Source organism: Aliivibrio sp. S4MY1 (assembly GCF_028765545.1).
In the GTDB taxonomy this organism is placed as follows: domain Bacteria; phylum Pseudomonadota; class Gammaproteobacteria; order Enterobacterales; family Vibrionaceae; genus Aliivibrio.
Genome location: NZ_JARACP010000007.1, coordinates 57,672 through 173,014 on the forward strand (window position 1 = coordinate 57,672; position 115,343 = coordinate 173,014).

General features: G+C 37.6%; 79 protein-coding genes and 17 pseudogenes (2 of these 96 cut by a window edge). 39 read left to right on the top strand and 57 right to left on the bottom strand.

The annotated features are described in order from the left end of the window. From PVK71_RS09425 to PVK71_RS09435, 3 genes are all read right to left on the bottom strand, one after another. A protein-coding gene (locus PVK71_RS09425) for an ABC transporter permease (RefSeq protein WP_274418291.1) crosses the window boundary here: on the bottom strand, window positions 1-759 show its 5' portion. Its footprint begins 147 nt before the window's first position; only the first 759 of its 906 coding nucleotides appear in the window; it begins with the start codon at window positions 757-759; its stop codon lies off the left edge, out of view. Further along, the gene (locus PVK71_RS09430; RefSeq protein ID WP_274421806.1) at window positions 759-1,553 is read right to left on the bottom strand and encodes an ABC transporter permease; all 795 of its coding nucleotides are present in this window, start codon (window positions 1,551-1,553) and stop codon (window positions 759-761) included. Before PVK71_RS09430 ends, PVK71_RS09425 begins: the two co-directional genes overlap by 1 nt. Before the next feature lie 74 nt (window positions 1,554-1,627). Next, window positions 1,628-2,704: an ABC transporter ATP-binding protein gene (locus tag PVK71_RS09435; RefSeq protein WP_274418289.1), complete on the bottom strand. Its 1,077-nt coding sequence runs from the start codon at window positions 2,702-2,704 to the stop codon at window positions 1,628-1,630. 188 nt (window positions 2,705-2,892) lie between these two features. Between PVK71_RS09435 and PVK71_RS09440 the strand changes: the two genes are divergently transcribed. From PVK71_RS09440 to PVK71_RS09455, 4 genes are all read left to right on the top strand, one after another. Further along, on the top strand, window positions 2,893-3,723 hold the full coding sequence (locus tag PVK71_RS09440; RefSeq protein WP_274418288.1) for a glycerophosphodiester phosphodiesterase: 831 nt from the start codon (window positions 2,893-2,895) through the stop codon (window positions 3,721-3,723). Further along, the gene (locus PVK71_RS09445) at window positions 3,723-4,781 is read left to right on the top strand and encodes an ROK family protein (protein WP_274418287.1); all 1,059 of its coding nucleotides are present in this window, start codon (window positions 3,723-3,725) and stop codon (window positions 4,779-4,781) included. Before PVK71_RS09440 ends, PVK71_RS09445 begins: the two co-directional genes overlap by 1 nt. 61 nt (window positions 4,782-4,842) lie before the next feature. Beyond that, a complete protein-coding gene (locus tag PVK71_RS09450) occupies window positions 4,843-5,892 on the top strand; it encodes a UDP-glucose--hexose-1-phosphate uridylyltransferase (RefSeq protein WP_274418286.1) in 1,050 nt (349 codons plus the stop codon). A 149-nt stretch (window positions 5,893-6,041) separates the two neighbouring features. Beyond that, the gene (locus PVK71_RS09455) at window positions 6,042-6,893 is read left to right on the top strand and encodes an endonuclease/exonuclease/phosphatase family protein (protein ID WP_274418285.1); all 852 of its coding nucleotides are present in this window, start codon (window positions 6,042-6,044) and stop codon (window positions 6,891-6,893) included. A gap of 46 nt (window positions 6,894-6,939) precedes the next feature. On the opposite strand, the gene PVK71_RS09460 is transcribed toward PVK71_RS09455, so the two are convergent. After that, window positions 6,940-8,397 carry a hypothetical protein gene (locus PVK71_RS09460; RefSeq protein WP_274418284.1) on the bottom strand — a complete coding sequence of 486 codons (1,458 nt, stop codon included), beginning with the start codon at window positions 8,395-8,397 and terminating at the stop codon, window positions 6,940-6,942. A 1-nt stretch (window position 8,398) separates the two neighbouring features. Beyond that, window positions 8,399-9,445, bottom strand: coding sequence for a glycerophosphodiester phosphodiesterase family protein (locus tag PVK71_RS09465; RefSeq protein WP_274418283.1), 1,047 nt, complete (start codon window positions 9,443-9,445; stop codon window positions 8,399-8,401). A gap of 527 nt (window positions 9,446-9,972) precedes the next feature. Here PVK71_RS09465 and PVK71_RS09470 point away from each other — a divergent pair. Both PVK71_RS09470 and PVK71_RS09475 read left to right on the top strand, forming a co-directional pair. After that, window positions 9,973-11,289 carry a tyrosine-type recombinase/integrase gene (locus tag PVK71_RS09470; RefSeq protein WP_274418281.1) on the top strand — a complete coding sequence of 439 codons (1,317 nt, stop codon included), beginning with the start codon at window positions 9,973-9,975 and terminating at the stop codon, window positions 11,287-11,289. Between the two features lie 575 nt (window positions 11,290-11,864). Next, a complete protein-coding gene (locus PVK71_RS09475) occupies window positions 11,865-14,711 on the top strand; it encodes an Ig-like domain-containing protein (RefSeq protein WP_274418280.1) in 2,847 nt (948 codons plus the stop codon). 927 nt (window positions 14,712-15,638) lie between these two features. Here the strand turns inward: PVK71_RS09475 and PVK71_RS09480 are convergent. After that, complete coding sequence (locus PVK71_RS09480; protein WP_274421807.1) at window positions 15,639-15,803, bottom strand: hypothetical protein; 165 nt, start codon at window positions 15,801-15,803, stop codon at window positions 15,639-15,641. 96 nt (window positions 15,804-15,899) lie between these two features. On the opposite strand from PVK71_RS09480, the gene PVK71_RS09485 reads away from it, so the two are divergent. Further along, window positions 15,900-17,216, top strand: a complete 1,317-nt coding sequence (locus tag PVK71_RS09485; RefSeq protein ID WP_274418279.1) for a tyrosine-type recombinase/integrase — start codon at window positions 15,900-15,902, stop codon at window positions 17,214-17,216. Window positions 17,217-17,484: 268 nt separating this feature from the next. Here the strand turns inward: PVK71_RS09485 and PVK71_RS09490 are convergent. Further along, a pseudogene (locus PVK71_RS09490) lies at window positions 17,485-17,766 on the bottom strand (methyl-accepting chemotaxis protein); the annotation flags it as partial. 1,166 nt (window positions 17,767-18,932) lie between these two features. On the opposite strand from PVK71_RS09490, the pseudogene PVK71_RS20500 reads away from it, so the two are divergent. Both PVK71_RS20500 and PVK71_RS09495 read left to right on the top strand, forming a co-directional pair. After that, window positions 18,933-19,124 (top strand): annotated as a pseudogene (locus tag PVK71_RS20500) (ISAs1 family transposase); the annotation flags it as partial. Between the two features lie 98 nt (window positions 19,125-19,222). Continuing rightward, window positions 19,223-19,684 carry a chemotaxis protein CheX gene (locus tag PVK71_RS09495; RefSeq protein ID WP_130046032.1) on the top strand — a complete coding sequence of 154 codons (462 nt, stop codon included), beginning with the start codon at window positions 19,223-19,225 and terminating at the stop codon, window positions 19,682-19,684. A 383-nt stretch (window positions 19,685-20,067) separates the two neighbouring features. Here the strand turns inward: PVK71_RS09495 and PVK71_RS09500 are convergent. Further along, window positions 20,068-20,521 (bottom strand): annotated as a pseudogene (locus PVK71_RS09500) (IS1595 family transposase); the annotation flags it as partial. Window positions 20,522-20,537: 16 nt separating this feature from the next. After that, window positions 20,538-21,562 (bottom strand): annotated as a pseudogene (locus tag PVK71_RS09505) (IS630 family transposase). A gap of 42 nt (window positions 21,563-21,604) precedes the next feature. Here PVK71_RS09505 and PVK71_RS09510 point away from each other — a divergent pair. After that, window positions 21,605-22,087 (top strand): ISAs1 family transposase, encoded by a 483-nt coding sequence (locus tag PVK71_RS09510; protein ID WP_274418335.1) that lies wholly within the window; start codon window positions 21,605-21,607, stop codon window positions 22,085-22,087. A 111-nt stretch (window positions 22,088-22,198) separates the two neighbouring features. Here the strand turns inward: PVK71_RS09510 and PVK71_RS09515 are convergent, their stop codons facing one another. The 8 genes and pseudogenes from PVK71_RS09515 to PVK71_RS09550 form a co-directional block, all read right to left on the bottom strand. Further along, window positions 22,199-22,420, bottom strand: a complete 222-nt coding sequence (locus tag PVK71_RS09515) for a hypothetical protein (protein WP_130049173.1) — start codon at window positions 22,418-22,420, stop codon at window positions 22,199-22,201. Between the two features lie 153 nt (window positions 22,421-22,573). Further along, window positions 22,574-22,813 carry a hypothetical protein gene (locus PVK71_RS09520; protein ID WP_274418277.1) on the bottom strand — a complete coding sequence of 80 codons (240 nt, stop codon included), beginning with the start codon at window positions 22,811-22,813 and terminating at the stop codon, window positions 22,574-22,576. 57 nt (window positions 22,814-22,870) lie between these two features. Next, window positions 22,871-23,709 (bottom strand): annotated as a pseudogene (locus PVK71_RS20505) (IS1595 family transposase). A 92-nt stretch (window positions 23,710-23,801) separates the two neighbouring features. Then, window positions 23,802-24,161 (bottom strand): hypothetical protein, encoded by a 360-nt coding sequence (locus PVK71_RS09530; RefSeq protein WP_274418276.1) that lies wholly within the window; start codon window positions 24,159-24,161, stop codon window positions 23,802-23,804. Next, window positions 24,161-25,327, bottom strand: coding sequence for an EAL domain-containing protein (locus PVK71_RS09535; RefSeq protein ID WP_274418275.1), 1,167 nt, complete (start codon window positions 25,325-25,327; stop codon window positions 24,161-24,163). The genes PVK71_RS09530 and PVK71_RS09535 overlap by 1 nt, the downstream gene beginning before the upstream one ends. 98 nt (window positions 25,328-25,425) lie before the next feature. After that, window positions 25,426-25,890, bottom strand: a pseudogene (locus PVK71_RS09540) (ISAs1 family transposase); the annotation flags it as partial. Between the two features lie 302 nt (window positions 25,891-26,192). After that, a pseudogene (locus PVK71_RS09545) lies at window positions 26,193-26,907 on the bottom strand (transposase); the annotation flags it as partial. 691 nt (window positions 26,908-27,598) lie between these two features. Next, window positions 27,599-28,314 (bottom strand): annotated as a pseudogene (locus tag PVK71_RS09550) (IS5 family transposase); the annotation flags it as partial. Between the two features lie 522 nt (window positions 28,315-28,836). Here PVK71_RS09550 and PVK71_RS20510 point away from each other — a divergent pair. Further along, entirely contained in the window at window positions 28,837-29,007 is a 171-nt protein-coding gene (locus PVK71_RS20510; protein WP_443111746.1) for a transposase domain-containing protein, read from the top strand. Between the two features lie 609 nt (window positions 29,008-29,616). Here the strand turns inward: PVK71_RS20510 and PVK71_RS09555 are convergent. The 7 genes and pseudogenes from PVK71_RS09555 to PVK71_RS09580 form a co-directional block, all read right to left on the bottom strand. Continuing rightward, window positions 29,617-30,237: pseudogene (locus tag PVK71_RS09555) on the bottom strand (IS5 family transposase); the annotation flags it as partial. 30 nt (window positions 30,238-30,267) lie between these two features. Further along, window positions 30,268-30,672 carry a CZB domain-containing protein gene (locus PVK71_RS09560; protein WP_242504796.1) on the bottom strand — a complete coding sequence of 135 codons (405 nt, stop codon included), beginning with the start codon at window positions 30,670-30,672 and terminating at the stop codon, window positions 30,268-30,270. 6 nt (window positions 30,673-30,678) lie between these two features. Further along, window positions 30,679-31,350 (bottom strand): annotated as a pseudogene (locus PVK71_RS20470) (methyl-accepting chemotaxis protein); the annotation flags it as partial. Window positions 31,351-31,599: 249 nt separating this feature from the next. Beyond that, window positions 31,600-32,217 (bottom strand): annotated as a pseudogene (locus PVK71_RS20515) (methyl-accepting chemotaxis protein); the annotation flags it as partial. Window positions 32,218-32,679: 462 nt separating this feature from the next. Then, window positions 32,680-33,153, bottom strand: a pseudogene (locus tag PVK71_RS20520) (cache domain-containing protein); the annotation flags it as partial. A 217-nt stretch (window positions 33,154-33,370) separates the two neighbouring features. After that, window positions 33,371-33,597 (bottom strand): annotated as a pseudogene (locus tag PVK71_RS09575) (ISAs1 family transposase); the annotation flags it as partial. A 39-nt stretch (window positions 33,598-33,636) separates the two neighbouring features. Then, window positions 33,637-34,400, bottom strand: a pseudogene (locus PVK71_RS09580) (IS5 family transposase); the annotation flags it as partial. A 174-nt stretch (window positions 34,401-34,574) separates the two neighbouring features. Here PVK71_RS09580 and PVK71_RS09585 point away from each other — a divergent pair. Beyond that, window positions 34,575-36,413 (top strand): methyl-accepting chemotaxis protein, encoded by a 1,839-nt coding sequence (locus tag PVK71_RS09585; protein WP_274418273.1) that lies wholly within the window; start codon window positions 34,575-34,577, stop codon window positions 36,411-36,413. 285 nt (window positions 36,414-36,698) lie between these two features. Here the strand turns inward: PVK71_RS09585 and PVK71_RS09590 are convergent, their stop codons facing one another. After that, on the bottom strand, window positions 36,699-37,079 hold the full coding sequence (locus PVK71_RS09590; protein ID WP_130048337.1) for a YgiW/YdeI family stress tolerance OB fold protein: 381 nt from the start codon (window positions 37,077-37,079) through the stop codon (window positions 36,699-36,701). A gap of 459 nt (window positions 37,080-37,538) precedes the next feature. Next, a pseudogene (gene tnpC / locus PVK71_RS09595) lies at window positions 37,539-38,669 on the bottom strand (IS66 family transposase); the annotation flags it as partial. 150 nt (window positions 38,670-38,819) lie between these two features. Between tnpC and PVK71_RS09600 the strand changes: the two are divergent. Continuing rightward, window positions 38,820-38,961, top strand: a pseudogene (locus PVK71_RS09600) (DUF4277 domain-containing protein); the annotation flags it as partial. Between the two features lie 39 nt (window positions 38,962-39,000). Here the strand turns inward: PVK71_RS09600 and PVK71_RS09605 are convergent. Next, the gene (locus PVK71_RS09605; RefSeq protein ID WP_274418272.1) at window positions 39,001-39,240 is read right to left on the bottom strand and encodes a hypothetical protein; all 240 of its coding nucleotides are present in this window, start codon (window positions 39,238-39,240) and stop codon (window positions 39,001-39,003) included. A gap of 307 nt (window positions 39,241-39,547) precedes the next feature. Between PVK71_RS09605 and PVK71_RS09610 the strand changes: the two genes are divergently transcribed. The 5 genes and pseudogenes from PVK71_RS09610 to PVK71_RS09630 all read left to right on the top strand — a co-directional run bounded on the left by PVK71_RS09610 (window position 39,548) and on the right by PVK71_RS09630 (window position 46,368). Continuing rightward, window positions 39,548-41,296, top strand: a complete 1,749-nt coding sequence (locus tag PVK71_RS09610) for a methyl-accepting chemotaxis protein (protein ID WP_274418271.1) — start codon at window positions 39,548-39,550, stop codon at window positions 41,294-41,296. Between the two features lie 215 nt (window positions 41,297-41,511). Further along, a pseudogene (locus PVK71_RS09615) lies at window positions 41,512-41,901 on the top strand (transposase); the annotation flags it as partial. 655 nt (window positions 41,902-42,556) lie between these two features. Then, window positions 42,557-43,648: a tyrosine-type recombinase/integrase gene (locus PVK71_RS09620; protein WP_274418270.1), complete on the top strand. Its 1,092-nt coding sequence runs from the start codon at window positions 42,557-42,559 to the stop codon at window positions 43,646-43,648. Window positions 43,649-43,817: 169 nt separating this feature from the next. Beyond that, window positions 43,818-45,305, top strand: coding sequence for a hypothetical protein (locus PVK71_RS09625; protein WP_274418269.1), 1,488 nt, complete (start codon window positions 43,818-43,820; stop codon window positions 45,303-45,305). A gap of 109 nt (window positions 45,306-45,414) precedes the next feature. Beyond that, a complete protein-coding gene (locus PVK71_RS09630) occupies window positions 45,415-46,368 on the top strand; it encodes a hypothetical protein (RefSeq protein WP_274418268.1) in 954 nt (317 codons plus the stop codon). A 404-nt stretch (window positions 46,369-46,772) separates the two neighbouring features. Here the strand turns inward: PVK71_RS09630 and PVK71_RS09635 are convergent, their stop codons facing one another. Next, window positions 46,773-47,243, bottom strand: coding sequence for a hypothetical protein (locus tag PVK71_RS09635; protein ID WP_274418266.1), 471 nt, complete (start codon window positions 47,241-47,243; stop codon window positions 46,773-46,775). Window positions 47,244-47,245: 2 nt separating this feature from the next. After that, window positions 47,246-47,578, bottom strand: coding sequence for a hypothetical protein (locus PVK71_RS09640; protein WP_274418264.1), 333 nt, complete (start codon window positions 47,576-47,578; stop codon window positions 47,246-47,248). A gap of 40 nt (window positions 47,579-47,618) precedes the next feature. Here PVK71_RS09640 and PVK71_RS09645 point away from each other — a divergent pair, with 40 nt between their 5' ends. Then, window positions 47,619-47,915 carry a helix-turn-helix domain-containing protein gene (locus PVK71_RS09645; RefSeq protein ID WP_274421808.1) on the top strand — a complete coding sequence of 99 codons (297 nt, stop codon included), beginning with the start codon at window positions 47,619-47,621 and terminating at the stop codon, window positions 47,913-47,915. A gap of 296 nt (window positions 47,916-48,211) precedes the next feature. On the opposite strand, the gene PVK71_RS09650 is transcribed toward PVK71_RS09645, so the two are convergent. Together PVK71_RS09650 and PVK71_RS09655 are read right to left on the bottom strand one after the other, a co-directional pair. Continuing rightward, window positions 48,212-48,409 carry an MbcA/ParS/Xre antitoxin family protein gene (locus tag PVK71_RS09650; protein WP_274418261.1) on the bottom strand — a complete coding sequence of 66 codons (198 nt, stop codon included), beginning with the start codon at window positions 48,407-48,409 and terminating at the stop codon, window positions 48,212-48,214. Between the two features lie 245 nt (window positions 48,410-48,654). Then, complete coding sequence (locus PVK71_RS09655) at window positions 48,655-49,413, bottom strand: hypothetical protein (protein WP_274418260.1); 759 nt, start codon at window positions 49,411-49,413, stop codon at window positions 48,655-48,657. Window positions 49,414-50,274: 861 nt separating this feature from the next. On the opposite strand from PVK71_RS09655, the gene PVK71_RS09660 reads away from it, so the two are divergent. The 4 genes from PVK71_RS09660 to PVK71_RS09675 all read left to right on the top strand — a co-directional run bounded on the left by PVK71_RS09660 (window position 50,275) and on the right by PVK71_RS09675 (window position 55,429). Then, complete coding sequence (locus PVK71_RS09660) at window positions 50,275-50,826, top strand: DUF6538 domain-containing protein (protein ID WP_274418259.1); 552 nt, start codon at window positions 50,275-50,277, stop codon at window positions 50,824-50,826. A gap of 16 nt (window positions 50,827-50,842) precedes the next feature. Further along, on the top strand, window positions 50,843-51,367 hold the full coding sequence (locus PVK71_RS09665; protein ID WP_274418258.1) for a site-specific integrase: 525 nt from the start codon (window positions 50,843-50,845) through the stop codon (window positions 51,365-51,367). 236 nt (window positions 51,368-51,603) lie between these two features. After that, the gene (locus PVK71_RS09670; RefSeq protein WP_274418257.1) at window positions 51,604-54,810 is read left to right on the top strand and encodes a PAAR-like domain-containing protein; all 3,207 of its coding nucleotides are present in this window, start codon (window positions 51,604-51,606) and stop codon (window positions 54,808-54,810) included. A gap of 1 nt (window position 54,811) precedes the next feature. After that, the gene (locus PVK71_RS09675) at window positions 54,812-55,429 is read left to right on the top strand and encodes an imm11 family protein (protein ID WP_274418255.1); all 618 of its coding nucleotides are present in this window, start codon (window positions 54,812-54,814) and stop codon (window positions 55,427-55,429) included. Window positions 55,430-55,967: 538 nt separating this feature from the next. Here PVK71_RS09675 and PVK71_RS09680 read toward each other — a convergent pair. After that, entirely contained in the window at window positions 55,968-57,233 is a 1,266-nt protein-coding gene (locus PVK71_RS09680) for a mechanosensitive ion channel family protein (RefSeq protein ID WP_274418254.1), read from the bottom strand. Between the two features lie 269 nt (window positions 57,234-57,502). On the opposite strand from PVK71_RS09680, the gene PVK71_RS09685 reads away from it, so the two are divergent. Then, on the top strand, window positions 57,503-58,063 hold the full coding sequence (locus tag PVK71_RS09685) for an HdeD family acid-resistance protein (protein WP_274418253.1): 561 nt from the start codon (window positions 57,503-57,505) through the stop codon (window positions 58,061-58,063). Window positions 58,064-58,243: 180 nt separating this feature from the next. Here PVK71_RS09685 and PVK71_RS09690 read toward each other — a convergent pair whose 3' ends face one another. The 4 genes from PVK71_RS09690 to PVK71_RS09705 form a co-directional block, all read right to left on the bottom strand. Beyond that, window positions 58,244-59,635 carry a fructose-specific PTS transporter subunit EIIC gene (locus PVK71_RS09690; RefSeq protein WP_274418252.1) on the bottom strand — a complete coding sequence of 464 codons (1,392 nt, stop codon included), beginning with the start codon at window positions 59,633-59,635 and terminating at the stop codon, window positions 58,244-58,246. 33 nt (window positions 59,636-59,668) lie between these two features. Further along, the gene (locus tag PVK71_RS09695; RefSeq protein WP_274418250.1) at window positions 59,669-60,100 is read right to left on the bottom strand and encodes a PTS sugar transporter subunit IIA; all 432 of its coding nucleotides are present in this window, start codon (window positions 60,098-60,100) and stop codon (window positions 59,669-59,671) included. A 411-nt stretch (window positions 60,101-60,511) separates the two neighbouring features. Next, entirely contained in the window at window positions 60,512-62,200 is a 1,689-nt protein-coding gene (locus PVK71_RS09700; protein ID WP_274418249.1) for a GGDEF domain-containing protein, read from the bottom strand. Between the two features lie 104 nt (window positions 62,201-62,304). Then, window positions 62,305-63,159, bottom strand: coding sequence for a helix-turn-helix transcriptional regulator (locus tag PVK71_RS09705; RefSeq protein ID WP_274418248.1), 855 nt, complete (start codon window positions 63,157-63,159; stop codon window positions 62,305-62,307). Window positions 63,160-63,457: 298 nt separating this feature from the next. Between PVK71_RS09705 and PVK71_RS09710 the strand changes: the two genes are divergently transcribed. Both PVK71_RS09710 and manA read left to right on the top strand, forming a co-directional pair. After that, window positions 63,458-65,359, top strand: a complete 1,902-nt coding sequence (locus PVK71_RS09710; protein ID WP_274418247.1) for a PTS fructose transporter subunit IIABC — start codon at window positions 63,458-63,460, stop codon at window positions 65,357-65,359. Window positions 65,360-65,452: 93 nt separating this feature from the next. Beyond that, the gene (manA, locus tag PVK71_RS09715) at window positions 65,453-66,652 is read left to right on the top strand and encodes a mannose-6-phosphate isomerase, class I (RefSeq protein WP_274418246.1); all 1,200 of its coding nucleotides are present in this window, start codon (window positions 65,453-65,455) and stop codon (window positions 66,650-66,652) included. Window positions 66,653-66,713: 61 nt separating this feature from the next. Here the strand turns inward: manA and PVK71_RS09720 are convergent, their stop codons facing one another. Further along, window positions 66,714-67,499 carry a PTS sugar transporter subunit IIA gene (locus tag PVK71_RS09720; RefSeq protein WP_274418245.1) on the bottom strand — a complete coding sequence of 262 codons (786 nt, stop codon included), beginning with the start codon at window positions 67,497-67,499 and terminating at the stop codon, window positions 66,714-66,716. Continuing rightward, window positions 67,499-67,798, bottom strand: a complete 300-nt coding sequence (locus PVK71_RS09725) for a PTS fructose transporter subunit IIB (RefSeq protein ID WP_122031986.1) — start codon at window positions 67,796-67,798, stop codon at window positions 67,499-67,501. The genes PVK71_RS09720 and PVK71_RS09725 overlap by 1 nt, the downstream gene beginning before the upstream one ends. Window positions 67,799-68,046: 248 nt before the next feature. Between PVK71_RS09725 and PVK71_RS09730 the strand changes: the two genes are divergently transcribed. The 3 genes from PVK71_RS09730 (at window position 68,047) to PVK71_RS09740 (ending at window position 72,926) form a co-directional block, all read left to right on the top strand. Further along, window positions 68,047-69,915, top strand: coding sequence for a fructose-specific PTS transporter subunit EIIC (locus tag PVK71_RS09730; RefSeq protein ID WP_274418243.1), 1,869 nt, complete (start codon window positions 68,047-68,049; stop codon window positions 69,913-69,915). Window positions 69,916-70,346: 431 nt separating this feature from the next. Then, the gene (locus PVK71_RS09735) at window positions 70,347-72,458 is read left to right on the top strand and encodes an LruC domain-containing protein (protein WP_274418242.1); all 2,112 of its coding nucleotides are present in this window, start codon (window positions 70,347-70,349) and stop codon (window positions 72,456-72,458) included. A 12-nt stretch (window positions 72,459-72,470) separates the two neighbouring features. Continuing rightward, on the top strand, window positions 72,471-72,926 hold the full coding sequence (locus tag PVK71_RS09740) for a hypothetical protein (RefSeq protein WP_274418241.1): 456 nt from the start codon (window positions 72,471-72,473) through the stop codon (window positions 72,924-72,926). An 88-nt stretch (window positions 72,927-73,014) separates the two neighbouring features. Here PVK71_RS09740 and brnQ read toward each other — a convergent pair whose 3' ends face one another. The 10 genes from brnQ to PVK71_RS09790 form a co-directional block, all read right to left on the bottom strand. After that, window positions 73,015-74,331 (bottom strand): branched-chain amino acid transport system II carrier protein, encoded by a 1,317-nt coding sequence (gene brnQ, locus PVK71_RS09745; RefSeq protein WP_274418240.1) that lies wholly within the window; start codon window positions 74,329-74,331, stop codon window positions 73,015-73,017. A gap of 289 nt (window positions 74,332-74,620) precedes the next feature. Then, the gene (locus tag PVK71_RS09750; RefSeq protein ID WP_274418239.1) at window positions 74,621-75,076 is read right to left on the bottom strand and encodes a hypothetical protein; all 456 of its coding nucleotides are present in this window, start codon (window positions 75,074-75,076) and stop codon (window positions 74,621-74,623) included. 188 nt (window positions 75,077-75,264) lie between these two features. Then, entirely contained in the window at window positions 75,265-75,918 is a 654-nt protein-coding gene (locus PVK71_RS09755; protein WP_274418238.1) for a class I SAM-dependent methyltransferase, read from the bottom strand. A gap of 170 nt (window positions 75,919-76,088) precedes the next feature. Then, the gene (locus tag PVK71_RS09760) at window positions 76,089-76,364 is read right to left on the bottom strand and encodes a helix-turn-helix domain-containing protein (protein ID WP_130045423.1); all 276 of its coding nucleotides are present in this window, start codon (window positions 76,362-76,364) and stop codon (window positions 76,089-76,091) included. A gap of 1 nt (window position 76,365) precedes the next feature. Next, entirely contained in the window at window positions 76,366-76,710 is a 345-nt protein-coding gene (locus PVK71_RS09765; RefSeq protein ID WP_274418237.1) for a type II toxin-antitoxin system RelE/ParE family toxin, read from the bottom strand. 175 nt (window positions 76,711-76,885) lie between these two features. Beyond that, complete coding sequence (locus PVK71_RS09770; protein ID WP_274418236.1) at window positions 76,886-78,697, bottom strand: hypothetical protein; 1,812 nt, start codon at window positions 78,695-78,697, stop codon at window positions 76,886-76,888. A gap of 268 nt (window positions 78,698-78,965) precedes the next feature. Continuing rightward, on the bottom strand, window positions 78,966-79,502 hold the full coding sequence (locus PVK71_RS09775; RefSeq protein ID WP_274418235.1) for a DUF924 family protein: 537 nt from the start codon (window positions 79,500-79,502) through the stop codon (window positions 78,966-78,968). Between the two features lie 129 nt (window positions 79,503-79,631). Next, window positions 79,632-81,140, bottom strand: coding sequence for an alanine/glycine:cation symporter family protein (locus tag PVK71_RS09780; protein WP_274418234.1), 1,509 nt, complete (start codon window positions 81,138-81,140; stop codon window positions 79,632-79,634). 214 nt (window positions 81,141-81,354) lie between these two features. Beyond that, window positions 81,355-82,923, bottom strand: coding sequence for a methyl-accepting chemotaxis protein (locus tag PVK71_RS09785; RefSeq protein ID WP_274418233.1), 1,569 nt, complete (start codon window positions 82,921-82,923; stop codon window positions 81,355-81,357). 172 nt (window positions 82,924-83,095) lie between these two features. Continuing rightward, entirely contained in the window at window positions 83,096-83,428 is a 333-nt protein-coding gene (locus tag PVK71_RS09790) for a tRNA-binding protein (protein ID WP_274418232.1), read from the bottom strand. Window positions 83,429-83,575: 147 nt separating this feature from the next. On the opposite strand from PVK71_RS09790, the gene PVK71_RS09795 reads away from it, so the two are divergent. After that, window positions 83,576-84,589: a substrate-binding domain-containing protein gene (locus PVK71_RS09795; protein ID WP_274418231.1), complete on the top strand. Its 1,014-nt coding sequence runs from the start codon at window positions 83,576-83,578 to the stop codon at window positions 84,587-84,589. 243 nt (window positions 84,590-84,832) lie between these two features. Here the strand turns inward: PVK71_RS09795 and PVK71_RS09800 are convergent, their stop codons facing one another. The 7 genes from PVK71_RS09800 to PVK71_RS09830 all read right to left on the bottom strand — a co-directional run bounded on the left by PVK71_RS09800 (window position 84,833) and on the right by PVK71_RS09830 (window position 96,120). Further along, entirely contained in the window at window positions 84,833-87,391 is a 2,559-nt protein-coding gene (locus PVK71_RS09800) for a sensor histidine kinase (protein ID WP_274418230.1), read from the bottom strand. 187 nt (window positions 87,392-87,578) lie between these two features. Then, on the bottom strand, window positions 87,579-88,640 hold the full coding sequence (gene galM, locus PVK71_RS09805; protein WP_274418229.1) for a galactose-1-epimerase: 1,062 nt from the start codon (window positions 88,638-88,640) through the stop codon (window positions 87,579-87,581). A gap of 9 nt (window positions 88,641-88,649) precedes the next feature. After that, entirely contained in the window at window positions 88,650-89,810 is a 1,161-nt protein-coding gene (gene galK / locus PVK71_RS09810) for a galactokinase (RefSeq protein WP_274418228.1), read from the bottom strand. 164 nt (window positions 89,811-89,974) lie between these two features. Next, the gene (locus PVK71_RS09815; protein WP_274418227.1) at window positions 89,975-91,027 is read right to left on the bottom strand and encodes a UDP-glucose--hexose-1-phosphate uridylyltransferase; all 1,053 of its coding nucleotides are present in this window, start codon (window positions 91,025-91,027) and stop codon (window positions 89,975-89,977) included. Between the two features lie 132 nt (window positions 91,028-91,159). Beyond that, window positions 91,160-92,170, bottom strand: a complete 1,011-nt coding sequence (gene galE / locus PVK71_RS09820) for a UDP-glucose 4-epimerase GalE (protein ID WP_274418225.1) — start codon at window positions 92,168-92,170, stop codon at window positions 91,160-91,162. 189 nt (window positions 92,171-92,359) lie between these two features. Next, window positions 92,360-93,733, bottom strand: a complete 1,374-nt coding sequence (gene melB / locus PVK71_RS09825; RefSeq protein WP_274418333.1) for a melibiose:sodium transporter MelB — start codon at window positions 93,731-93,733, stop codon at window positions 92,360-92,362. A 272-nt stretch (window positions 93,734-94,005) separates the two neighbouring features. Beyond that, a complete protein-coding gene (locus PVK71_RS09830) occupies window positions 94,006-96,120 on the bottom strand; it encodes an alpha-galactosidase (RefSeq protein WP_274418223.1) in 2,115 nt (704 codons plus the stop codon). A 336-nt stretch (window positions 96,121-96,456) separates the two neighbouring features. Here PVK71_RS09830 and PVK71_RS09835 point away from each other — a divergent pair, with 336 nt between their 5' ends. The 9 genes from PVK71_RS09835 to ygjK all read left to right on the top strand — a co-directional run bounded on the left by PVK71_RS09835 (window position 96,457) and on the right by ygjK (window position 114,724). Further along, window positions 96,457-99,546: a beta-galactosidase gene (locus PVK71_RS09835; protein ID WP_274418222.1), complete on the top strand. Its 3,090-nt coding sequence runs from the start codon at window positions 96,457-96,459 to the stop codon at window positions 99,544-99,546. 176 nt (window positions 99,547-99,722) lie between these two features. Further along, complete coding sequence (locus PVK71_RS09840; protein ID WP_274418221.1) at window positions 99,723-100,733, top strand: substrate-binding domain-containing protein; 1,011 nt, start codon at window positions 99,723-99,725, stop codon at window positions 100,731-100,733. 163 nt (window positions 100,734-100,896) lie between these two features. Then, window positions 100,897-101,892: a transcriptional regulator EbgR gene (ebgR, locus tag PVK71_RS09845; protein ID WP_274418220.1), complete on the top strand. Its 996-nt coding sequence runs from the start codon at window positions 100,897-100,899 to the stop codon at window positions 101,890-101,892. A 337-nt stretch (window positions 101,893-102,229) separates the two neighbouring features. Continuing rightward, window positions 102,230-105,331 carry a beta-galactosidase subunit alpha gene (ebgA, locus tag PVK71_RS09850; RefSeq protein ID WP_274418219.1) on the top strand — a complete coding sequence of 1,034 codons (3,102 nt, stop codon included), beginning with the start codon at window positions 102,230-102,232 and terminating at the stop codon, window positions 105,329-105,331. Further along, complete coding sequence (locus tag PVK71_RS09855; protein WP_274418218.1) at window positions 105,331-105,783, top strand: beta-galactosidase subunit beta; 453 nt, start codon at window positions 105,331-105,333, stop codon at window positions 105,781-105,783. Before ebgA ends, PVK71_RS09855 begins: the two co-directional genes overlap by 1 nt. 92 nt (window positions 105,784-105,875) lie before the next feature. After that, window positions 105,876-107,303 carry an amino acid permease gene (locus PVK71_RS09860; protein WP_274418217.1) on the top strand — a complete coding sequence of 476 codons (1,428 nt, stop codon included), beginning with the start codon at window positions 105,876-105,878 and terminating at the stop codon, window positions 107,301-107,303. A 456-nt stretch (window positions 107,304-107,759) separates the two neighbouring features. After that, window positions 107,760-110,360, top strand: coding sequence for an HD domain-containing phosphohydrolase (locus tag PVK71_RS09865; protein ID WP_274418216.1), 2,601 nt, complete (start codon window positions 107,760-107,762; stop codon window positions 110,358-110,360). Between the two features lie 315 nt (window positions 110,361-110,675). Next, a complete protein-coding gene (locus PVK71_RS09870; RefSeq protein ID WP_274418215.1) occupies window positions 110,676-112,109 on the top strand; it encodes an amino acid permease in 1,434 nt (477 codons plus the stop codon). A 233-nt stretch (window positions 112,110-112,342) separates the two neighbouring features. Next, a complete protein-coding gene (gene ygjK / locus PVK71_RS09875; RefSeq protein ID WP_274418214.1) occupies window positions 112,343-114,724 on the top strand; it encodes an alpha-glucosidase in 2,382 nt (793 codons plus the stop codon). An 82-nt stretch (window positions 114,725-114,806) separates the two neighbouring features. Here the strand turns inward: ygjK and PVK71_RS09880 are convergent, their stop codons facing one another. Then, complete coding sequence (locus tag PVK71_RS09880) at window positions 114,807-115,205, bottom strand: DoxX family protein (RefSeq protein WP_274418213.1); 399 nt, start codon at window positions 115,203-115,205, stop codon at window positions 114,807-114,809. 18 nt (window positions 115,206-115,223) lie between these two features. Next, a protein-coding gene (locus PVK71_RS09885; RefSeq protein ID WP_274418212.1) for an organic hydroperoxide resistance protein crosses the window boundary here: on the bottom strand, window positions 115,224-115,343 show its 3' end. 303 nt of this gene lie beyond the right edge of the window; the window shows 120 of its 423 coding nt (coding positions 304-423); the start codon falls outside the window, past its right edge; it ends in the stop codon at window positions 115,224-115,226.

The window sequence follows — 115,343 nt, forward strand, 5'->3', positions numbered from 1 at the left end:
AATTGTAGGTACAGTGATGAAATCAGGTGAACCAAGTACAAATGAAATGCTGAACTCTTCTAAACTTTTAACTAAACAAAAGATCGTAGCTGCCAATAAGCTCGGTTTTAAAAAAGGCAGGAAAGCATTATAAAATACTGTCCAATAGTTACCACCCAAGTTCCGTGTCGCATCAATCATGTCTTGCGGAACCGATTTGAATCCAGCAGCCATAATACGTATTGAGTAGGGCAGAGTTAAGACTGTGTGACCGATAACGATGCCTATGAACTGATTCTCAATTCCTAGATTCATAAGAGCGGCGCTGAAGAAAATGGCGATCACCATACCAGGAATAACAAGAGGAATTAACGAAATCATTTCACAGATTTTCTTTCCTTTAAATTCTAATCGACCTAGCGCGTAAGCTGTCGGAATAGAGAGCAAGATACTGGTAATAGCCACAACAGGAGCAATTCGATAACTGTTCCAGATAGCTTCTGCTAGGGATGTGTTTTCCCACATGTAAGACCATCTGCCAAATGACAGCACCTCAGGAAAGATTTGAGGGTATGCCCAAGGATGGTCGGGATCAACCAGAGACCACAAAACCGCCATGATGATAGGTATACCGATCCAAATGAAGTTCACTACAAAGAAGAAGATAAGAGATATTCTTGTAACCTTCTTTCCATTGGTGGTTTCCATTTTTGGTGTTTTTTCTCTATTTGTCTTAAAGAGGCGTTTAATGGAATTACTACGTTTCGTAAGAATATTCATTATTTCACTTCTCCTTTTTTCTGTGTAAATGGTTTAATTGCAAGCGTAATGACGGTCGCGGCAATTCCTGAAGTGATCATAATAATGGCTGCAATCACGCCAGAGCTGTTCCATTCCGCGTATTCCATTGCGGTTACTTGCATCAGTCGAGCAAGCGCATATGTGTTTCGCGGGCCAGCAATAGAGTAGAAGGCGAAGTCACCAAGTGCGCCAATGAAGATAAGAATCATAGCAACCTGAACGGCAGGAAGGGTTAAAGGCACAATTACGGTGAAGAACTTGCGAGATTGAGATGCGCCTAAATTACTTGCAGCATCTAAAACATCGCCGCGAATACCGTTCATTGCTCCAGAAATTAGAATCAAAGCAAAAGGTATATTTTTCCACATTTGAAGAATAATGACTCCCCAACCGAAGGAGTCATTTTGTAGTCGTAATGGTTGTTCAATAATGCCGATGAACATCAAGAATTGGTTAAAGATGCCATGATACGAAATGATATTGACATACAAGAACGCGGCAACGAGCCCTGTGACAAACATCGGTATACGCATTACGGAGATAATGAACTCTTTCCCTTTGATCTCATTGCGTAACCACAAGCAAATTGGATAGGCGACAATAATCGATAGTAATGCTCCTAATGTTGCGACTTTAATCGAATAATATAAGGCGCTCTGCATCTGTGGGCTTTGTAGATTTTCAGTCCAATATTGCAAGGTAAATCCACTTTCACCTGTCATGTTGTAGTAACCAAATGACTGCATAATGATGGTATATACGGTTGACCCCATTAAGAGCAGGATTGTACCAACTCCGCTGAGCATTAATAACCAGGCAAGACCGTTATCTTTTAATAGTTTTGGCATTAGATTAATTCCAAAGGCTTAATGTGTTCAGGACGAACAAAGAAAGAGTATGTTTGACCTTCTTGTACATCTAGGTTTTTTGAAAGTTGCAAACGAAGCTCTTTATCGAATCCCGTGGTCGTACCATACGCTTCTACTAAGTTACCAATGAAAGAGATCTTGGTAATTGAAACATCAAATGTATTGACGGTGGCGTTATCCGTGTTGAGCTTTATATCCTCTGGACGGAAGCAGAAATAACGTCGTTCATCTACTTTGCAGTTGTTTGGATAATCTGATGAATATATAAACTCACTCACGTCTGATGTAATTGAACCTGATTGACCATCAACATTTTGCATAGTGCCTTCCAAAATGTTGGCTGCACCAATGAAATCAGCCACAAATGAGTTTGCAGGGTTGTTATAGATTTCTTTTGGTGTCCCCATCTGTTCAACGTTGCCTTTATTCAGCACTACGATTTTGTCGGATAGAGAGAGGGCTTCTGCTTGGTCATGAGTGACATAGATAGAAGTTAATTTATATTTTCGTTGAAGTTCTTTTAACTCCATTCGAACGCTATCCCGCAGTTTAGCATCGAGGTTCGACAGTGGTTCATCGAATAAAATAACATCAGGAAGTGTAATAACTGCTCTAGCAAGTGCAACGCGTTGTTGTTGGCCGCCAGATAGTTGGGCTGGCATTTTTAATTTGTGTTCTACCAGTCCTACTTGTTTAAGTGTTTCATTCAGCTTTAAAATTTGTTGGTCAAGTGGCATTTTCTGTTGCACTAGACCAAAACAAATATTGTGCGACACATTCATGTGTGGAAAGAGGGCATAAGATTGAAAGCACATGGCTGTATTTCGACGTTCTGGTGGCATGTCATTGACAACTTGGCCATTAATTAGAACATCACCGCTATCTTGATTGTGAAATCCTGCAATTATTTTTAGAAGAGTTGTTTTACCGCAGCCTGATGGACCAAGAAGCGTAACGAATTCACCTTCCTTTACGTTAAGTGAGATTTCATTCGCCGCACAATAGCCGTTATCAAAGTACTTCGAAATCTTATTAAGGGTCAATCTATCAGTCATTTCGCTTATCCATTATTGATGAGAAGTTGTATTAGATTATCAATAAAAATTTAATTGGTATGTGATGATCGTCAAGTTTTTATCATATCATTACTTATCAATAACTTAGGTTAATTTAAAAAAGAAACTTGATTGATTAAGTTTTTTGTAATAATTTAATGCCAATGGTATTAACGAGATATAAATAGATGAAATTTGAATTCCACAATGCAGAAAACGGGGTTGTTTTGGCGAACACACACCGTGGGTACTGCGAGATTTATCCAGAAAACACAATGCCTGCTTTTGAAGGAGCTTTACGAGCAAATACACACTGTATTGAAATTGATATCCAACTAACACGAGACAATCAATTAGTCGTTGTTCATGACCACGTTGTGGATCGTGTTTCTACGGGAACAGGGTTTGTAGACCGATTAACGTATGAAGAATTGCTAGCTTTTGATTTTGGAATTAAGTTTGGAGAAGAGTTTAAAGGCACAAAAATACCGCTCTTTGTCGACGTGCTTTCATGGGCGATTAAGAATGGAGTTGGCTTGATAGTCGAAGCAAAACAACGCATACGTCAAGATGAGTTTATTGACTGTTTTGTTGATGTTATTCGTGCAGTGCCTCATGCAGTTAATTTTATTCAATTGTTATCGTTTGACCACGTATTGATTAACAAAGTAAAAAAAATTATTCCTGAATTAGCTTTACAAGTTGTGACACTTGAACGTTACAACAACCAGCTAGAATGTGTTCTCGGTTCTAATGCTTCTTGTGTTTGCTTTGAGTATGAGTTTGCACACATTGATGATTTACGTGCGTATAAGCAGCATGGTTTAGGTACTCGTATGTACTTACATGCGCACAGTAACAATAAAACACCGACAGAAAACTATTATGACAAGTTCGGTGTAGAAGCCGAAGAAGAAATATTAGCCTGGATTCGAGAAGGTCTGATAGACATGATTAGTCATGATGATGCATTATATATGATTAGTTTAATCAACAAAGCAAATATGAAAGCATACTAATGAATAACCAAAGCTACCTAACTAATGACCTTACGACTAATCAAAGAAAGATTATTTCAGCGGTCTCAAAGTATCGTGTCATTAGTAGGGCGCGGATAAGTGAACTTACTGGTCTAACACCAAGTGCTGTTACTCAGTTGTCTAAGTCACTTATTAATCTTGGTTTGTTACGAGAAGGTTCAAGACAAAAATGTGGCAGAGGTCAACCACCAATACCACTTGAAATTAATCCTGAAGGAGCCTTCTCTCTAGGTGTTAGTATTGAGCCAAATTTCATGGCGATATCAATATCAAATTTGTCAGGATTGATTGTCTATCATACAAGTCGTTCGGTAGACAAAACACAAAACCTTGAAAAAATGCTCGAATCTATTCAGGATTTAGTTAATTTTGGCATTGTAAAAGCGAAAATACCGAAGGCAAAAATATTAGGTATCGGCTTTTCGTTACCTGCTTATAGAGGTATTGATCAGAGTTGGGTATGTGTCCCAGCTCTGCAATGTTTTAATGATATTGCTTTGGCTGATATATTAGATAACGCATTTGAATACCCCGTTTATATAGAAAATAACGTAAATGCATCTGTGATAGGTGAATATTACTCGCATGTTAAAAAAGATTTCTCAACTATGGTTTTTATCGATATTGGTTTTGGGATTGGTGCTGGGATTATTTATAATGGTGAGTTATTTAAGGGGGGGTTCAATAATGCTGGTCAAGTTGGTTTATCCTTCCCGTATGGAAAGGAAAGGCCATCATATCTTGACTTCGTGAGCCGAAAAGAACTGCCGCTAGAACAATGGGTTGCTCGTAGTGCGGTACAAATTGAACAGATATTGTCGAATTGTATTCAGTGGATTGATCCACAGTTAATTATATTAGGTGGTTCGCTTCCTAATTCTGTAGCCGAAGAGTTAATCAAAATTTTGTCAGAACGCATTAGTACACTTGTTCCTAGTGATGCCAGTTCACCAAAATTAATTCTATCGCCAAACAGTGAGAAAAGTTCAACACTAGGTGCATCTATCATCCCATTTTATAATGAATTTTACGTATAACCCTACGAGTTAAATCTATTATTTAACGTATAGGATTAGCAAGAAAATAAGGTTGAGTAATATGTTGAATATTGAATTTAACCCGATGGAACATCCACACCGTCGTTATAATCCGTTAACGGGTCAGTGGATTTTAGTCTCTCCCCATCGTGCAAAACGCCCCTGGAGCGGTGCAGATGAAAAACCTGAGTTCGACGAACAACCAAGCTATGATGAGAAGTGCTTTCTTTGCCCAACTAATGAACGTATCTGTGATGAGATAAACCCAAATTACCATGGTACATATGTATTTGATAATGATTTTTCTGCGTTAATGGTAGATTCGCCAGATACACCAGAGTCAGGCAACCCGTTATTCAAAACACAAGCTGTACGTGGTTTGAGTCGAGTAATCTGTTTTTCGCCTGATCACAGCAAAACACTTCCTGAGTTATCTGTTGAAAAAATAGGTGACGTGATTAATGCGTGGAGCGAGCAGATTGAAGAATTAGGCAATGATTATGTTTGGGTGCAAGCGTTTGAGAATAAGGGCGTAGCTATGGGCTGTTCTCAGCCTCACCCTCATGGACAAATTTGGGCTAGCAGCTTTTTACCAAATGAAATTGAACGTAAAGATCATCACTTGAAAACATATTATAAAAAATATGGTAGTAACTTATTAGTTGATTACGTGCGTTCTGAACTAAAAGATGGCTCCCGTATTGTTTTCGAAACTGAATACTGGTTGGCGCTGGTACCTTATTGGGCAGCGTGGCCATTTGAAACCATGCTGCTACCAAAAAAACATATTCGCCGCATGAGTGAACTTAATGAAGAATTGCGTAATGACTTAGCTATTGCAATTAAAAAGTTAACTAGCCGTTACGATAATTTGTTTCAATGTTCTTTTCCTTATTCTATGGGATGGCATTATGCTCCATTCTTCAATGAAGATAAGGATATTGAGCATTGGCAATTACATGCTTTGTTTTATCCACCGTTACTTCGCAGTGCAAGTGTACGTAAGTTTATGGTGGGATATGAAATGTTAGCGGAAAGCCAAAGAGATTTGACCGCAGAGCAAGCCGCGCAAAGGTTACGTGACTTAAGTGATGAACATTACAAAACGTAAACTGGCACATTTTTTAGAACTATTTCAATAAAAATATATCCACATTCACATGGGTAATATTTATTAAAATCGTAAATTGTTTTAATTTTTGTTTATTCATTCTTCTTCGATGAATGAATGGTTTTATTTAAATTATAGTAAGGTTAAAAATGTTTAATAAATTGATGCCAATCACATTGTTGGCTTTCGCTCCTGGTTATACATATGCTGAACAATTAATTGATAAAGAGGTTATAACGCCTGATATCAGAGTCGGTTCGATAAATATTATGGCATCAAGAATGGGTAGTACCGATAACTTAGTATTGGCGATAAAGAAGATGGACGCAGACGTTATCGCTTTACAAGAGGTAGATAAACTGACCAACCGCTCAGGCGTTAATTTTAGCTCTGTAGGTGAAAAACCTATAGATCAGGCCAAATATATTGCTGATAAACTTGGAATGCAGTCATACTTTTGTGGCGCGATTGAACATGATGGCGGCAAGTATGGTTCAGCTGTTATTTCTAAATACCCAATTAAATTAGTAAAAAAAGCAGACCTTCCTAATGCTGAAGGTGGTGAACAGCGAACTGCATGTGCGGTAGAAATTGACATTCCTGATTATCCTGCACCACTCATGATTGTTGCGACGCATTTAGACCATAGCTCACCTGAATTACGTCTGAAACAGGTCGACTTTTTGCAGACGCAATTCTCATCATGGCAGTTTGCACACGCACTACCAATCATCATCGGCGATTTGAATTTCGGGCCGACATCTGAAGAATATAAGAATATAACAGCTTGGTTTAATGATACAGATATTGATCTACAATTAACCGCGCCATCTTGGAATCCCGATAGAAAAATTGATTACATATTAACTTCTAACGCGCAACAATGGGATATTAAAAGCGTAAGCATTCCTAAACCAACTGACAAGGTCGGAAAGACAATTTATGCCCGTACGACAGACCATTTGCCTATGGTTGTAGAGATGAATCTTATTAAACAGTAATTCTAAGCCACCTGTTTATCTAGGTGGCTTTTTACATCTGTCCTCTTTAGAAATCGCCTAATAATTGTCTATTCATTAAGTCACGAACTTGGCTATCACTTAGTGGATAGTTATAAATTGCAATATCGTCAATGGCTGTGATGTTATTTGTTAAATCAGGTTTATATAAGTTAGGACTACCGAAGCCAACGTGAGAATAATTACCAGTTAAGTTTAAAGGTATTACACCATGCATAGTGTACATTTTCTTGAAAGGTTCATTGTGGTCAAAATAAGGGTCATGAGTAAAGACCGTTGTTCTACCATGATTTAGTACTAATACAAATTGTCTCCAAACGTCGTTGTTTTGTTTTATTTTTTGTGGTTCTGTAAGCCAAATCATCCAATCTCTTTTGTCTTTTGGTGAGATCTGAGTTGTTTTTGGGAGTCCAATATAACCATGGTTTGAAACAGCTAGTCCCGCTGGCATGTTATATCCACCATGTAAATTTGAATCTAATGCCCAAAATGCATAGTTCCAGTATTTATCAGTGCGTTGAGGGTAATCTCTTCTATTGTCTGCTGTAGCAACTTTAGCCCAAAAGGAAATAGTTGCGCCATTGTTAGAATCTAGAATTTTCTTTATTTCCTCTATATCTAGCTCTAATGACCCCCCTGGATGGAAATAGGCCGCATGTTGATCTCTGCCAAATCGGTCAGTTCCATAATTAAGTCGGTGGGGAGACGCACAAGTTTTACTTCCAAATATATCACAAGGGTTCGATTCTAAAGGGAAATACATTGTAGGCTCATGTAGGCTTGCCCCTACAACACTACGAATAATCCAATAGTGATTCCAATAATCAGCATACCCATCACCACAAACATGTTTGCCTTCCATTGAGCCATAACTCCCAGTGAAAATATTGTGATTTCCATCAGCTAGTCTTGTAATTCCGCTATCTGAATGGTAATTATTAAAACCGTAATACACATCCCATTGAGCCATCGAGCTTGGATTACCATAGCCTAACCAAACAATTGAAGATTGACTACTATCACACATTGCTGCAGACACTGGCTTGTATGCGTTAATTGGCTCATCAGCCCAAGCTGTCATTATTTTCCTTCTGTAAGGTAATTTACTATAATCTTGATATCGATGATAAAACATAGATGATTTAAGGTAATTAAAATCATAGTACCATAAATTATCATAGTTAAATTTATCGAATGGTGTTATGGTATGAGAATTCCTATCAGCATCTCCACTAATTACATCAGCAACAGCAATCCAGCCCCCACCATCATTAAAACTTTTTAATCTAGTATTGCCATTGTGAGTTAGTATGGAAAATAATCGTGCATTTTTATCGCTAATTCCGTATATATTTTCCCAACCAATATCACTGATGTTTCTCATTTTATATGGGTATTCAATTTCAGGCATTTCCCAAGGTTCCCACGGAGCCGATTGAACTGAAAATGAAGTTAAAATGATAAAAATATACTTTATATTATTCATGCTATTGCTCCAAATGGCGCTTGCCCATAATTTCTAAGTAATCGATAAGTAATAAAGGATGATCTGATATCACAAACTGAGAACGGGTTTTTAAAATGCTGTCAAAATTACCTCGTATATCATTATCATCCATGTCAACCCACTGAAAAGTGGAATTATCAAATCGACCTTTAGGACTTTCTGGCCACTGATCAAATAAGCCATTCCAACCATTCCCAGAAATTATTTGTTCAACCATCCCTCCAGGAGTAAGGAAGGGTGATTTGTAATTTTTAATCACTAATTCGAAGCTTTTTACGCCTAAATTTTTAAATTCTTTAAATCTCGCTTCGTAATCAGGCATGTTGTCATAAATTATTGGAGTGAAAAGCATTTCTTTAAAATCTGTTATGCCTTTTATTGCTTCATTCACATCAGTTGGTGTTGCGGTACTTTTTATAACCGAATACTCTAATAATCCTTTATTTTTTAATTTTGTGACTAAAGTTCTTAATGTCGCTACATCTCTGGTTTTAAGATCGTAATTTGCAATCAATCTTGGGAAATGAGTCTCTTCATCCCAAATTAGATCTAAGAATTGATCGATTGTTAGAACATTGTCATCTGTTACCTCAAGAAGGCGATTTCTATATCTCATCTGTTTTAATTGATCTGTTGTGTAATTTTCGACATATCCTGTTACTGGATGACCGTTAGGATCTGTTAGTAATCTATCAACAATAGAATCGTGAAAAATAACGTGCTCTCCTGTTGTTGGACTATCAGCGGTAGCTCTAACATCCATTTCAATACATTCAATTCCGTAGGTCACTGTGTCAACAAGTGCTGAAATACTATTTTCTGCTGCTGTATCTAGCCAGAGTCCACGATGAGCACAGACTGGGATGAAATTTGGATTTGATTTTGGATCCTTTATTATGGCCATTATTTTTTTTATTCTTTCAGGTGTTATCGGTTCATATCTATCCTCTTGGTTGTATTCTGAGCTCGCCATTACTGACAATGTTGTAACTAATGCAATGCAACATGCTATTAATGAATATTTCATAAAAACTCCAGTTTTCCATTCAATTTTATGCAATTATAAGAATACAAAAAGGTTTTGAATGTGATATTCGTCCGTAACTTGTAACTAATATGTATTCTGTTTGGAGTTAATGTTTACATGGCGGCATAAACCATGTCTAAAAAATACATTCTAAGGTAGCTAACTATACGAGTTTGCGAACAAACATTACTAACAAACTAACTTACTGAACATTGACCGATGTATCATCAAACATATAATGTAAACAATCCGCATTTCCATTAATTTACCCATAAAACCGCAAACATCAGATAAATAATCGGATTTTCTTGACGGTTAGCAATTTTATCGTTATTAATATGTACTAGACATACGGTTAAATTGATTTTTGAGAAAAACAGATAACCCATTGTAATTACAGCGCTTTTAGTTGATAGGTGTAGCATTCAAATCCCTATCCCTCCACCAAACATTAAGCCCTTGATTATTCAAGGGCTTTTCTCATTTTTGGGGCTGCATTAAGTCATCACACAGGATTGACTGAGACAATGTACCTTTTTCGTGCCCCAAACTCGACCTACTATACCCGCATCTGTTTGCCTAAGTCCTTACGTGACAATGGCTTTCCTTTTGACTTGAAAATTTCTTTACTCACTAAACGACGTGATGAAGCCGTCGATCGTAATTTCATCCTGGTTCCGCAACTTAGAAAGCTCATCGATGACGCTTTCCAAGAATGCGACGCTAGTACTTTCCGCAATAAAGTTGATGAACTAGTTAACCAAGTACGAGATAGCTTTACTCTACGCGATACAGTCCGCTTACCTGTTCGACAAATGCGAACTGCAAGTTCGCTTCAATCACAAACAGTAACAATGATTACCTCCCCTGCTACAAAGACAAAAACCATCATTACCGTCAAAAAAGCATTCGCTAAATTTATTATTTCAAAACAACACGTTAAAGTACGCCCACTCACCATCGAGCAACTAAAACAACGAACTGAGCACTTCCTCTCTAATTTGACATCACGCTGTGTATCTCAAGTGACTAGTGCTGATGCGGTTCGCTTTCGCGACCGCTTGTATCAAGAAGGGCGTAGTTACAAAACAAACAAAGACTATTTGGCTTCGTGTCGCCAGTTCTTCAAATGGTGTAAACAAATGAAATACGTGACGGATAATCCATTTCAAGACATCACAGTTCAAGAGCAAGCAAAGAAAAAAAGTCAAGATGAAGAGCGTGAACGTTGGTCTATAACAGATTTAGTTAAATTGTATCGCTCAACCGCATTTCAATCCAAGCCTGACGAGTTTAGATTGATTACCACCATTATGCTCTACCAAGGTTTACGCCCGAGCGAGGCGTGTCAGTTACGTGTCGCTGATATTTGTAATAAAGAAGGTATTGACTGCTTTTTGATTTCTGAGGATGGTCAAGACCAACACATTAAAACTGCAAGTAGTTTGCGTTACGTACCTATTCACCCTCTTTTAATAGAAAAAGGATTTCTAGATTATGTTGCTAACCGCAAAGCTGCACGTTGTATTCAGCTCTTTAACTATAAGCCTGATGGGAAGTGGCAAGACTGGTCGAAACGTTACTGTCAGCAGTTTGGACGCTTACAGACAGCAATAGGTATGCCTGCTAATGCACGCCCTACTGCATATAGCTTTAGACATACATTCATCGATGAACTGAAGCAAAAAGGGATTGAAGAATCACTGGTAGCACAAATTGTTGGTCATACACATCAAAGCATGACATTTGGTCGTTATGGTAAAAAATACCCAATGCAAAAATTAGCTACTGTGATTAGGAGCGTTACGTTTCTTGAATTAGAAAATAGTCGTGAGATGATTTGATAATCAATAAGTCAAAGGACTTATCAGCATGTAAAAATGTGGAATATGGGTACTCGCTGAAAGTGTAACGACAACGCAACCCGCTGTGCTAACGCCTTGCAGGAGCTAACTATGTCGCATTAAGCCCCCTTATTTGTTTGTAATGTTTGTTACTAACAAACAAACTCCAATAACTATAAAAATAATCATACTTATCCCCAAATGAAGTCGACGATAATCTAAACTACGTCCAAAAAGAGCTAGACGATATAAGAAAGACCAAGTAAGTATTAGAAAAATCATCTTGAAGCCTTAAATGTTTATGTAACTATCCCGCCGAATTTTAAGACTACCCAATGTGCCGTTAGCTTCGACGTACCAAACCTAATCAATTACGAATACGTTTCTTGAATAAAACTCACATAACTGTCTTTTGTTGGGATCTTTCTACTTTACTTTTTTTCTTTGTTCTTCAAAATCAGCCGCTTATTAGATATTCAAATGCCCTACACAATAGCATGTTCATTAACTGTAACTTACCTACTGTTTAATGCACGGCTAATAACCTAAACAAGATTAATAACAAAGGATATTCCATGAAAAAAATATTAGGATCAACATTGCTTCTTGTCGCTGGGTTTAGTTTAAGCCCTGTTGCTGCAGCTATTGCTGAAACTGTAAATATTGAGACTTCAGCAAATGAAAGTCAGTGGTGGAGCACTTATAGCGTTGAAATTCAAAATACTTCAAATCAAGACATTGATATGAAAGAATCTACGATTGAGTTTCTACTACCCAATGCTATCAACGATGTTAATTTCGTATCTTCAGCGCTCTCATATCCGAGCTGGACGATTGAACATGAATTCACATCTGAAGGTGTTTATCACACTATCACTTATAAATTTGATGACGGTGTATGGGTTAAAAATACACTTCCTCGTGATGGATCATTCAATTTCTCCTTTGGGCTAAATAGCCAACTTCCAGATTTCCAATCGTTTGAAAACTCAATTAAATTCAATGGTTCAGGTGGTGGACAACCGCCTACACCAGAGCCAGAATTAGAATTGTCAATTCTTTCTCCTGTTGATGGACAAAAATTGGTATCCAATGAAGTAACCGATATTACGATTTCTATTGCTGGTGAAACCGCGTCTAAAATCGAATTTTGGGTCGATGGCAGTAAAATTGCGGAACAGAATGTCGAGCAAGATAAAACAGATTATGCGCAATCTTGGACACCAAGTGAACTAGGTTTGGCAACCATCAACGTGCTTGTGTTTGATGACCAAAACCAACAACTCAAACAGCAATCTGTTACGGTTGAAGTGAAATCTGATCACAATTTCTCAGCACCAGAAGTTCGTTTCATTACACCAGAAAATGACGCCACTTTTAATAAAACAGAAACAGTATCGATCTCTGTTGATGCGTTCGATTCTGATGATGACTTAACCTCTGTTGTCATCAAAGCCAATAACGCTCAAATTTGTGAATTTGATGCTAAGCAAACCGATCAATTTGCTTGTGATTGGCAACCATCACAAGCAGGCTCAGTGACACTGAGCGCGATTGCCACCGATGAGCAGAACCTAACGAACACGACAAGTGTACAAATTACCGTTACCGAATCGAGCAACAGCTGTGGTGATGTTGCACCTTATCAAGACGGGATTAGCTACCAAGTTGGCGATCGTGTTTCGAATATTGGTGAAGTATTCTCATGTACAGTATCTGGCTGGTGTGGTAACCCAGTATGGGCACCAGGAACTGGACATCCTAGCTACCCAGATGCTTGGAAAGATGCTTGGCAATCAGAAGGGGAATGTGATCCAAACGCGTTACCTGAAATTGGTTTAGAAACGCCTTCTAACGGTGCCCGCCTATCTCCGAATAAGCCTTTTGACGTAATTATCAATGCGGTTGATGAAGATGGCGAAGTCGTAAAAGTAGAAGCTCTGCTTAACGGTAAGGTTGTCGCAACAGCTACGCAACCAGCATCAGGCAATCAATATAAACTGACAGTTCCAGGTCAGGCAGAAGGTGCTTATGAATTAGTAACAACAGCTTATGACGACAAAGGTGCATCAGCGGCAACTGCACCAATTACATTGGCGATTACCGACCAAGATCTTGTCGTCGGACTGACATCTCCAGTTGATGGTTCAAAATTCACGCAGGGACGTAGCATTAAACTTGCCGCTGACGCAGAAAGCTTCGTTGGCTCAATTCAGTCAGTGACTTTCAAAGTAAATGGAACGGAGCTAGTCACACTCAATAAAGCACCATACGAATATGAGTGGGTTGGTGCACAGGAAGGTACCCACACCATTGAGGCTATTGCCATCAATACTGAAGGTGACACGCTAGCAAGCCCAGTGTCGACGATTGAAGTACAGGAAGCGAAACCAGAAACAGGTTTACGTGATAATCCTGACCGTTCAATTACTTATTTGACGTCGTGGGGACTGACTAATATTGAAGAACTGCAAAAATCTCAAGGTGATGCATACTTCTTGTCTTTTGGTAAGTGGGACTCGAACGGAAACATCCAAGTAACGGATTCAATGATTGAATCAAGTTACAACGACTCTTGGATGGCTCCAGGCTACCAATCATGGACAGAGCTAAAACATAGCCACACAAATAAAACCATGATGGTTGCATTTGGTGGTCAAACACATGAAAGTATGTGGGCTTATATGGCCTCTCCTGCTGCACGCGAGTCAATTGCCAATGGTCTTGTTGAAATGATGAACAAGCCTTATCCAGTGTATAAGAAAAACCTTAAACCAGAAGAGATGGTTGGTAAATGTCTTGCGACGAACTGGTCTGGTGAGTGTGATTACAGCAAGTATCAACTGGCTGGCTATGTAAGTATTGATGGCATCGATTTCGACTACGAAAAAGCTGCGCGCCTTACTGAACAAGAGAACCGTAACCTAGAAGCGTTGATTGATCTGATTCGCACCAAAGTCGGTAAGAGTAAGCTTATCTCTTTGACAACTTACCATGTAGGTGCCGACCCTGTTGAGTGTGAAAATCCAAGCGTTATTGAAAACTGTTCATTCATCGAGCCAGATCGTTCTAGCCACCATGGTGAAGTTATATCACTACTTCAAAATACGAAAGATAGTGTTGATTTCTTCAACGTAATGACATACGACGCAGGTAAAAACTTCAAGTACAATGTTGCTATGGCAAACTATGCTAAACACGTAGGTGACCCATCAAAAATTGTGCTTGGTGCAACCATCAATAGCCAATGGGGGCCAGATGGTCGTTTTGTTGAAACTCGTGAAAATAATATTGAACGAGCAAAATGGCAGAAAGCTCAAGGATACGGCGGTTTCTTTATTTGGACGTTAGGCTCAAATACTGAAAGCCTTTCTATGCAAGAGCAAGTTGAATACTTCAACGAAATGATTTCTTACAATTAAACCATCGCTAAGAGGCGCTGTCTAAACGCAGTGCCTCGTCTTTGCTACTCGCTGGACACATTGCTAATGTGAAATTAAGCATAAACTTCGTTGTAGTGATCGATTCAAAGCAATTGCATATTGTGTACGAATTTAAGAGGTCTGAATCGTCAGCTTCTTTTTCATTATCTAACGCGCAACTAAGGATCCCTTACTTTTTTAGCACATTTCAGCGTAAATCTATGTTACATTTTTATATAACTATAGCCATTACTATGACTCACTTTCTTTTTTAGTCAGTAAAAGCTTCCATCTTTGTTTTGAATCCAAATGGCGCTATCGCCAGCCTGCCAGTCAAGTTCCGCTATATACTCATCTGGAATTTCGAAGTAATGCTCACCTTGGTTGGTAACTTTAATTGAGTTCTGTCGTTTCATGGTTGATTTTGATATTTTCTTTAGTAGCTATTATCTGATCATAAATGAAGTTTTTTATATCTAAAACAAGCACTTATTTCTTAATCTCCTATCTATGCTCAGGAAGTAATTGATGATATAAAGGCTCAAGGTTTGAGGTTATTACTCTGGAACAATATCAAGAAATTTATGATTCAGTTACTAATATTGTAAGTATACTTTCTACGCCTTTATGTACTGTTTCTGGAAAGGATTATCCACTCAAGACGTTACGCGAGTATTTAGCTATGATGATGGCTTTAAGTTCAAACTAGTAAGATATTGTGCTATTAAACCATTGGCAGAGCTTAGTGATGCAATTATTCATACTGTAAACCTTCAAGCTTCTTAACATGCGTAAGATTCGTATTCAATCTAACAGCTCGCTATATTAAAATTCAGTACTTGTCAGAGCAAACATTACTAACTAACAAACTTACTGAACATTGACCGATAGTTTCCCAAACATATAATACAAACAATCTGCATTCCCCTAATTTACCCATAACACCGCAAACATCAGATAAATAATCGGATTTCCTTGACGGTTAACGGTTTTATCGCTATTAATATGTACCAGACATACGGTTAAATTGATTTTTGAGAAAAACAGATAACCCATTGTAATTACAGCACTTTTAGTTAATAGGTGTAGCATTCAAACCCCTCCACCAAACATTAAGTCATTGATTATTCAAGGGATTTTCTCGCTTTTGGGGCTGCATTAAGTCATCACACAGGATTGACTGAGACAATGTACCTTTTTCGTGCCCCAAACTCGACCTACTATACCCGTATCTGTTTGCCTAAATCCTTACGTGACAATGGCTTTCCTTTTGACTTGAAAATTTCTTTACTCACTAAACGACGTGATGAAGCTGTTGAGCGTAATTTCATCTTGGTTCCGCAACTTAGAAAGCTCATCGATAACGCTTTCCAAGAATATAACCCTAGTACCTTCCGTGATAACGTTGATGTACTCGTCAACCAAGTACGAGATAGCTTTACTCTGCGCGATACAGTCCGTTTACCTGTTCGACAAGTGCGAACTGCAAGTTCGCTTCAATCACAAACAGTAACAATGATTACCTCCCCTGCTACAAAGACAAAAACCATCATTACCGTCAAAAAAGCATTCGCTAAATTTATTATTTCAAAACAACACGTTAAAGTACGCCCACTCACCATCGAGCAACTAAAACAACGAACTGAGCACTTCCTCTCTAATTTGACATCACGCTGTGTATCTCAAGTGACTAGTGCTGATGCGGTTCGCTTTCGCGACCGCTTGTATCAAGAAGGGCGTAGTTACAAAACAAACAAAGACTATTTGGCTTCGTGTCGCCAGTTCTTCAAATGGTGTAAACAAATGAAATACGTGACGGATAATCCATTTCAAGACATCACAGTTCAAGAGCAAGCAAAGAAAAAAAGTCAAGATGAAGAGCGTGAACGTTGGTCTATAACAGATTTAGTTAAATTGTATCGCTCAACCGCATTTCAATCCAAGCCTGACGAGTTTAGATTGATTACCACCATTATGCTCTACCAAGGTTTACGCCCGAGCGAGGCGTGTCAGTTACGTGTCGCTGATATTTGTAATAAAGAAGGTATTGACTGCTTTTTGATTTCTGAGGATGGTCAAGACCAACACATTAAAACTGCAAGTAGTTTGCGTTACGTACCTATTCACCCTCTTTTAATAGAAAAAGGATTTCTAGATTATGTTGCTAACCGCAAAGCTGCACGTTGTATTCAGCTCTTTAACTATAAGCCTGATGGGAAGTGGCAAGACTGGTCGAAACGTTACTGTCAGCAGTTTGGACGCTTACAGGCAGCAATAGGTATGCCTGCTAATGCACGCCTTACTGCATATAGCTTTAGACATACATTCATCGATGAACTGAAGCAAAAAGAGATTGAAGAATCACTGGTAGCACAAATTGTTAGTCATACACATCAAAGCATGACATTTGGTCGTTATGGTAAAAAATACCCAATGCAAAAATTAGCTACTGTGATTAGGAGCGTTACGTTTCTTGAATTAGAAAGTAGTCGTGAGATGATTTGATAATCAATAAGTCAAAGGACTTATCAGCATCTAAAAATGTTGAATATGGGTGCTCGCTGAAAGTGTGACTACAATGTAACCCGCAGGGCTGGTGACGTTTTCTAGCTCGCATTTTCCCCATATTAAGTCGACCATAATAAAAGGGCAAAAAAGAAATACACTGCACTTTAAACCGATTCGGAAAGATATTGTATAATTAACAATTTAACTAAACTCGAAGTAAAGCTCTTGTAACTAAAGTTACAAGAGCTTTTTACGATATAGTAAATTACACGTTAAAAAATTCCAGTTCTTTCTTTTGTGATCCCGCTAATTGTGACAATTCTTTAGCTGATTGTTGGGTTTGATTAATATCAACCACATTCTGATTCACTAAATCAAATGTATTATTAATATTAAGTCCAACTCTTTCTGTTAGAGTAAATTGTTCTTGTGACCTGCTTGCTACTAAAGCGTTCATTTTTGAAATTGATTGAACTGAATTCTCAATATAACCAAAAGATGATTTAACGTTTTCAGATAGAGCAACTAATTCTTGAATAAGCTCTACCTGCCAGCGACATCAATAGATAGCCATAATGTCGTCCGCCGAGTAGCTTTAGAAAGAAGATTAGCAAGCCAAATACAAAATTACTTTTCTTCATAAAACCAATAACTTACAACTAGAAATCATTACTTTCCTCGGCGAACTTTTAAATCCACGATTGGTGCGACGTGTAATATCTTTGAGCTTTTACCCACCAGTTTAGGCAGATCTCTTTACTATTTCTGGCCTCAATAACGCTTGGGTTGAGAGACTTGGCCCCTCAAAAATATAAAAACCGCCGCATTGCTCAAGCTCGGAAAAATAGTCGAAATCTAGATAACCCGCCTCTGAATAAGGATCAATTTATTGCTCCTTGTTGAGGGCGAAGGAAAAAAATTCTCTCCGACACAGTGTCAGCACTAATCGTCATTGCTTTAGGCATAAAGGTTTTGAGTGACATCGTCATATGGCACTTAATCGCAGCAGGGTTACGTTTGAAACGACTTCGATAAATTTAGGCAAAATCTTTATGCACATGAAGAAAGGTCGCCCTAAAGCAATACATCACCGAAACAAGAAAGTTTGTCAGGTAACTGAGAACACAATTGTCGAGTGAACTGAACCATAGTAAAATGCACTAACTGATGCATGACATGAGGGAGCTCTTCCTTCCTAAACCGACTGAGAAAGGGCTTGTAAGCCACATTATCTCTATCACATAAGTATATTCTATTGAACGTACCTTAACAAATCTGCAATTGAAGTACAGTTCCCTTTGCTCAGTTCAGATACAAAATTCAGCACCTGTTGGGCAGGACGAATGGCCTGATAAGGCTGAATAAACCCAGTGATTTCCTCTGTCTTTTGAAGGGTGTCAGAGCTAAATAATTGCATCAACTGTTTTTTAAATGTGATAATTATTGTCAGCCTTTTTGTTGGTTTTATTTTTTGTTTGGCGACGATTCTCAGATCATAAAAAGGCCTTTCTTCTACCTAAATAAACAAGTTAGCTCTTAAAAGTCCAGTCTATGATTGATTGTAAACAAAACTATCTTTAGCTAATTCACCTATTTTAGTACCGTAATTTTTTTGGGTAAAAGTATTTCAGGAATTTTTCAAAATTAGTGAAATACGGATTAATTTATATATGAATATCCTCCAAGTAAGTGGCCAAATATTTTTGGTCACTTCAAGATGAATCTCGCATCCGAAGAGGTATTGGAGCATAATGATTCACGTTCAACGTATTGAGTGAAATGGCACAGAGTATTATCAAGCAATAGACGACTAAAAAGATCAGCATGGTGAAAAAAAAGAAGATAACCGTTATTGATGATGAGTACTGCTCAACCCTTATAGAGGCTGGAATTAAAATGCTCTAACCGTGATTTTGCAGTGGATAACCACAAGAAATTTATTTTTTATTATCTATAATATAGGCTATACTAGGTGTATTTAGTTATGTAGTAAAATAAGAGCAATGAAAACTGAATTTATCAATCCTTTTCTAACTTCTCTAATGAATGTATCATCAACCATGTCAACTATTCAGTTAACACCTAAAAAACCGATTCTGAAAAAAGAAATATATGCCAAAGGGGATATATCTGGCTTTATAGGCTTAACTGCTCCCAATCTTAAAGGCTCGCTATCTGTAACGTTTGAAAAAAATCTAGTGTTAATGACGATGGAAAAAATGGTTGGCGAAGTTCATCAAAATATTAATGCAGATGTGATTGATATGGTAGGTGAAATAACTAGTATGGTAGCTGGTGGAGCCAAACGATTATTGAGTGAACAAGGCTTTGATTTTGATATGGCAACACCAATAGTTGTCTCTGGTGAAAATCATACCATTAGACACCAATCAAAAGATAAAGTCGTACTAATCCCATTAAACTCAGATTACGGCTGTGTATTTCTTGAAATTTCACTTGAATAGAAAATATCCAAAAAAATATCTACCGGCAATTATTGACATTATTGGAAATGTGATAACTTAAATTCCCAATAATATCTTTATTAGTACGACCTAGGCAAAATGCTATCCCATAAAGGGATAACATTTAGCCGCCATCATACAACTAAGTTAATGAAATTACTTAATTTAATAAACACTTAAATACCGAAGTTTACTTATAAGAAAGCGGATCATGAAAGTATTATTGCCTCTAATTTATTAAAACGACAATTTGATATTAAGCACCAAATCAAACTTGGCGTGGTGATGTCACTTACATTCGGATTGGTTGGTCATTGGCACTTTCTCCTGATAGTAACCTACAGCGAAAGCACTTTTAATAACGTATGAGTTACGAGGAAGACGTTTATTGTATGGTAAGTCCCACGCTTTGAGTTTTTTACATTACTAATCATTGTGTTGCCCACTGAAAGTAGAGTAATTTAACGTAATCAGCTCCGCCACCTGTAACGATAGCATGGTGAAACACATCAGCTTTCTCAACGTCTTTAAAGCACGATAAACCATCAGAGATAACCAGTGATTTGGGCGTTAAATGCGCTTTTGCTCAACTCGTTAATTCTTTGGTTTTAAAGCCTGTCACTACACTAAATCTCATATTTATTGGGCGTCCTTCGCCATTCATAGATACCGCAGCGACGAAAGGACGCTTTCCTTTTGCGCCTCAGCCATGAGTACCACGCTGACCCCCTCCCCAATAAACTCCATCTAATTGAATGTAACCACTCAATGGGTTTCATAGTCTCGCTCTTTCATTGCTTGCATCAGCTTATGCTTCATACGCCATACTGCGTTATAATACCAATCTGGAAAATTAACTGGTCAGGTTAATCCAGTCCCTCGTGCACATTTTAGTGACCCTATCTGTACTCTCCAAGAATCGATTCCATGCTGTGCATACTTTCGAAACAATATCTTCATAGCCGGTAAAGCTCTGATTGGAAAGATAGTGTTGTCTAAGCCAACTCCACAATTGTTCTATCGGGTTTAGCTCTGGTGAATATGGCGGGAGTTTGATGATACTGATATTGCTAAACTGCTCTGCAATGTCATTTGTATGCCAACCTGCACCATCCATGATGATCACGGCATGACGGTCTTTCTCAGTCACCTTGGAGATCTGCTTAAGGTGCTCAACCATAATGTCTTTGCTAACCTAAGGTACGACCATTGCTTCACCAATACCTCTAAAAGGACATACAGAGCCAAACAAATATGCATATTCAAACTGCTGTTGTTTTACTGCTCTCGGCCTAAAACTACGTTCAGCCCAAAGTCGAGTTGTTGTGTTTTGTTGACCAAACCTCGCTTCATCTTGAAACCAGACATCAATGTTATCAAGACTCATGTGACCTGGGATCTTAAAGATCGTTTCAATTTTGATTTTTAAAAATCGTCTTGATTTTGCTGGGATTGTTTAGGATGTTTGGAGCGTAAAGTTATCCAATAGAAGCCCATTTGATTAAGAAGATAGTAGATAGAATCTGGGTGATAATATTTACCAAATTCTTTCACGATATAAGCATGAATATCAGTACCAGTTAATCTGCCTCCCGATGAATCTTCGGCACATGATTTTATGAACTGGCTTAGCTGTTCACGTTGTTGAGTACAGAGGAATGCTGGGCGACCTATTCTTGGTTTTTCTTGGAGCTCTTCAATCCCTTCAGCAAGGAATGTTTGTACCCACTTATTTACACTTGTCCTGCTTACTTTGAGGAACTTAGCGATTTGGGTTCGGGAGTAGCCATCTTTAAAGTGAGCTAATGCGAGTAATCGCATCTTCATTTGAATAGATTTTTGTTGGCTGGTAAATTTTTTGAAATCAATATTATCTATGCTGTCCATAGTGTCTTTTTCAAGAATTAGGTAACAGCCTCAATTAGATCATATTTTTACTTAGATTGGTATAACAAGCTTGAAGGTGACTTCAGTCGTTGGGCTAAGCTAAAAAGCATAGTGATGGTTGAAAATTTTCGTTTTGAGAAAGGAAAGAAACTTGATTTAAAGTACCGTTATTACATTAGTTCAAAAGAACTGACCGCAGAGCAGGCTGCGAATGTGGTTAGAGAGCATCGGGGAATTGAATCCATGCATTGGGTACTTGATGTCAGTATGAATGAAAATGCGTGTCAGATATATAAAGCTCGTGGCGCAGAAAACGTAGCCTGCTTACGCCATATGAGTCTGAATATACTTCGAGAAGAGCCAACTAAACTCAGTATTGTCGGAAAGCAGAAACGCTGCATGATGAATACTTCTATGTTAGAGGTAGTATTGAAAGCTGGTTTTAATGGTGCGGTTAAAAAACAAACACTAATGCGATCCCCCTGTATCAAGCCTCATCGACATAATGATGGATAACTACCAAATCTTGCAGAGCAACAATATTGATTAGACTATGAAATGGTGGCCAATTTTACTTGACCACTACAAAATTACCCCTCTTGCGGATTCAACGAATAATGTTCATTTTTATATGCTTATATTAAAATGAGTATTAATCCTCTTTTCTAACCCCTCAATAGAACCTCTAACCATCAATGTGCCACCATAACTAAGGCATGTTACCTCGTTTATTACAATTATTTTTATTCCAGCATTGGCTAGGCGAGCACTTAATGACAGACGAGCGTGTCGTGTCATTTTAACTCTAATTTTTCCATTTTTAATACTTATATTTTCTTGTTGTATCATTTAAATTAAACTCGTAAAATAAATTCTTTTTATTATACATTAGAAAAAGCCAATAACATGCTATTTTCTATATTTTTCACGGTAAGAGCATTATAAGTGGAACTTTTAAGTCGTTAAACGAATAGATTAGAAAATAATAATTTATTGTAATATTTAAAAGGCGTTGTTGAGCAAATCAATTGAACCTTTCCTGGTATCAATTTCAATTTCAGACAAATCAACAAATACACGCTCAACTAACTGCCCACAAAAAAATAACTCTTCTATTGGAATGATTAAATGTTCAAATATGTATGAATTATTGATTACATCATAATTCATACATAATCCAACATATTTAAATAATCCAATTTCCTTATAATCAACAAGCCTTACTATTGTGTGTTTTTTCATAGAATTACCTGATTACCATCGAACCTCAGTAAGCTTAAGCAACAACTCAGACATTGATTAAGTTTGAATACTTGAGTAAATGAACTGTTCAAGATTGAAGTACCTATTGAACTTAAAAAACTCTTCCAAATAACATGGAAGATGTTTATTATTTATTGCGTGGTAATGAACAATACATTGATTTTCACATTACTAAGTACCTACAAAGAAGTCATCAAGAATTTAAGACCTTCTATTTTCAATAATATCAATCGCTTAAATGTTGACAATTTCCCCGTCAACACTTAATTATGTCGTTGAATCATTGAAAACAAAGTAATTTAACCCAATCACCTCACTATCTGTAACAATAGCATAGTGAAGAACATCGTCTTTCTTTACGCTTTTTAAAACAGGTGATACCATCAGAGGTACAAGTAATTTTAGTGTTAAATAAACTTTTCCACTCGTTAAGTTTAAAGCTAGTAACAACACTAAATTACATATTTAGTGACTATTCTTCGCCATCTCGCTCCTTAGTCACTTACATTAGTTTATGTTTCATAACCATGCTACGTTAATAAAAAAACACTAATCTGTTGAGAAAACTTTAATACTGAAATGCAATTCTTCTCTTGAGTGATGAGATAAGTAGCTAAAACAATATGTTTAACGGCAATTTTGACGCTAAAAATAAGGCTCTAAGTTAATGTTCCTAAGTACTAGCATTAATTAGATTTAAAAAACTGCCTTTCTTTTAGCTCGCAGTATTTATTATGCTTGCAACTTTTACAACTATAGCCAGTAGACTATCGTATATCAAATAACCGATTACGACATTGCTCTTCAGTGCCTAACTGTGAAATAAGCCCTAATATTGATATACCTTTTGCAAATAGATCTTTATTTCTAGCTATGATAACCACCTTACTTTTCGTTTCATTTCACTTAAAAACATAATCTAATTAAGCGAAATTTGAAGGGTGATTTAAATTCAATATATTATTTTCTATCCCAATAATGTATTCTTATGCTCCAAACTAATTAACCCTCTACATCCTAAATTTTCTAATTGAACCTCATTTAATTCACGATCTAAAATCAAACCATAATGATAACAAGTATCACCATTATTATCACCCTCTCTCCTGTAAACAACTTTCCCTGTAAGTACAGGGAATGATCTAATATTTAGTTTACAATTTACATTATTTAATTTTCTTGGAGAAGAAAATCCAATACCTTTCTTTGAGATATCTAGTAATTTAACAGACACAAAAGGAAAAATATTATGGGCTTTATATATTTTCGCATTAACAGGCTTTATACACTCAAATCTAGGCCAGCGTCGTTTTAATTGATAATTCATTAGTTGCACTTATGTGTTAATTTTAACATATTCTCCAACAATAATAATATACTTAAAATTAGAGATTCTTTACGAATTAACTTATTCGTTAATATTAAATGGCGTTCAATAGATATCGTTATATTTTCAACATTAGTAATTATTAACTCTTTAGCTATAGCATACGACTCCATATAAGCTTTATTTAATGAATAATACATTTTTTCATCTATATAATTAGCTATATTATCATCCTTCCAATTACCTAGAAATCCACAATTAGAATTTAATAATAAGTCACTAGATTCCATTGTTCTAGGCGTTCTAATTTTTTTAATAGAAAAATCAATAACATTTTCGACCCATTCGATATAACTATATTTAGCTAATTTCACCAATCCTAATGGGGAATGAGGAAAAGTATGATCAGCCCTAATAAAATCAGAAATAAAATCATCACGACATACAGCTTTAGATATAAGAAAACCTTGAGCCAATGAGCAACCATTATCTTTTAAAATTCTATATGTTTCATCATTTTCAACACCCTCTGCTACTGTTTCTAGCTGTAGTTTATGAGCCATTTTGATGTTTTCTATAATAATTGCTGTACTCTTATCGTTTTTCCCTACGTCTTTTATCAATGAATAATCAAATTTAATCTTAGAAAAAGGAGTTCCATTTAATGAACATAAATTAGAAAAACCAGTACCAAAATCATCCATAACTAACTGTATTTTATGGTAATCAAATAGATTTAGAGCATCAGAATTTAAGGAATTATATTCAAATAATGTAGATTCAGTTATTTCTATAGAGAAGTTTTCACTCCGCAAGCTACCACTTGTTATTAGTCTTTCTATCTTATTCAATATTTTTGAACAATAAAGACTTTTGACTGATATGTTTATAGATATATTTAATTTATCATTTATAGCTAGAAATTTTTTACTATCATTTGCTAATATATCTAACATATTTAAAGTGATATTGTTAAGAAAACCATTTTCTTCTGCTAATGAGATAAAATCATTTGGCATAATAAGTCCACCATCAGATTTCATCCAACGGATTAGTGCTTCCGCCCCTTTTAACTTCCCCGTAACAAAACAAACTTGTGGTTGATAAAAAAACACAAATTCATTGTTATCAAGAGCATTTTTTAATTCAAATTTTGTTATCTTCATTATTTATTCTTTTATAAAAAATAGAGGTCGCAACTGAACCGCATGAGTGTTTAGTTTTTAGGCATACTATTAAAATCAGTTTTCAATACTGAGCTTAGAAGCATATTCAGCCTCATATGGCACAGGCACTACATTTTCTGCACCATACTTCGTATATATCTAACATGCATCTTCATTCATACTGACATCAAGAGCCCAATACTGGATTCAATGCCTCAATTCTCTCTAACCGCATTCGTAACCTACTCTGTGGTCAACTCCTTTGAGCTAATGGTAGTAACGATACTCTAAATCTAGTTTCTTTCCTTTCTCAAAACAAAATTTTCAACCATTATTATGCTTTTTGGTCTAGTTCAAAGACTGAAGTCACCCTCAAGTTTGTCGATCATAAACACATAATATTGACGTAATTCGATGTACTCATTACTTTTTTCAAGAGCAACTGTATTAGCCATGTTCACTTCAATTGCTTTACGAAACTTCCTTGGTTGCTTTTTACCGCAAGAAAGTAGTCCGTTAACTATCTTGGTCTGACAAGCCATTGCATCGATAGTTACCAATGATGATGACCAAGAATATATTCACGAATATCAAACAATCCTTTGGCTTCTGCTCTTTCGGAACATAAAGAATCAAATAGAACCTCAAAAGCTTTGGTGTTGGTCAGTAATTGTCTAGAAATACTCTTTAAAATTGTCAATTTGTATGATACTCATCCTTAAAAAAGTTGTATATCGTTACAACTAAATTTTATCGTCACATCAAATTTTAATTACACCTAAAAGTCCATTTTACAATACAGTAAACTATTATTAATTTTCTATTTTTAAATAAAAAATCTGATCTTTATCACGAAATAAAATATCTAATTTAACCTGAGATTGGTTTTAGCCATCGCCATCAACTCAGACTTTTCAGAACTAGTGATGTTTAGCGATAGCTTTTCTGGTTTTAAACAATAAGCGATTAAACCTCCAAGCAAGTTCAGCATGAATCCATGTAAGCTACGATGACAAGAATGAACAATCTGAGATATATTCTTCAGTTGATCATTTATCGTCTCAATAATGAATAACTTCGATAATATTGCTCGCTCCCAAGCGGCTAGAACTTTTGGCTTCATATTTTTCGGTGCGTTGTAATCAGTGTAATCCCTTTGATAATTCACGGACTGGTTTCCTATCATCTGTATTTGCTGTGATGAGTTTAGCTGCAACAATATTGCCAAGGTGGTTGGTGATAATGTAAAATTTAAAGCTGTAAAACCAATCCATTGTTCTTTTACCTCTTGCGGCCGTACCTTTAAACACTTTATGCCCAGGGATGCCTAAGTTATAGCAGACTTTGATACTGATAGAGTCGATAAACTCAATACAAGTTGGTTCTCCTTTTACATGAGTAAAGAAAGAGCTTAGAGGATCGAGAACAAATAGCATCACTTCAAGAAAGCGTGTATGGCTTAGTAATGTATAAAATTCACTTTTGTGGTATCGATTGATCATATCAAGATAGAAGTTCTTGAAATCGCGTTGATGCGACATATGAAAAGCAGCAATAATAGTCATTACATCGGATACCGAACCGAAGATGAAACACTAAATAAACCATTGACTGTTAAAGCGAAGGTCGCCATTACCTGATGCGGAATATATTGTTTTTTCTTATTTGAATGAGTTTGATAAACACAATGCGATATTTATAGTTCGAGATAATAAATCACTCACCCCCACATTATTTAGACGCGAAATGGGAAAAGTCAATTATTACCTAAGCTGGTTAGGAGAAAACTCAAGGACGTAACACGATGGATGAATCAGTCCGAAATATTAGATTTAATTGTATATTGGAGGGGGCTTGAATGCAGGCTCATCCGCCTTTGGTTTCAGGAATAAAAGAGGCTTTAATCTGAATAACAAATCTAAATAAAAGCGAATTTACTACTGATGAAATGATGTCAATTTATCGTTGCTACTGAAAAATTGAACTTTTTCAATGAGTTGAGGTCAAACACCAATTTAACGCGTTTTGCTACAGAGAAAAAATATCGTAGAAGGCTTTATATGGGCAAGCCTTCGTACTCTTATAATTAGACAAAGTATTACACTGCAAAGCGGAGCGAGAATATCCATACTTCAAGCGGCTAAGGGCGTGGATGTTTGATTTTTATCTATCATTAAAGCGAGCACACATAATACTTAGAACCTATCCCAAAAGATATTAATTCCAAACAATAAGTCCACAAGCAAGATGCAGCATGGCCTAGTAGTTTTATATTTTCTTTTCCCAACAAACACGCAACCTACGATAAAGGTTTAACCAGCTATGGGGTCGCTCCACAATCCAGCGATAAGCCTTAAAATCATCAGATTGTTTTAAGTTCGCTGCCTCTTCTCCCTGTGATTGAACATGGGGAATATAGTTCAAAGAGACCAGAACATCATGTAGCCACTGGTCTGTATAACCTTTGTCTAAATACAGCGGCACTTTTAGCGATGGATGAAGCACTTTAATGCATCTGAAGTTTGAAGTACCAATTTAATATCATGGACTTTGGTACTATCACTAACAACAGCAAGTGGCAATCCATTTGCATCAGTTAACAAACTGCGTTTTACGCCTTATTTCGCTCTGTCTATTGGGTTTTCACCAGTTTTTTTGACCCAGCTAAAGGACCTTTAGTTTAGCAAGTATCCATTGATATTGAACGTAATCAACTCCCTCGTAAATCAGGCCATTTAGTTAAAAACACTCAAGTCTTGTCACTCTTGAAAGCGACGATGTGTTGAGCTAGAGGTGCAAATACCCGTTGCGTTAAGTGCATTCCACTAACAACCCATTCTGAGAACAAAAACGATGCAGTTCATCGCATCACAGTTATCAACTCTTTTTCGATGCGTGCAAAGAGGAAGGTTAGTTTTATGGACAGGCAGTAGTGGCTGAATTTTTTCCCAGAGAACATCAAATATTAGGTATTGTGTTGAACTAATTTATAGTGTTTTCAATAGGTATTGATTTTACTCAGACACACCTATTGAGATTGGTTCTTAGAGAGGAATAAATTATGAGATTCCTTGAGCGAATGATTATTTATCCAAAAATGCTTTAAGAACGAAGAAAAGAAAAATAATAGCTTGGATGGAATTTTTGATGCATTTAATTCTTAAGAACCAGTATATGGGCTTACATACGGATAAGATATGACTATCAAAACAATTAATAATTACCTAACCTCAGTCCGGTTTAGAGCATCGCCATCAGCCTAATGGCGATCGTTTAAGGTACTTGAACGATCCTTGGCAGCCTTCATAATCGTTCTTACATTTATTTTAAGGCAGATTTTTTATGTCTAAGTTCTCTCGTTAATTACAATTAACTGTGAATTTTACATTCCTGAATCTATGGATTAATTTAGGAAAAATATTCCTATGAAGTGGATTTCATAAGTCGTTAACCAAACTGGTCGCATCGCTAAATTTCCTGCTGAACAAGCAGTTTGGTTAGAGCTTGGAATTGGCTTAATGCGTAACCGATCCATTAGCAATGTTTGTGATAAATTAGAATTAGCCTCCCTTGATGCTAAAGGAGATCTCCTTCCCTTGACCACAAGTAGTATCGTAAAAGCTAGACAGCGTAGTGGCTGTAAACCATTACGTTATCTATTTCATATCACTGCAAGTTAATGGGAGACAGAAGAATCGTTTGATCTAATTTGTGGACTCAAAATCATGAGCGTTGATGGGATTCAATTTAAAACACCTGAAACTAAGGATAACCAAAAGTTTGGCTACGCGACAAATAAGACTATATTTCCTTCAGTTCTTACTGTTACCCTTATATCCACACACACCCACATTATTTCAGATACAATTGTGAAATATCTTATGCACAACAGCTAGTTGTGATCCGCTCAAAATAATTCATTAACTCTTTTTAACCGTGGTTTTATGTCCACTGAACTTTTTGAATCATGGTGTAATGCAGGAAAAAATACTCATTAGTTAATTACAATAAAAAGTAAATTTAGATACTAAATTTTAGAAGAGTTTTTAGACTACGATAAACTTATTAAAATACCAGTTTCGCCTGATACAAAACGAAAATATCTCACCTCGGGAATAGCTAGCAAGCTTGTTTAGTTTTAATTCCTGAGCCAAAGGGAGAGAGTAAAGGGTTTATTACTTCATTTGTAGTCTCCAGTGACTTACCCATTGAAGATATTGTTGACGTCTACTTGGAGCGATGGGAAATAGAGCAAAGTCAACTCTTAATGGTAAATTAAGTGGTTAATATTAAACTAAATATCGGTAATTAAAAGTAAGCATCGACTCATGCTTCTTCCTGATATTACAACCAGTTACAAAGCGATCGGCATTAAGCCCTATGGGCTTGTTTAACATCTAATTATGGCGTAAGTCTCGTCAACTTGAGCATTGTAATTTCTTAAGCTTAATGTACCACCGAGCTGTTGTTACACGGAAGATCTCCGTCTCTGAGAGCGAAAATTTATGATAACCGTACTTCTTTTTCCAATGCTTATTTGAACCATATAGCTTCTGGCAACCGACCGCTAGATTGCAGGGGTGACCTTGTTCCCCGAAGACTGTACCTTTCTTCGGGGGGATGAGCGGGACGGCTAGTTTGATGTGAATAGTTTCATAACACGACCTTGTGTCGTAAGCACCATCGCCAGATATTTCATTGATTCTTCGGCGGGTCTATTTGAGTAAGTTTAGCTGAACTTCTCCATCGCTTACATTCGATAAACTTAATTCAGCCGCAATGATTGCATGCGTGTTTGTATCAACAGCTAAATGTAGCTTCTCCAGCTCGTCACTTCCCATTAGTACCATGCTTTTTAATTTTCAATCACCTCCGCAAAACACTTGTAAGCCAGTGGAATCAATAGCAATACACAATGCAAGACCACTACATGATAGTCGTCAATTTATTTCACCTTCAATTTTATCAAGTAAACGAATCACAACCTCCGCCGATTTTTCCATCAATTCTAAATGATAGATACCTGTGATTTCATCATCATTATTAAAAGCTTGAAGCGCTAAGCGACCTTCGTTATGAACATTTTTATGCGGTATTTCAAGTTCTTTATACGATGGTAAATTAGAAAATAGTTGCTTTCCACGCCCAATATAATACCATTTCCCCAAGCGGCATTGATGATGATCAATCACATCTGAGCTGCTAAAGTCTTGTGTATGTATCCGTTGATATATATTAGCTTTCCATACTACATGATCCAATTGTACTAATCTTAAAAAAATTGACGAATAAATAGACCTAACTAAGCTATATAATAGTTCTGCTTTATTAACTAAAGAAGTCACTATACTTATTAATTCATTAACTCTTCCACTTAATTTTGAACATTGTTGATCAATTAACTGTGCGCTATGTTCACATTGTGATGTATTATCGGCAATATTGCTGACTTCTAATTGGATTAAACTAGCGGCCACACTTGCATTCTGTGCTAATTTTCTAACTTCATCAGCAACAACAGAAAAACCACGCCCATGCTCACCAGCCCGAGCTGCTTCTATGGCTGCATTTAAGGCTAATAAATTGGTTTGATCTGATACAGAGTTAATGGTCGTTACAAAACGACCAATATCAGTTGAGTTTATTTTTAATACGTTAAGTGAATTACCACTATTAGAAACTTCAACCATCAAATCACTTAATATATGGTTAAATTCAGTTAAAATCGAGAACCCATCACGATTATCTTTTATATGCTGTTCTAAATATTCTTTTAGCTTATCACTAGAAGTTGCCATATTAGTTCGTATCTGTTCAATCGGCAATATTGTTTTTAGTAAATTCTCTGAAAAGGCTTGTTGTAGTTTAAGCTGATTTACTTTTTTTTCTAACATTTTTTCTTGAAGATAAAATTCATTATCTTGCTTAGTAATTTGCTCTAGCAATTTTTTTATTGTCTTTTGAAGACCATTGATTTTATCTTCATTTAAGTCTTTTTGGTTTGAACATAAAAAAGAGAACATTGTAAATATTAACCTTATTTATACATAATTCATTATAAATTAAATGATTCGCACAATTTATTGAAAACGACATCACTTCATCATTCAGGGCAACCGTATGAGTTTATAAATTATTAACAACCTTGGTGTGCAAATATCAATGGGAATATTATCAAAACTTAAATTATTGATATTTTGTGAAAGGTAGAACGTCAACTCCCAATAACTTCTTGCTAGGTACTTAAAACGACGACTATAATAAATCCATTATTAATCTAATTTAAAAAATGACAGCTCATTAGTCTGTTGTTCCGCCAATAAAGCTAACTCTTGGGACGCTTGCTCTGTTTGATTGACGGCCGCCATATTTTCATTAACCAAGTCAAAAACTCTTATCGTGTTTTTAGCAATATCCTCTGTAACAGAGGATTGCTCTTGAGATGCGGTTGCTACAAGAGTATTTATATCTGAGATAGATTTAACAGACTTGGTAATATCCTCAAAAGAAGATTTAACATTACTTAATAAAATTACCGACTCTTGAATAGAATTTACATTCAATCGCATATTGTCATTCGTTTTTTCTGATTTAGATTGCAAAGTTAATATAATATTTTGGATACTTTTTGTTGATTCTTGGGTCTTAGCTGCGAGACTTCGAACTTCATCCGCCACCACAGCAAAACCGCGACCTTGCTCTCCTGCACGAGCGGCTTCAATTGCAGCATTTAACGCTAATAAATTAGTTTGGTCTGAAATAGCACTAATGACACTGGTAACTTCACCAATAGTAATAGCACTGCTTTTAAGCTCTTCTATCATATTGGCCGTTTCTTGTACGGAATCATTAATAGTCTGTGTTAATACTATCGATTGCTCTAATGCTTTATTTCCTAAATCAATGTGACTTATCGCTTGTTTGGTTTTATCTTCTGCTTGCAAGGCATTTAAAGAAACCTCTTTTGAAGTACTTGATAACTCACTAATCGCCGTTGAAATGGTTTCCACTTGTGATAATTCATTTTGAGTATTATTAGCTATATTTTTCATAACCACCGTTAATTCTTCAGAAGACACGGTTACATTTTCAGAAATATGAAAAGAAGAATTAATCACGCTTGTGAGTTTTTCATTAAGTGTAATCATTGACGCATAAATGCCCGTTTCCTTACCTGTCACGTCAAATGAATTGGATAAATCACCATTAGCTATTGTATCAAAAATGGTAAAAATATTATTCAAATCATTACCTAGTATGAGGTTATATTTTCTAACACAAAATAAAATCAATAATCCAACAAAAAAGTTAATTACAATGCCGATAACAATACCTTTCGTTAAAAAAGCATAGAACATATCTTGAATGACTTTATCTTGTATACCACTACCTAAATACCAATGCCAACGCTGGCTTTTGACTGCTATTGAATTAATTTCAGTAGTAACATCGCCATTAGTTGATATCCATGAATAAGTAACTACCTTACTAGGTGCATTAACTAACTGGCTTTTTAAATTATTTTCAGCTTCTACTCCAATAATATCACTAAATTTTTTACCTATGATTTGCGGATCTAATGGTGCAGCTATAAAATCTAAGTTTTTATCTGTTGCCCATATATACTCATTGTCTACATACACTAGCTCTTGAAGTGCATTTGCGGCAAGTTTTTTAGCTATACTTTCATTCAACTCGCCATTGTCTGCTTTCGTTTCAAAAAACGAGACCATATTAACTGCGTTAGTTAATAAATGTTCTAACCGCGTTTCATTACCATTTATCATTGTAGTTCTAACATTTAAAGCTGCAATAATAATGGACATAAAAATAACCAAAACAAAAGAAACATACGCTATGAACACTTTGATATTTGCATTTATATTCACGTTTTACTCTCTCATTACTATAAGTGACATCTTTGTTAATTCACTTAAGACCAAAATAATCAATCACTATATTTTACCAAATTAAACACCAACTATGTATTTTTATACTGTATTTTTTGTATATAACCACGACTAACGCATGTTTATACCGCGGCTAGAGCATTTTAATTCCCGCATCCAAAAAGACTGACCTGTACTTATCATCAATAGCAGCTATCTTCTTTTTTTCTCACCATGTTGATATTTTTAGTCGTATCTTGCTTGAAAATACTCAAAGCTATTTTCCTCAATACATTGAATGCTAATGCTTCACTTACCTCTTCGGATGCGAGATTCATCTTCTCTAAACGTCATATCTAACATCCAATGGGCGTTGTTGACCAAATCATTTGAACCTTTCCTAAATCCTAGGTTCTGAACTTTGATCATTACGTGAGTCTCACCAACCTGAGCGTTGTAGCTCTTCAGGCTTAATTTCCCACCTAACAATTATTTCGCGTGTCTAATAATGAGCTTATGGTAGCCATACCGCTAAGTTGCGAAGATGTCCTTGTTACCGGCTGCCCCTTTTCGTGGCGGGATGGTCGGAACCGATCGCTTGATTCGTATAGCATCATGGCAAGTCCTTGTGTCATAAGCTCCATCACCTGATATCTCAATAATTTTACGACGTGTCTGCTAAGTAAGTTGGGAAGCACTTCAGCATCGATTACGTTAGATAGACTCAACTCCGTTGCGACTATTTTGTGTGTGCTTGTATCTACTGCGAGATGTAATTTACCCCTGACTCTGCGCCTCCCATCAGTACCATGCTTCTTGACCTTCCACTCACCCACGCCATAAACCTTAAGACCAGTGGCATCAATGGTCAGATGTTATATTGCTCCTCTGGCTTTAGTTTTAAATGAAACTTCAATTTCCTTAGCTCGACGAGCTATACAGGTATAGTGTGGACTAACAAGCGGGATATTAGTTAATGTAAATACTGAGCCTAGAAAACCTTACAGTGCTCTCAATGGCATAGAGAAAACGCGTTTCACCATCAGTGCGGTAGTAATGGCTAAGTTGCTGAATCGGCGAGATCTATCACGTTTGCCTTGTTTGTTTTGCTTCTACTCGGCTATCGCTTTCTCATCAATCCAAAAGGTCAAAGAACCACGGTTTATTAAGGCTACTACTTCCAATTTAGTTGTATTTTAATGAGGTTTAGGTATGAGGCTACGACAATTAATGGGTGTAGCCGACCAGATCGTAGCTTCTTGATTTAGTTCCATCGATTTAAGCAACAAAACCCCTAAAATAAAGTATATTTAAAAATCCTATTTTGTTATATTGTTCTTTTTTAGACATCTAAAATCATGAACGCTAAACTACTAAAGTATATTTCCGCAACATCGTTAATACTCCTTGCTTTTGCTTTATATATTACCAATAACCTGATTACAAAAGATCTTGAAGTTAAAGCCAATAACTTAAGCATTTCAGAATCTAATCTGGTCACATCTATATTCGATAGCAACGTAAAAATTCATCAACAAAGTTTAATGCAATTAAGTAACATTATTAATTTTACAGATGATAACTCAACATTAGAATTATTAACTTCTGTGCATGAAACTAACCTCCGTTATCTCGATGTATATTTTTCTGAATCTAACGGTCGTGCGATCTCATCTCTTGAGAATGGTGAAATTATTGACTTTAACGCATCTCAAAGCGCATGGTTCATAGGTGCTAAATCTAAACCTAAAAGTGTATATGTTAGTGCCCCATATAAAGATGTAATCACTTCTGATTATGTTATAACTTTATCAAAAGCTATTGAATATGGGGATGGAGATATTGGAGTTATAGCTATTGATTTGACAACATCTAATATTATGGACGGTGTAGGGGATATTAAATACTTATTTTATTTTAACAAAGGTACTATTTGGTTAAGTTCTGATAAAAACCAAGTTGGTAAAAATATTAATGACCTCGATGAGGTTTTTAATCATGTTAAATCAAAAGAAATATATATGTATTATTATGATAATAATTGGGTATCTTTGTATAAAGAGAATGTACCGTATGGCGAATCAATTGTATTTACAGACCAAAATTATAATGTAAAGTCAAAATATATTATGTTAAGTATCTCTTTTTCTATTTTGTTTTTTGTTATCGCTGTATTAAGTTGCATTCTATTATCCCTTGTTAGAAAGGAAATAAAAAACATCCCTAGCATAATATCATGGTTAAATCAGATAAGTGAAGGTAAGCTTACAACATTAGAAATAAACAAATCAAATAATGAACTTGATTTAATTGTTAATTCTGTGTCACAACTTTTGATTAAACTATCAGATGTAATAAAATTATCAGTTGATATTTCTAATAATGTAAACAAATCTTCAGCTGAATTAACCTTCATTATGGGAAATTCAGCAAAAAATACCAATAGTGAATTAGCTAAAATAGAAAACATCTCAACAGCAATTAGTGAATTATCAAACACTTCAAAAGAAGTATTATTTAATGCATCTGAAGCGACGAGTGAAACAGTAAAAGCAATTGGTGATATTAATAAAGGTAGTGAATGTTTATATAATTCAATACTATTAACTAAAAACATTAATGAATCAATAAAAGATACAGCTGTTATTATTGAAAAGTTAAAAAATAGAGCTATAGATATCAGTGAAGTAACTAATGTTATTAGTACTATTTCAAGCCAAATAAATTTGTTAGCATTAAATGCGGCAATAGAAGCAGCTCGAGCAGGTGAACATGGGCGTGGCTTTGCAGTTGTTGCTGATGAGGTTAGAAATCTAGCAGCTAAGACTCAATCATCAACGAAAAATATTCAAGAAATTATATCTTCATTACAACAGTTATCAGTAAAAGCTAATGATAATATGACAATCAATGTTGCATCTATTCAAGAATCAGTGTTGTTATCTACTAATGTGAAATTATCATTAGATAGCATAACACAATCAGTTAAATCAATATCAGATATTAACACTTTAGTCGCTAGAACATCTCAAGAGCAATTTACTGTTACAGAGGAAATTGCTAATAATACAACGAAAATGGTTGAACTAGTAAATGAGAATGTAGTATCCGTAAATCAAACTCAACAGGCAGCACAAGAATTAACATTATTAGCTGAAATACAGAATAAAAGAATGTCATTTTTTAAAATAAGTTAAATGAATAATTTTGTTTGTTGCTATTTACTAAACTAGGGAGCCTTTCATACATTTTGTAATCAGATCATTATCACGGATTTTTAAATATTGAATAGCTAGTCACAATTGATTCAATATTTAGCTAGTGTTGAAGCATATCTGTAAAAACAGGCTAAGTGTAGAAGCTGAAAAGGCTCCATAAAGATTGTAATACATATCTCTGGAGCCTTTAGTTTTATTGATGTTAGCTTAACTGACTGGCATTACCTAAAATTTGGCGACCTTTCATAATCAATAACGTTAATACTATTGAACTAGACTTACGCGATCAACATCAATCTTTGTATAGTTAAGTTCTTTATCTATATCACCATGAATCATAATTTTAGTTGTAGGAGTTGCTTGTAAACCAAACCATTTGTCATGATCAATTTCCACATGAATAGTTCCTGTATTATCTTTAAACGTATAAATTTCACCGCCTAAAGATGCAACTAAATAGCCAGTAAGCATTACTGCTGTATCATCACTAAACATACCCGTATCTAAAACTGATTTCACAGTATTAATACCTTGATACGGACCCGAAAAACCACCTTGCTGTGCATTTACTGCTTGGTTAATTACTTGGTTGTTAGCAAAAACAGACGATGATACCAATGTCGCTAATAGAATTAATTTTTTCATTAGAATGAGTTTCCTAAAAGTTAGTAACAACATTATTGCACTGTCAATATGAACTAGAAATGAACAAACAGAAAAAACTCAGACTAATCCAATAATACACATTTAATATAAAGTAATTTACATAGTTACATTAGAGTCAGCCCTAATGTCATAGGGTTAATTTGAGTCCTAAAATCCTTTGTCATCAACTCTTTGTTATGTAGTATTCAAGACTGAACCTTAAGCATTGATATTTGCATAAGTCAATCTAAAATACTGTTTTATCTGGCTTTTCTTTACCTGTGACAAACTAAAATAATGACAACAGCCATAAATCCACATTGTTGACCGCTTTGAAAAACGATACTGAAGGCAATATTTGAAGTGAGATACTACGCCTCATGATCAAGGCCAATAAACTGGCCCAGACTAAACTGAAGTGACCCCCTTAGGTAAGACATGTTGAACATCCAGCCACTATTTAAATTCACCCAATATTGGTTCAGCTTCCTGTTTTCTTATTTTCTTATTTTCTTATTTTCTTATTTTCTGTAGTTCATTTACGGATAATCCCTTTGTCTTTCTTTCTATGCCATAAAGTTTGGCGATGAAGTTGAGGCATCTTTCGGGTTTTCCTGCTTTTTTAGAGGGGGATGCTTTTTCTGCATCGGTGAATTTTCTACTAACGAGTGCCATGCACACGGCTTGTGTCATTGCATCTACGCTGTAGCCACCAGAGAGCAAGTACCCTAAAAGTCTTTTGCACGCGTTGCTGCACGGCTTGGGTGATAATCATAGATAACAACAGGATTTTTAATGAACTCACCACTACGGTAAACCCACATATAAGATTTGCTTTGCGCTTTTCTATCTTTTTCGCGCAGCACTTGTACTGTGATTTCATCTGCACAGATAAGCTTTTCATTAAACAGCCTTGATTTCATCTCATCAATAACGGGTTGTACTTTGTTACCCAACTGAACACACCATTTAGCCAATGTCGCACGGCTAATATCAATGCCTGAGCGGTTTAATATGTCGACCTGACGATACAATGGCAAGGCATCCACGTATTTAGCGGTCACGACTGCCGCAAAGGCCTCAGCACTTCCCATGCTTTTGGGGATCATGCTAGCGGGCTTTGGTACGATGATGATTTTGGATTGAGTTTGTGTTTTTTCACATTGGCGACAAGCGTACTTAGTGCGCTCGTGGCGAATAACACAGACCTTTTGAGGAATGATTTTAAGCTCTTCTGAGGTTTCTACACCACATTCATGCAATGGTTCATCACAACACTCAAAATAAGGTGCGTTGAGTTCATGCAGGTTTATCTCACGCTCAAGCTCTTTTGGTAGAGACTTGCGACCTGTTTTTCTTCTCATCATTAGATTTAAGGAGCGACTTTTGCTGCTCAGCCTCATTAAAAGTACCTTTTGGTAATTTTTCACTTTGTGATGAGAAGCGCTTGGATTTATTTAGGTTTAATTGCTCAACCAAGAGTTCAACTTGAATTTTTAATTCTGCGACTTCTTCTTGTTTGGTAATAAGTAACTTATCTTTAGCTTCATTCTGGTAATGAAGCTGAGATTCCGCAGCCAACTCCAGAATTTAAACTGTGTGAACTAGCGAACATTTTTCAATAAAATCTACGATACCATCTTGACTACGATCGGTCGTTTTGATCTATTACTGTTATTTGACGGTCTCAAATTATGTCTACCCAATCAGTTATTAAACCTTAGATCACACCTCGGACTCATTGCCATTTTCTACCATGAATGATTGATGCTGTAATCTCAAGTATTCAGTGCCCCATGTTTCTCATGGAGATGTGGTATTAGCCATGCTCCTTAATGGACTTGGTTTTCATAGCAGAACACTGCACATGTTTTCAGATTTTTTAAGCGATTGAACTTAATACCCTCATTTTTACGGTCTCTTACTTTTGGTATTTTAACTTCGATATCACCAAGCCCAGTTTGACTATTTCGTTCAGGCTGATAGCCATTTCGGACCACTCGTTTGAGACCATTAATGGTCTCATTCTCGTACTTTCTAGTAATATCGCTAATTCAGCGTCAATAGCTTGAACTAAAAACTGTTGACCCCCTTTTTTCAATAGTTCTTGTAAAGGATTCTCTGGAGTATCCATTGAAATGATATTATTATTGTCATTCATTGCGGTGTAGTTCCTGTTAGTTGTTGACTAGCCAAGATCGATTAACGATTACATCGTAATGTCTCTCCATACACCAGAAATAACTATAGCACCGAAGGTATGGTAATCAATTAAAAATAACAACATTGCAACCTGGAATCTACATTTTATAATGCGCTCACTCAATATACAGGGTTCATCTATGTCTTTAAAAGCAAAATTACTCCTTTCAATATTTATATTCATAACAATAATAATCACAACACTCACAACTATTACATATATAACTCAAAAGAATAATTTACATTCTCAAATTCATTCAGAAACTATGAATATAGGTAAAGTTCAAGCTGAGCGATTTGGTGAATGGTTACTATTACATAAAGACATCGTAAACTCTTTAGCTCAAGACATTAATAATGGTGATGTTATTTTCGCGTTACAACAAGCACAGAAAATTGGTGAATTACAACTAACTTATTTTGCGGAAAATAATGGACGAATGAGAGACTCAGATACGAGCATTGATCGTACCGCATACGATCCATTAACTAAATCATGGTATAATAACGCTTTAGAAAAAAATGCATTAATGACCACAACCCCAAGCTATAGTGCGTCAAGTAAAGATATTTTGCGTATCATGATCGTATCCCCTACGCCAAGCAAAAATGGCGTAGTCGGCGCTAATTTACCGATTGATTCATTGATTAAAAAAGTGAATCACATTCAATTACCCGCTAATGGTAAAACTATTTTAATTCATAACAATGGCATAATTTTAGCTCATTACGATCCTGACAATACTTTAAAACCTATTTCAGAAATTGAACCTACATTAACAACTACAGTATTAAATAAAATAATGAATGCAAATGAAATGTTGAACATTACATTTCAAAGTGACCATGAAAACAAAAGCGTATGGGGAAGTGAAATTCCTAATAGTGACTGGAGCCTAGTTTACATTCTCGAACAAAAAAAAATAGATGCTCCATTAAGAGATTTATTAATTAATAACTTAATACCAGCAGTGATCTTACTATTAATTAGCCTTGTTATCACGGCACTATTAATTGGATTTTTACTTAAACCATTAAACGACATCACCAATTCTTTGCGGAAAATTATTGAAGGCGAGGGAGACCTAACACAAAAAATTACAGCAAAATACATGGATGAGATTGGTCTACTTGCCACCTATTTTAATACCTTTATAGAAGGTATGCACACCATGATTTCTCGTTTACGTGATATTTCTATTGAACTAGAAATTCAATCTCAACAATCTCTTAAAAATACAAATTTAAGTAAAATTAATATCCAAGATCAACAAGATGAGATTAACCTTATTGCAATTGCAATACATGAAATGGCAGCGACCACTCAAGAAATTGCATACAACACAGAAAATGCAGCAAAAGAAGCAAATAACGCGGTTGATTTTTCAATGAACAGTGCGTCAAAAATGAATGAAAGCCAGCAAGCTATTAATGACCTATCCAATAAAACTAAAACTGCAATGGATGTTGTTTATACTTTAAACATCCACTCTCAAAATATATCGACAATATTATCTACAATTAAAAACATTTCAGAACAAACTAATTTATTAGCATTAAATGCAGCTATCGAAGCCGCTCGTGCTGGAGAGCATGGTAGAGGTTTCTCCGTTGTTGCTGATGAAGTTCGCATGTTAAGCCAACGTACACATGCATCAACGGAAGAAATACAAACAACCATTGAAGCCTTACAGGCAATCATTCAAAATGCTATTGATATCATAGATGAAAGCCATTCTCTTGCCGACAATAGCGTATCGAATGTTCAACATGTCTCTCAATCTTTAACTGTAATTAATCAAGTTATCGATCAAATTAATGATATGACCACTACTATTGCCACCTCAGCTGAAGAACAAACTGCGGTTACTAATGAAATTAATCAAAATACTCTTGCGATTCGAGATTCAACAGTATCACTAGTTGCTGATTTAATAAATGCCGAAGAACAGTCTGCAAGATTGGCTGATTTAGCGAATAATTTAAAGCAAGAAATCGCACATTTTAAATTGTAATAATACTCAATTTATGAATTATCCCCCTCCGTGAGACATGACATCAATGTCGCATGGAAGGCTGGGCAGGATCCCAATTTGTGAACAAAATTTGCTTGATTTAAGCGACTATGACCTAATTAACCTGAACTCGGGATAAAAATTGAAGTGAACTAAAAGCTGATTCTGCGATCAGATCTTTCGACCAAGAGAGAACAATCGCAAAGAAACCAACTGTGCATAAACTAGTAGACTTTATTTTGTCATGTCAATGACTTTTGTCAGGTTTTTCTACCTCAATGGAAAAAACTTCAACTAGAGAATGGGGAACGCAAGCGCAACCGTAATGGACGCATGTCTGAAAGTAAAATAATGACCATCATTATTGCTTTTCATATGTCGCATCAACGCGATTTTAAGAACTTCTATTTCACAGATACCACAAAAGTGAATTTCCTACGCTACTAAGCTATACACATTTTCTTGAAGTGATGCCGTCAGTTCTCGCGCCTCTAAATTCTTTCTTCACTCATGTGAAAGGAGATCCCACTGACATTGAGTTTATCTATTCTACTAGTATCAAAGTCTGTCATAACTTACGTATTCCGAGGAACAAAGTGTTTAAACTGAGATTCCGCAGGTATTTTTGTGCTTATTTTCGAAGCATTTAGCGACATTTTCGAAGAAGATATGCACCTTTAGATGATTGCGTCTTGTTCAATAAAATCACTAACAAATCTCGAATAATATCCACCGTAATATCATGCAGTTAGGATTGCTTTTACTTAATCTTACATTAATAGCATGATTCAGAACCTAAATCACGAATGCAGTTAACATACACCTTTAAACTAAGTAATTTGTCACGTTTTAAAATGCCTGAATTGGCTGCGGAATGACGGATTAATACGTCATATGGTTAGTATAACTTTCCACTTAACTAATTCAGCACTCTCTTTGTAAAGTTTTGGCTTTCCGCCATTTTTCTGATTTCACGGCAGTTTTCACTGTACGCAAGTGTGATCAAGATTCCAAAATGTAAAATTCTCAAAAATTCTTTTTTCCGTTCAGACTACTCACCAATGATCCAAAAACTCTAAAATGAACTCGGTTGATAAATTAGGGGAAATTTCATTCTTTTTTTGTTTTGTTATACATAACTCAAGATTACTAGTCATTATTTATTTGTTAATTTTCATAGGCTTAGCCGTTTGACGTACTGTCGTTTTCATCGTAATTTCCATTCGACACGCAGCATTTGGGCTGCGAAATGAGGAAATTATGAAAATAAAAACAATCAACAATTATCTAGACTCTTACTTTGCTGAAAGGCGCTTCATTGTATCTCCCTCGACGCAACGCTCTGAAGCGAGTAAAGGAAATAACATTAGAAAAGCCATTGGCAAACGTACGGTCGACTCTGTTCTGCATAGCGACCTTCACGACCTTATCTTTAAATGGCATAAACGCTTTTCCAATAAATCCATCAATGGACATTTAACTATCCTACGTGCCATTTTTAAACGTGTGATGCTAGACGGCATCATTGAACGTAATCCGATGACAGGTCTAGAAAATCTAAAGAATGTGAAAAATGCTCCGAATCCATTTATGAAATCAGATTTAACACTCATGTATGAATGTAAGAACGTATGTGAACAAGGAAAGAATGCAGTGTTGTTTGATGCACTTACGGGGCTAAGAATCAGTGAACTAATTGCAGTTTCTTGGGATGATGTCGACTGGCAACGTAATGTACTTTACGTTCGTCGTGCTCGTGTACTGAATGATTATAAAGTACCTAAAACACCAGGCTCTGTGCGTGCGGTTGATTTGAATCCGTTAGCTGTGGATATCCTAAAAAAACAGTTAGCCATCACAGGTAAGCGCCGTCGCAAGACTATTGATGTTTTACAGCGAGACAATAAGAGCATTCAGAAAGAGTCGATTGCATTTATTTTTATCAACAGTAAAACACGTCAACCTTATCTTAATGCAAAGCAGTTCAGTAAAGCCTTTTTCACTCCGTTTTTAGAAACGGCTGGCATCGCACACCGAGGTGTTGGTCAACTGCGCCACACGTTCGCTTCGCAATGTTTAACCGCTGGTATCAGCAAAGAGTGGATCAGCCAGCAAATGGGGCACACTGGTACTCATATGATCGACATGCATTATGGAAAGTGGCTTCGTGAAGATGCACCAGATTGTGCCTTGCTTGCTTCTCAGCATCTGCAAGATGCATTTGGAATGCCTGAGGTAAAGCGCACTGTTTCTCTACCAGCGGTGCCTGATGCAGCTTCCAATATGCTCGGTAAGCTGACTAAAAAGCCGCAACTAATGCAGTTGATTCAGGCTATGTTGGAGGATGCATGAGGAGTGTCTTCTCGCTTGAGAACAACTCAAGAGTCGTGCATTTGGTTAATGTGACGACAACGCAACCCGCTGCGCTTGCGTCACACTTTTTGTTCCAAAAAGATGCACGCAAGCTGCGGGCAAGAGGAGTACCTCTTAACTCCCGAACTAGCTCCTCACGGGAGCTAGCATGAAATCGATCCGCTTCTTTCATCGCCGATACAATTTCACATCAAATCAGAAAGACCGTTCTCGTTGTGAGCGATCACTGATGCATTCTCTACGCATAGTAACAGACGCAAATACGGCTAAGCAATTTGAGTGGAATGATCGCTTATTCGATACAAATCTATTATGGCGTAATGGTGAAACGTTTCCGTTGCACTCACTTAGTGATGAGAACAAAGAACAATTACTTTTTACAACCGCGCCAGCGCCACTAATTCGTGATTACACAAAAATACAAACGAAGCATCGGCAGTACCGTAAGAAACTGAAAACAGCAATCGCAGCTGAATACAAAAATGGTAACGAGGCAGCTGCTGCATTTCTAGAAGAGATCCTTGAGTCATCAGGGCATGTCTCGTATAGCAATATTGAAAAGTTCAAAACGATGGTGATGTCGCGGAAAACACAACGAGTCAAAATGTTAGAGACTTATCTTGATGCGCATAACCAAACGCAAAGTGGCCCCAACCTTAATTGCACATTTATTCAAGAAGGCATCTTTAAGATCCCTCATCAATGGAAAGTGAGCAATGAACTTATACCATTACATGAATATGTGGACTTTACCGTTAAATTTTTAACTCATCACTTTCCTGACTATCCGATCAATATGGTGATCGGACATGATGACGAGCGCGATGTCGAGGAGAACACTGGAACACATACCCATTATTTTTTGTCAGGAAGAAACAAAAATACAGGTGAATTTGACTTATTAAGAAACCAAAAGATCGTCGTTAATGAATACATAGACAAGGTTGGTTTGAACGATAAAGTGCTCCCCGTTAATGACGATTTATCTAAAGAGCAAACACGATTTTTTGGGGAGATGTTTCAGAAAATGGTGTTTGAGTATGCTAACGAGCACCTTTTTAGCAAAAAAGGATTAATCGCAGAACTTGCTCCAGAATCAGAACGTAGATCTAAACAGCGTCAAAAAATGAATCAGGAAGCCAAACTACCGAAATCTGAACGGGAGTTCAATTTCCATAATCTAATGATTAAAAAGAAAAAAGAGCAACTATTGGAACTAAATCACCAAGTGACAGATGCAGAAATTCGACTTGATGAAAAAAATACTCAGCTCAACATCATGGTTGGGGAATTACTGATGCTAAAAGAAGAGCAAAGTGAAACTCAGCAGAAAAACTCCATTTTATTAGAGCAAGTACAAGAATTACGTGCTGAAAAACAAACGCTTCTAATAACGTTACGCACATTTAATGATGAATTAATGAACAAACTAACGATCTTCTGTACCAAGCTTTTTATGGCGTTACATACAAAAGATCTTGGTTATCAGCATAAAACAATGCGCTTTCTTGACGAAGCTATGAACACTCTCTTGGAATTACCTGACCCATTGAAGATCAAGGCTCAAAAATTAATCAGTAAATTATCACCTTCTAACAAAGAAGAACGTCCACGACTCGATAGTAAAGATCGATAGCTATCTATGACGCATTAAGCCTCCTATTTGTTTGTTAGTAATGTTTGTTACTAACAAACATTACTAACAAACAAACTCCAACAACTATAAAAATAATCATGGTGAAAAAATGGCCAGGCCAAAATCCTATACTCAAAATGATATTATCAACGCAGCAAATCAGTTAATTGAAAAAGGAACAGAAATTTCAGGATGGCAACTCAGGGAAATAATAGGGCATGGACGGTGTGATACGTTATATAAAGACTTAAAAAGATTGATTGAACAAGGGCATATAAAACTACCAGACAAGTCTAGTATTGAAGTACCACAACCAGCAATAGCTGTACTGGAAGACCCTAAAGTATTGCCTCTACCCATCGAGATCCAGGAGTCACTTAAACTAATTGAAGGGCAATTATCTTCATTACTTTTTGCTCTCGTCACTAAACTCAATGCATCAACTGATACTCACTACGAGCACCTAACACGCGCTCGACTTCTTGAGTCAAAAGCAATTGCTGATGAGGCGGTGACTAAACTAATAACAATAGAGGAGAATCTTCTCATAACTGAAGATCGCGTGAAGGTTCAAGTCGAATTAAATGAACAATTAGAACAAGACAATATCGCATTAGAAGAAGAACTAGGAACAGCAGAACAACAGTGTACTGAACATCTTGCGACGTTAAAATCAATGAGGAATGAGAATGCATCTCTGCTCAGTGAATTGGAGACTGGTCGACAAAATGAAGTTCTGAAAAATGAACAGGTTCTGGCTCTCACTAAACAAAATACAGTATTAGAAACGCAGTGGAATAACTGTCGAACTGAGGTAGAAAAACAAATTGAAACGGAATCTCGGTTACTTGTTGAATTAGATCATGTTAGACAACAGCTCACTATTTTATCAACTAAGTATGAAGGAATAACTCAAGCAGAAGCCAAAGCACAAGCGAAGCTTGAAAGCGCTATAGCAGAAGTAGCTGAGTCAAAAAAGTTAGAAGCGATTCTGTCAGAAAAGATAAGGCACTTAAAGAAGCATCAGCACATTATATTCGACCAACCCATTATTGAGGGATAGTTCAGATTAAATTTAAATAAGATCATTAAAATAGATGATTTTTTCATGGGTTATAAGTACTAGCGGGAAAGTTATCAACACTTAAGTTGTTAGTATAATGTAAAATAATAGAACTTAAACTTCCGATGACTTTTTTGTAGTTACTTATGACTAGGTGTTCTTATTCAATCTGTAAATAAGAACTGGCGATGATTCGTGATAAAAAGCTGAACATTTCCATGTTCAGCTTTTTATATTCTAATCAAGTACCCATTCAGATATTAAAACGACTCCTTATCCGAACGGCATTGACCTTGCTTAAACAGTTCTGTTTTAGTAATTAAGTACTAAAGGGAAAGTTCTTAACACTTAAATTATTGATATAATAAGACTTAAATTCCAATAACTTCTTTGTAGGTACTTAGTTAACTTACATTAAAACCATACGAAGATAAAGAGTCTTGAATTTTTTTCAAATTGTATTCTTTTTTTCTACGATAATGCTTTATAAAGAAAAAGATACTTTGGATTAAAATTGGGAAGCCTATTATTAAGAGAGAAAGAGGTAAAGCGACAATCATTCCAAATAAGGCAATTCTCAGGCAGGAAGTCGATTCTCTATCGATAAATGATACCTCTGAAATATCTATAATTTTTCTGCTATTAACTACGAGTGCTAATAGAATATAAGAATCGTAGAATTTTTTTAAGTATAGCTCTACATTCTCACCTACTAAGAGAAACGAATCACATGTGTTATATGCCAATACATTCTTTAACATGACATATTCATTATTCTCATCGATAAGTTTAACATAGGCATATTTACTAGATGTTTGATCAAATTCTTTTTGACCCAATATATCTATCCTCCCTTTGTATACTTTTACTGTCATGATCAGCATTTACCCGCTGCTTTTAATAGCGCGTTACAATTAGCACTAGAAGGTATTCTTTTTCCATCTGTTGCGGAACAAATAGCATCACTTGTAACCAAGACACCACCCGTGTAATAACACTGGAAGCGACGACCTTTATATATTGCATCAAACTCAACTTTCATTAAATCTGCGGTTCGATTTTCAATTCGAATCTTATCTGCGCTTGTTCCTAACGCAAATGCAGCCTTTTTCTGAATACTTGTATTATCCCGCGTATTATTATCAATAACGCTACACCCAGATAGAATGCCTGTCATTAATAAAAATAAAGTATATTTCGTATGCTTCATTGCTCTATAAACCCTTTTTTATAAACACACTTGCACCCGTATGGGTGCAATTCAGGATGATAATATCTGCGATAGTGATTGCACACAAATAGGAGCAATCATAAATATGATAGAGATCACGGTTCGTAAAAACATTACTGGTTCTAGAATAAAAAGTATCAGGCTATCAAAAAAATTATCACAGCAGGATGTTGATCGTATTGCTTCACTACAGGGTATCGATCTCACTCGTAGTAGGTTAGCAAAAATTGAAACAGGCATGATACGAGTTACAGATGAAACTTTGCGTGATCTTTCTATTGTATTTGATGTTAATGTTAGTGAGTTTTTTGAGTAAAAAATCTTTTGATGAGTATAGTGGTTAAATAACTGGATTATTTAAATCCTGAAACTATTCAATTTGACAGTTCCTTTCAGCCCTCTAATAACACGAATAAACTTGAACATGTGACTAAACGTCGTTATCAGTCAGAGCAAGTATTAATGAATTTCCGATGTTGATTACACTCTTGAGGTTTGCTGTAAAACAACATGGATTCATTGAATATGGTTAAGCTAACGTTTGTTAGGCTAATAAACGTTAGCTTAACTTTAGTAACTTCGTATGTTTTTTCTACACCACAATATACGAAGCTATGACAAGTCCCCAGTTTCGATCCTAGCGATCATATCTAGAATTTTATCTTTACCACCGAAGGTTTTAAGAACCGCCAATGGACTTAAGCCACCCAGTGGTATTTTGCTGCTCTTTAGCCAATCTTCACATAATGCTTCATCATTAAAAAGAACCATTAGCCGCGACTTTATTTCGTTATCTAATTCATCTTTCATTTTTTCTTCATTCGCTATTATTGATAATAAATACCAATATAACAATAATTAAGTGCTTTATATAAGCACATATTAGTAATTAAATTCACAATAACTTATTTATAGAAACTTACTTTAGAATATTGGATAGGCTCTCAATCCAGCTTATGACCTTCATTATTCCACCTAAAATCATATAACCCTAGTAGCTATCCCTAATAGCCCATTGGTAATGGTTTATAGCTATTTATTATTTTTCGATTCAATCACTCAGAAGATAAAAATGATTCCTCTGTCGTATAAAAAGTATTTAGAGCTAATTTAAATAAAAACTCTTCTTCTGACATATTATATTTAACACTTCTTTCAGATAATCGTATTTTTGCCATGCCTGCTAATTCTGGTATTCCTTCTAACCCAGGTATTCCTCCTATTTTATTTTTTCCAACACTTAGCTTTCTTATATTTTCACAACTATTAGCTAAATCTAATTTGAATTGCTCTAAAAAATTTGTCGTTGTACATAATTCTAAATATTCATTTATTGTAACTAACAACGAACTATACATTTCAGGAGAAGCTTTGCAATATGGATAAATTGAATCGATCCCTATCGTACTACTTCGTGACAGTATCCAGTTCCACTTTTTACTATGGGTTAAATGATTTAATAAATGGGGATTACCAACGCGCTGAATACACACGTATTGAACAAAATCCACTTTTAAGAGTTCAGAGACAATAGCCGAAAAAAGCCCTTTATTTTGAAGACTGTTAGCTATTTCTATTCGCTCAATAGCTGGACAACAGCGATAAATATTACGCTGTTCATTTTTATCTTTAACCTCAGAACTTGAATACAATATAACTTTCTCTAATTTTGAAAGTAATACTGGCGGGTATGTATCAGGTATAACAATCAGCAATTCAATATGTTCATTCTTATACCTAAACGATCCTTCCAGTTTTGATTTAGAGAATTTTTTCGCTATATCTTTAGATAAAAAATCAATAAATTGATCCATTTTAATGCCTCATTATGAATATGGAAAAATAGTTAAAAGTTAAAATTAAAGACAAATGTAACTTTACCTTTCCAGAGAAGTATTTCATCAAGTAGCAGAAAGAATCAAATTATTAACTTCAAGGGAAATTAACAATTGACAAGATAAAAGACATTAAAAAAGAACAACTTAGGATAATGGTGATTTTATTAATTAATATAATCACTTATTTATACTGAATATTAAACATTCATTTTTTCAATCTAAATTCGAGTAAAAATAAAATATTTATTTTAAAAATTTAATTTAAATTACTAACATTCCACCTTGTCCGAACAGCTATTATTTGTATAATACGCACTCTCTATTTTTTTTAAAATTTTGTGGCCTACCTCTAAATTATTAAAATAAGAACAAGTGAATAGTGCAATTATCGAGAGTTTTTCTATTTAGACGGCAGGCTAGTAATCATCATTTTTTCTGAGTACGGGACACTGAATAGGAAAATTATGTGGACATCGATTATCATTCCGCACTAGATAGATATTAAATAAACCATAACTCCTAAAAATAACAGTCACTGCACAAATATACGGAGGAAAATGGTGCCTATTCCACCTCTAGCAACACCAGAAGTGGAATGAAATATGAGCACTAGCGTAAATTTCATCTTAACCAATCGTCATTTTCAACTGGACAAACATTTAAAAGTAATATAGATTGAACCCATTGAAATTTATCAGCTTAATGCAGATAGAAGAGTTAGGGATAGTTTTCAAATCCCTATCCCTCCACCAAATCAAAAGATTAAGCCGCTGTTTTTACAGCGGTTTTTTTGTATCTGTACTATCGAAAATCACCTTGCACAGAAAGGTGGCACAGATGTACTTATTAAGACTTCCAAATAGCGTGTACTATACTCGTATCGCTACTCCAGTTTCACTCCGTGAAAGTGGTTATCCTAACGAACTAAAATTCTCCCTACTTACTCGTGAGCGTAAAACCGCTTATCGTCGAAATGTTGAGCAAGTTCAATTACTTCATGCATTGTTTGAGAAAGCCATTGCGCTCTCTTTAACGATTGTCGAGTTTAAAACTGAACTGGCTGAGTCGATTAACATTCTACGCGCGGCTTATAACGCAGAACCTGAAACGCAAACTAAAGCCCCTAGGCTTGTAGCAGAGCCTTCACCAAAAATAAAAATCTCTACACCTTTACCTGTCATTACTTCAAGTACGCTCACTGAATTTATCCAATCAAAGAAATTAGAAGGAGTCACGCAACTCACCCTTACTCAGTTAGAGCAACGATGTAATGATTTTTTAGGCTATCTAAAAGAGCTAAATACAGATAAGCCCACCAATAGTATTGCAATGCACTATCGAGACCGATTACTCAAACGACGCTTATCGCAAACAAAACACAGACTTTAAGTGGATAACCTTATTGATGCTTTATCAAGGCTGTAGACCATCAGAAGCTTGTCAGCTTCAAGTTCGGGATATCAAGCAAGACGAACTACCTTGCATCCAGTTCTCGGACTCTGGTGACGCTCAGAAGCTGAAAAACCAGTTATCCAATCGAACCGTGCCCATTCATCAAACATTGTTAGATATGGGCTTCTTAGCCTTTGTGAAAGCTCGCCAGCGAGCAAAAGAAACACAGCTCTTTAATGTAACGCCTCGCGGTGCAGATAATGATTGGTCAAAGGATTATAGAAAGACCTTCGGCAATATTCTTAATGACGTGGGCTTTAAAGCGGGACAACGAGCTACCGCCTATTCATTCCGTCATACCTTTATTGATGAGTTAAAACGAGCGAATGTCGAAGAGTATGTGGTTTCTGAAATTGTAGGCCATAAACATCAAAACATGACCTACGGTAGATATGGTAAACGACTGGAGCCAGAGCAGCTTGTAGAGGCCGTAAATCTATTTCGTTTAGATGACATAGATATCACCTTAAGTGCATAGATGGCATTGGGGACAACCTCGAAATAGGCGTTCACTGAAAGTGTGACGACAATGCAACCCGCTGCGCTTTCGTCATTATCACCTCTGTAAAACACATATCTAATGATATATCCTATTAAATACAACTCATACTCAAATTACATATACATTTAGTTAAAACACCTATTATTTCAGATAATTTGAAAATGAAAGCTAGAATATAATTGACCAATAACCATAAACTATAAAGGGTCAATATGGCAGTAACGATAAGTGCAAATGGACTCAGCATTGTTCACAAAAATTCTGATGGCAAAGCACATGCAACACTTCCAGATGTCTGTTTAACCACCGTAGGAAACGCTGTTGTTCCTATTCCTTATGGCAACTCAGCTAAATCGGCAGACTTGGCTAACGGAAGTAAAACCGTGACCGCTGATGGAGGAAACAGTATTGCGATAAAAGGCTGTTCATTCTCAAAGAGTACAGGTGACTCAGGTGGTGATAAGAAAGGTATTGCATCAGGTACGATTGAAGGGGAAGCGAAATTTATTACTTCTTCTCCGACAGTTAGAATTGAAGGTAAAGGAGTGTGTCGCCTTTCTGATCAAATGACAATGAACAAAGCTAATACCATGTGTCTGGGCGGAATAGATCAAGATTCTGTCAACGTATCTACAAAAGAAGAAGGTGATTATACAATAGACATACATTGCTCTTACCCTCGTGATGGAAAACCATTTTCTAATGCACCTTTTAAGCTAATCAGTAACGATGGTGTGGTTATTCATGAGGGTAAACTTGATGCAAAAGGAAAATGTACGGTATCTTCATTGGCAAATGACTATTGTCATGTTCACTTTGACGAAAGTGAAGCAGATTATGCACTTGTAAACCACAGAAAGAAGAACAATCGTTATAATTCAGCGCTTGATGATGCCGTTTTCTTTGATAAATTAGTGAGTCATGAAAGGGCATTCTGGTCTCTATCCACAAATTCCTCTAGAAATAATATCTGGGGTATTATGGGGCCTAAATTATTGAGTGATAAATATTTTATTCAGATTTTAGAACTCGAAATTCAATCTCATTTTGAATTAGCAATCAATGCAAAAGAAAGTCAGATAATGGCTCAGTTATTTATTAATGCACTTTCTCCTGAGGCAGGCTCGGAGCAAAGAGTAACTACTGATGATTTATTAATTGCCACCTCGCCTCCAACGTATCAACTTGGGGCTATTATCGCGTTATTTATTCAATATCCAGAGAAGCAATCTTACCATAACCTGTTAGCCAGATTGCGTAATTTAGGCAGAGGCAACCCAAAGGCATTTATTAATAATTTTGATTGGGTGTCATCAAAACAGCAAATAGCCACTGAGCTTGACTCTCTCCTTTCAAAGCTGATCAACCGAATTGAGTTTCTGAAAACACAAGCAGACTTAAAGCGTTATACTCCTCTGGTTAATATATTCAATTCGCATATAAGCCAGCTAAAAACCTTTAAACGAACACTGACTGATGACATCACTACGTGTTTTAAACACACAAAAAATAAAATAAATCAGATATCTACAGACAATGATGATGTATTTGTCGTTAAAACAGATAAAGTTGGGCATTCAATTGAAGCTAATGCCTTTGTTCATATCGTACACACATTAAATGAAACCCCTGAACCACTTATTTTGCAATTAAACTATGATGACCTGGAGAAAACCCCAGCGTCCAATATTCCATTTAAAGTCACTTTTTCTAATGAGCAAGTTTTTAAAGGGGTATTAAATCCAAATGGCTATGCACAAGTATGGGGAGGACCGAAATTAACGGCGCACATTGAATTTGGTGATAAAGAGAAAGCACAAGAAGCAAAAGATAAGTTGCCAGATAGCTATAAATCGCTTGATGTTGCGCTGGATAAAATTGCCAAAGATACAGCCGTAACATTACTTGATAATGCGAATGAAAAACCCGCGTCAGCGCTCATTGTCGCCCAATTTAAAGTGCTAGTTGATGAACACCTTGCTGAACTCAATATACAAAAAGAAAATTTTAATAACTTAAGCTTTCTCGAACAATCATGGCAACAAAGTCAACATGCATTCTCTGGTGTAAAAACGGGTATCACGGAATATGTTCCTGATTTGGGTGAGTTCGGAGAGTTAATGACATTAGCAAACATCGACATTACCAGTTTAGTTAATGCTATCGCATTTGGGGAAGTTGATGAGTTAGAAAAGAGTTTCAAAGACTGGAAACAACGCAATCAAGAGCAGCTCAGTGAAGCGTCAGAATCGATGGAAATGTTGATATTAATTGTATCAGACCCTGAAGCTCGACAGATTTTGGCGAGTTTACCGAAGAAAATTCTTGAAGCGATGCCTGCGGATAAAGTGACTGAAGTATTAGCTTCACAAGTTAGCCAAGCTGGTGTTGATTCTGTTGTTATTACGGGGAGCACGGCGGCAGGGGCATTTGCTGGCGGTGTCGGCGCACCAATAATGGCTGCAATTACTGTAGCGGCTACCACGGGTAGAAAAACAGGAAAACTACTGGAAGAAACCATTAATATTATCAGTGATATTGGCAAGTTAAATAAAAATAAATTTAATACACATGATAAAGTGCCGCATCAAGAAAAGAGTGAAACCAAGCTCCCGAAAACGTGCCCTATTTGTAACGATGTGAGTTGCAAAAACAAAACAAAACCGAGCTTAGGTAAAGGAGAAAATACCCGTAAAAACTCAGCTCTTTATGCGGGTATTCGCAAAAAAGTACCTGGTTATCCAAAAACTCACATATGGTATACAGGCGATCGATCACTGGAAGTTCATCATGTCATTCCCTGTGAATCGGTTGAAGATAAAATATGGAGAAAGATGTTTAATCAATTCAGCTATAACATCAATGACCCTCACAACAGCGTAGTGTTACCTGCACAAGCCATACTTGCTTGCGAACTCAATGTTCAGAGGCACAAAGGGAGCCATGATCAAGGAATGGCATTAAATATAGATGAGCGTGTTTTATCTGCACTGAATACACATGAGGAAAACAACAACAATGAAAAAATAATGGTATTTCAAGATACGCTTTTCGCTAAGAATAATGGGAATGATTTTCGTTACCCTAAAGCAGCGACAAAACTAATTAAGAAAGTTAAAGATTCAGTTGAGAAAGGTAATTTATGCAAATATGCCGATAACTCTAAAAAAATGAAATCTGAATTTGAAAAGCAAATGACAGAGCACAGCAAAAAAATATTAGGGTATATCGATAGTTTTGAGTGGACAATTGCTTGGGACAGCCGTGATTATAAACCAAGCAGTAAATTGGGTTGTTGTGGCAATAAAGGTATTGAAGCTAAGCGAGAAAATAATAACAGGGCAATAGAGTGCTCAAAAAAACGAAATCATGGGTTAGGTAAAGGTGAATTTAATGGCAAATTGGAACTAGGAAAATAAAATGAAATACGATGATGAATATTATGTATTAACAGAGCAAGGTGCGTCGGGGCAATACATGCTTGGACAGATTGATGGCAGTGATGATGGATTAGAAAGGCTACTTTCACAGCGTTCGATAAAGAGATTAGTCAGAGGCCCAGGTAAGGTACGCGTTAATCAAGGAGACAAAGCTCTTTTTAGCCCTTGTGACTATCATGATACAGGAGATGATTTAGTTTCTGAAAAGTTTAAGCAAGTGATAGAAACCTTTAAACCTCAACATGTTGATTTTTATCAAGCGGATATCATTAATGGTGATCAAGTGTGGAGTGAGCATTATTTCATGCACATCTGGAATCATTATCGAGTAATGCATCAAGGTCATTCTAAAATTGATGGAACTTATGTGGATGATGATTTCATATTAGAATCGTTCTCATTGGATGAAAACGTGCTGGACAAAATCCCTCTTCAAGAGCGATTAATATTTAGGTTATCAGAAGATCCACAATTTCTTTTCCATGAAACCGTGGTTGCCGCATTAAAAGCAGCGAATTTAACGGGGGTTGGTTTTAAAAAAGTGAAAGACTGGGGAATAAGCAGTGGGTTTGATGATGATTTTTACGCTGATTTGTAGGTTATGGTTGAGCCCTAAGATATAGGGCTCTCATTTTTATGCTTATCTCGTTATCCGAATTAGATAAAACGTCTAACTGCGCTTTATCTAATTCGACATAACAAAACAGAGTGCATATTCTAGTAAGACTTCGTGCAAAAGTTAGTTAGAAACGTTTGTTCCGAACAAATATTCCGAACAAACAAACTTACTGAACATTGACCGATGTACCATCAAACATATAATACAAACAATCCGCAGATCCACTAATTTACATATAGCACCGCAAACATCAGATAAATAATCGGATTTCCTTGACGGTTAACGATTTAATCGCTATTAATCTGTACCAGACATACGGTTAAATTTATTTTTGAGAAAGACGGGTAACTAATTGTAATTACAGTACTTTTAGTTGGTAGATGTAGCATTCAAATCCCTATCCCTCCACCACATCCAAAGCCCTAGCAGAAATGCTGGGGCTTTTTTGTATCTGAAATCTAAATAATTCCACTAATGAACTGAGGCAATGATTTCCACTACCTCTGTTATGCCGACTCTACCCCTTCGATTTACCAATCATTGCAGCATCGTGGCCACTTAACGCTTGGTAAGGGCGTAAATCAAACAGTGGCATGATGGAATAAATATGGTCGAAGATATCGGCTTGTACCCCTTCGTAGAATACCCAATCCGTATTATTGGTAAACGCATAGATTTGTAGTGGTAAACCTTCCGGGGTTGGTTCTAGCTGACGCACCATAAACATCATATAAGAATGGATATCTTTATTAGTACGCAAGTAAGCAGCCAAATAAGCACGAAAAATCCCGACATTCGTCATTTGGCGAGTGTTACCTAAATGAGGAATATCATCCAACTCTTCATTAAATGTAGCTATTTCTTTTGATTTCTCAAATAAGTATTCACGTAAAATTCGAATGCTTTTGAGTGACTCAATCTCATCATCTGTCATAAAGCGAATCGAATTTACATCAATATTTACTGCTCGTTTAATACGTCTTCCGCCTGAATCAGACATTCCTTGCCAGTTAATAAAGGCGTTTTGAACCAACGCATAAGCTGGGATCATGCTCACGGTATTATCAAAGTTTCGAACTTTTACGGTGGTTAATGAAATTTCTTCAACTGAACCGTTGGCTTTAAACGAATCCATTTCAATCCAGTCATTTAACGTAATCATTCGGTTTGCTGAAAGCTGAATTCCTGCCACGAAACCTAAAATCGTATCTTTAAAGACCAACATCACAAAACCAGTAGCAACTCCTAACCCACTCAAAAAAATAACCGGTGATTCATTGGCAAGAATAGACATGGATACCACAAGGCCAACAAAAAAGGTAAATAACTTAATCAGTTGAACAAAGCTCTTAACTGGCATTCGACGGGTAATGCCTTTGAAAGTAGCAACATCATTAAGCGCATCAAGTAAGGCAAAAACCAACCTTATAAAACTAACGAGAATAGAGATACTGAGAACTTTATCTGCAATGGCTGATAGTAATGTGTAATGTCCAAGTGCCAATGGGATCAATAAATCCAATACCATTACAGGGACAAGAAGCGTTAATTTTTCAAGTACTTTATATTTAGCAAACGCATCAGATAAGGGTTCATTTGTTCGGTGTAGCACATTCCTAATGGTGCGAACAATAATATGATGAGTAACTAGGTGGCCAATAATAGCAACACCGATAACCACCGATACAAATACGATGGTAAGTTCAACCCCATAAGGATCACTGTTGATCCCCAAAGCGCTTAATTTATCTGAAATATAGTCTCGAACATGATGCTCTAACACGTAGCCACCCTTAATTTCCTAGGACATTTAATATGTTAATAATCATAGACTTTTAGCCTGTTTCTACAAGAACTATTTTTAGTATAGGTACTATAACTGTACAAAATGCCTGATAACGCTATTCCCTCTAAAAAACGGTGTTTTTCTTATACAAAAAGACCAAAACATGCACAAGATCACAAATTTTGAGAACTTTGTTTACTTTCCAGTTAAACCTTATATTTAGGACTACAATCAAAGCGTATCTTACATTTAACTCAGAGGTTAAAATGGAAAATCAAGCACCAGGTCAGGCTTTAATTTCAAAAAGTTGGAAATACTTTATTACTGTTGGTGTAATAGCTTCAGTTACAGGGTTAGGAGCGACTAGCTTACCTGTGATGGCAGGTCTGACGATTTCGACGATCATCGGCACGCTATTATTAATCACAGGGTTAGTTCAGGTTTATCATACTTTTCACATTCACTCTTGGAAAGAAAAGCTATGGTATGTATTAAGTGCCTTATTTTATATTATTGGTGCTTTATTTATTATCTTTAAGCCACTAGAAGGGCTTATGACCATCACTACCATCATGGTTGTGGTTATGATTTTTAATGGTCTAACACGCATGATTTTTGGGTTTACCAATAAAAATCTACCTGGTAGCGGCATGGTTATATTGAGTGGATTGCTTTCTGTTGCTATTGGTGGGTATTTCTTCTTCCTTTTAGATAACCCTGAGTTCTCGTTATCACTATTAGGCACTTTTGTTGGTGTATCACTAATATTTGAAGGAATGAGCTTTCTTTTTATCGGTTTACGAATCAGAAAAGCGTTAAAAGCATAGAAATACGGTTCTAAACAGATTGTTGATCAGCATTTGAACTACTTAACTTAAAAGATATAGCCTGTATTCTTATAATACGGGCTTTTTATTGTAAATAACAAAAAAGCCTCTTGGGGGATAAGAGGCTTTTAATTAGGAGATTTTATTCAGAGAAGATGGTTAATCTCTTCTGTTTTTCTATTAACCCTGAATCAGAGTTAACGCATTCTTCATTGCTTCTTTCGTTGAACATTCAACTTGGCGAATGTTTGCAAAACGGTCAGATTCTTTTACTGGAATATCATGAGCAAGGATGATGAACTTCGCGTTCGCCACATCTTTTGCTGTCAGTTTGTTCACTAAACCGTTAGATCCTTGAGTTTCAACTTTAATCTTAATGCCCGCTGCTGCACCTGCTTTCTCTAGTGCTTTTGCTGCCATAAATGTGTGTGCTACACCTGAAGGACAACAAGTTACTGCTAGAACATCATACTCACCTTCGCCTGCTACTGGTGCTGCTTGAGCTTGTACTGGTGTTGCTGCTACTGTTTCATCTTCTACAACTACTGGCTTCCAGAAACCAACGATAAGTGCTGTTGTTAATGAACCTAATGCAATACCCACAACATACATTGGGATGTTGCTAGATACAGGTGCTGTAATTAAACCGCCCCAAGGAGCATGAAGTAACACGTCAGTCATGAAACCAAACACACAACCAACCATGCCGCCAACAACGATAGATGGAAGAACACGCATTGGGTCATTTGCTGCGAACGGAATAGCACCTTCAGAGATACCAATTGAACCCATGATTGCTGCTGCTTTACCTGCTTCTTGCTCTTCTTTAGAGAATTTCTTCTTAAACATGAATGTTGCAAGAGCCATACCTAGTGGTGGAGTACAAATCGCGATACCAACACCACCCATTAACCATGGTTGTGTATTTACTTGTGTTTGAGCGAACAGTGTTGCTACTTTGTTGATTGGGCCACCCATATCGAACGCCGTCATACCACCAAGAATCGCACCTAGAACCGCTTTAGAAGAACCCGCCATTGATGCTAAAAATTCATTCATGCCAACCATGAAAGAAGAAATAGCTGCACCTAGGCCCCACATTACTATACCAGCAGATACTAATGTACCAACTAAAGGGTAAATAAAGTACACACCAAGCGCACTTAAATGAGCAGGAATTGGAAGTTTCTTAAGTTGAAGAACCACACCACCAGCAATGAAACCTGCGACGATACAGCCAAGGAAGCCACCACCTAAATCTGCCATAATGCCTGATGCAATAAATGCTGGCGCTAATGCTGGTTTATCCGCAATAGAGTAACCAATAAAGCCACCAAGAATGATTGGGAAAAGCACAAGACCTTTAATCGCGATAGTTGAGATATCCGCTAAAATACCCGTATCAGGAACGGCACCTTTACCCGTAGCCATTACAGCTAGGGCCAAAAGCACCCCACCCGCAACCACGAACGGAAGCATGTGAGAAGTGCCGAACAGTAAATGCCCTTTTAATTTCGATAGTGTTTGTTTCCAATCACCAGTTGGTTGAGTTGTTGCAGTCATCGTTGACATAAAAGTAATCCTAAAAATAAGTAAATCTAAAAGTTAATTAATCAGTAAATCTAGAATGTCTTGCTCGGTCGTCGCTTTTTGCATATCTGCAATTAGGTCATCACCGAATTTTTCAAATAACGCTTGTAGTGCATAAATGTGGTGATCGCCGCTTTCTGGTGAGGCAATCATAAAAAATACGGTTGGTTGTTCATCATCAGCACCGTATTCAATGGCTGTTTTTGCTACACCAATAGCAATGGCTGGCTCAATAACCGCGGCATTTTTTGTATGAGGGTAAGCAATACCCATATCAGAAGTCACACACTGTGCTTCACGCTCATAAATACCCGCTAAAAAGTTTTCTTTATTATCGATACGGTTATTTTTTAATAACATTTCAGCTAACTCAGCAAATACGCCATCTTTCGTTGTCGCTTCTAAGTTCAATTTAATTAAATTAGTATTTACTAGTGTGGTAATCATAATGTTTCCCTTAATAAGAATTTTTACTTAATTCAAACTACATTAAGTTGATGAGGGAATAATATGAATTAAAGTGACATTTGGTAAGTTGATATTTAAAGCATTTACTGGACTTTTGTACCCGCAAAATCAAAGTGTGATGGCAGTAACAATTAAGGCTATAAAAAGAAAGCAGAAAACTAAAAGCAAAGTTATCGAACAAAAAAATAGATAAATAACAATAGCTTAATTTAAAATCAGATTTTAAAAGCAAACAGAAAAGAGCGTAAAAATAAAAAAGGAGAAGGCATAAAGGGAGAAAATGAGAACTAAACCACATTAAATATGTGTCATCTAATGTGGCTTAGTTAAAACATAGAAGCAGAAATGAAAAACACCATTTTGGATTTTTAGATGCTTAATTATAATAAACTAAGACGACTCAATATCATTAAAGATGGTATTCTTAGTACCACGTTTAGCCTTATACAATAATTCGTCTGCTACTTTATAAGTATTTTTACCTGGAGAATAACTACTTAACCCACCACTAATAGTAACAAATATACCATTATCCCAAACTAATTCTTTTGTCGCTTTTCGAATACTCTCAGTAATATGTATACTACGACTTTTACTAATGGTATCAAAAATAACCACAAACTCCTCGCCACCAATACGATAACATTTATGCTTACTACCTAAAATACGGGTGATCGTACTAGCCACCTTAACTAATACTCCATCACCAAAATCATGACCATAATTGTCATTAATCGCTTTAAAGTTATCAATATCTAAAATTAAAAAAGTATGATCAACTTGTGCTAATTTTCCATAGTCAATATTGAACTTCCGACGATTCAAGCAATTTGTTAGTGGATCTGTGAAATTTTCAATATTTAAGTATTTTATTCTTACGATTGTAAAGAATAATAATATCGATATAAGCATTAACACACTAAATGAAATTTTTAAGAAAAACATCGATTTTTCATGATCATCACTTAAATGAGCATTTTCACTTTGTTTTAATTTATTAGAAATCAACAGCTGGTAATTATTATTTTGCTTCTTATTTATTAATAAATAATAACGATGATTAATATCATAAAGTTTTGATATATCCCCTATTTGATAATAATAATCAAACAAAGTGTTATACACAACTTTTGCATATCTGGCCTGATTATCCAGATCTACTATAGAGAGTAATTCTTCTTTTTTTTCTTCTATATATGAAAAGTCTTTTTTCCTAAACGATAATTGAAATTCCACAACAGAAACAAGCGTTGTCTTCCCTAATAGAAATCGCATCTGATCTTTCTCTAACTCGTCTTTAGCTACAGACAAGTATTTACTTGCTTGGTCAAGTTGCCCAAGATAAGTGTAAGCCTCTGACTTTAAAGCAAGAGTATAGATATAATAATCTCGCCAATCTTCCTCACTATACTCAGTACCATTTTTATCAACCATAGAAAGAGCTTTTAATGCTTTTATAGGGTTATCAAGCGCCAATTCATTTTCAGCAAGCGTTACCATTGCTTGATTTTTTAATCTACGCCATCCAATAGTATCTTCGCTATAAATAATCGACTGAATTATCTTATTTGAGAATTCATACCCTTTAAAATAACTTATGGCCGATGCTATACTTAGCTCTCCACTTGCAATTTTAAATTTATCTTCACTCTCATTTGCAATTTGAATATAACTCAACATGGGATCTATCATACCAAAAAGATCATTATCTTTAGATTTTAAAGTGGCTATTTTATCTAAAAAATATAGCGTATCATCACAACTAAATGACCCATTTTCAAAAACAATATTTAAAATTGCAATTCCTATTTTAGGACCATTTTTATAAGCAAGAATAGGGCGAATGCTTTCTCCTATGGCTTTAATATTCTCACTATATTCATTTTTATTAATACGATTAAAATCGTCAATAATGCGGCACTCTAAAGGTTCACAATTCTGAGTAAGAGATAGTAATTGCTGCTCGTAATCCGTTACGTCAACATCACCACCATGATTATGAGACAAATCATTAACAATAAAAACAATGGCATTGGAAATTATGATTATTCCAGTGATAAATAGGATTACTTTTTTCATTCTGACGATTATAAAAAAGAAAAGGAATATACACTTAAACCTTCTATGCCACAATCTGTTAAATGCATTTATTATTCCTAATCACAAATATCTTACCTCCCTTTTTACTTAACCATAGTTCGATAGTCTGATGGGGTATAGCTGGTTTTCTTTTTAAATACACGATAAAAGTAGTTCACATCTTGAAAACCACAACGCGTAGCTACTTCAGTTAAGCGGAAGGTATATTTCTTAAGCATAAATTTTGCACGTTCAATACGCACCCAAGTGATGTAATCCGCTAACGTCATATGGCCTTGCTGCCTAAACATACGTGATAAGTGATTCGGTGAAATATTAAAGCGACTAGCTATATTATTTCTATCAATACTCCGATGGAAGTTTTCTTGGATATAAATACATATCCCTTGATAAAGATCTTCACTGCGCTTTTTAGGAGAAATAACATCATTTGGCTCACCTAACATTGTTTTGCTATAACTCAGCAATGCCAACAGAAGATATTCATCAATTTGATTTTTATTAGGTTCACGAGCGAGTGCATTTAGTGCTTCTAAAATATTATCAATCGCATGACCAGTTCGAGTCTGAATACTGTACTTTTGCACATCATAGAAACCCTCCTCACCCTTGCGCTTACTCACTAAGCTAAAGCCCACTTGTCTGCGACCAAAAAGTAAACTAAGCACAGAGCAATCTTCACTCCAAACGGGTTTATTCCAGCAGTTTGGTGGGATATAGAGCGCATCACCCGCCATGATTTTAACTTCGGTAATGCCAATGTCTGGATCTTCGATCTGATTTAGATATTCACCGCTGATCACTAGCTCTAAACGAGGAAAGTTAACTTGATAACAGCATGATGGAGGCGTGACTTTATCGCCTGCAAACCAGATCTGATTAAAGCTTTCTCTTTCTGACAGTAATGCCTCTAAAACAGTATTAAATACTAAACCCATGTCCATCACTTACTAAAATTAATCACACTTTTATCCACCAACCACATCAAAATCAGGATGTTATTGATAAATAACCCATCAATCATTACATAAAAACAACAATGTAAGTCATTATTTATTAAGTACTTTTTTGACTGATGCATTATAGCTTTTTGTTTTTATAAAAATCGGAGCTGAATCACACTTGGCTTTAGAGGATATAAAAATCCAGTAAATGCATTTCTCGCACACTTACCAATCTATCTCATCAGAATCACACTATTCCCACACAAGACATTCACCCAAATGGGAATAACTTATGATTACTGACTTAATCAACGAACAGCTAATTTGCTTAGATCTTGCAGCAAAAACCAAAGACGACGTTTTTTCTGAAATGGCAGAGCATCTTCTGCAACAAGGTCGAATCAATGACAAACAGGTATTTCTTAATGATATCTATGCAAGAGAAGAATTAGGAAATACAGGCTTTGAAGACGGCGTCGCATTACCACACGCGAAAAGCTCAGCGGTTATTTCCCCTGCCGTTATGATTGGTATCAGCAAACAAGGTATCGAATATGGCGCTGAAGATGGATTACCATCTAAATTATTCTTTATGATCGCTTCTCCTGAAAATGGTGCAGATCATCACATTGAAGTATTGGCTGAACTGTCTTGTAAATTAATTGAAGATGGATTTATTGAAAAATTCTTAGCGTCAACCTCACCAAAAATGGCGTTAGCACTGTTACTTGAAAAAACAGAAAACACCAACACAGGTGAAGCAACCAATGGCTTTTTAATTGGTGTAACAGGGTGTCCTGCTGGTATTGCTCACACCTACTTAGCCTCTGAAGCACTAGAAAAAGGCGCGGCAGAATTAGGCTACACCATCAAGGTTGAAACTAACGGATCTATTGGCGTTAAAAACAGCCCTACCGCAGAAGAAATCGAAAAAGCAGAAGCAATTATTGTCGCGTGTGACAAGCAAGTCGACCTTACACGCTTCGCAGGTAAAAAACTAATCCAAACCAACGTTAAAGCACCGATTAAAGATGCAAAAGGCTTAATTAATCAATCTCTTACACAACCTCCTTTTGTTGCTGATACAACTAAATCAAGCTCAGAGAACAAAAGTAGCACTTCTCAAACTCGCTCAGATATTTATCGTTACCTAATGAATGGCGTATCACACATGATCCCATTTGTTGTGACTGGCGGTTTATTAATTGCATTGGCACTTGCTCTGGGTGGTCAACCAACAGAAAGCGGTATGGCGATCCCTCCGGGCAGCTTATGGAATAAAGTACTCGATGTAGGTGTTGTTGCCTTTACCTTAATGATCCCAATTCTTGCAGGTTACATTGCGTACGCGATTGCCGATCGCCCTGCGCTTGCACCTGGCCTAATTGGTGGTTGGATTGCAAATAACGGTTCTTTCTATGGTGCTGAAGCTGGTACTGGTTTTATTGGCGCTATCATTGCTGGTTTACTTGTTGGTTACTTTGTTAAATTTATTGCCAACATCAACTACCACAAGTTCATTCAACCTCTTGTGCCTATCGTAATTGCACCGATTACGGGCTCATTATTCATCGCGTCATTATTCATTTTTGTTATTGGTGCACCGATTGCTGATTTAATGGATTCTCTAAATGTACTACTAACCAACATGAGTACAGGTAACGTCGTTCTACTTGGTATCGTTTTAGGTGGTATGGCTGGATTTGATATGGGTGGTCCATTCAACAAAGTCGCCTTCCTATTCTCGGTTGGCATGATTGCAAGCGGTCAAACTCAATTTATGGGTGCAATGGCGTGTGCAATCCCTGTTGCTCCACTAGGTATGTCACTAGCAACGGTTATTGGTCGCAAGTTCAACATCTTTGAAGAGTCTGAAATTGAAGCCGGTAAAGCCTCTGGTGCGATGGGCTTAGTGGGTATTTCTGAAGGTGCAATTCCATTTGCAGCACAAGATCCACTCTCAGTTATCCCAGCAAACATCCTTGGTTCTATGGTTGCAGCAGTAATGGCATTCTCATTTGGTATTACAAACAGCGTTGCTCACGGCGGTCCTGTTGTTGCCCTACTGGGTGCAATGAATAAACCGGTATTAGCACTGGCTTGTATGGCTGCGGGCGCAACCGTAACCGCATTGGTTTGTGTTTCTATTAAAAAAGCTCGCCAATCTAAATCGTTTTCTGTAGCGGCAGCCTAACCTTCCCTCTCTCCAGTGTTTTCTCTCTTGATTCAGTAAAACAAGATTTGAAACGCACTGGAGAAGTTTTCCATTGATGACATCGAGTGCATTATGAATAAATCAACTCAACAATTCTTTTACCCTATGACCAATGTAATTCAAGACTATGCATGGGGAAGTTTCACCTCTATCGAAGCTTTATTTGATATAAAAAACACCAGCAATAAGCCACAAGCAGAATTATGGATGGGCGCTCACCCAAATGGTTGCTCTACCGTTATCATTAATGGTCAGCCGATCTTATTATCTGACTTAATAAATCAAAACCAAGCTGCGTGTTTATCTTCACTCACTGCAGATCATTTTGGTGAACTGCCTTATTTATTCAAAGTGTTAGCTGCTGAAAAAGCACTATCTATTCAAGTTCACCCTAATAAACAACAAGCCATGGCTGGCTATGATAAAGAAGAACATGCAGGTATTGCATTAAATGCCTTTAATCGTAATTACAAAGACAATAACCATAAGCCTGAACTGGTATACGCTTTAACACCTTACAAAGCGATGAATGGTTTTAGAGAATACCAAGAGATCATCAGCCTATTTAACCAAATGGCTCTGCCTTCTCTTGAAGAAATCATCACACGTTTTGAACAACAACCAAACTCACAAGGCTTAAAATGTTTCTTTAAAGCGATTCTTTCATTAACTGATGAAGCAAAAGAGTCAGCATTAACAGAGCTAGGCCACTTCGCCAGCAATAATAAACAGAGTGAACTATTTGCTTTAATTGATGATTTATCAACTCAATACCCAAATGACATTGGCTTATTTACTCCATTAATTCTTAATGTCATTACTCTGCAACCGGGCGAAGCCATGTACTTAAATGCGTGTACGCCTCATGCTTACATTAATGGTACTGGGCTAGAGATAATGGCAAATTCAGACAATGTATTACGTGCAGGGTTAACCCCAAAATTCATGGATATTGATGAGCTTATGGATTGCACAGAGTTTGTAAGTATTCCTGCAGACTCCTTGATTATGCAACCTAACATTATTAATGGAGGGATGAATTACCCTATCCCTGTGAGTGATTTTAAATTCTCAGTATTTGCACCTGCTGATGATCTGCCATTAGAAACACACAGCGCAGAGATCTTGTTTGCGATTGATGGTGATATGACATTGAATCACTCAACCGGTGAAACCGTCAATGTACCTAAAGGGCATTCTATTTTTGTTCCGGCTTACGCGCACCAATACACATTGAAATCTAGCGGAAAAGTGGCAAGAGCGTATAACTAACGGTTAGATCTAAAGAGAGAAATAAGCTGATTTAGCACTGTTGTTAAGTCGGCTTTTTTACTTATAACAGCTGGCACATGGCGTATAGAATCAACGCCTGTAACCCTTTTGGTTGTCTCGTATTTACCAAGCGTTGGCTAAACTCCTCAGACAACATATTACGAGTTAAATAGGTCGCGGCCATAATCATAGGTTTACTTGGTTTCTCAGGCAAAACCAACGCAATAATTAAGTTTACCTCCCCCATTTTTGACGCCCAATCAACCGAATAATCACTACGAATAATCGCAATTGTCGGTTTTTCAACATAAGAGGAAATAACATGAGGTAAGGCGATTTGTTTTGCCATTGCTGTTGATGAGCGCTCTTCTCGTTTTATCAAAGACAGCAACAATTCATCAGACTCTTGCGGGTAAATCAGCTGCGACAAGCCTTTCAAAATCTCGAATTTAGATAAATTGGCTTGCGCTTTGACGTAATGAAAATCAACTTCGCAGTTAGGAGTTAATTGCGGACGGGTATTAACAATAGTTTCTGAAAAATCACACAGTTTATCGGAGGCAACAAAATCAAAAGTTGAAGCAAGTAAGTCAGTCAGAACAAAATTAGCCCACTCAGCATCCATGCCTACCGTCACTAATTGACAAAAATCGCCCGGCCTTAATCCTACTTTTAATAAACCAAGTGGACTTGCTGCGTCACTACTGAGGTTTTGAGTAATATTATCGATATATACAAGGCTTTGAAACTTTTTAGCAAGTCGAGTGAGTTGACTCGCCACTTGAGGTGGCAAGCCTTGCTCTTTCACAAAGAAGGTAATGCGATAGTCGATAATTGTCGACATCATTATGAAAGGTGTTTTCTCAAAATAGTGTCTACATCTGTCAGTATAGATTCAATACTGTATTGCTTAGTATTAATGCCTAAAAAACGACTCTTATTTTCAATTTCGATATCTGATGCAATAATAACAAGATCTGCATTCACAATATCCACAGGTGTGAGAACTTCTTCAACACCCATTGCGCCTTGAGTTTCCACTTTAATTGACACTCCCAATTTCGCAGCCGCCTTTTTAAGCACATCTGCTGCCATGTAAGTGTGTGCAATTCCGGTTGGACACGCTGTTACCGCCACAATTTTCATGATTTACTCTTACATTAGTAAAAACCCAAATAGCTCAATGTATTCACAAGATACTAATTTGAATAACAATACACTGGCTATTTCTCTCTCACTTATCATAAAGTCCTTTAGCATCAATTAATAAGGAGCAAACTCACACTTTGACTAGTGGGGTACAATAATCCAGTAAATGCCTTTTTTATCCAGTTATTAAAATCCAAAGATCCACTAACATGGCCAACAAATTACCGATAAAAAATGGAATCGTTATGAACATCACCTCTCTTATTGACATTAATGTTATCTGTTTAGACCTAAAATCAACGTCTAAAGAAAGCATTATTGAAGAGATGGTTAATATACTAAACGATGCCGGAAAACTATCGAATAAACAACAATTTCTAGCCGATGTGTGGGCGCGAGAAGAGATCGGAAATACTGGTTTTGAAGACGGTATTGCGATCCCTCACGCCAAAAGTACTGCTGTCATTACCCCCTCTGTCGCTATTGGTATTAGTCGTACTGGTATTGATTATGGTGCTGAGGATGGCCTTCCATCTGATGTCTTTTTTATGCTTGCATCGACTGATGGTGACGACAATCAACACATCGAAGTATTATCACAAATATCCATTCGATTAATTGAAGATGGCTTTACCGACAAATTAAAAGCCGCGCAAAGTAAAGAAGAAGCCTTAGCACTTTTTACTGATCCCACTCAGCCAGAAGAATTAATTACCACCACAATTACTGAGCCACAAGCCGAAAAGAGTAAGCTCTCTCGTGGCTTAAGCCGTGCTAAAGAACACTTACTCTTTGGCACCTCACACATGATCCCCTTTATTGTTGCTGGTGGGGTTTTACTCTCTCTATCTGTCATGATCTCAGGCCATGGCGCAGTACCAACTGAAGGGGTATTGGCTGATATCGCTCAAATGGGAATTGCAGGACTAACCTTATTTACCGTAGTTCTTGGTGGCTACATTGCTTATTCCATTGCTGATAAACCGGGACTGGCACCAGGAATGATTGGCTCTTGGATCGCCGTTCAGCAGTACAATACGGGCTTTTTAGGTGCGATAATTATTGGATTTTTCGCAGGGTTTGTTGTTCGTACGTTAAAGCGAATTAAGTTGCCAGAAAGCATGATCTCCCTCGGCTCTATTTTTATCTATCCACTTATCGGCACCTTTATTACTTGCGCAGCTGTCATGTGGATCATTGGCGCACCAATCGCCAATACCATGACAATGCTAAATGAATGGCTTGCAAGTATGGCAGGATCAGGAAAAATCATTTTAGGCGCTATTCTTGGCGCAATGGCTGCTTTTGATATGGGTGGGCCAATCAATAAAGTCGCGACTCTATTTGCTCAAACTCAAGTAAATACTCAACCTTGGTTAATGGGTGGTGTCGGCATTGCGATTTGTACTCCACCGTTAGGCATGGCGTTAGCGACCTTCTTATCTCCTAAGAAATTCAAACGAGAAGAACGTGAAGCTGGCAAAGCTGCAGGAATTATGGGGATGATAGGCATTACTGAAGGGGCAATTCCATTCGCAGCAGCTGATCCTGCTCGTGTCATTCCTGCTATTGTTGCCGGTGGTATTGTGGGTAATGTAACTGGATTTTTGTTCAACGTATTAAATCATGCGCCATGGGGCGGCTGGATTGTATTACCCGTTGTTGATGGGAAATTTGGCTATGTGGTTGGTACGTTACTTGGTGCCTTAACCACGGCACTCATTGTTATTTCATTAAAGAAAAATGCGGTTGAAAACGAAGATACTACCGTTCGAGAACTTATCTTAACGGCTGTCAAAAATGAAGGCGAAGCTGAGGTATTAGCGGTGACAGCCTGTCCATCAGGAGTTGCTCATACTTTCCTTGCCGCCAAGAGTTTAGAAAAAGCTGCACAACGATTAGGAATTAAAATAAAAGTAGAAACTCAAGGGGCAGATGGTATTAATAATCGCATTACCCCGTTAGATATTAAAAACGCTAAATTGGTTATCTTTGCTCATGATGTTGCAATAAAAGAGCCATTACGATTTGCAGGAAAACGAACTCTTGATATCAGTACTAAAGAAGCGATGTATAATAGTGAAACATTACTTAAATCAAGTTTAGTCAATTAAATTTATATTCAATTTAAAAGTTCATCAAGCTCAATAGTGGTATTTCTAAATTGCATTTCATCTAGCAAATTGATTCCTATTATGAAATTATCGCCTATTCATTCTTTATTATTGCAAATAAACAACACACCCACTTAAAACCCTTTACCCAACAACCTACTGATAGTATCATATTTTATTTATTTACAGATTCGAATCTCATCCATTAAACGCTTTCTGGTATACATATTGCCTGATTATACTTACTTGAAGAAAACGGTACGTTTAATGAATTAAAAAATACTATCCTTAGCATCGCTTTACTATAAAGTCAGTTGAGCTTACTTAGCAAAAATTTCTAGTTGTTTTTATTTACCGAATAATTTCAAGTCAATGTATCTATTCATTGTTTTGAGGGGATTTCCTCATTCAAATAATCGAAGAGGCTTATTATGAAATATAAACAGCTTTTCTCTCTTATCGCGTTTACTTTAGCAAGCGCGCCCATCTACGCGACCACTGTAGATTTGGATTTTTCTAATCATATAGAATCCACCAATCTAACTAACAGCTTCGGCCCCTCGTACGATGGTCCTGTAATGCATTTTCTTAACGTAGGTGAACACAATGGTAAAACTATTGATGCTAAAATAAGCAGCCGAATCATTGGTGATGCAACCTTTTTATATCACACTCCAAATTATAAAGAAGGCGCAACACAACCTAGTGGAGATATAGGTTTCCTTTATCAAACAAACTCCCCCGGTCCGGCAGGCCTTATTTATACTTTTGAATTTTACGATGGCACCGATGGGCTATCAGGCACATTTTCAATTCCCTACACAATCCCTGAGTTTGAAATGATTGGTTACGATATAGATGGTGAGCCAGTTCAATCAGAGCAAGTCCGTGTATACAAAAACGAAGGTTTCTATAGCTACCAAACAGGTTCTGCAGGAGCAAGCCTAACAGCCGAAGAAAGCTCTGATGGGCTTTCTGTTTTATTTACAGGTCCGGGGACAAACTACAATGAAACTGACACATCGGGCGCTGTAAAATTCACTTATAAAAATACGTCTATTGTTACACTTCAATTTGAAACCGTTACTGCGAGTAACAGCCCTTTACCAAACCCAATTTTCTCTGCTTTTGATGGTAACTGGGATATTGATGAGTTTACTCCACCAATTGGTAGCTCTGATGAATCTGATTTTGGTGATGCCCCAGATAGCTACAACACACTTAAATCAAATAATGGTGCTGAACATGCAATGACCAGTAACGTATATCTAGGCAGTAGTGTTGATGCTGATACCGATGGTCAACCAGGTATCGCATCAAATGGTGATGATCTTGATGTTGATGGTAATGATGATAACGGTATTACCATTTTAACTAGCTTAGAAAAAGGGCTTGATGCTCTAATTAATGTAACTGTTACTGGTAGTGGTTATTTACAAGCATGGGCTGACTGGGATATGAATGGAACATTTGATGAGGGTGAACAAATTTTAACAAATCACCCAGTTGTTAGTGGTGTACAAGTGGTTCCTATCCGAGTCAGTGATAGCGCCATTATTGGTTCTGTTCAAACACGTTTCCGCTTATCCACTAATCCTAACATACCAAGCTCTGGTTATGTTGGTGATGGGGAAGTCGAAGATTATGTATTTAACGTAACAGATCCAGGAACAACAATTCAGCATTCAGGTTATTACACTGCAGCATTTGAGGATAATTGGCCTGAAATTGGTGATTTCGACTTAAATGATGTGGTTGTTTATTACCGAACTACCATTGTAAGTAAAGATGACCAAGTATTACGATTTGATCTTGCTGGTACTATCATGGCATACGGTGCTTCTTATGGTAATGGATTGGGTTGGAAACTTAATGGTTTCTCCGAATCTGATATTAATCTTCCATTAGCTCGCTTAGAAAAAAATGGAGTCACTCGACCGAATATTTCACCGTTTACAGGTGAGGATAAAAGTGTTGCCTCTCCAGGTGGAGATCTTATTGTTGTAGCATCACTAAATTTACGCGATGACATCATTATTAATGAAGAGTGTAAATTCCACCGCACCAATCCATCTTGTAGTGCTTCATTAGAATCAGAACAAATGACCTTTAGTATATCCCTACCTTTCAATGCTGGTAGTGAGCCAAGTGTTAGTTCATTATTACCATTAAATGGTGCAGACCCATTCATCTTTGCAGCTGGCTATGGGCTGTATCATGGTGATAGTTTCTCTACCGCACCAGGTACAGATCTAGAAATTCATACAGCAGGATTTCCTCCAACTACACGAGGAACTCTGGTCAGCAGTTTCTACGGTATCGCTCAGGATGATTCAGATCCTGCAGCTAGTAAATATTACCGTACGACAGGTAATCTGCCGTGGGGGATCTTGATTTCATCACCTTGGAATCACCCTTCAGAGTATATTGATGTTGGTTATGCTTATCCCGATTTTGCAGAGTGGGCAACTTCAGGCGGTATTGATAAACCAACTTGGTACCTTAACCCTAATGCTAGCGAAACTTGGTCAACTGCTGACTAACACGGAGGATTTATGAAAAGAATTAATTTATTACTGAGCATTGCAGCCCTAGTTTTTATTACTGCTTGTAGTGATTCTGGATCTGGTTCTTCTTCCCCAGGTTCTACGGCTCCATCCTCAAGCGCAACACCTGATACTAACGATGGGATAAGAACGAGTGAGTTATCGATACCTGAAGGCTTTAATTTTGCAACAGAACGAGAAGTTTCCATCACCCTTTCTGTTGCAAATTCTCAAAGTGAACGAGGGTTTATGTCTCTCTATAGTGAATTCAATGAAAGCGCTGTAGATTACACATCCCAATTTATTTTGACGCCAATGAATGATCAAACAGAGCTTAAAACTACAGTAATGCTTCCTAACCATGTTAATAAGATTTGGGTTGAAGTTTGGTATCCTTCAGCATTAGGCTCTGAGATTACTCAGTCTATAGATATAGTAAATAATACTGTTAATACAGTTCTATAAACTATAGAACAACCTTATACCTAACTAATGCCAGTCAGTTAATTTGACTGGCATTTTATTTTTCCAATAAGGTGCTTATTTATAGGGACTAATTGTTTATCGCCACACGCTTTGGCATTGCTTTACTGAAGGCTTTATTAACAAAAATAGTAATAAATACAGGAAGTAACCAAGAAGTATGAGAAGCATACAACGGCAACCATTGCTCACAAAACGCGTTCATGCCCTCTGGTAATTTATCCAAAATATGCAGCGCATCAATCGTACCAAACAGAGCAGCAATACATACTACCGTAGTGTGGCTCATTGAAATCGCAGGTTTGTCTGTGCTTGTTTTCTCAGGCATCAAGATCATCGCAATGATAAGCGCAATAGCAATCGGACATAAGATCAGAATGGCAGGCAAGCTCACCTCTATGATCGTCTCTAATCCTACGTTTGAAATGATCGCCGTTAATACCATGATCACAGTCGCGCTCACCTTAAACGTAACGCCGTAAGTATTTTTATAGTACTCAGAATTCGCGTTGGTTAAGCCGATCGTAGTCGTTAAACACGCCATTAAGGTAATGGCTGCCAATAGAAGTTGACCTAATACTCCAAACTCCCCTGCTGCATAACGCGTTAAAATCTCACCACCATTACTTGCACTTGGTGCAATATCAGACGATGTGGAACCTAAATAGCCCATTGCTAAGTAACATAATGACATTAATACAGAGTAAATAACGGCAATGCGTAACGTGTAGTAAGAAATGGCTTTTTTACTCTCAACACCTTTGCTACGAATGGTCTGAATTATAACCCAACCAAAGGCTACCGCTGCGATGGCATCTAATGTCATGTAACCTTGAATTAACCCATTTACCGCAGGCGCTTGCTCGTAAATTTCAATAGCTTGGCTTGGAGAGCCTAATGGATTTAATAATGCAGCGACCACCAATATAGTTAGCATGCCAATTAACGCGGGTGTCATGATTTTACCAATGTAATCCACTAATTTACCCGGTTTTAATGCTAACCATAACGTCAGAGCACAGAATAAAGCAGAGAACACCATTAACCCATTACCTGAATAGAAAGGCTTAATGCCCATTTCATAAGCAACGGTAACAGCACGAGGCAATACAAACGCAGGACCCAATGTGGTTAATACCAAGAACCAGAATGAACGGTCCATCCACTTTGGTAAGGCTGATGTCAGCTTATCTGCAGAAGATAAACGCCCTAACACGACCAAAGTAATAGCAGGAAGACCAACAGCAGTTAATAGAAAGCCACCAATCGCGATAAGCCAATGCTCACCCGCTTGCTGTGCCATCAAGGGTGGATAGATTAAGTTACCTGCACCAAGAAAGAGTGCAAATGTCATAAAGCCGATAGCGGCGAGATCTCTTCTGTTCAAACGACATACCTTTTATAAAATGAAACAGGGTGTCAATTTGGCTAGAAGATGATAAAGAAAGGGTCTTAGTTATCCGCCAGCCTAACTGACGAATAACACAATCGTCAGTATCAGTTAATGACAACGACGACAGAGACAAGTGCATAAGCATGATGCTTAGAAGCAGTCAGTAAAGCTGCTTGATGTTTTTTGATGCCTGTAGACATAACTTACACACTCTAGAAAAAATAATTGTCCTTAAGCTAAAGGAATTACCAAGGATTGTAAAGCCTAATTATAACTTTGTTAATTATTGCTCTAAAACTAGGCGAGCCTCAACCATTTGTGGCTCACTAGCTGCTGGTTCTAAAGACGGATTACGAGGATATTGTTCACCGTTAAACTTCATTAAAACAAACCCTGAACCACGCGACCACACGATTAAGTCTTTCCATCCATTAGTTTCGGTTTTAGCCACACTAATTGGAGTACTCGTTACGGATGATTTAGAGACAAATTGATAGCTATCCCCCAGATTTTCAAAAATCATAAGCGTGCAACCACCAGAACCACACCATTGCATTCCTTTAAGAATAACCACGGCATCCTCTAAACCATCACCATTTAGATCTGCATATCCAGTAGAGAATACAGGCTCATTTTCTTGGGTAGCTTCAGAGACTGATTGTTGTAAATCAGGCTTTTGAACAGCTTGATTGCTGCACCCAAAAATCACAAAAGACAGGCATAATATTAAATATCTCATATTTGATCCTCTTTAATTACACTCCTATGTTATCTGAAGCTGTTTTACATGAGTTAAATTGTTTCGGCAACAATTTACGTCTAAACAATACGATTGCGACTGTCCAAATTATGCTTATATTGACGCCTTAAAACAAAAACACCCGACAACCTGAGCTGCCGAGTTTAGTAGTTATCTTGGGGTATTTGTTATATTTTTCTACCAGAGAACAGCGCAACACATCCTACAACTTCCACTTTTACATCAGTAAAGTGCTCGTTTAACGATGACAGCAATGAGTCTAGATCATCGTTGTTATTGCTAAAGATCCCTTTCTTATTGTAAACACCCATCAATTTTTTAGCGAAAAAGTTTAGTTTTGTTCCCTTACCTAAAATGGTACTACCGAACAATACACCACCATCGTTCAGATGATCCTTTAGATGCTTAAACATAATGCCTTTATCCGTTAAGTTTCCAGGCAAGCAATGAAGTAAATAATTAACACTAATTGAATCAAATTTATCGATATTCAATTCAAGAGGCTCAAGCACATCCCCGCAGTAGACTTCCGGTTGGAAGTAATTAATTGCTTTTGACGTTGTATCAAGACTGTTTTGATTCAAGTCCAGTAAAGCAATACGTTTTGTTGATTGAGGCAGATAATTCTTGAGGTAATAACCAGAGCCAACACCTACATCTAAGTGGTTAGATGAAACTAACATTGAAAACTGCTCGCTAATAAATCTGGTTGGGCATTTCCAAAAGTAGTTATTTGAGACTCCTAAAACCCAGAAATCATATATTGAGAGTACTTTCTTCGAGTAAACAGCTTGTCCAGCAACTGTGGATTCTTTATTCATTTTTAATTTCATATAGTTATAAATTATTAGCCGTCAATTTATACTAAAAAATAAAGATAACAAATCTTACCAGAGATAAAAAACTGGAACCCATCTTAAGGCTGTATACTCAAAGAAACTTAGAACGCGAGTGTAGTAAATTGTATTGATGCGATTGTTAACTGTACTTCTTACACCAAGCGAATTTCTAATTTTTTACCTAATGCTGAAGCAAAACGTTCAAGAGTTGATAATTTAACATCATCAGAATGGTTTTCAATTCGTGATATAGCACTTTTTTGTGTCTGGAGCTTTGATGCTAGATCGACCTGAGTTAATCCTGCATCTTTACGTGCTTCTTTCAGCAAAGCGCCAAATTTAAACGATTGGTAACCTTCTTCATATCCGTTAGAAAAATCGATGTCGTTTGCTTTACGGTTAGCTAAATATTTTTTAAAGTCACTCATATTATTTCCTCGCTAAATAGTCTTTACGACGACTCTCTGCAATTTTGATTTCTTTTGGTGGCGTTTTTTGTGTTTTCTTTTGAAAACCATGATTGAGAACAACTAAGTTATCACCATCAAAAAAGCCTAATAAACGAAATATATTCCCACCGACTTGTACTCTCACTTCCCAGATATTGTCAGTATTAACCAGCTTTTTAAGGTAAGTCGTTGGGATATTGTCCAATTCTTCAATTAACTGAAGTACCCAAGCTACTTTCTGTGCTTGCTTACCAGAAAGTGAATCTAAAAATTCAGCTATCGGACATTTACCGTCTTCGGTAGTATAAAAATTAATATTTCTCATACACAAAGGTTAACATCAATGTGAACTTTTGCAAGCTGGAAATTTTCGCTTTGTACCGTTAACGCCTGCATAACACGTTTACTACAATGCAATTATACTTAAAATTGACGCCTTAAAACGAAAAACACCCGACAACCTGAGGTGCCGAGTGTAGTAAATCGTGTTGATGCATTTGTTATATTTTTTTATCGGCAAAGCCTATTATATGGAAATCAGCACCTGAAGAACGAATGGCATTCTCAGCACTAACGAGAAGAACATCTAGCTGAGTTTTTATTTTGCTGCCAATATTTTTTTCATAAGTACTTTTTTGAGTATGGGGCTGTACAACTACAACACGAGTCTTTATGTGCTTGTTATCCTTTAAAGCTAATAACTCATTGAAAAAGTCTTCTGGATTAGCGCTTTTACCATCATGCCAACATCCTTTATGCGCTGCATTATCATGTCGAACTTTTAAATCTTCTACTAGAACTTTTCTAGAAGTATAACGAAGGTTTTTAATCGCTTGATTTAAAACTACATCATGCGCACCGACAGAGATCTTGCGAGAGTTCTCACTAGATTTAGAAGCTTTAACATGAATTAGTGATATTAAATGCAATGTGTCATGTTTAACATAATGAATAAAATCAGCTTTTTCTCCTGCACCATCATCACAATATAACCAGCCTTTAGGATTTTCTGTCGTGTTAAACTCATTAGGAGTTAACCAATTCCCACTCCAACATTTTTGAACCCAGCAAAATAAAGACTTTTCTTTACCTATATCCTTTAAAGCAGGCTTCTGAGGGTTATTTCCTGGCTTCTCTTTAGTTATGTCATATTGTTCAAAATCTGCCCATAAAAATTTATTATACTCTACATCTTGGTATCCAGTTCTAAATACCATGCCATTTACAACCGCATGCCCTGACTCAAACCAACATTTAACTAACTCTGGATAAATGAACACTCGTTTATATTGTTCGAAATGTTTTTTAACACCTGGAGCTTCACTTTTTATTTTAAAATTAACCTTATAATCATCGACTTCAACTTCGACACAAATATGCCCTACTTCATTTCCTTTGTGAAAAATATTAAGAGATATATCACTGTCAATAAAACTATGAGTTAATTCAGCGTGAAAATCATATTGTAGCTTTTTTAATAGTTCTTTACGGTGTTGGCCATCTTCCTCAGGAAGAAAATCATAATCAACAAGTGAAAAATCATATGGTCGTTCTAATTCATTTGGTTGGGATATTGGATATGAAAGAATTCCTATAGGGCTATCTGATTCCGAACTATTAACAGACAAGATATCTAATATCTCTAAAACCCTATTTTCAAATGTAGGCCAATCTTTACATGGACCTCGCCATATTGATAATTTAAAAGGGTTAATTCCAACTGAAGTTTTTGATTTCGTTCCCCAAATCTCAGTACGTACGGCTGACATCATATATGATTGATCAATTAATGGGTCGAGTGTATCAGCTACACTTTTCCCACCCAATACTTTTGAATCTGCTTTAAAGTTATCCCTACCATGTATCCCTGATAACCAAAGCATTTTAATTTCATCTTCATTGATGAAATTTCCATTTAGCTTGCTAATTGGAATAGGAAAAAGATTAGGTAATCTTTTTTTACCAAAAAATTCTCTTATTGTATCTTTTTTGCCTTTTTCAGAAAAATAAAATGCAAGATGATCTCTAACATTAAAGCTAACAAATACGTGATGTTCTAAATCTTTTAGATCAATACCTTTAGCCCAGCTTGGAGATTTTGCAATTGTATAAGACGTGATTTTTACTGTACCTAATTCACCTACATCATCGACAATAGTTGAACCTATACTCATTTCATCAGAAGATTCATCTGCAAGTATTTGAGTAATAATTTCATGTACTGAACACATCTCTTCTTTAGTAGATTTAGCACCTAATAAAACTGATAAATAAGGTGCAACATTATGTTTTTCTATTGTATTATTTTCCACCTAGCCTCCAAAAATATAATATTCAAATATATTCCCCCTTCCCTATACCCAACAAATCAAGTGGATATAACCAATCAAAAGCCAGAAAGTGGTTCGTATTTCTATGCCACACAGCATACCAGAACGCTGTCTTATTTCGTTATACTTTCTTTATAAATCCAACAAAAAAAACGCCAAGCAGTTTATGTCTACTTAGCGCTTAATTTATTGATAGTTCTGTAGTTAATTCAGTACATAGATTGCACAAAGTAACGTTTATAGTACTGGTTTAAAAGCTAGAGTTTGGTTGTTGTAAAAACTCAATTTCTTCATCGGTTGATGCTCGCCACAAAATGGCATTTCGATGTGGGTAGCGACCAAAACGGTCAATGATCTCTTTATGTTTATGCTCAAACTCTAAGTTGTATGGATTACCAAGCTTTTCATATAACTTTACCGCCTCAATATGAATCGCCTGAGATTCACTGTGCATAAATGGCAGATACATAAAACCACGCTCAGTTTGAGATAACTCAGCATCAAAGCCTTTTGATATCGCAAATTGGGCAAGCGCCAAGCCAAGAGGATCATTCGCAAATGAGTCAGGCGTATCACGATAAATATTACGAGAGAACTGATCAATCAGGATAATTTCAGCAAGACTTCCCAATGCCGTTGTACGCCATTTAGAGAGTTCACCTGCTTTTGCTTGTTGATGCAATGAGCTAAAACGGGCCTTAATGATTGCATCTAACGCTTCGTCTTTTTGCCACCACTGCGGCGGTTCAAGCTCGTTAAACCAGAAACTTATGACTTCTTGATACATATTATTCTCCTTTTATGCTCATACTTGTATATCAACATAGCACGTAATTCAGATCTGTAACCTCTTAATCCCTATAAAAAACGCCATCACAAAGGATGGCGTTATTTTATTGGTTATCAAACTAGATGATTACTTCTCTTTTGATTTGTTTTTGTTTCTCTCTAGCTTGCCTTCCCAATACGTTGCTCCTTTAATGCCCAATTTTACTGGATCAAACGTGTAGTTGGTGACACCGCATTTTTGCTGATCTTCATAATCTTTTAGCGCTTTTAGTGCTGGCTTAGACATAAAGAAGATGATCAAAATACCGACAATGTTTAACCACGCCATTAAGCCAACACCAACATCACCCATTGCCCATGCAAGGTTCGCGGTTTTAATGGTGCCGTAGAACACCGCTGACATTAGAACTACTTTAAGAATAAACATCATGCCATCGATTTTTAGAGTTCGACGGATATAAGCAATGTTTGTCTCTGCAATGTAGTAGTAAGCAAGAATAGTAGTAAAAGCAAAGAAGAACAGAGCAAAAGCAATAAAGATTTTACCAATGCCCGGCAGTGTGCTTTCAATCGCCATTTGTGTAAACATTGGGCCATTTGCACCAACGGTTGCTGCAAGGTTCTGTACTAAGAATACCTCTTCACCACTGCCGTGAACGTTATAAGCACCAGTGATAAGGATCATAAACGCGGTAGCAGAACAAACCAGTAACGTATCAATGTAAATAGAGAACGATTGAACTAAACCTTGCTGTGCTGGGTGATCAACACTTGCTGCCGCTGCCGCATGAGGACCCGTACCTTGACCCGCTTCGTTTGAGTAAACACCACGCTTTACCCCCCAACCAATCGCAGCACCAAAACCAGCCATAGGAGTAAATGCATCACCGATGATCATGCCAAAGATAGTTGGTACTTCTGAGATGTTAAGTAGGATAATAACGAATGCAAGAATGATGTATGCCAATGCCATAAACGGCACCACAATTTGAGTAAAGTGAGCAATTCGTTTAACACCACCAAAGATGATAAAACCAAGGATGATAGAAATCACTGAACCCGTTAAGATCTTCGCAAAACTAAATACGCCTAGGCCAGTATCAATCATGCCGCCAGTACCAAACGCGGTTTCTACTGCATTACCGATACTGTTTGATTGCACACCCGGAAGTAACACACCACAAGCAAAGATAGTCGCAATGGCAAAGATCCACGCGTACCATTTTTGACCCATCGCCTTTTCAATATAGTAAGCCGGACCACCACGGAACTGACCTTCGTCTTCTTCTTTATAGATTTGTGCTAAGGTTGATTCTGCGTAAGCAGTTGCAGCACCTAAGAAAGCAACAACCCACATCCAAAAGACGGCCCCCGGACCACCAAAACCAATGGCTGCCGCAACCCCTGCAATGTTACCCGTACCGACACGACCAGACAGTGATACTGCCAACGCTTGGAATGAGCTAATCCCCTTACTTGATTCTTTGTTTGATACCAGTAAACGACACATTTCTTTAAAGTGACGAATTTGCACAAAGCGAGTTTGAATTGAATAAAAGAGACCAGAGCCCAAACAGAGATAAATCAACACTGGGCTCCAAATTATGCCATTGAGAAAATCAACGATACCTTGCATATAAAATCCTTTTTAGTTTATGGATTGATTTATTATTTAACCAACCATACAGCAAGATTTAACAGCAAGTTAACAACAACCTTTCTAAAAGATAGAAAAGTGTGAATCAAAGCACTATATTTCAAATTATATTGATAAGTGCAATACAAAGCACCAACAAGATAAAAAATGGCAATGCTTTGTGTTGATATTCAAAGAACTATATTTTGTCCTATTACCCAGTATGTCTAAACTGCTCTGCTAACTTACTTTGAGAAAGTAAATTATCCATCAAGCCTCCATTATCAGCCTGACTTTCTTGTACTAAAGACGCTGTTGATGCCGATAATTCTTGAGTTGATTGGCTAATAGATTGAACGTTATTATTCATGTCTTCTGATACATTGCTCATTTCTTCAACCGCAGTGGCAATTTGAGAGTTTTGATCAGATATATCAGTAATTTCTGTCAATAATTGCTCCAACTTATCGGCAGAGATCTTTGCACTCTCAATACAGTCAGCCGAAAGCTTCTCTCCTTCTCTCATAGATTCCACTACAGTATGCGTTCCTGTACGAATTAAATTAATGACAGCCTGGATCTCTGTTGTTGAATCATGACTTTTCTGTGCAAGTTGACGAACTTCATCTGCTACCACTGCAAAACCTCGCCCTTGCTCACCTGCTCGCGCCGCTTCAATTGCAGCATTAAGGGCTAACAAATTGGTCTGCTCTGCCACACCTTGTATTATGGTAAGTACGCTTTCAATAGTATTAGTGTTGGCTTCAAGCTCTCTAACAGATACTGACGTTTCATCTAACTGATTGGCTAACACATCAACGGCATGTAATGTAGATTTTACTTCTACCATGCCTTCTTGCGCAGCAACTTTCGCTTCATCGGTTGTTGATGCGGTATTCTGTGCATTTCTTGCTACTTCATGCGCTGTTGAATGCATTTCATTAATGGCTGCGGCAACTTGCTCTACTTCCATCGATTGCGAATCAAGCTGTGTTGACATGGTATCCAGATTTTGGAATGACTCTTCCATTGCAGCAGTCACTTGCTCATTCGAATCTTGGATACGGCCAGAAACTGCGTTGGTTTCTGAGTGACACATTTTCATTGCAAGTGCTATTTCTGAAATATCATCAACCTTTTTATTATAGACAAGCTCCATTAATGGGTTATTGAAAATCTCACGAGCATCTTTACTTAACGCTTCTAATCGACGAGTCATCATATAAAAAGAAGTTATTGCAAAAAGGAATAATGATGGAACGCCGGCGTTAGGAACAAATTGCTCAAGAGCAAAAGCACAAATAGCGGGAATAATAAGCGCAATAGCAGCACGTTGCCATAAGCGAGTTCTGGGCAGTTTTAATTTAAGTGGGGTTTTACCTGCGTTAAGTTGAGCGTATATCTTTTCTGCATTATCAACATAATCTCTTTTAGGACAAGTTCGAACAGATTGATACTCAATGACTTGTCCATTCTCTGAAATTGGTGAAACAAACGCATCAACCCAATAATAATCGCCATTAGCACAACGATTTTTTACCATTCCCATCCATGAATTATTACTTTGTAAGTGTCCCCACATATTGGCAAATGCCGCTTTAGGCATATCAGGGTGCCTTACCATATTATGAGGCTGTCCTATCAACTCTTCTTGCGTGTAACCTGCCACTTCACAAAACTCTTTGCTAGCATAAGTGATGTGGCTGCTTGGTTTGGTGACAGAGAGTAAATTATAACTTGGTGGGTATCTCACTTCCTTTGAAGAATCATTTCTAAAATCCATATATAGCCAACCTTTTTATATTATTAGTTAATCATTAATTAACTTAGGAAGGTATGACCAATTAATCCACTCCAATTAAGATTTTTATATAGCATAATAAATGGTTAATAAATAAACCAAGCTCACCGAAAGGCAAGTAAACTTGGCTTATGTTTTTGCTTACTTAAGCAAATTAGACGATTTTAACGCCAGCAGGCATCAAGCGCTCTGGTGTCAATAATACGCTCTCGCTTTCATCTTCTGTTTCTGCACACAGCAACATACACTCAGAGGTTTCACCGCGCATTTTTGCTTTTACTAAGTTACACAGTACAACCACTTGTTTACCCAAAAGCTCCTCTTCTGTGTAATAAGGAACAAGGCTCGTAACGGTTTGAAGGCTCTGCTCTCCTACATTGATTTGAACAATGTAAAGTTTGTCTGCATTTTCATGACGTTTAACGTCTGTGATTTTACCAACACGAATATCTAATTTTGCGAAATCACCGTATGCAATTGTTTCCATTTTACTTTATCCTTAGCTCTAAGTTAGTGTTAACGTTTACATTATCAACAATACGCTATGGAACAAGTAAACAGTAATTAAATATTTACTAAAACTTTAACTCGATCAACTATTTTATCTCGACCACATCACAGGATTGAACTTATTATGGCAACCATTAAAGACGTTGCAAAAGAAGCAGGGGTATCGGTTGCCACGGTTTCTAGAGTGGTAAATAAATCACCAAAAGCAAGCAAAGCAGCTATCGAATCGGTTAATGCGGCGATGCAAAAACTGGGATATCGCCCAAACGCAAACGCTCGAGCATTGGTCAGTAAGAGTACCAATACGATTGGCGTAATGGTGGGTGATGTGTCTGATCCCTTTTTTGGATCACTGCTTAAAGCCGTTGATACCGTTGCTCAAGCGCATCAAAAACACTTACTGATTGGCAATGGCTATCACGATGCGACCACAGAGAAAGAAGCTATCGATCTTTTAATTAATAACCGTTGTGAGTCTCTGGTGATCCACTCAAAAGGGTTAAGTGATCAAGAGCTGCTGCAATTTGCGAAAGAAGTTCCAGGATTGGTTATTATTAACCGTCATATCCCTGAAATGGCCGACCGTTGTATCTCATTAGATAACCAACACGGTGCAAACTTAGCGACAGAGCATTTGATAGCTCAAGGCCATACGAAAATTGCTTATATTAATTCTGAACATGATATTGATGATAGCCATCACCGTAAAGCCGGCTACCAGCAAGCATTGCACGCTCATGGGATCAATTTTAATGAAGAGTATTGCGCCGAAGCACAGCCAACGGATGAAGGCGGTGAGCAAGCAATGATTGACCTATTATCTCGTAATTTACCTATCACGGCGGTGGTTTGCTATAACGATTATATGGCCGCAGGGGCGTTATCCGCGCTTGAGAAGCAAGAGATTGCGGTTCCTAAAGACATCTCTTTAATGGGGTTTGATAATGGTTTAATTGCTAAGTATTTACATCCAAAGCTCAGTACAATTGATTACCCTATTCAAACCATGGCAAAACAAGCGGCTGAACTTTCATTAGCATTAGTGTCTGGTAATTCAAGCATGACTAAAGGCACGATTTTCCAAGCGTCTTTAATTGAGCGTTCGTCGGTAATAAAGCAAGAGAGCCCTAATTCTTAATCTCGATCCCTTTCCAATCAACTTACTGTGATTACTTATACCATTCTGGATAAATAGTTGATCAGATAATTGCGTAGGAAAAATCGATTAGAGCAAGGCATAAATTACAGTAACTAGTGGATCTAATTACACCTAATTTTTGCAATAGAAAGGTATAACGCAGATATAATCGATTTTAACAAGCAAGAATGATCAAATACTTATGTAGATTGGTATTAATCATATGCAATCGCAGTAAGTTGCTTATATATACGCTTCCAACTTTTCTAACATCAACTCTTTCTTGAACGGTTTTGCTACGTAATCATCCATGCCAGATTGATAACACTTATCGATATCTTCAACAAATACGCTGGCGGTTAAGGCAATGATTGGCAAACGTGCAACCATTTGCTCTTGCTCCCACGCTCTTATTGCTTCTGTTGCAGCAAACCCATCCATCACTGGCATCATACAATCCATCAAAATCAATGAATATACTGTGGTTTTCGCTGTCACCATATTTACGGCTTCTTGGCCATCATTGGCTAAATCGACATTAAACCCTTCTTTTTTCAATAGTAAAGAAGCCACTTTTTGATTCACTAAATTATCTTCAACAATCAAAATGGTTTTGGTTTCTGCATTTTCCTCTTGAGTGCTCATAGCCACATCATCAGGAGAGTCGAGAGGTAGTACCGCTTCATGCTTGTTCTTATTTGATTTTAGAGCCTGATTTATTGCATTACAGAAACGATTACCTAACAGAGGGTAAATCACGAGCCCATCAATAGTATGATTAAAATCGGCTTTTTCATCTCCGTGTTTTCGACAAATAACCAACCCCGGTTTCTGAGATAAGGCATTAATTCTATTGATATCGTTATGCGTTAGAACCAATGAGTGCTGACAATATATGATCACATCATAATTTAATGCTTGAGATTCAATCTCATCGCTATTCTCACGTATTGTCGTCGACAGACCTAGTTGGTTACATTCTGTATTTAATTGAGACGCATACGCTTTATTGTTGCTAATGATTAAACACTGAGTTCCGTTGTATTTAGTAACTTTTGACGCGGCTGATCCCAGAACGTCAACATCCAACATAAAATAAAATTTACTACCAAAGTCTTTTTGTGAATCTACCTTAATCTCACCGCCAAGTAATTTCACTAACTGGAGACAAATTGCAAGCCCTAGCCCGGTACCACCAAACTGACGAGTAATTGAGCTGTCTTCTTGAGTAAATGGTTCAAATATCTGTTGGAGCTTATCTTTACTAATACCAATACCTGTATCTTTTATCGAGAAGAGTAATTTACCTCTAGTCTTCGTTTCTTCTTCATAATTGATTGATAAAATAACCGCCCCATTTTGAGTAAACTTAACGGCATTAGACATTAAATTCATCAATACTTGGCGTAATCGGTGCTCATCTAGCATTACCGTATCTGGAAGGTTTGGGGACAGTTCTATTTGCAAAGCCAGCCCTTTATCAGAGGCTTTACTTAATACGACGGTTAATGTGTCGTAAGCGACTTCTGCCACATGAGATTGCTGTGGTACTAACACAAGATTACCTGATTCTATTTTAGATAAGTCAAGAATGTCATTGATAAGTAAGAGCAACGCCTGAGAAGACGTTTCTATGGTACTCAAATATTCAGATTGAACTGGGTTTAGATCTGTTTCGGCTAAAATATCAGACATGCCTATGATGCCGTTTAGCGGTGTTCGGATCTCATGAGACATGTTCGCTAAGAAAGAGCTTTTGGCTTTAGTGGATGATTCCGCTTTAACTTTCTCGATTTCAAGAGATTCTGTTTTCTTATTAAATGACGAGATCAAATACCCTATCTCGTCATTGTATTCGTAATTGATGTCTATTTTTCTGTTAGACGCACTCTCATCAATTTGCTTTGAAATCAATACGATAGGATTAATCAAGCTTCTATTAATAAAGTAATAAGCTATAATTACACACAATAATAAAATAGGAACTATCCCTAATTCTATATTGATAATTTGAGCGTAAATTTCATCTGACACGGTTCGATAAGAATTAATTACTTTTATCTGCCAGTTAAAGGCTTCCATCTGATGCGTCACAACATACATGTCTTCTTGTACATTAAACTTATAATCCGCAATCATGGTGTCGCCATTATTAATGACGATGCCTAATTTATTCTTTTCTGCTTGCGCTTCAATGACACTGATTAGCCCTTTTAAAGAAATGTCTATGGTTGCCACCCCAACGAACTGCCCTTGATTAAAATAGGGTTGAGAAGCGGTGATCATTTTTTGTTTCGTGAAGGGGTCAATATAAACATCAGACCATGAGATATGATTAAGGCTATTTTCATGGGCTACAGAGACATACCAAGACTCTTTTTGATAAGGAGATTCACTTGGAATGTTGTAATCATTGATCAGCTCGACTTTACCCTCTTCATCACGAGAAAAAAACAAACTAGCGAGAGTCTTAGATGGAATAAAAGTGTTTGGCTCTGGCCATATACCACCACTAATAATAATATCGTCACTTTCTTTAAGTACGGAAGAGAGCATATTTTGGATGATTTCTGGAGAGTTACCACTGACTGCAACACCAACCAAAGCATGCAATGTGGAAAGAGAATGGCTCAGTGGGTCATCGATTTCTCGAGACAAGAGCTGAGTTCTTAAATCAAGGTTATTTTCTAAGTTTGTACGAATAGGAGATTGAACAACATAATAAGTAACACTACCAATAATAGTAATTAAGAAACAAACGTAGCATCCCAATGCAAGCATGCTTTTTTTCTTGAGAGACATGTTATTCGCCATACAGAACCTAGCCACTTATCTTCTTGATTTATTAATTAACTATAATCAGCATAGGTAGATTTAGCTGAGAAGTCATATTAATTTATGATCTACTCCGCATTAATTTTTAAAACAAAAAATCCCTAACTAATGAATGAGTAGGGATTCTATTATTAAGCTACTAACCACACGCTATCTAGACGATAAATTGATAACGTGTCTCATGCTGATAGGTATCACTCGGTGAAAGAATAGTGCTTGGCTGAGGCCATTCAGGGTGATTTGGCGCATCTGGCAAAAATTGCGTTTCTAATGCCACGCCTGAGTAGTCTTGATATTCACCATCGATACGATTTGGTGTGCCTGCTAACCAATTTCCTGTATACAACTGCATTGCTGGTTTTGTGGTCACCACATGCATTGTAACTAAGCTATCAGGAGAGGTTAGGCTTGCTGCACACTCCCCTTTTGCACACGCTTTATCTAGCACAAATGAGTGGTCATAACCTTTGGCGTTATCTTGATCTTTGTCTAGCATGAAATCTTGGGAAATAACTTTTGGGTCAGTAAAATCGAAGTTGGTGCCTTTGACTTTTTTCCATAACCCTTTTGGAATGCCTACGTCAGTCGTTGGTACGTACTCATTGGCGTTAACGCTTAAAATATGATCTAAACTTAGATGTTCAGTATCTGCACCAAGTAAGTTGAAATAAGCATGATTGGTCAAGTTAACCGGAGTTGATTTGGTTGTACGTCCGTTATAACTGATCACGATTTGATTATCATCCGTCAGTTGATAGGTAACAGAAACCGTTAACTCCCCCGGAAAATCTTGGTCGCCATCAGGTGAAATTAAGCTAAATTCAATGCTGTTCGGGGTTTCTTTTACTACTGACCAGCGACGTTTATCAAACCCTTCTGAACCACCGTGTAAGGTATTGCCTTCTTGGTTGGTGTCTACTTGGTATTTGGTGCCATCAATCTTAAACTGACCATTGGCGATTCGATTGGCATAGCGACCAACGGTAACGCCCATGTAACTTGCTTGTTTTTTAAAGTCAGTCATTGTCGATTGACCCAGTAGCACTTCACGTAGTTTGCCTTTTACTGGCACTTTACAGCTTAACCACGTCGCACCAATATCCATAAATACGGCGCGCATTCCGTTTTCATTTTTGAGTTCGAATAACTGAGCAAGGCGACCATCGCTGGCCGCCTCCTTTGTCATGGTTTCGAACAATGTTGATTGTTCTGTCATGTGTATTCCTTACAGCACTTCTATTAAACCTGCGCCATTTTTTGCTTGGCACACATAAATTGATTCTTTTAGGCCTGTTGCGGTTTCGTATAGCTCTTCAACCGCCGCTTTCACTTCATCCACTAATACTGGCGGAACTAAAGCAACGATACAACCGCCAAAACCACCACCCGTCATACGAACGCCGCCTTCTTTGCCAATCACGTTTTTAACGATATCAACTAGCGCATCGACTTCTTTGACTGTGATTTCAAAATCATCACGCATTGAGGCATGAGACTCTTCCATTAATACAGCCATTCGCTTCATATCACCAGACGCTAACACTTTTGCCGCTTCTTCGGTGCGATCATTTTCAGTAATGACGTGACGCGCACGTTTTGCGACCATTTCATCTAATTCATGTGCTTTTGCGTTGAACTCTTCAATGCTTACATCACGCAGTGCTTTTACACCAAAGATGCGTGCGGCTTCTTCACATTGCTCACGGCGAGTGTTGTATTCTGAATCAACCAAACCACGTTTTTTGTTTGAGTTGATGATAACTACTGACATGTCTTCAGGCATTGATACTGCTGTTGTTTCTAATGAACGACAATCCAATAACATCGCGTGGTTTTCATTACCTTCTGCTGAGATCATTTGGTCCATAATGCCGCAGTTACAACCGACAAATTCGTTTTCAGCTTGCTGACCATTCAATGCGATTTCAGCTTGGCTGATGTTTAGGTTATATAACTCTTTAAACGTTTGACCGATAACTACTTCAAGTGCTGCTGATGAACTTAAACCAGCGCCTTGTGGTACGTTTCCTGATACTGAAATATCTGCGCCTTTAAACTCAAAACCACGACCGATTAAGCATTTCACTACGCCACGAATGTAGTTCGCCCACATCTTGTTTTCTTGAAATATGATCTCTTGAGTGATATCAAACTCATCAGTTTCATTACCATAGTCAACCGATACAACACGAACGATGTTGTCTTCACGCTTTGCTGCTGCCACTACGGTTTGGTAATTAATCGCACAAGGTAATACAAAGCCATCGTTATAATCGGTATGTTCACCAATTAAGTTCACACGACCCGGCGCTTGAACAATGTGCGTTGGAGCGTAAGAAAGTACTGAGTTGAATGCGTCTTTTACGTTTTGAATTAGGTTTGTCATAGCTATTTCCAAATTTTAGAGTTGTTATCTTTGTTATTTCAAAGATGTCTTCAAATATTTTTATTAATTAGAATTCAGAGTCATTCTTTGTGAGTGTTATATTCACCACAAGCACTTCTGAACTCTTTAAGCGAAGCGATCTTCAAGCGGAGCGATCTGCTCTTTTAAAGATCTTTATAATGCACATCACTGACATCACGCAGTTTTTGCGCGGCTTGCTCGGCGGTTAAATCTCGTTGGCTTTCGGCTAACATTTCGTAGCCCACCATGAATTTACGAACCGATGCAGAGCGAAGCAGTGGCGGATAAAACAGTGCGTGTAATTGCCAATGATCAATATCAGTACCCTCTTCAAAGAAAGGCGCGTAATGCCAACCCATTGAGTATGGGAATGAGCACTGGAATAGATTGTCATAACGGCTGGTTAGTTTTTTGATTGCTAACGCCAAATCATCACGTTGTTCGTCTGTTAACTCACTCATACGACGAATGTGTGTTTTTGGTAATAGCATGGTTTCAAATGGCCATGCTGCCCAATAAGGGACTACGGCAATCCAATGCTCTGTTTCTACTACTGTGCGCTCGCCATCATTTAATTCTGATTCAACATAATCAACCAACAGATTTGAGCCGTGTTCTTGGTAATATTCTTTTAAGTGTTTTTCTTTACGTTCAATCTCATTAGGTAAGAAGCTATTTGCCCAAATTTGGCCATGTGGATGCGGTTGAGAACACCCCATTGTCTCGCCTTTGTTCTCAAATGCTTGAACCCAAACGTACTCTTTACCTAGCTCTTCAATTTGATCGTTCCATGTATCAATCACATTACGAATTTGACCAACTGGCAGCTCTGGTAAGGTTTTGCTGTGATCTGGCGAGAAGCAAATCACTCGGCTTAATCCTCGAACCCCTTGTGTTTTAAATAACGGATTTGTTGATTGTGGCGCTTCTGGTGAATCCGTCATTAGTGCGGCAAAGTCATTACTGAATACGTAAGTACCTTTGTAATCTGGATTCGTGTCACCAGAGATACGATCATTGGTTGGGCATAAGAAACAGCCTTTGTCGTATTGTGGTAATTCAGCCGTTGATGGTTTTTCATCTTGACCACTCCACGGACGTTTCGCACGATGTGGTGATACTAAAATCCACTGACCCGTTAATGGGTTATAACGACGGTGCGGATGATCAACTGGGTTAAACTCAACATTTGACATAATTTTTATACTCAATTCTTTTCAAGAAAATACACATGAACCCAGATACTTGTATTTGTCGCTCTCACCATTCTCATCTCTGAACTCTGCCAAGGAGCTTACGACTGATCTGAATTCTTAATCTTTTAGATCTTAATAACCTTCAGGATTATTTGACTGCCAACGCCATGTATCAGCACTCATTTCCATTACATTGCGAGTCGCTTTCCAGCCTAATTCTTTCTCTGCTTTTTCTGTGCTTGCCCAGCATTCAGCAATGTCACCCGCACGACGAGGACATAAGGTATAAGGAACAGTTTTACCTGACGCTTGTGCAAACGCCTCAACCATTTCTAAAACACTTGAGCCTTTACCTGTGCCTAAGTTGTAAATATGAAGGCCTGATTTTTCACCCACGGCTTTTAGTGCAGCGATGTGTCCATCAGCTAAGTCCATAACATGAATATAATCACGAACGCCGGTGCCATCTGGTGTTGGATAATCATTACCAAATACAGACAGTGATTCACGACGGCCAACAGCAACTTGTGCGATAAATGGCATTAAGTTATTTGGAATGCCTTGAGGATCTTCTCCCATAGTGCCTGATGGATGCGCGCCGACTGGGTTGAAATAACGAAGTAAGGTAATGCTCCAATCGTTCTCTGCATCAAACAAATCAGAGAAACACTCTTCAACCATGTATTTACTGCGACCATAAGGATTGGTGGTTGCGCCAGTTGGTGAGTTCTCTGTAATAGGCACAATAGCAGGATCGCCATAGACGGTTGCAGATGAGCTAAATACGATGCTTTTTACATTCGCCTTTCGCATTGAACGAGCTAAAACCAATGAGCCGTTAACGTTGTTGTCGTAATACTCTAGAGGTTTTGCAACAGACTCACCTACGGCTTTTAAACCGGCAAAGTGAATAACTGATGAAATAGAATGCTCAGCAAAAATACTATCTAGAAAGGCTTCATCACGAATGTCTCCCTGATAAAAAACAGGGCGAATTTGAGTAAGTGCCTCGATACGATCTAATACAGCCACTTTACTGTTGCCCAAATTATCTAAAATGATAGGTTCAATGCCTGCTTCAATCATTTGAATACATGTGTGGCTACCGATATAGCCCATTCCGCCAGTTACTAATACTTTCATGATTAACTCTTCCTGCTAGATTTTAGTAAAGTTTACCAGTGCCTTTAAAATAATATCGTGATCACTTTCAAATAAATGTAAACGTTTACACCAAATTAAATCATACGCTATTTACACACTCTTCTAATAACAAAAAAGGCCGCACCTTTGACAGTAGCGACCTTCTTTAATTTTTAGATTAATTAATGATTAAGCAACAACGGATTTTTGAGTACTCACTTTCACTGTTTCTTCAGCTACTTCAGGATTAAAACCATCATGCAGACGGTAATAACGTTGATACACCAAGCCACTCACGGTCATCAAAATCGCAGGAACACCTGCCATCATAAAATGCAGCCCCATGATAGTATCAGCTGATTGCGCTACGTTTGGAATGTAACCTACAATCGATAACCCCATACCAACGATAAAGCCACCTGCTGCACCTGCAAATTTCACAAGCATCGTTTGAACTGAGAAAATAACACTCTCACTGCGGCGACCGGTTTTATATTCACCGTAATCAACCACATCCGCTAGCATTACGGTTTGCAAAGCATTCGCAATCCCCACACCAAACTTAATTGCTGCACCAGCACAACCAATTAATAAAGCATTACCAGGAGAAACAATACCCATAACAATTAGAAGCACACAAGACACTACAGGGAAACCACACGCCATTAACCATAAATATTTACGAGGGAAAAGTGTCGCTAAACGTGGGAATAAAAAGACACCAGCCACTTCAGCAATACCTGCTACCATCATATAAATCGGAAATAGTTCAGGATTACCCAACGCGTAAGTGAAGTAGTAAATAGCAAAACCGCCGACTAATAAATTCGCAATTTGAAAAGATAATACCGTACCAATCAACGCTTTTAATTGATCATTTTTACCAATGATAATCAGTACATCTTTAAAGCTGAATTTCTCTGCTTTAACGCTTGTTTCTCGAACTGGTTCTTTTACATTACGAGCAATTAAGAAGGCACTTAATACAAATAAAACCGCAATTAACATCGCAACATTAAAGAAACCATCACCTTGGTTTCCTTTGCCTAACTCACCCACAATATGTAGGCCATAAGTGCCGGTAATAAACCATGCAAGGCTTGCAAACAAGCGAGGCCATACCACCAACTTTTCGCGTTCTTGACGAGAACTAGATAACGCAGGGATCATTGACCAGTAAGGAATATCCATAATGGTGTAAGTTAAACCCCAAAGGATATAAGCCGCTGCAGCATAAATGTATAACGTAGTGCCTTCAAACATGTGTGTACTAAAAAGACCAACAAGGACGACTGCATTTAATAGCGTGCCAATCACAATCCAAGGGCGAAACTTACCAAATTTAGAGCGGGTATTATCAACAATAACGCCCATCATAGGATCAGTAATAGCATCAATAATACGGGCAGCTAAAAAGATCGTTCCCACAAACGCCGCAGACAAGCCCGCCACGTCGGTAAAATAAAACATTAAAAATATATAAATCGGCGCACAGGCAAAATCTTTTCCTAATGCACCAAGACCGTAAGAAAGTTTAGTTTGTAGAGTAATTTTTTCAGACATCTTATATTCCTTTCCGATGGTGGAAGTTCTCTTTTTAACTAGAGATTCATTCCTACTTAATTGATGATGCCATGCTACCCACTCCGCAACCATTATTCCGTGACCAAAAACCACTTTATGGAAACGTTTCCAGTTATATTCCAAAAATGAGATCTTAACGCTGATCCATTCCATCTTGTTATTTTTAAAGATAAAAAAAGCCTTTATTTAAATGCAAATAAATTACAAATAAACAAAGGCTTACCTAGCGTATGACGCTTTATTGTTAGCGTTTACAGTTTTTTTAATTTGATTACCATAGCACTTTCAGCATCTAGAATGGGCATAGTAAGTCCCACATCTTCGCACCATTCACCTGATAACTGGCAATCGGATTCTGTCCAAAAAGGCTGATAATTTACAATCTCATTATAATTGGCGGGTTTATCTAAAATACTCACCTGATATATCGCGCTACGATCTAAGCCGGGAATACGTAAATGTCCACTTAACGAATTGGTTGGCATTGCTAATTGTGCCAACAAAACGATGGCTTCAGATTGATCATTTGCCACAACAGCATGAATTTGATGTGCCTCATCATCAGAGGGAACTCGCCAAGTTCGACCTGTATGCAATAACGGACGTAAGGTTTTATGCAACTTAATATAGCGCTCAAACCCTTGTTTTTCCTCTTGCAGCTCTTTAACCGGATCAAGCTCAATACCCATGTGTCCGAATATTGCCGTTAACCCTCTAAACTCAATGCTATGGCGACGACGAGTACTGTGACAATGGCTTGAACCAATGTGGCTGCCCATCACTTCAGGAGGGAAGAAATAACTCATGCCTCGCTGAATACGTTGTCGCTCTAACGCGTCATTATTATCCGATGGCCAAAAACGATGCGTACGCTTTAACACTTCAAAATCTATGCGCCCACCACCTGCCGCACATGATTCAATATCAACCTTTGGATGTGCCATACGGATCTTATCGACCAATTGGTAGTAACGCACTACTTGTTGATGCCCTGCAGCATGACCATTATGAGCTGGTTGCACCACCTCACGGTTCATGTCCCATTTAATATAATCAATGGCATATTGAGTTAAGAAATGATCTAATCGTTCATAAAGATAGTTAAACGCATCATCATTTTGCAGATCAATAACGTATTGGTTACGTCCTGTTGGCTGCTCATAACCTTCAACTGCCAGCAACCAATCAGGGTGTTGGCGATATAAATCAGAATCTTTATTGATCATTTCAGGTTCAAACCAAAGACCAAACTCCATTCCTAATTCGCGTACATGATCAATAATTGGCGTTAAGCCATTTGGGTATTTATGTGTATCTAAAAACCAATCTCCCAACGCGGCTTTATCACCGTTTCGACCTTTGAACCAACCATCATCAATAATGAAACGCTCGACGCCCATTTGAGCCGATTGCGTTGCCATTTCCATAATGTAGTCAGGATCATGCTCAAAATAAATCCCTTCCCACGTATTAAGGTGAATTGGTCGAGCTGTATTTATTATCTGCTTATCAAGAATTGATTCTCTGACATGGGAGTGAAATTGATGACTCATGCCATTCAATCCTTGGTCACTGTAACTTGCATACAACCACGGTGTTGTTAATTCCTCACCTTGTTGCAAGCTAATTTCACCCGGAAGATATATCACTTCGGCCTGCATATAACGACGGCCATCGGCTTTTACATCAACACGCAAACGGTGATTACCACTCCATGCAAAATGAAATCCATACACATCGCCTTGCATTTCATCAAAGTGACGAGTGCCTGCAACTAATGCCGGATAATGTTCATGAGAGGTACGTCCACGACGGTTTTCTTGTTGGTACCCACCTTGTTGTAATGGCTGACGAACCGTTTGAAACTCATGAACCCAACGACCGTAATACGTCATTAATTCAGCAGCTCGAGCAGGCAACGGTAAAGTATTTGCTAATCGATTAATTTGGTAAGGTGTTGATTTTATATTAATAAGAGAGTGACGCGTTTTCATTACATCTTGTTTATCTAAACTCAGCTCCGTTATCATTCGTAATCCAGCAAGTGCATCTTCACTTGTCAGAGTTACGCTGTGTGTATTTGACTCAACCCCTGTGATTACAAATACAGGAGCCCAATCCGCACCATTGCGATGCCCTTCAAGGCATGGACTGCTGAATACGCCTCGGCCTAACTCTGGCGCCAGCGTCATTGCGACATCATTATCCAAACGACCGTAAGGAACTGGACGCAAAAGTGAAGAACAGAAAGAAGTGATATCACCACTTACAGGCTTCCCCCAATGTAGGATCTCTGCACATTCACCAGCGTTAATAATCACTTGGCTATTTGTACCCGTTAATACAATGATTTCTTTTTGCGTCATGAGATAAACCGTAAGCAGCTTTAATTGCTCTCTATAATAAAGAAAAAAATGAATCTTTCTGTGAATCACCGCAAACTTATGGAAACGTTTACAGAAAATAGGATTTCACTTTAAAAACCAGTAAATCTTATAAAAAACAGATAAAACAAGCATCCAATGTGATAAAGATCACGATTGATAGGATAAAAAGGAAGATAAATTAAAAATGACGACCCCGTCATGTAAACGTTTCCAGAAATTATTTACACTGCCTTCATACTAGTGCGAAGGGTAACGATTTCCCCCTTTTGTTGCTCATTTCGCACTCTCATTAAATCAGTACGTAGGAATATCACGATGGAATTTTCAGCCATTTTGCAACGACGCGATTGGGAAAACCCACAGTCAGTTAATATTCATTGCTTAAAAGCACACAGTCCATTAGCCAGCTTTCGTTCTATTGCTGACGCACAAGACAATCAGCGTTCTCAACGCACTTCGCTAAACGGACAATGGAAATTCCACTTATTTTCGGCACCAGAAGCTGTCAATGGCGAATTTACTCACCCTGACTTTGATGATGCAAACTGGGATAACATCACTGTTCCTTCAAATTGGCAGCTTCAAGGCTATGACAAGCCAATTTATGCCAATGTAAAATACCCATTTGATGTCAATCCTCCTTATGTTCCAAAAGAAAACCCAACAGGTTGCTACCGTACAACGCTGTCATTAACAGAAGAAAACCTAACTGAAACACAACGTATTATTTTTGATGGTGTCAATTCCGCTTTTCATTTGTGGTGTAACGGTGTGTGGATTGGTTACAGCCAAGACAGCCGCTTGCCAACAGAGTTTGACCTAACAGAGCACCTTCATGTTGGTAGCAATACCTTATCGGTAATGGTGATCCGTTGGAGTGACGGCAGCTATTTAGAAGATCAGGACATGTGGTGGTTAAGTGGAATATTCCGCGATGTCACTTTATTATCAAAACCAAAACAGTGCATTGAAGACGTATTTGTTACCCCTGATTTAGATGCCTGTTATCGTGATGGTAGCTTATCGATTGTCACGACCATTAATGCTCCAGTGACATCACAAATTCAAACTCAGCTTTTTGATGAAAACGGTGCCATTACTGATCCTATCGTCGCTTCGCCACATAACCGACGCATTGATGAGCGTGGCTCGTACGATAATGTTATTTTCCAAACACTGTCCGTTCGTGATCCAAAGAAGTGGACCTCAGAAACCCCTAATCTATACCGTCTTGTTATTTCATTATTAGATGAAAATGGACAACATATTGAAAGTGAAGCCTATCACGTTGGTTTTCGTAAAGTCGAAATTAGCGATAGTCAGCTAAAGCTAAATGGCCAGCCTTTGTTGATCCGTGGCGTGAACCGTCATGAACACCATCCAGAGCTTGGACATGTCATGACAGAAGAAGACATGATCCGCGATATCTGTTTGATGAAACAATACAACTTTAATGCCGTACGTACTGCGCACTACCCTAACCACCCTCGATGGTATGAACTATGTGACCAATACGGTTTGTATGTGTGTGATGAAGCCAATATTGAAACGCATGGCATGATCCCAATGAACCGCTTATCAACCGATCCTCAGTGGACCCACGCCTACATGAGTCGTTATACACAAATGGTGATGCGAGATAAAAACCACGCCTCTATTATTTTATGGTCGCTGGGTAATGAATCTGGCCATGGCAGTACTCACAATGCGATGTACGCTTGGTCAAAACAGTTTGATCCCTCTCGTCCTGTGCAATACGAAGGCGGTGGTGCAAATAGCACAGCTACTGACATCATTTGCCCAATGTACGCCCGTGTAGATACCACCATTGAAGATGAAGCTGTTCCGAAATGGCCTATAAAAAAATGGGTTTCATTACCTAATGAACAACGCCCATTAATCTTATGTGAATACGCACATGCGATGGGAAATAGCCTAGGTAGTTTTGATGACTATTGGAAAGCCTTCCGCGAATACCCTCGCCTTCAAGGTGGTTTCATTTGGGATTGGGTTGATCAAGGGATCACTCAACACGATGAAAATGGACAACACTTCTGGGCTTATGGTGGTGATTTTGGTGATGTCATTAATGATCGTCAATTCTGTATTAATGGATTGATGTTCCCAGACAGAACACCACACCCTACGCTAGAAGAAGCAAAATACAGCCAACGAATGATCAACATTGAATTGATAAATCAAACATCAAATCAATGCACTTTACGCATTCATAATGAGCACCTTTTCCGTGCGGCTGATAATGAAGTATTGCAATGGCGTTTATTAGAAAATGGCGTTGCTGTATTAACAGGTGATCACGTATTAAGTATCGAGGCTAACGATAACGAAACCGTTAATCTAGACCTTGCATTCACCACAAAACCACAAGCGCAGTACCACTTATCCATCGATGTGACGTTACTCAGCGATACGCCATGGGCATCCACAGGTCATGTGATGACAACTGAGCAGTTTGTATTAACCAATCCAAATGGGTTAACGCTTCCTGCTACCAATGCTCTTATTGCTCCTTTATTAACAGAAGATGACAACCACATATTTATTACCAGTCATAACGAAGTGCATCAATGGCAATTGAACCGTGCGACGGGCCTTCTAACTGATTGGCAAGTCAACGGTGAGCCTCAGTTTTTAGCATCACCAAAAGATAACTTTTTCCGTGCACCATTAGATAATGACATTGGTGTGAGTGAAGTCGATTTTGTCGACCCAAATGCGTGGGTATGTCGCTGGGAAGAAGCCGGTATAGGTCACTGGAAGCAAGAGTGTATAAAGTGTCATGCCAATGCCACATCTGATTCTGTTCTGGTGAGTTCAACGTTTGCATACCAACACAACAATCAAATTCAAGCACTCTCTGTTTGGAATTATACCTTCTGTGATGATGGTGAAATGTCGCTTGATATCTCAGTAACATTGGCAGATCACTTACCACCAATGCCACGTATTGGGCTAGAACTTGAGTTGCCACTAAAACATGATAATACAAACATTTCATGGAAAGGATTAGGGCCATTTGAGAACTACCCTGATCGCTTAGCCGCAGCCCGTTTTGGTCACTACACTCAAGCACTAGAAACGATGCATACTCCGTATATCTTCCCGACAGACAGTGGGTTACGCTGCGATACTAAGTGGTTGCAAGCAGGTGATATTGAAATCATGGGTGACTATCAATTCAATGTCAGTCGATACAGCTTAGATCAACTCACAAAAGCCAAACACACTAATGATTTGCATGAAGAAGATACGGTCTATTTACGAATCGATCATAAGCACATGGGCGTTGGCGGCGATGACTCATGGAGCCCAAGTGTTCATAAGGAATATCAGTTGACCGATAAATCTTACCGTTATCAATTAAGTTTTAAACCTAAAACGTAGTAAACTCACTACTCTCAAATCAAATCCTCAGAATCGCCGTTCTGAGGATATTTTTGTTTTTCTTATCGCGATGTTAATTACATTGCTTTATTTAAAGATAAAATCCTTTATATTAAACAAGTTACTTCATAACAAACCAATACACCCTACAGCACAAATAAGAATAAGAGATATCTATGGCGACCATTAAAGACGTAGCAAAAGAAGCAGGCGTATCGATTGCGACGACATCACGAGTCATCAACAATGCCCCACACACCAGTGAGAAAGCGATTGTTGCAGTCAAAAAAGCCATGGAAACCTTAGGTTATCGCCCCAATTCAAACGCTCGTGCTTTAGTAAGTAAAACATCAAATACCATTGGCGTGTTAGTAAATGACGTTTCTGCTCCTTTCTTTGGCTCTATGGTAAAAGCCATTGATACGGTTGCTAACGAACAAGGAAAACAGGTTCTTATTGGTAATGGGTATCATGATGCAACCAAAGAAAAAAACGCCATTGATTTACTAATTAATAGCCGTTGTGAATCATTAGTGGTGCACAGTAAAGGGTTAAGTAATGACGTTCTGATTAAATTAGCGGATGAAGTTCCAGGAATGGTTCTTATTAATCGCTTTATTCCTGAAATTTCCTCTCGCTGCATTGCACTTGATAATTACAAGGGCTCTTACCTTGCAACAGAGCACTTGATCCGCCAAGGGCACCAACACATCGGTTATATCTGCTCAAGTCATGAGATTGATGATGCTTATGATCGTAAAGCCGGGTACTTACAAGCATTAGAAGATAATGGTATTAAAGTAAAAGAAGAATATATTGAATATGGCGAACCCGATGAAGAAGGCGGAGAACAAGCCGTAATCAATTTGATTGCTAAGAACACCCCCATTACAGCTATCGCTACTTATAACGATTATATGGCTGCAGGATGTATGGCATTATTGCAAGAAAACGGAATTCGTATCCCTGAAGACATGTCAGTCATTGGTTTTGATGATGGTCATATTGCTCGTTATATTTATCCTCGATTAACGACTATCCGTTATCCTATCCAAATCATGGCAAACCAAGCGGTCAACTTATCTCTCAAGTTAGCCAGTCGCGATACAGAAGAGCAAACAGAGCATAAATTATTTATTCCAATTTTAGTTCGTCGCTCTTCTGTTGGTTGTATTTCATCGAAATAAAAACCATTAAGCCAGCAAACCAAAAGATTTTCGATAAAATACGACGATTGTTTCTAAATACTAAAAGTTTTACTAAATTAATTATAAATTGAGTATCGTAGTAAGTGTTAATTCAGTACTATAACGACAGAACAAATAATAAGACGTTTTGGCAGGAGGATGAATGGCAACGTTAAAGGAAATAGCCAGCGAAGCTGAAGTTTCATTGGCAACCGTATCTCGTGTATTAAACGAAGACCCAACGCTAAGTGTAAAAGAAGAAACCAAGCGACGTATTTTCGAGATCGCAGAAAAACTTGAGTACAAAACCAGCTCGACCCGTAAACTGGCCAGTGCTTTACCTCAAGTAGCAAAAGAACAACTGCACTTCCTTGCTTTATATAATTACAAACAAGAAACTGAAGTGAATGATCCTTACTACCTTGCGATTCGTCATGGTATTGAAACTCAATGTGATAAATTTGATATCACATTAACCAACAGTTATGAAAGCAGCTTAGACATTAAGAACCCAAAGGTAGATGGTATTTTACTGGTTGGTCGTCAAACAAAAGAACAACTAAAAGCCATTCAAAAAATCAGTAAAAACATTGTTTATATTGATTATACCGATCATGAGCAAAACTTTGATTCTGTCGATATTGATCTTGCTCGTATCAGTAAAGAAGTGATTAACTATTTCATGAACCAAGGCTATCAACGCATTGGCTTTATTGGTGGGCAGGATGATGTTGATTGTTCTGACATTCGTGAAGAAGTGTTCGCAGAATATGGCCAGCTAAAAGGCGTTGTATCCGAATCGGATCTCTATCGTGGTGATTTCTCCAGCTCATCGGGTTATAAGCTTGCTAAAGCAATGCTAGAAACCGACCATGCAAATGCGCTGTTTATTGCTTCAGACTCTATTGCTATTGGTGTATTGCGTGCTATCCATGAAAAAGGCTTACGCATTCCTGAAGACATTGCTTTAATCAGTGTTAATGACATACCAACCGCCAAGTTTACCTTCCCTTCTCTCTCTACCGTTCGTATTCATTCAGAACTGATGGGAAGCCAAGGTGTTAACTTATTGCTTGAACGCCGTCGTGATGAACGTGCGATCCCTGTTCGAGTGTATATTCCAAGTAAATTACGCTTGCGTGATACCACTAAAAAATAACTAAAAACTCTTTTTTATTTTAATAAAAGCAGCGTTTATCACGCTGCTTTTTTTGCACCTAAATTTTAACGATTTACTCTACTCTTTTCTATTTCTGCACAATACACCATCACTTCACGATTATTTTATCTATTTATTAATCAATTAAGGTTAATGAATTGTTTCTACAACTCTTATTAACGTTACCAAGCTCACAAAGCTCAGTTCAATATGTGACCAAGTTAAAAGTAAAACAATTTACCGATTTATTTTACTAAAACTTTAGTTAATATCTTTTACCAGAGAGCTATTAATTACCTATTTATAAGAACTATCGGCATCGACCGGGAGGCTACACGTGAACAATTGGGAAAACTTCTTCCGCCTTAATGAAAACAGAATGGCACCACGTGCTTACTTTTTCTCATACGATTCAGTTCAGTCTGCAAAGACATTCCAACGTGAATTAAGCAGTCACTATCAGTTATTAAGTGGTCAATGGACATTCAATTTCTTTACTAATCCTTTACTTGTGCCTGATGAGTTCTACTCTGAGCACATGAGCGATTGGGGCAACATTACTGTTCCTAACATGTGGCAAATGGAAGGTCATGGCGATCTTCAATACACAGATGAAGGCTTTCCTTTCCCTATTGATGTTCCTTTTGTACCAAGTGACAACCCTACTGGCGCTTATCAACGCACCTTCACACTAGGTGAAACGTGGAACGACAAACAAACTATTATCAAATTTGATGGCGTAGAAACATACTTTGAAGTGTACGTAAACGGTAGCTACGTTGGTTTTAGTAAAGGCAGCCGTTTAACTGCTGAATTTGATATCTCTGAATTTGCACAACAAGGTGAAAACCTGCTTTCTGTTCGTGTTATGCAATGGGCTGATTCTACTTACATAGAAGATCAAGATATGTGGTGGACTGGCGGTATCTTCCGTGATGTTTACCTCGTTGGTAAAGAGCAAGTACACGTTCAAGATATAACAATTCGCACTGATTTTGATGAAAACTATCAAAGTGCTACATTGTCTTGTAAGGCTGAATTAGAAAACCTAACAAACAGCTCAATCTCTAACTATTCACTTGAGTATGCACTATTTGATGGTAAGACGGCTGTTTCTGAAGGTTCTGTAAATTCGCTTTCTTTTGATTCGAACCATAGTGTTGATATCAAGATTGATATGGAAAACCCAACGCATTGGACAGCAGAAAACCCTTACCTATACCAATTAATCCTGACTCTAAAAGATGAGAACGGTAAAACACTAGAGATCATTCCAAACCGAGTTGGCTTCCGTGACATTAAAGTGCGCGATGGCTTGTTCTACATCAACAACAAATACGTCATGCTTCATGGTGTGAACCGTCACGATAACGATCACCTAAAAGGTCGTGCTGTAGGGATGGACCGTGTAGAGAAAGACATCGTTTTGATGAAGCAACACAACATTAACTCTGTACGTACTGCTCACTACCCTAACGATCCTCGTTTCTATGAACTGTGTGATATTTACGGCCTATTTGTGATGGGCGAAACCGATGTAGAAACACACGGCTTTGCTAACGTTGGAGATTTAAGTCGCATCACCAATGATCCTGCATGGGAGCATGTATTTGTAGAGCGTATTGAGCGTCATATTCACGCTCAGAAAAACCACGCATCTATCATCATGTGGTCGCTAGGTAACGAATCAGGCTACGGCTGTAACATCAAATCTATGTATGATGCAGCAAAAGCAATTGATGACACGCGTCTGGTTCATTATGAAGAAGATCGTGATGCTGAAGTGGTTGATATCATCAGTACTATGTACTCTCGTGCTCAACTAATGAATGCCTTTGGTGAGCATCCGCATAATAAACCACGCATCATTTGTGAATACGCACACGCAATGGGTAATGGTCCTGGCGGGTTAACTGAATACCAAAACGTGTTCTACAAACATGACTCAATTCAAGGGCATTATGTTTGGGAATGGTGTGATCACGGCATCCTAGCGAAAGACGAAAACGGCACTGAATTCTTAAAGTACGGTGGCGATTACGGCGATTATCCAAACAACTACAACTTCTGTATGGATGGCTTAGTTTACTCAGACCAAACTCCGGGTCCTGGCTTAAAAGAATACAAGCAAGTTATCGCACCAGTTAAAATTCGCGCTAAAGATGCAGCAAACGGTATTTTCACAGTAGATAACAAGCTGTGGTTCTCAAATCTTGATGACTACACCATTACCGCTGAAATCCGTGCAGAAGGCGAAACACTGCAAAGCACCACATTCAAAGTGGAAGGCTTAGCTGAAAACTCAAGTCGTGATATTGAAATCACACTACCAGAGTTGGATGGACGCGAAACATTCGTTAATTTTACAGTGCGTAAAGATTCTCGCACTCTGTATAGCGAAGCGAATCACGATATTGCGGTTTATCAAGTTCAGTTAAAAGAAAACACAGAGCAGCTTCCAGTGTTCTCTAACAGCAATGCGATTGCTCTTGATATCACAGCATCTCGTTTAGATTATGTTGTGAAAGGGTTGAACTTTGCGCTTACTTTCTCAAAAGTGAACGGTAAATTAACCTCATGGGTTGTAAACGGTGATGAGTTAATTGCCAGCGCACCTAAACTGAACTTCTTCAAACCAATGGTGGATAACCATAAGCAAGAGCATGAAGGTCTGTGGGAGCCTGCGCATCTTCAAATCATGCAAGAGCACTTCCGCTCTATCGACCTTGATGCCTCAAACGGTAAAGCCACTTTCACGGTAACCAGCATTATTGCGCCACCTGTGTTTGATTTTGGTATGCGTTGTACTTACGTGTATGAAATCAACAAAGAAGGTCAGTTAAACATCCAACTCTCAGGTGAGCGTTATGGTGATTACCCTTATGTTATCCCTGTGATTGGTTTGGATCTTGGTATCAACAATGAGTTTGACCAAGTGCAATACTACGGTCGTGGTCCTGAAGAAAACTACCAAGACAGCCAACAAGCAAACATGATTGATGTATACCAAACAACTGTAGCGAATATGTTTGAGAACTACCCGTTCCCACAAAATAACGGTAATCGTCAGCACGTTCGTTGGGCATCGTTAGCTAATCGTCATGGTTCTGGCCTGTTTGTTAAGCCTGAGCAAGAGATTAACTTCAGTGCTTGGTTCTACACCAACCAAAATATCCATGAAGCACAGCACACGATTGAGCTTGAGAAGAGTGGTTACATCACCCTAAATCTTGACCATAAACTGATGGGCTTAGGCTCAAACTCTTGGGGCTCTGAGGTGTTGGATTCATACCGTGTTTACATGGATAAATTCCAATACGCACTGACTTTGGTTCCATTTCAACAAGGTGGCTGTTCACCAAAAGCATTGGCTAATCACACATTCATCTCAAACACAGCATTCACTTCAAAAACAACAATTGAAGGCGGAGAAAAGTAATGATCATTTTAGACAACCTAGAACAATTTAAAGTGGTATATCGCGACGGCCGTAAATGGAACCGTTGTGTTGAAGCGATTGAAAACATTGGCAACCTAAGAGATGGGATCATGTATTCAATTGGTGATTCTCTGGTGTACATGATTGAAGATGGCGTGGCTAAGAATACCGAAAACTTTGTTGGTAACCGTCGTTACTTTGATATTCATTACTATTTAGAAGGTCGTGAAACCGTTGAGGTTGCGAGTAAATCTGAACTAGAAAATGTGCAAGCGTATTCAGATGAAACCGATCGTGAGCACCTAAACGGTAATGGTCAAATACACCAACTGTGTGAAGGTCAAGTGGCGGTATTTGATAACAGCAAAGCCTACAAATTCCATGGCGATAGTCGTGTTCGTAAAGTGGTTCTAAAAGTCACTATCGAAGATGGCTACTTCCTGAATAAATAAGTAATACCTGAAATAAAAAACTATGAGAGGGGTTGGATCTTAACCGACCAAACCCCTCCTACCCTACAATATGTGATTCATCGGAGTACCTTATGTCTACATCAACTCGAGGCACGATAGGCAAGTTCGCCTTACTGTCTATGACTTTTGCTGCAGTTTATAGCTTCAATAATATCATCAATAATAATATTGAAATCGGGCTATCTTCTGCACCTATGTTCTTCTTGGCTACCCTGTTCTACTTTGTTCCATTCTGTTTAATTGTTGCTGAATTTGTATCGCTTAATAAAAGCTCTGAGGCTGGCGTTTATGCTTGGGTAAAAAGCTCATTAGGTGGTCGTTGGGCATTCATCACCGCGTATACTTACTGGTTCGTTAATCTATTCTTCTTTACCTCTTTGCTACCAAGAATCATCGCTTATGCCTCTTATGCATTCTTAGGGTTTGAATACATTTTTACGCCATTAACGACCGCGGTATTAAGTACCCTACTGTTTGCGGTAGCGACTCATGTATCAAACAATGGTGCGAAATTACTAGGTCCAATTACCTCGCTAACCTCTTCATTAATGCTTCTGCTTACTCTGTCTTACATTCTGTTATCAGGCGGCGCGTTAATTGGTGGTATTGAGCCAGCAGACCCAATCACAATCGAAGCAATGACCCCATCATTTAACTGGGCGTTCCTTGGTGTAATCACATGGATCTTCATGGCGGCAGGGGGTGCAGAATCGGTAGCGGTTTATGTAAACGACATTAAAGGCGGTCACAAGTCTTTCGTGAAGGTTATCATCATTGCGGGTATCTTTATTGGTGCGCTTTACTCTGTGGGCTCTATCTTAGCGAACGTATTTGTCCCTCGTGAAGTATTGAAATTTACGGGAGGCTCAGTACAAGTATTTGAAGGTTTAGCAAGACACTATGGTTTATCTGAAATCTTAATGAACCGTTTTGTTGGTGTGGTTTCATTTACGGCAATGCTTGGCTCTCTTCTAATGTGGACAGCCACACCAGTTAAAATCTTCTTCTCTGAAATTCCAAAGGGCATCTTCGGTGAGAAGACGGTTGCACTAAACAAACAAGGTGTTCCTGAGCGTGCGGCATGGATTCAGTTCTTAATCGTTATTCCACTGATGTTTATTCCTACATTAGCGTCTGATACGGTACAAGATTTAATGAGTACTATCATTAACATGACAGCGGCGGCTTCTATGCTTCCACCACTGTTCATCATGATTGCATACTTGAATCTACGTTTAAAACTGGATCACCTAGAGCGTGATTTTAGAATGGGCTCTCGCCTTACCGGTATCACGATTGTTTCTATTCTAATTGGTATTTTCACGGTAGGTTTCTTTGCTTCAACCTTCCCAACAGGTGCAGATATTATGACGATTATCTTCTACAACGTCGGCGGCATTGTGATCTTCCTTGGTTACGCATGGTGGAAATACAGCCAATATGAAAAATCACTAAGCAAAGAAGATCTTATTGAGGAATCGAAACCTGCGGTTCAATAATTCACAAGTTTTTAATTAAGTAAAACTAAACCGAGAGTATAGCTACTCTCGGTTTTTTATTTTAATTAACACCTTAAGCATACATAGATATCGATTTTTTACCGTTTGTGCACTACGTTTATTCTAGATAATAAAAATAAATGGTGCGTTATGATATCTCGAATAAAAAAAATAAAAGAGAAATTGTTATTTCCACTGCACATTCATATATCGATGTTATTTATTGTAATGATCGTCGTAATCTGTTCGGTACAAATATACATAACCAACAAAGGCATCAATCAACTTTTACTTGAAGCTACCTCAACCATTTTTGACCGAATATCAACAGATGCCAGATCCTCAATAAGAAGCGAATATAGACCCGCATTTAACGCAATAGCTAAGCTATCCAGGAGAGATATCGTCCACGCGGAAACAGTAGAACAGCGCAACGCTTACTTTACCGAATTAGCAATGCTATTAGATTTACATAAACACGTCTCAATTTATCGCATTTCCTATCCAAATGGCGATTGGTTTGGCGTAGGTATATTAGGTCACTCCTCATTTAGAACAAAACTAAACACTCCAGAAAATGCCTACTATTTCTTCATCAATCATGTCTCTGCCATCGAAAATAAAACCACTGTTTTTTTCTACGATGATCAATCTCGTTTTATCCGTTCAGATGAACTTAAGGAGCATCAATATGACCCAAGAAATGAGAATTGGTTTAAAAATTCGACCAAAGAGAAAATCGTTTTATCCAAACCTCGTTACTTTCCAGGATTACAGCAGTTTGGTTTAACTATTCATAAGAAAGCAGAGAATAACGTTGTTGTAAGTGCTGATATTTTAATGGAAAAACTTAGCCTCGTATTAAAAAGCACGGCTATCCACCCCTCCTCTCTTAGAGTGCTTTATGATGAAAAAAATATTGTTTACGCAAGTAATGCCCTTAAGCTCACTTTAATAAAAAAAGAAAGTAAAATCATTAAGTTAAGTAATTTATTTAGCGCTGAGGTACTAGATACAATTAATCATATTAATTCAGACCAAAAAATCGAACAATATCAAAGTAATGGCGAAAGTTGGTATGGCAAAATATTTTCGATTCCAATTAATACAGAGCGATCATTAAATTTATTGATAGCAGTAAAAAAATCAGACCTATTATCTGGTGCCCATATTATTCGACAAAAAACCATTTGGTGGTCTTTCGCTATTCTTATTCTGTCGATTCCTTGTGTCTATTTTGTATCACAAAGAATATCAAAGCCAATCCAGCAGGCCACAGAGCAAGCACGGTTAATATCCACATTTGATTTTTCATCTATCGATCACACGCCAACCAAAATACTTGAAATAGCAAATCTAACGAGATCTATTTCTAGTATGAAATCAGCAATAGAAAACTACTTCAATCTAACGAATTCAATATCAAAAGAGAATAATTTTGATGAATTAATAAAACTTATTGGTCGTAGTACTGCCAAAGCAACAAAAGCAAACGCGGCTTATCTTTACCTTATCAATGACGCAGAAACGCACATAGAACCTCAATTTGCATGGAGAGCCACCACACAAAATGAAGACATTAGTCAATTAGAAAGCTTTGCTCTAAATGATGAAAAAATAGCAAAAACCATTGAACAGATAATGATCAAAAAGAAACCCTTTGAAAACCTGAATATTAATACATTCGACAAACAAGAACAGAATAAATTGGATTTAGACAGTGAGCAAATATGGTCTATCACCTTCCCTTTGTTTTCTAGGGAAAAACAAACCATAGGGGCAATGGTATTAGTGTTTGATGTGAAAGAGAGCGAATACATTCGTAATACTCAATTTCACTACTTTGAATCATTAATTAATTATACTGCCATTGCTCTAGATGGAAGAAAAATGCAACAAAATCAAAAAGATTTACTCGACTCCTTTATTCAAATAATGGCAAGTACGATTGATACAAAATCACCCTATACCGGAAATCATTGCCAGAAAGTACCGTTATTAACCCAATGGCTCTCTCAAGTGGCGAGTGATTCTTCTACTCCACCATTTAACGATTTCAAACTGAGTTCCACACAACAAGAGGAGTTAAGAATTGCTTCGTGGTTACATGATTGCGGAAAAATAACCACGCCAGAGTACGTCGTTGATAAAGCAACAAAACTAGAAACTATTTATAATCGAATTCATGAAATAAGAACAAGATTTGAAGTATTAAAACGCGATGCAGAAATAAACCAATGGAAGGAAGCATTTAACCATTCATTACCAATTGAACATAAAGAGAAATTAAAACAAGAATGGCTACGATTAGATAAAGAGTTTGCCCTTATTGCTAAAATAAACGTTGGAGATGAGTTTTTATCAGCACAAGACGCAGAACAAATACAAAAAATTGGTCAACAAACATGGATACAAACCTTAGATAATAGCCTTGGTCTTGCGTGGGAAGAAAAAGCACGCCTGAATAACTCGAATAACACCCCATTGCCTATGACGGTGACTCTACTACAAGACAATCAATCTCACCTAATTCCTAGGGAAAGCAATGCTGAACAAGATCCACGCTTTACATTACAGCCACCAGAATACAAAAATAACATTGGTGAGGCCTATAATTTATCGATTCAGCGCGGTACATTAAATAATGAAGAACGATTTACAATAAATGACCATATTATTCAGACAATTAAAATGCTAGAAGCTCTCCCGTTTCCAAAAACAATGAAAGATGTACCAAAAATAGCAGGTGGTCATCATGAAAAAGTAGATGGCACAGGTTACCCTATGGGACTTAAAGCAGAAGAAATGCCACTCACTGCACGAGCAATGGCGATTGCCGATATTTTTGAAGCCCTAACAAGTCATGACCGACCTTATAAAAAAGCGAAAACATTAACCGAGTCGCTAAAAATCATGAGTTTTATGGTTAAAGATAAGCACATAGACAAAGACCTATTTAATTTATTTTTGACCTCTGGTCTTTATAGTAAATATGCAAAAGCACACTTAAAGCCAGAACAGTGCGATAACGTTGATATTAATAATTATCTAAGCTAATCGTATTGGCACTGCTTTCTGGCTTATTGAGTATTACAACTCCAAATAACCTCCCACACTTCGCTATGTTTTACTTCTTTGTACCTGTAAATATAGGAGCAAATTATTCCTTTTATTTTTTACTGGTCACGACTCTCTGCGCTAGCATAGATCACCATCACATTTTGCTGTTTTCTTAATCTTGATTTAATGACATATCTCACAGTAACCCTTAGTAAAACTTATTACTATAATTTTACTAAAACCACCCGAATTTTATTAACTAAAATTATAAACTCATAACCCAAACGCAAACATACTAGGGATACAATTATTATGTCTGATTCTTTACGAGGGACAATTGGCAAATTTGCCTTGCTGTCGATGACAATGGCGGCGGTATTCAACGTTCGTAACATTGTTAATAACAATATTGAGCTGGGATTAAGCTCTGCTCCTATCTTTTTATTCGCAACGTTAGTTTACTTTATCCCTTTTGTTTTTATCATTGCAGAATTTGTGTCTGCCAATAAAAACTCAGAATCTGGAATGTACGATTGGTTAAAGCAGCCTCTTGGTACCAAAATGGCTTACCTAGGCTCGTTCCTTTATTGGTTTGTAAACCTATTCTGGTTTGTCTCTCTACTTCCTAACGTTATTGCTTATGCTTCTTATGCAATGCTAGGTTATGAGTATGCTTTTTCTCCTGTTGTTACCTCTGTTATCTCGATTGTTTTATTTGCAGCTGCGACGCATATCTCCACCAAAGGGGCATCTTGGTTAGGTAAGATATCTGAAATGGTTGCTTATGGTGTCTTCGCTCTATTTGGTATTTACGTTATCGGTGCGCTAATGGCACTGGGTGGCGATCATACACCAGCTCAACCAATCACAATGGAAGCCATGACCCCAACGATTAACTGGGCAACACTTGGTATTATGTGTTGGATTTTCCAAGCTGCTGGTGGCGCAGAAACCGCCGCCGCTTATTTAAAAGATGTGAAAGGCGGTCAAAAGACGTTTATTAAAGTTATTATCGCAGCAGGTATCTTAATTGGTACTATGTATGCTGTGGGCTCTTTACTGGTAAACGTATTCGTACCACGAGAAAGTCTAACCTACGCAGGTGGCATGGTTGAAATCTTTACTGGCATGGCTCAATACTTCAATATATCTGAATCGTTAGTTGGTCGCTTTGTGGGTATTGTTCTTTTCATCGCAATGTTTGGTTCTATGATGATGTGGACTGCTGCTCCGGTTAAAATTCACTTCTCTGAAATCCCTCAAGGTGTATACGGTGAAAAAACGACAGAGCTAAATGAACACGGTGTTCCTGTTCGTGCAGCATGGTGGCAGTTTGCTTTTGTTGTTGTAATGTTAGTGGTAAACGGCTTTGGTTCTGAGTCAGTACAAGAGATGATGAGCACTGCTATTAACCTAACAGCAGGTACTGCAATGCTTCCACCAATCTTCATTATGGTTGCTTACTTTGTTTTCCGCCTGAAGCATGATGATACTCCCCGTGATTTTCGTATGGGCTCACGTAAAGTTGGGATGAGTGTTGTGTCTGTACTTATCACTATCTTTGTAGTAAGTATGACGGCTTCTGCCTTCCCAACCGGTGTTGACTTAGTTCAAGCATTCTTTATTAACGTCTTTATGACGATGGTATTCTCTGCCCTTGCATACTGGTGGATATCTCGCTTTGAAAAGAAGCAAACAAAAAAAATTGAACCAAAAACAGCAACAGCAACAGCAACAGCAAAATAAGTAGAAATCAAATTAGCGTTTAGTTTTCCATACCATACCTAAAGCAAAAGGCACTGATTCCCCTCAGTGCCTTTTTTAATATCTACTTTCGTTATGCTAACTGAATCACACTCCATCTTTATATCACCTTATTAAATGAGACTGACTTCACGGACAGTCACTCTATTTATTAATACCATGCATAAAAGTTAAATTTACTAAACCTTTACTAAATCAATTGTAAGAATTTAATTATGAACTTAAAACTTTCTGTACTTGCTGTTGCTACTGCCCTTTTCGCTGTGGGTTGCGCACAAACAACACCGACACCAATCGATTCAACCGAATTGAAAGCGACACAATTTAAAGACGTTATTGATCGCACAGGCTCTCCTGAATATATGAGAGATTACGATTTTGATGATCACCAACGTTTCAACCCATTCTTTGACATGGGCTCTTGGCACGGTCATCTTCTCCCAGACAACGATGATGGTATGGGTGGTTTCCCAGGAACAGCTCTACTTACTGAAGAATACATTAACTTTATGGCGAATAATTTCGATCGCCTAAGTGTATTTAAAGACGGTAAGAAAGTTGACTTCACAATGGAAACGTACAGCTTACCGGGTGCTTTGGTTCAAGTATTAAGCTCTGATGACGTAAAAGTAGAAATGACACTGCGCTTTGCAACAAACCGCACTTCTTTAGTTGAAACTAAAATCACTACCAACTCACCTGTTGAGCTTGTTTGGGATGGCCAGTTAATCGAAGGAAATCACGCAAAAGAAGAAAAGTCTCAATCAGATAAAACCATCGCTGAAGCATATCCTGACTACAACCGAACCATTATCCCTACAAGTGATGGTCTAAAAGTGACTTTTGGTGAGGTTCGTGCGACCTGGTCTTTATTAACATCAGGCGAATCTGAATACCAAGTTCATAAATCAATTCCTACGGCGACTACCGTTAATGGTTTAAGCTTTACCTCTAAAGCAAACATTGAGCAATCCACCACGATTTATACTACGTATTCTCATGTATTAACCGCTGAAGAGAACCAAGCAGAGCAAGCTAAAATCACTGACATTCTAGCAAATCCAAATCAATACTTAGTTGCGACTGAAAAACGTTGGGAAGAATACCTTGATAAAGGCTTAACCAACCCAAATGCAACTCCTGAACAAGAGCGCGTTGCAGTAAAAGCAATGGAAACGCTTAATGCTAACTGGCGTGGTGCGGCTGGAGCAATGGAGTTTGATTCAGTTACCCCATCAGTAACCGCTCGTTGGTTCTCTGGTAACCAAACATGGCCTTGGGATACGTGGAAACAAGCGTATGCAATGGCACACTTCAACCCAGAAATAGCAAAAGACAATATTCGTGCTATGTTTGCTTACCAAATCCAAGCTGACGATGCGGTTCGCCCTTGGGATGAAGGCTTTATTCCTGACCTACTTGCTTATAACACTAGCCCAGAGCGCGGTGGTGACGGCGGTAACTGGAATGAACGAAATACCAAGCCAAGTCTTGCTGCATGGGCTGTGATGGAAGTGTACAAAACCACTGAAGATAAAGCATGGTTAGAAGAAATGTATCCTAAACTGGTTGCTTATCATGATTGGTGGTTACGTAACCGTGATAACAATGGTAACGGCGTTCCTGAGTATGGAGCTTCACGCGATAAAGCACACAATACAGACAATGGCGATATGCTATTTATGGTTGAACGTGGAGATAAGAAAGAAGAGCTTGCAGGCTTAGATAAGTACAAAGAGGTTATTAAATCTGGGAACTATGATCACATAGAGATCCCGGCACAAACAGCAGCCTCTTGGGAGTCGGGGCGTGATGATGCGGCAGCCTTTGGTTTTATCGATAAAGATCAACTAGACACTTATGTTGCTAATGGTGGAAAACGCTCGGATTGGGAAGTGAAATTCGCACAAAACCGAGATAAAGATGGCACATTATTAGGATATTCATTACTGCAAGAATCCGTTGACCAAGCAAGCTACATGTTCAGTGATAACCAATACCTTGCTGAAATGGCTGATATTCTAGGTAAAGATACTGATGCAAAAGAGTTCCGTGAAAAAGCGGATAAATTAGCAAACTACATCAACACTTGTATGTTTGATGAAGGGACTGGATTCTTCTACGACATTCGTATCGAAGATAAACCACTAGCAAACGGCTGTGCGGGTAAACCAATTGTTGAGCGCGGTAAAGGTCCTGAAGGCTGGTCTCCTCTTTTCAACAAAGCAGCCACACAAGCTAATGCTGACGCTGTAGTCAAAGTAATGAAAGACACTTCTGAGTTTAATACTTATGTACCACTGGGAACAGCAGCACTGTCAAGCCCTGCATTTGGTCCTGATATTTACTGGCGTGGTCGTGTTTGGGTTGATCAATTTTACTTTGGCCTAAAAGGTATGGAAAGCTACGGATACCGTGACGATGCGATTGAGATGGCTGGTGCATTCTTTGATCACGCAGATGGGCTAGTTGGAGACGGTCCTATCCGTGAAAACTACAATCCACTCACTGGTGATCAACAAGGAGCACCAAACTTCTCTTGGAGCTCAGCTCACCTCTACATGCTTTATAATGATTTCTTTACTGCAGAAAAGTAATTAAATACATTAAGTAACAAATAGAAAAAAGGGATATGAATCACCTCATATCCCTTTTGCTTTTATGCTCTATATTATTATATCATTGTGATACTGATTTTGCCTTGCAACACTCTGGCATTGCATGGCCTGAAAGTACTAACAAACCAGCAAAAATACCTAGATTTTTAATGAAATTTTGCATCTCATGCGCGCCTTCCAATCCTGAATAATTCCAGAAATCATGCAGCGACACATTAATGACTAATACTAATCCTGCCAGTAGTAAGGCAACTATCCATGTAAAACGGTTTGCTATTAATAAAATAGCAGCACCAATTTGAAAGATACCTGCAAGTCCCAATAAGACAGGAACAAATGGCATGTCATGCTTTTCCATTAACTGAATGTGCATATCCCATGACACAAATTTCATGATACCTGGAACCAAGAAATACAGTGCCAGAAGTACACGCCCTACGGTTAGTAATAGAGTATTCATTTAATCAATCCCTATGAATTAAAGTGCAACACCATTAACTGATAATTTCACATCAATATTGCCTTTCACTGCATTTGAATATGGGCAAACTTGGTGAGCTGTTTTCACTAATTGTTGAGCTTGCTCTTCATCTAATTC

Excerpts from the sequence above, each read along its gene's own strand:
- PVK71_RS09430 (WP_274421806.1), bottom strand. The coding sequence starts at position 1,553 with ATGGGGTCAACCGTATATACCATCATTATGCAGTCATTTGGTTACTAC.
- PVK71_RS09435 (WP_274418289.1), bottom strand. The coding sequence starts at position 2,704 with ATGACTGATAGATTGACCCTTAATAAGATTTCGAAGTACTTTGATAAC.
- PVK71_RS09440 (WP_274418288.1), top strand. The coding sequence starts at position 2,893 with ATGAAATTTGAATTCCACAATGCAGAAAACGGGGTTGTTTTGGCGAAC.
- PVK71_RS09445 (WP_274418287.1), top strand. The coding sequence starts at position 3,723 with ATGAATAACCAAAGCTACCTAACTAATGACCTTACGACTAATCAAAGA.
- PVK71_RS09450 (WP_274418286.1), top strand. The coding sequence starts at position 4,843 with ATGTTGAATATTGAATTTAACCCGATGGAACATCCACACCGTCGTTAT.
- PVK71_RS09455 (WP_274418285.1), top strand. The coding sequence starts at position 6,042 with ATGTTTAATAAATTGATGCCAATCACATTGTTGGCTTTCGCTCCTGGT.
- PVK71_RS09460 (WP_274418284.1), bottom strand. The coding sequence starts at position 8,397 with ATGAATAATATAAAGTATATTTTTATCATTTTAACTTCATTTTCAGTT.
- PVK71_RS09465 (WP_274418283.1), bottom strand. The coding sequence starts at position 9,445 with ATGAAATATTCATTAATAGCATGTTGCATTGCATTAGTTACAACATTG.
- PVK71_RS09470 (WP_274418281.1), top strand. The coding sequence starts at position 9,973 with ATGTACCTTTTTCGTGCCCCAAACTCGACCTACTATACCCGCATCTGT.
- PVK71_RS09475 (WP_274418280.1), top strand. The coding sequence starts at position 11,865 with ATGAAAAAAATATTAGGATCAACATTGCTTCTTGTCGCTGGGTTTAGT.
- PVK71_RS09480 (WP_274421807.1), bottom strand. The coding sequence starts at position 15,803 with ATGCTACACCTATTAACTAAAAGTGCTGTAATTACAATGGGTTATCTG.
- PVK71_RS09485 (WP_274418279.1), top strand. The coding sequence starts at position 15,900 with ATGTACCTTTTTCGTGCCCCAAACTCGACCTACTATACCCGTATCTGT.
- PVK71_RS09495 (WP_130046032.1), top strand. The coding sequence starts at position 19,223 with ATGAAAACTGAATTTATCAATCCTTTTCTAACTTCTCTAATGAATGTA.
- PVK71_RS09515 (WP_130049173.1), bottom strand. The coding sequence starts at position 22,420 with ATGATACAACAAGAAAATATAAGTATTAAAAATGGAAAAATTAGAGTT.
- PVK71_RS09520 (WP_274418277.1), bottom strand. The coding sequence starts at position 22,813 with ATGAAAAAACACACAATAGTAAGGCTTGTTGATTATAAGGAAATTGGA.
- PVK71_RS09530 (WP_274418276.1), bottom strand. The coding sequence starts at position 24,161 with ATGAATTATCAATTAAAACGACGCTGGCCTAGATTTGAGTGTATAAAG.
- PVK71_RS09535 (WP_274418275.1), bottom strand. The coding sequence starts at position 25,327 with ATGAAGATAACAAAATTTGAATTAAAAAATGCTCTTGATAACAATGAA.
- PVK71_RS09585 (WP_274418273.1), top strand. The coding sequence starts at position 34,575 with ATGAACGCTAAACTACTAAAGTATATTTCCGCAACATCGTTAATACTC.
- PVK71_RS09590 (WP_130048337.1), bottom strand. The coding sequence starts at position 37,079 with ATGAAAAAATTAATTCTATTAGCGACATTGGTATCATCGTCTGTTTTT.
- PVK71_RS09605 (WP_274418272.1), bottom strand. The coding sequence starts at position 39,240 with ATGAATGACAATAATAATATCATTTCAATGGATACTCCAGAGAATCCT.
- PVK71_RS09610 (WP_274418271.1), top strand. The coding sequence starts at position 39,548 with ATGAATATAGGTAAAGTTCAAGCTGAGCGATTTGGTGAATGGTTACTA.
- PVK71_RS09620 (WP_274418270.1), top strand. The coding sequence starts at position 42,557 with ATGAAAATAAAAACAATCAACAATTATCTAGACTCTTACTTTGCTGAA.
- PVK71_RS09625 (WP_274418269.1), top strand. The coding sequence starts at position 43,818 with ATGAAATCGATCCGCTTCTTTCATCGCCGATACAATTTCACATCAAAT.
- PVK71_RS09630 (WP_274418268.1), top strand. The coding sequence starts at position 45,415 with ATGGCCAGGCCAAAATCCTATACTCAAAATGATATTATCAACGCAGCA.
- PVK71_RS09635 (WP_274418266.1), bottom strand. The coding sequence starts at position 47,243 with ATGACAGTAAAAGTATACAAAGGGAGGATAGATATATTGGGTCAAAAA.
- PVK71_RS09640 (WP_274418264.1), bottom strand. The coding sequence starts at position 47,578 with ATGAAGCATACGAAATATACTTTATTTTTATTAATGACAGGCATTCTA.
- PVK71_RS09645 (WP_274421808.1), top strand. The coding sequence starts at position 47,619 with ATGGGTGCAATTCAGGATGATAATATCTGCGATAGTGATTGCACACAA.
- PVK71_RS09650 (WP_274418261.1), bottom strand. The coding sequence starts at position 48,409 with ATGAAAGATGAATTAGATAACGAAATAAAGTCGCGGCTAATGGTTCTT.
- PVK71_RS09655 (WP_274418260.1), bottom strand. The coding sequence starts at position 49,413 with ATGGATCAATTTATTGATTTTTTATCTAAAGATATAGCGAAAAAATTC.
- PVK71_RS09660 (WP_274418259.1), top strand. The coding sequence starts at position 50,275 with ATGTACTTATTAAGACTTCCAAATAGCGTGTACTATACTCGTATCGCT.
- PVK71_RS09665 (WP_274418258.1), top strand. The coding sequence starts at position 50,843 with ATGCTTTATCAAGGCTGTAGACCATCAGAAGCTTGTCAGCTTCAAGTT.
- PVK71_RS09670 (WP_274418257.1), top strand. The coding sequence starts at position 51,604 with ATGGCAGTAACGATAAGTGCAAATGGACTCAGCATTGTTCACAAAAAT.
- PVK71_RS09675 (WP_274418255.1), top strand. The coding sequence starts at position 54,812 with ATGAAATACGATGATGAATATTATGTATTAACAGAGCAAGGTGCGTCG.
- PVK71_RS09685 (WP_274418253.1), top strand. The coding sequence starts at position 57,503 with ATGGAAAATCAAGCACCAGGTCAGGCTTTAATTTCAAAAAGTTGGAAA.
- PVK71_RS09690 (WP_274418252.1), bottom strand. The coding sequence starts at position 59,635 with ATGTCAACGATGACTGCAACAACTCAACCAACTGGTGATTGGAAACAA.
- PVK71_RS09695 (WP_274418250.1), bottom strand. The coding sequence starts at position 60,100 with ATGATTACCACACTAGTAAATACTAATTTAATTAAATTGAACTTAGAA.
- PVK71_RS09700 (WP_274418249.1), bottom strand. The coding sequence starts at position 62,200 with ATGAAAAAAGTAATCCTATTTATCACTGGAATAATCATAATTTCCAAT.
- PVK71_RS09705 (WP_274418248.1), bottom strand. The coding sequence starts at position 63,159 with ATGGGTTTAGTATTTAATACTGTTTTAGAGGCATTACTGTCAGAAAGA.
- PVK71_RS09710 (WP_274418247.1), top strand. The coding sequence starts at position 63,458 with ATGATTACTGACTTAATCAACGAACAGCTAATTTGCTTAGATCTTGCA.
- manA (WP_274418246.1), top strand. The coding sequence starts at position 65,453 with ATGAATAAATCAACTCAACAATTCTTTTACCCTATGACCAATGTAATT.
- PVK71_RS09720 (WP_274418245.1), bottom strand. The coding sequence starts at position 67,499 with ATGATGTCGACAATTATCGACTATCGCATTACCTTCTTTGTGAAAGAG.
- PVK71_RS09725 (WP_122031986.1), bottom strand. The coding sequence starts at position 67,798 with ATGAAAATTGTGGCGGTAACAGCGTGTCCAACCGGAATTGCACACACT.
- PVK71_RS09730 (WP_274418243.1), top strand. The coding sequence starts at position 68,047 with ATGAACATCACCTCTCTTATTGACATTAATGTTATCTGTTTAGACCTA.
- PVK71_RS09735 (WP_274418242.1), top strand. The coding sequence starts at position 70,347 with ATGAAATATAAACAGCTTTTCTCTCTTATCGCGTTTACTTTAGCAAGC.
- PVK71_RS09740 (WP_274418241.1), top strand. The coding sequence starts at position 72,471 with ATGAAAAGAATTAATTTATTACTGAGCATTGCAGCCCTAGTTTTTATT.
- PVK71_RS09750 (WP_274418239.1), bottom strand. The coding sequence starts at position 75,076 with ATGAGATATTTAATATTATGCCTGTCTTTTGTGATTTTTGGGTGCAGC.
- PVK71_RS09755 (WP_274418238.1), bottom strand. The coding sequence starts at position 75,918 with ATGAATAAAGAATCCACAGTTGCTGGACAAGCTGTTTACTCGAAGAAA.
- PVK71_RS09760 (WP_130045423.1), bottom strand. The coding sequence starts at position 76,364 with ATGAGTGACTTTAAAAAATATTTAGCTAACCGTAAAGCAAACGACATC.
- PVK71_RS09765 (WP_274418237.1), bottom strand. The coding sequence starts at position 76,710 with ATGAGAAATATTAATTTTTATACTACCGAAGACGGTAAATGTCCGATA.
- PVK71_RS09775 (WP_274418235.1), bottom strand. The coding sequence starts at position 79,502 with ATGTATCAAGAAGTCATAAGTTTCTGGTTTAACGAGCTTGAACCGCCG.
- PVK71_RS09780 (WP_274418234.1), bottom strand. The coding sequence starts at position 81,140 with ATGCAAGGTATCGTTGATTTTCTCAATGGCATAATTTGGAGCCCAGTG.
- PVK71_RS09785 (WP_274418233.1), bottom strand. The coding sequence starts at position 82,923 with ATGGATTTTAGAAATGATTCTTCAAAGGAAGTGAGATACCCACCAAGT.
- PVK71_RS09790 (WP_274418232.1), bottom strand. The coding sequence starts at position 83,428 with ATGGAAACAATTGCATACGGTGATTTCGCAAAATTAGATATTCGTGTT.
- PVK71_RS09795 (WP_274418231.1), top strand. The coding sequence starts at position 83,576 with ATGGCAACCATTAAAGACGTTGCAAAAGAAGCAGGGGTATCGGTTGCC.
- PVK71_RS09800 (WP_274418230.1), bottom strand. The coding sequence starts at position 87,391 with ATGTCTCTCAAGAAAAAAAGCATGCTTGCATTGGGATGCTACGTTTGT.
- galM (WP_274418229.1), bottom strand. The coding sequence starts at position 88,640 with ATGACAGAACAATCAACATTGTTCGAAACCATGACAAAGGAGGCGGCC.
- galK (WP_274418228.1), bottom strand. The coding sequence starts at position 89,810 with ATGACAAACCTAATTCAAAACGTAAAAGACGCATTCAACTCAGTACTT.
- PVK71_RS09815 (WP_274418227.1), bottom strand. The coding sequence starts at position 91,027 with ATGTCAAATGTTGAGTTTAACCCAGTTGATCATCCGCACCGTCGTTAT.
- galE (WP_274418225.1), bottom strand. The coding sequence starts at position 92,170 with ATGAAAGTATTAGTAACTGGCGGAATGGGCTATATCGGTAGCCACACA.
- melB (WP_274418333.1), bottom strand. The coding sequence starts at position 93,733 with ATGTCTGAAAAAATTACTCTACAAACTAAACTTTCTTACGGTCTTGGT.
- PVK71_RS09830 (WP_274418223.1), bottom strand. The coding sequence starts at position 96,120 with ATGACGCAAAAAGAAATCATTGTATTAACGGGTACAAATAGCCAAGTG.
- PVK71_RS09835 (WP_274418222.1), top strand. The coding sequence starts at position 96,457 with ATGGAATTTTCAGCCATTTTGCAACGACGCGATTGGGAAAACCCACAG.
- PVK71_RS09840 (WP_274418221.1), top strand. The coding sequence starts at position 99,723 with ATGGCGACCATTAAAGACGTAGCAAAAGAAGCAGGCGTATCGATTGCG.
- ebgR (WP_274418220.1), top strand. The coding sequence starts at position 100,897 with ATGGCAACGTTAAAGGAAATAGCCAGCGAAGCTGAAGTTTCATTGGCA.
- PVK71_RS09855 (WP_274418218.1), top strand. The coding sequence starts at position 105,331 with ATGATCATTTTAGACAACCTAGAACAATTTAAAGTGGTATATCGCGAC.
- PVK71_RS09860 (WP_274418217.1), top strand. The coding sequence starts at position 105,876 with ATGTCTACATCAACTCGAGGCACGATAGGCAAGTTCGCCTTACTGTCT.
- PVK71_RS09865 (WP_274418216.1), top strand. The coding sequence starts at position 107,760 with ATGCTATTAGATTTACATAAACACGTCTCAATTTATCGCATTTCCTAT.
- PVK71_RS09870 (WP_274418215.1), top strand. The coding sequence starts at position 110,676 with ATGTCTGATTCTTTACGAGGGACAATTGGCAAATTTGCCTTGCTGTCG.
- ygjK (WP_274418214.1), top strand. The coding sequence starts at position 112,343 with ATGAACTTAAAACTTTCTGTACTTGCTGTTGCTACTGCCCTTTTCGCT.
- PVK71_RS09880 (WP_274418213.1), bottom strand. The coding sequence starts at position 115,205 with ATGAATACTCTATTACTAACCGTAGGGCGTGTACTTCTGGCACTGTAT.